Below are 113470 nucleotides of genomic sequence, written 5' to 3'. Positions count from 1 at the left end.
AGCCAACGCTCCCCCTGAACTGCGCCAGCCCCGCATGCAGCAACAAGATAGGCCTGCGGATGACGCTGCTTCCAGTTGCGTAGAATCTTCCCGTCCGCCAGCGTGAGCTTGCCGTGCGCGCCAGCACCGATACCGATGTAGTCACCAAAGCACCAGTAGTTGAGATTATGCCGACAGCGCTCGCCAGGGCGCGCATAGGCCGAGATCTCATACTGGAGATAACCCGCCTCAGCCAGACGAGTCTGCCCCTGGGAGTGAATCTCCCAGATCAGCTCATCATCAGGCAGCGCTGGTGGAAACTGATGGAAGTGGGTGTTGGGCTCCAAGGTCAGCTGATAGTAGGAGATATGGCCAGGATCGAGCTGCAACGCGATGCTCAGATCCTCTGCTGCTGAGGCCAACGTCTGTCCCGGCAGACCGAACATCAGATCCAGATTGATGCGGCTGAAACCCGCTTGCCGGGCCCGCTCCACCGCCAGCATCGCCTGATCCGGATCATGGATGCGCCCCAGCGCTTGCAGTCTGGCAGTATCGAAGCTCTGCACCCCGACCGAGAGCCGATTCACCCCCGCATCTCGATAGCCACTAAAGTTGTCCGCCTCCAGGGTGCCTGGATTCGCCTCCAGGGTGATCTCCAGCTCCGGCTCAGTTTCAACCCGCGCCATCACTCCAGCCAACAGTGCAGCTATCGACCCCGGTGAGAAGAGGCTGGGGGTACCACCACCGATGAAGATTGAATGGAGTGGCCGCCCACTCGTTTGCTTCATATCCTGCTCCAGATCGGCCAGTAGCGCATCGATATAGGGCGGCTCATCCAGCGCCTCCCTCACCTGATGGGAATTGAAGTCGCAATAGGGGCACTTGCGAACGCACCAGGGGATGTGGATGTAAAGAGAGAGCGGTGGCAGCGAGTCGATCATGCTGATGGATAGAAACAAACCGCCCCGGCCAGATCAGGCCGGGGCGGCCAAAGCAAAATTATCAAACCTTGTCGCGGGCCATCAGATAGGACAGGTTGGAGATCCCGCCCCACTCCCGAGAGCCCTTGAGAAAGGCGCTGTAGGAGTCGAAGACCTTCTTCGAAAAGGCATCCTTGGCGGCCAGCTCAGTCACCACCTCTTCAGAGTATCTGCGCAGGGTCGCCAGCACATCGTCAGGATAGCTACGAATATCGACCTTATGCTTCTCCACCAGCGTGCGCAGCGCCGCCGGGTTGCGCGCGGTGTATTCCGCCAGCATCTCCTGATTCACCACCTTGCAGGCATTCAGCACGATCGACTGGAGATCCTTCGGCAGCGTCTGCAGAGCCTCTTTATTGATGATCGCCTCGAGGGTGGTGCCGGGCTCATGGAAGCCGGGGTAGTAGTAGTATTTGGCCGCCTTGAAGAGGCCGAAGGCCAGGTCGTTGTAGGGGTTGACCCACTCGGTGGCGTCGATGGCACCGGATTTGAGCGAGGTGAAGAGTTCGCCGCCGGGCAGATTCACCGGGGTGCCGCCGGCGCGCCGCAGCACCTCGCCGCCGAGGCCGGGGATGCGCATCTTCAGCCCCTTCAGGTCATCGACGCTGTTGATCTGCTTGTTGAACCAGCCGCCCATCTGCACCCCGGTGTTACCGGCGGGGGCAGGCACCAGACCGAAGCCATCGTAGAGTTCACGCCACAGCTTGAGGCCATCGCCGTAGTACATCCAGCCGTTCATCTCCTGCGCGGTCATGCCGAAGGGCACGGTGGAGAAAAACTGCGCCGCCTCGCTCTTGCCCTTCCAGTAGTAGGCCGCACCGTGCCCCATCTCAGCGGTGCCGCGGGAGACCGCATCGAACACCTCGAAGGCAGGCACCAGCTCTTTGGCACCGTAGACCTTGACCCGCAACCGCCCACCGCTCATCTCGGTGATCAGCTTGGCCAGCAGATTGGCGCCAGTCCCCAGGCCGGGGAAATTCTTTGGCCAGGTGGTAACCATCTTCCATTTGATAGTCGACTTGGCCTGTGCCTGTGCCTGTGACACAGCACCCAGCGCACCACCGGTCACCAGTGCACCTGCTCCCAGCCCCTTGATAAACTCGCGACGCTTCATCAGCTCTCCTCCAGTCAGATGCCTAACGATGGCAAGGCGCCCATTCTAGCGCCTTCGATTTATCACTGCATGACTAAAGCCGGTGTCTGCCCGCAGCACAGGGATTGGCCTCAGTCATTGGCAAGGAGGATGCGCGGATCAGAGTGTGACCAGACCCATGTCGAGCAGATCGTCACGCAAGTCAGCCAGATCGATCTGGCTCATACCCAGATACTCCAGTACCGGCTGTCCGTAGCTCTCAAACTCATGATCGATACCGCTGCTGCCAATCACACGGTAGGTGGCACAGAGGTGGGTCGCCAGTTTGAGGATGGCAAGCAGGTTTTTTTTGTTGGCCTGGCTGATCTCATCACTCTGCAGGCTGAGATCGGCTTTATGGTGCTCGGCAATTGCCTCACAGAGATAGAGCGGCAGCTTCCATGAGCGTGCCACGTAATATCCCACCACCGCATGGTTGGAATTTATCATCTGATTTTCAAAATCGGTCACCCGCTGATCGGTCATCTGATAGGCCTGGCCAATCGTATTGAGATAATCAGCGTGCTTCTGCGCCAGCAACGGGATACCACAGTTGTGGAACAGGCCCAGGGTATAGGCCTCTTCGGCCGATCCCAGATCAAGGCGCCGGGAGATCGCAGCACTCGTCACCGCCACATCGCTGGCATTATCCCAAAATGCGTTCAGGGTCTTTGCCGATTGGTCAGCGATAGTCTGCTGCAGGGAGACCGCATTGATAATGTTGACCAGACTGTTGAGCCCCAACAGACCGATAGCATGATCGATCGAGCTGACCGTGCGCGACATGCCAAATACTGGGGAGTTAACCGCCTTCATCACAAGGCCGGAGAGCCCGACATCCCGTGAGATCAACTCAGCGATATCAGCCAGAGAAAAGTCGGGCATCGCCATCTGCATATGCAGATCCACCAGGATCTGCGGCTGGGGTGGGATACGGATCCCTCTCAGCACCACCTCAACTTCAGACTCTTCCAGACTCTTTTCCAGCGGTTGTTCCATCATCTCAATCCCCGACTCATTGATGCCACCTGAGACAAGTTTCAGCCTACTACTCAGCATCTAATCGGCAGATCTTCCGAATTTTTCAGCTACAGAGGGGAGAGATTGGCGTAGGCCACCACCAACCACTTGCTCCCTTCTGTCTCGAAGTTGACCTGCACCCGCGCCGAACGCCCCTGGCCCTCGGCGTTGAGCACCACCCCTTCACCAAACTTGGGGTGTACCACCCGCTGACCCAGATTGAAGCCGCTCGCCTCCTGGGCAAAGCCCGCACTTGGCTGACTGTAGAGCGGCTGGGTGATCTGCGGCCCGGAGCGCACCTCACGTAGCAACTCTGCCGGCAACTCCCGCAGGAAGCGCGATGGCATCGGATAGTTCTCCTGGCCGTGCAGTCGGCGGCTCTCCGCATGGGTAAGATAGAGGCTCTGCATGGCGCGGGTGATGCCGACGTAGCAGAGACGGCGCTCCTCCTCCAGACGGGCCGGATCATCCGCCGACATGCTGTGGGGAAACAGCCCCTCCTCCAGCCCCACCAGGAACACCAGCGGGAACTCCAGCCCCTTGGCGGAGTGCAGCGTCATCAGCTGCACGCAATCGTCGAAGGCATCGCCCTGGGCCTCGCCCGCCTCTAGCGCGGCGTGGGCGAGAAAGGTGGAGAGCTCGTCCAGCTCCTCGTCCTCGTGGGCCTCCCAGCTGAACTGGCGGCAGGCGTTGACCAGCTCCTCCAGGTTCTCCTTGCGGTCCTGCCCCTTGCCGTCGCGACTCTTCTCGAAGTGCTCCGGTAGACGGCTCATCGCCAGTGCTTGGGCCACCTTGTCGGAGAGGGCCATGTCACGGCTCTCCACCTGCAGCTCCTCGATCAGGTCGAGAAAGCCCTGCAGCGCATTGCTGGCCCGCTTCGGCATCGCACCACCCTTCAGCAGATCGACGCTGGCCTGCCACAGGGAGCAGTCGAAGTCCCGCGCATGCGCACGCACCCCGTCCAGGGTCTTCGGCCCTATGCCCCGCGGCGGCTGGTTGACCGCCCGCTCGAAGGCCGCATCATCCTGAGGGTTGTTGAGCAGCCGCAGGTAGGCCAGCGCATCCCTGATCTCGGCGCGTTCGAAGAAACGCAGCCCGCCGTAGACCCGGTAGGGGGTGCCGGCCTGGATCAGCGCCTCCTCGAACAACCGCGACTGGGCAGTGGTGCGGTAGAGGATGGCACAGTCGGCGCGGGCGTGGTCCTCGCTGGTGAATTGGCGGATCCGCTCGATCACGAAGCGCGCCTCATCGACCTCGTTGAAGGCGGCATAGAGGTTGATCGGCTCCCCCTCGCCATCCTCAGTCCAGAGATTCTTGCCGAGCCGCGAGGGGTTGCGCGCGATCAGCGCATTGGCGGCGTTAAGGATGTTGCCGGTCGAGCGGTAGTTCTGCTCCAGCCTGATCAGCTGGCTGGCGGCATAGTCCTGCTCGAAGCTCTGGATGTTCTCCACCCGCGCACCGCGCCAACCGTAGATCGACTGGTCGTCATCGCCCACCACGAACAGGTTGTTGCGCCCGGCGGTAAGCAGCCGCAGCCAGCCATACTGGATCGCGTTAGTGTCCTGAAACTCATCCACCAACACATGCTGAAAGCGCTGCTGATAGTGCTGCAGGATGTCAGGCCGATCGCGCCACAACTCATGGGCGCGCAGCAGCAGCTCGGCAAAATCGACCACCCCGCCGCGCTCGCAGGCGGCCTGGTACTCAGTGTAGATGCGGATCATCTGCCGCTGATAGGGGTCATCGCCGTCATCCAAGTGCTGGGCGCGCAGCCCCTCATCCTTGCGACCGTTGATGAACCACTGGGCCTGGCGCGGCGGCCACTTCGCCTCGTCCAGATCGAGGCTCTTCAACACCCGTTTAACCAGCCGGAACTGATCATCTGAGTCGAGGATCTGAAAGCTCTGCGGCAATCCCGCCTCCTGCCAGTGGGCGCGCAACAGGCGATGTGCGAGACCGTGGAAGGTGCCGACCCACATGCCCCCCACCGGCTGCCCCATCAGCTCCTCGATACGCCCGCGCATCTCCTTCGCCGCCTTGTTGGTAAAGGTGACGGCGAGGATCGACCAGGGCGAAGCCGCCTCCACCGCCATCAGCCAGGCGATGCGATGCACCAGCACCCGGGTCTTACCGCTACCGGCGCCGGCGAGGATCAAAAGATTGCCCACCGGCGCGCTGACCGCGTCACGCTGGGCTTCGTTGAGAGGATCGAGAATCGGTGAAACATCCATCCCGGCATTTTATCAGGCTTGTCGTCCTGCGGGTCGAATTCAACAACCCTTGTCTGATGGAATTGACTAAAATGGTTCGCAGGAATCACTAGAGGGACAGAGATGCAGCTGCTTGCAGGGGATATTGGCGGTACCAACAGCCGGCTGGCAATCTACCAAACCGGCCCCGATGCCGGCTTGGAGCTGGTGACAGAAAAGGATTTTGCTAGCGCTGAGTTTGACGGACTTGAAGCAATCATTGCCGAATTTCTGCAGCAGAGCGGCGCTGAGGTGGAACGTGCCGCCTTTGGCGTACCCGGCCCAGTCCGGAATGGCCAATGCACCACCACCAAATTCCACTGGCAGCTCTCCGCCAAGTCCATCAACGCCCGTTTCGGTTTTGCCGCCACCCACTTGCTCAACGATCTGGAGGCGAATGCCTGGGGCATAGATCGCCTCAAAGATGAGCAGATGGTGCTGCTGCAGGCGGGCGATCCCGACGCCCAGGGCAACCGCTCCATCGTCTCTGCCGGCACCGGACTGGGAGAGGCGGGGCTGTTCTGGGACGGCCACCAGCACATTCCCTTTGCCACCGAGGGTGGGCACAGCGACTTTAGCCCCAGCACCCCGCTGGAATTTGCACTGTTCGAACATCTGACAAAACAGCACGGCCATGTCAGCTGGGAACGGCTGGTCTGCGGCCCGGGGCTGGAGACAATTCACGACTTTCTGCGGCAACACCGGAAGGCCCCTGCGCCAGCCTGGCTGAAACAGGTGATGCGGGAGCAGGGGAGTGCCGCGGCCATTTCCAATGCCGCCCTCACAAAACAGGATGAGATCTGCGATCAGGCACTGGATCTGTTTGTGCGGCTGTATGGCCGGGAGGTCGGCAATCACGCGCTGAAGATCATGGCCACCGGCGGGGTCTATCTGGGAGGCGGTATCGCACCGAAGCTGATCGACCGACTCCGACAAGGCGCTTTCATCGAGGCCTTTCTCGATAAAGGACGCATGCAGGAACTGATGGCCTCAATGCCGGTCCGCATCATCCTCAACCAGCGTACCGCACTGCTTGGCGTCGCCCATTTCGCCGCCACCATGTCACTCTAAATATAGTTATCTACCAACCATAGTAAGTAAGGGGCTTTTCATGTCACAACCTCTCAACCTTTCCCGTTCAGCCCGGCTTGCCGGTGTCACTCGTGGTGAACTTCAAAAACGGATTCACCAAGAGGGAGTGGAGACCTTTGAGGGCAAGATCCAGGTCGAGGATCTGATCCGCCTCTATCCCGAAATCAACATGGATAGTGACCCGGTGTTTGAACGGGTACAGCGGATCAAGCGGGAGGCGCGCCCCAAGGCAAAATACAGCGACGGCTGGCTGCCTGACCCCGAGGTGCTGATGTCGCGTCTGCGGGAGTTTCAGCACACCCTAGTGCAGACCAAGGCAGCGCTCAACGGCGCGGAAATGCTGATCGGCGATACCCAGCAGAGCCTGCAGGCAGCAATCGATGCACCCACCGCCGACCTTCAGCAAGAGGTAAAACGCTGCATCACCAAGCTCAAAAAGGCGATGGGGCGACTCGACCGCGCTGAGGACGCCAGAGCCACCGTGTTTGCCAAGAATGCCCTGCTCAAGATAGTCACCGCCAGCGTGCGTCTGCTGCCCAGCGGCCATGAGTTTTTTGTCGACGGCAACGACTCTATCCTCGAAGCTGGACTGAAGGCAGGGCTGCATCTCGGCTACGGCTGTTCCAGCGGCAACTGTGGCGACTGCAAGTGCAAGGTGGTCTCCGGAGCGGTACGCAAGCTGCGTGATCACGATTATGTTCTGAGCAAGCGGGAGAGTGAAGAGGGTTATATCCTCGCCTGCTCCAATACCGCCATCTCCGACCTGGTGCTGGAGGCGAGCGAGGCGGGTCAGGGGGTCACGTTGCCGCAGCAGAATATCCGTACCCGGGTACGCAGCATCGAGTCGGCTGGCACTGATCTTGCGCTACTCAACCTGCAAACGCCACACACCAAATCACTGCGCTTCAAGGCGGGCCAGCGGGTCGAGCTCAGCGCCGAAGAGGGCAGCAGCCTCTCCCTGTTTGTCGCCAGTTGCCCTTGCGATGGGCGCAACCTACAGTTCCTGGTGCCGCGGCAAGGGAGCGGAGAGTTTGGCGAGCTTGTTTTCAACGGCAGCATCGCCGAACAAACCGTCCTGCTGAAGGGCCCTGAGGGTGGATTTGTACTGGAGGAGGAGTCATCACGACCGGCCATCTTTATTGCCGCCGGCAATGGACTGGCACCGATCAAGAGCCTGGTCGAGCAGGCGATCACCATCGACAACGCCGAACATCTGATGCTGATCCAGCTGGGGGCCAATGCACCAGGCTCACCACTAGACAACCTGATGCGTTCCTGGTCTCACTCCCTGGATAACTTCGACTACCATGCGCTCAGCCCCTCTACCCCTGTAGAGGCTCTACTGTCGCTGATCAACTCGCCGGAGGTTGAACCGCACCGCTCCGACCTCTATGCCGCAGGTCCGGAGCAGTGGTTACAGGCACTGCGTGATAGCGCTCGGATGAACGGCCTAGATGACGAGCGCTGGCATCTGCAGGCGACGGAATGAGGGCCTCTCAAGGCGCCCAAAGCTGCCATCAGAGTGTGTAGACTCGACCATCCTGAGCCAGTTCCACACCAGCCGGCAATACCTGAGGCTGCTGCATCAACCAGCTCTCCAGATCATGGCCGAGATGACTCAACACACCTCTCTCAGGGCGCAACCGCGTGAGGGTATCGCAGGCAGACTGGAGGTCATTGTGCATACCGCCACCGCGCTTGCCTGGAGGAAGACAGCAGTCGATGACGATTAAACCTGGGCGCTGCCGCATCAACCAGGCCTCAGTCTGCTCCGGCAGCCCCTGGGTGTCGGTGAGATAGGCGAGGCTATTGCGCCCGTCATCGAAACAGTAACCGAAGCTCGGACAGGAGTGATTGAGGGGCAGGGAGGTTACCTGGATCGCCCCTAACTCCAGCCCCTCGAACGCCTCAAGGTGGCTGATATCAAGAATGCCTGGGTGTCGCTTGAGCTCCCTGCTCTTTTCCGGATCATCCGGCCCGGCCAGCGGAATGCGCTGATTCACCCCCCAGCGCAGATCAAACAGTCCGAGGATATGGTCCATGTGATAGTGGGTAAGCAAGATCTGGCTGAGGCTGCCGGGCGGAAAGCGCTCGGCCAGGTCGGTGAGCCCCGCATCCAGCAGGATCTTCTGCCCATTCACCTCAAGCAGGGCGCTGCAAGCACGCCGCCGCCACTGCGGATCCTCTGCCGCCCGCCTACAAGCAGGGCAGTCGCAACCATAGCGGGGCGTACCGCCCGCGCTGCCGGTGCCCAGCAGGGTCAGTCTCATCACGCTCCCCAAATCGGGCTGGCTGCTGCAGACAATACAGCCCCGCATGCAAGCTGAGATATCATCGGTATCGATAAGCAATCACGGTGAAGCCACCGGGAATAGAGTAGCGAAACTGCTCGTCCTGTCTAGCCAGACGAATGCGTGGATCGGGCAGGTAGCGGGCATGGCTATAGTCTCCACTCAAAACCTCCTCGCGATTTTCCAGGTGACCATCCCGTACTAGCAGATAGTCTACCTGCTGCTGTTGCAGGTACTCCTGCAGTCGCCCCGGCAGCCGGTAGTTAAAAAAGTAGTCGTGGCTATTCGCCAACCCATCCAGATTAATCACCTGATGCCTGGAGAAGAAACCGATGGCGCCCGCATCGAAGGTGGCGGCCCGCACGCTCTCATCACCAAGCCGGTCCAGCTGCTTGGCAGCCTGCATTAGATGGTATGAGGTTGACTGGCGCTTCCAGCCAGTCCATGCGAGAAAGGCGCTGTTGGCACTTGTACCGATCAAGGCACATAACAATAAAAGTATCAGCCGGCCACTTCGCCCGTTGAGGCGAACCCTCTCAATCTTTATCAATCCTGCCAATTGCACCAGCAGATAGGCTGCAGCTGCAAATGGCATGGCGAGATACCAGTGAAAAAAGTTCGAGGCATAGAAAGCCAGATAGAGGCCATAGAGCAGCAGCGCCAAGCTCGTCAGCAGAAACGTTATCGCATTGGCTCTATTGCTATTGAGCCGCACCCTGTTAACAAAAAACAGGGCGAGCAGTGCCAAGAAAAACGGCGCAATCACCAGCAGCTGCAGCACCATCTTTCCACCTCCTGTCACTGCATTCCAGGAGATTGAGAAGGGAATGAAATAATGCTGCTTGATCAAACCACTGATCGGAACCATATGGCCTGTGGTTGCATAGTTAAAAGTCAGATAAGCAAAGCCGACCAGCAGTGGCAGCAGCAGCACTTCGACAACCATTTTCCGGCTCGTATAACCACCATTGGATTGCCAATGGCTCAGCCCGTACCAGCCAAGCCCTGCGATAAATACCGCCAGCGGGATCACCATATCCAAGCGGGCCAGCATCAGCAGTGAGATGACTCCACTCAGCAGCAGGTTGCAGCGGCGATCCTCAAATGCGGCTTGCTGCGCCTTCAACCAGGCATGCACAAACAGCAGAAAACAGAGCAGCACCAAGCTCGCCTCCATTCCTGCGCTCATCCAGAAATAGAGCAGATAGACGGGCAACATTAGCAGCAGGAGTAGCAGGAGTAGCAGGAGTAGCAGGAGTAGCAGGCTGCGCAGCATACTCGGGAACCGCGCCAAGAACTGCATCATCAAGATGATGCTCAGCGCAATAAACAGGGTATTCAGCAGAAACAGGCCTTGCATCAGGGCTGCCTTGCCCGTCAGCAGATCCGTCAATGTTACCAGCAGAAAAAACAGCGGATGAAAGCCGTTGGTAGGATTTAGTCCATCGAAGGTAGGAAATCCGCGTAGAAGCAACTGGTCTGCCGTCTGCAGATAGTAGAAGGCATCATCCGGAAAGAAATTCACCAGTTGCTGTGCTTGCGCAAGCAAGGCGAATAGCACAAACGGCGACAACATGGCGAACAGCAGCAGGACATCGCCAGGGTATGGAAGGGCTTTGACGGGATTAGTGGAAGACATCTAGCTGGGCTCAGCCCGCCGCATCACACGACTTTGAACCCAGCTTCCGCGGTCGACTTGTTAATCTCCAGCCTCAGCTCACAATAGCCGTTCGCCTCTAGCGGATCGTCGCCACAACTGCAACCGCCGACGATCTCGGTGAAAAAGACGCCCAGCATGACACGGATGGCGTCTTCCACTTCACTGAAGTTCAGCACTGTCACAGAGATATTGCTGTCGTCGACCAGACCACCCTGCGAGATCCCCTTTTCCAGCGGCAGCGAACCACTGCTAAGGCTCTCAAGCTCAGACTTGAGGATCTGTGAAAAGCGCTCAGACCCCCAAGCCTGGAGGGCATTGGGCAGTGTTACCATGCTGCAGCGTAAGCTCATTCCGTCCTGTTCACTCCACAGTCACCGATTTCGCCAGGTTGCGAGGCTGGTCCACATCGGTGCCCTTAAGTACTGCCACGTGGTAGGCCAGCAACTGCAAGGGTACGGTGAAAACTATCGGCTGGATCAAACCATCAGAATGCGGCACCTTGATCACGGTCACGCCCGGTTCTGATTCAATCTCGAGACGCTCGTCGGCAAAGATGAACAGTTCACCACCGCGGGCGCGCACCTCTTCCAGATTCGATTTAAGTTTCTCCACCAGCTGATTGTTGGGCGCCACCGCGATTACCGGCATCTCATTGTCGATCAGCGCCAGCGGGCCATGTTTCAGCTCACCGGCCGGGTAGGCCTCGGCATGGATATAGGAGATCTCCTTCAGCTTCAGCGCACCCTCCATCGCCACCGGATACTGGTCGCCGCGACCGAGGAACAGGGCATGGTTCTTGTCGGTGAAGCGCTCTGCCAGCGCCTTGATCTCCTCATCCAGCTCCAGCACCGACTCGAGCTTGCCGGGCAGGCTGCGCATCGCCTCTACCCGACCGGCCTCGGCCTTCTCATCCATGCCGTTGTAGCGCCCCAGCACTGAGACCAGAAACAGCAACGCCACCAGCTGGGTGGTAAAGGCCTTGGTCGAGGCGACACCGATCTCCGGTCCCGCGTGGGTCAGCAGAGACAGATCTGACTCGCGCACCAACGAGCTCTCCGGCACATTACAGATCGACAGGGATTTAGCGTAGCCCAGCTCCTTTGACAATTTCAGGGCCGCCAGGGTATCTGCCGTCTCACCCGACTGGGAGATGGTGACAAACAGGCAATCCTTCGGCACATAGTGTTTTCGATAGCGGTACTCGCTGGCCACCTCCACGTTGCAGGGCAGGCCAGTGAGGGATTCAAACCAGTAGCGGGAGATCAAACCGGCATGGTACGAGGTACCGCAGGCGACAATCTGCACCGCCTTCACCTCGCTCAGCAGCGCCTCAGCGCCTAGTCCGAAGCTGCTTGGCAATACCTTTGTGCTGGTGATGCGGCCTTCCAAGGTGTCGGCGATCGCACGAGGCTGCTCGTAGATCTCCTTCATCATGTAGTGGCGGAACTCACCGCGCTCCACCGCATCGGCAGACAACCCCGACTCTTTGATCGGCCGCTCGACCCGCTTACCGTCCTTGTCGTAGATGTTGACACCAAGACGGGTCAGCTCTGCAATGTCACCTTCTTCGAGGAAGATGAACTTCTGCGTCACCGGCAGCAGCGCAAACACATCTGAGGCGATGAAATTTTCACCGATGCCGAGGCCGATCACCAGCGGGCTACCGTGGCGGGTGGTGATCAGGCGTCCGGGATCGGCGGTGTTAATCACACCGAGTGCATAGGCACCATCCAGCAGTCTTGTGGTGTTGCGCACCGCATCGAGCAGATCAACGCCCTGCTCCAGTTCGTTATAGATGGCATGGACGATGACCTCAGTATCGGTGTCGGAGCTAAAGCTATGGCCCTGCTGTGTTTGTGATTGGCGCAACGCCTCATGATTTTCGATGATGCCGTTGTGCACCAGTGCCACCCGTCCCTTGCAGACGTGCGGATGGGCATTACGCACCGAGGGCTCGCCGTGGGTGGCCCAACGGGTGTGGGCGATACCAAGCTTGCCTGGCAGCGGCTCCTGCTCAAGGATCTGCTCCAGCTCCCGCACCTTGCCCAGCGCCCGGTGACGGGTAATAGCGTCCGTCTCACTGATGACCGCCAGGCCGGCCGAGTCATAACCTCGATATTCGAGTCGTTTCAGGCCCTCCAGCAGGATGGGGGCCACATCGCGCTGGGCGACAGCACCAACAATGCCACACATTGAGATCTACTCCGTGAATCTTATTTGCTATTTTTTTCCGGACGCTTCCAGCCTGCCACCGTGATCTGCTTGGCTCGGCTCAGGGTCAGGGTGCTCGATGGTGCATCTCGGGTAACGGTGGAACCTGCGCCAATGGTCGCGCCTTCGCCGATGATCACCGGCGCCACCAGCTGTGAGTCTGAGCCGATGAAGGCGTTGTCACCGATTACTGTCTGATGTTTGTTGGCGCCATCATAGTTACAGGTGATGGTGCCAGCACCAACATTCACCTTGCTGCCGATGATGCTGTCGCCGATATAACTCAGGTGGTTAATCTTGCTGCCAGAGCCGACCTCAGATTTTTTCACCTCGACGAAGTTGCCGACATGCACCGAATCGGCCAGATGGGTCTCGGGGCGAATCCTGGCAAACGGGCCGATACGGGAGTTGGCACCAATCTCTGCATCTTCGATCACGCAATTAGCGTTGATCTGCACACCCTCGGCGATCTTTGAATTTTTGATCAGCGCATTTGGACCTACGGTGACACCGTCACCCAGCTCCACCTCGCCCTCGAAGATGGCATTGCAGTCGATAAAGACATCCTTGCCAGCCTTCAGTTCGCCGCGGATATCGATGCGCGCAGGATCGGCTATGGTCACACCAGACTGCATCAGCTTTTCGGCAAGTTCGCGCTGATAGTGGCGTTCCAGGTGGGATAGTTGCACTCGATCGTTGACGCCCATCACCTCTTCCTCACTGTTTGGGTTGACCGTGAAAACATCGACGCCATCGTTAACGGCCAGCTCGATGACATCGGTCAAATAATACTCTTTCTGTGCGTTGTCGTTTTCGATCTCCCTCAGCCAGCCATCTAGACGAACCCGATTGAGCGCCATGATGCCGGTGTTGATCTCAGCGATCTCCAGCTCATCCTGAGTAGCATCTTTCTGCTCGACAATTCGTACCGCCTTGCCGTGATTGTCGCGCACTATCCGCCCATAACCGCTCGGGTCGTTAAGGGAGACCGTCAGCAGCACCAGATCCGTCTGCGAAAGATGCTCCACCATATTCCGGATGGTCATAGTGTCGATCAACGGCACATCACCATAGAGGATCAGTACTGCATCCAGATCCGCTAGCTGGGACTCCGCCTGCATTACCGCATGTCCTGTACCCAGCAGTTCGCGCTGCTCACACCAAGCAAGGGGGTAATGCTGCAGCGCTGTGCGCACCTGCTCTCCACCATGGCCGTAGATAATAGTGGTCTGCTCAGGTTCGAGCTGTTGCGCCGCTTTGACCACATGCTCCAGCAGTGGCTGGCCTGCCAGTTTGTGTAGAACCTTCGGTAGGTTCGAGCGCATACGCGTACCCTGACCAGCGGCGAGGATCAGAACTCCAAGTTTCATGAAGGCTCCGGAAAAATGGGCTCGGGGAGTAACGAAAAAAGCGGGAGATTAAAGCGCACCTTTACCATCACATCAGTTTATTCGGTCGAGATTGGTTTTAAATTGCATATCTGCAAAAGCGAATTCTGGTTGCCGCTTGACCTATCTCATCCATTCCCTGAATGGTCCAAGAGAGGGAGAGTCATCTGCTGCCCGACCATCTTGATGGGCCTTTGGGCGCGCCTCCACTGGCGAAGGAGTATAGCGGGAGCACAGGATGAGCGCATCCCCGGAAGGAGAATCGTGCTGCACCGATTGCACAATCGTGAACCGGTGCTAAAAAGGGATCAGTTGAGGGTGGTTGATTGGCCCGGTATGCCGATAGACTGGGCATCCTCACGAGTTGCGTCGCGCACCTCGAGAATCTTCACCTTCACCAGCAGCCGCTTGCCGGCCAGCGGATGGTTACCGTCTACGGTCAGTTTGCCGTCCTCAATCTTGGTGACGAAGAAACTCTTAGTCTCACCCTCCGCGTTCTGCATCTGCACCTCTGCCCCCAGTTTGCGAAACTCCGGTGGGACGTTTTCCAGATCATCGGTGAATGTCAGGGTCGGATCGTGATCACCAAAACCATCTTTGGGTTCGATTGTTAATTTGACCTCATCACCTTCGGTGTGACCGGCCACCGCCTTATCCATACCACCGATGAGTTCGGTCTCTCCTCCATGGATATAGGTGACCGGCAGGTCGCTCTGTTCGAGTACGTTGCCCTCAGTATCCGAAATGGAGTAGGTGAGGGAGACAAACTTTCCCGTCTTAATACTTTCTTTTGTCATAGCAGAAACTAAACAAGGGGCTGCTGAAGCAGCAGCCCCTTCTCCATTTGGGGTTAAAACGTTGATCTAGACGCTAGTGCTTTTACGAATTCGCTCGATTGCCCGTAATTGCGCAACCGCCTCCGCAAGTTCTGACTGCGCTTTCGCATATTCAAATTCAGCAGACTTGTCCTGCATCGCCTCTTCAGCGCGCTTTTTCGCCTCCTGGACGGCGGCTTCATCAAGGTCGTGGGCACGAATCGCGGTATCTGCCAACACGGTGACCACATGGGGCTGCACCTCAAGGATGCCCCCAGAGACGTAGAAATGCTGCATCTCATCAGCAGACATGACACGCACCTCACCTGGTTTGAGGCGAGTGACCAGCGGGGTGTGACGGGGGGCGATGCCCACTTCGCCCATCACTGCGGGGGCGTAGACCATCTCGGCAAGGCCTGAGTAGATCTCACCCTCCGCGCTGACGATATCGACATGTATGGTCATGGCCATAGCTTTACACTCCCGTCGGAATCAGACGTCGCCACCACGCTCGGCAGCTTCCTCGATCGATCCGACCATGTAGAAGGCCTGCTCCGGCAGATGATCGTACTCACCGGCAACGATCGCCTTGAAGCCAGCGATGGTGTCTTTCAGACTGACATACTTACCCGGGCTACCGGTGAACACCTCAGCCACGAAGAAGGGCTGGGAGAGGAAGCGCTGAATCTTACGCGCGCGCTGTACTACCAGTTTGTCCTCTTCGGAGAGCTCGTCCATACCGAGAATGGCGATGATATCCTTTAGCTCCTTGTAGCGCTGCAAGGTACCCTGAACGGCACGTGCGGTATCGTAGTGCTCCTGACCGATGACGTTAGGGTCGAGGATACGTGAGGTGGAGTCCAGCGGGTCCACGGCAGGGTAGATACCCAACTCGGCAACCTGACGGGAGAGCACCAGGGTCGCATCCAGATGAGCGAAGGTGGTGGCGGGGGAGGGGTCCGTCAGATCATCCGCCGGTACGTATACGGCCTGGAAGGAGGTGATGGAACCGGTCTTAGTAGAGGTGATGCGCTCCTGCAGCGTACCCATCTCTTCCGCCAGAGTCGGCTGGTAACCCACTGCGGAAGGCATACGGCCTAACAGTGCAGATACCTCGGTACCCGCCAGGGTGTAACGGTAGATATTGTCGACAAACATCAACACGTCACGCCCTTCGTCACGGAAGTTCTCCGCGATAGTCAGGCCGGTCAGCGCAACACGCAGACGGTTGCCGGGCGGCTCGTTCATCTGGCCGTAGACCAGGGCCACCTTGTCGAGTACGCCACCTTCATGCATCTCGTGGTAGAAGTCGTTACCCTCACGGGTACGCTCACCAACACCGGCGAATACGGAGAAGCCGGAGTGTTCGACCGCGATGTTGCGGATCAACTCCATCAGGGTAACAGTCTTGCCCACACCCGCGCCGCCGAACAGACCCACCTTACCACCCTTGGAGATCGGCATGATCAGGTCGATAACCTTGATACCGGTCTCGAGGATCTCGGTAGTTGATGCCTGATCTTCAAATTTGGGCGGCAAACGATGGATCGGCATGCGGCTGTCGCACTTGACCTCGCCTGCCTCATCTACCGGGTTACCAAGCACATCCATGATGCGGCCTAGAGTCCCCTGCCCAACGGGGACAGTGATCGGTGCGCCAGTCGATTCGACCTCAACGTTACGCTTCAGGCCATCGGTAGAACCCATGGCAATGGTACGCACCACCCCGTCACCCAGCTGTTGCTGAACTTCCAGAGTGAGGTTGGCTTCGTTGATCTTCAGTGCCTCGTAGACCTTCGGCATCTCACCAGTGGGGAATTGTACATCCACCACGGCGCCGATGATTTCAACCACTTTGCCCGAACTCATTTCTGGTTCCTCTTGCCGCTCCAGGCGACTCTCTAAAGTTTAAAACTAAATTCTTTATTACTGTGCGGGAGATCAAACCGCTGCAGCACCACCGACGATTTCAGAGATTTCCTGGGTAATCGCTGCCTGGCGCGCCTTGTTGTAGATCAGCTGCAACTCATTGATCAGATCACCGGCGTTGTCCGATGCGGCCTTCATCGCCACCATCCGCGCAGACTGTTCACAGGCGCCATTCTCCACCACCGCCTGGTAGACCAGGGATTCAACATAGCGGCTCAGCAGATTGTCGAGCACTTCCTTGGAATCCGGCTCGTAAATGTAGTCCCAGTGGTGTTTCAACTCCTGCTCTGTCTCCGCAGCAATTGGCACCAGCTGCTCGATCGACGGATCCTGAGTCATGGTGTTGACAAAGCGATTGTATGCCACATAGATGCGATCGATCTCGCCCGCCTCATAGGCATCCAGCATCACCTTCACGGTACCGATGAGATCTTCAAGATGGGGCACATCACCCAGCTGGGTCGCCTGACTGCGCACATTTCCACCGAAGCGGCCGAAGAAACCAGCGGCCTTGCTGCCGATGATGCAGAAGTCTATCTCAACCTCCTCCTCACGCTGAGCCGATATCTCTTTCAACAGTCTCCGGAACAGGTTGCTGTTAAGACCACCACACAACCCACGATCGGAGGAGATGACGATATACCCGACCCGTTTGACCTCACGCTCCTTCATAAATGAGTGGCGGTATTCCGGATGAGCATGGAATAGATGACCGATAACATTACGCATCTTCTCCGCATAAGGTCGGGTCGCATCCATCCGGTTCTGGGCCTTACGCATCTTTGAGGCCGCTACCATCTCCATCGCGCTGGTAATCTTGCGCGTGTTTTTGATACTGGCGATCTGGGTGCGTATCTCTTTAGCGCCTGCCATATCTAAATAACCCTAATTAGGTCGAACTAACGATTATCGCAGTTACCAGGTGTGGTTTGCCTTGAAATCTTCCAGCGCATTCTTCAGCGCCTGCTCAATCTCAGGGTTGTAGTCACCGGACTCATCGATCTTATCCAGGAGCGCTTTCTGGCTGCTCCTCATGTAGCCATGCAGTGCCGCTTCGAAGTCGACAATCTTGCTGGTCTCCACATCGTCCAGGAAGCCTTCGTTGGCCGCGAACAGGGAAACCGCCATCTCTGCGATGCTCAGTGGGGAGTACTGTTTCTGCTTCATCAGCTCGGTGACGCGGGCTCCACGCTCCAGCTGGGCCCGGGTTGCCTCGTCTAGATCGGAGGCAAACTGGGAGAAAGCCGCCAGTTCACGATACTGGGCCAAGGCTAGACGCACACCACCGCCGAGCTTCTTGATGATCTTGGTCTGCGCTGAGCCACCCACACGGGAGACCGACAGACCGGCGTTGATCGCCGGGCGGATACCGGAGTTGAACAGATCCGCCTCAAGGAAGATCTGGCCATCGGTGATGGATATCACGTTGGTCGGTACGAAAGCGGATACGTCACCAGCCTGGGTCTCGATGATCGGCAGCGCAGTCAGGGAGCCGGTCTTGCCTTTGACTTTACCGTTGGTGGCCTTTTCAACGAAATCGGCATTGACGCGCGCCGCGCGTTCCAGCAGACGGGAGTGCAGGTAGAACACATCGCCAGGATAGGCTTCACGACCTGGTGGACGACGCAGCAGCAAGGAAACCTGGCGGTAGGCCCAAGCTTGCTTGGTCAGATCATCGTAAACGATCAGAGCATCTTCGCCCTTGTCGCGGAAGTACTCGCCCATGGTGCAGCCGGCGTAGGGGGCCAGGAACTGCATCGCGGCAGAGTCGGCAGCGGGGGCGGCGACAATGATGGTGTGCTCCAGCGCGCCATGCTCCTCCAGCTTTCGCACCACCTGCGCGATAGTCGAGTTTTTCTGCCCAACCGCCACGTAGATACACTTAACGCCGGTGCCTTTCTGATTGATGATGGCGTCGATCGCCACCGCAGACTTACCGGTTTGGCGGTCACCAATAATCAGCTCACGCTGGCCGCGACCAATCGGCACCATGGCGTCGATCGCCTTAATACCGGTCTGCACCGGCTGGTCAACCGACTTACGCTCGATAACGCCAGGAGCCACCTTTTCGATGGTGGCGCTACCGGATGCCTTGATCTCGCCCTTACCGTCAAGCGGGTTACCCAGGGAGTCCACCACGCGCCCCAGTAGGCCTTCACCTACCGGTACCTCGAGAACGCGACCTGTGCATTTGACTGCATCACCCTCAGTGAGGTGCTTGTAGTCACCCAGCACCACGGCACCCACGGAGTCACGCTCCAGGTTGAGGGCCAGGCCATAGGTGTTGCCCGGGAATTCCAGCATCTCATAGGACATCACGTCCTCAAGGCCATGAATTCGGGCGATACCGTCGGTGAGACTGATGATCGTGCCCTCGTTACGGGCCTCGGTCTTGAGATCGAATTTCTCGATCTTATTTTTGATCAGTTCGCTGATCTCGGATGGATTGAGTTGCATGATGGCTTCTCGCTTAGATTCCCAATTCGTTCGCCAGTTGCTGCAGTTGCCCGCGCACTGAGCCGTCGATAACCAGATCACCTGCGCGGATGTGGACTCCGCCAATCAGTTCCGGGTCTTTCTCGCTGGTGACGGTGACGTCGCGCCCGAGCTTGGCTTTGAGGGCTGCGGCTATCTGCTTTTCCTGGGCCGGCTTAAGCACGTATGCAGAACGTACATGCACTTTCAGCATGCGCTGGCTCTCGGCCTTCAGCTGCTCAAACATGGCCGTAATTTCTGGCACCACAAGCAGGCGACCATTCTCGACCAGCAGCTTCACCAAATTTGCGCCCTCTTCGTTGATCCGGCCACCGCTGATTTCCAACATTAGGTCGGTGAGCTGTGCACGCTCAAACATCGGGTCACGGATAACAGCTGCCAGGATGGGCTCTTCCACCACAGCGGTAAGGAAAGAGAGCATGTCGGACCAGAGGTCAAGGTTACCCTTCTCTTCTGCGTGATCGAACACCGCCTCGGCATAGGGGCGGGCGATTGTGCTAGCGTCTCCTGCCATAGCCTTTATATCTCTTTAGCCAGGGCTTCAACGATGTCCTTATGGGCATCGGCGTTGATCTCTTTGCGCAGGATCTTCTCCGCACCAGCCACCGCCAGTTCGGCAACCTTTTCCCGCAACTGCTCACGGACACGGTTGGTCTCCTGCTCGATCTCCGCCTGTGCCGCGGTCAGGATACGATCACCTTCGATGCGCGCATTTTCTTTCGCCTCGTCGACGATCTCGGCAGCACGCTTTTGCGCCTGGGTGACGATTTCGGCCGCCTGGCTCTTGGCTTCGTGTAGCGCACCCTTGGCACGTTCCTGAGCAAGCTCCTGCTCGTGCTGACCACGCTCAGCGGCGGCAAGGCCGCTGGCAATCTCTTTCTTGCGGGCATCGAGTGCGCCCATCATCGGGGTCCACACGTATTTCATCGTGAACCACACAAACACCATGAAAGAGATGAGCTGACCAAATAGAGTCAGATTGATGTTCATCCCGGAATTACCTCGGTTGTAACGAGAGGATATTCCGTTCGACAGTCAGCCCAGATTACCCGGCAACCGCGAACAGTACGTACATGGCCAGACCCACAGCGATCATGGGCACGGCGTCAACCAGACCCATCACGATGAAGAACTGGGTACGCAGCATGGGAATAAGTTCGGGCTGACGAGCAGCACCCTCAAGAAAGCGGCCACCGAGTACGCCGATGCCTACAGCGGCACCCAGAGCACCCAGGCCCATCATTATTGCGCCGGCAATGTACAGCAGTGCTTGTTCCATTTTGGTCTCCCGTTTATCGAATCAAATAATGGAAATATTGAAAAGAAATCAGTGTTCGTTATGCGCCATATCTAGATAGACAATGGTCAGGGTCATAAAGATGAACGCCTGTAGCGTGATGATCAGGATATGGAAGATAGCCCAGCCAAGTTGCAGTGCACCGCCAAACAGGCCGAACATAACGCCAGCATTGTACATAATGGCGATGAGGATGAAGATCATCTCACCAGCGTACATGTTACCGAAGAGTCGCAGTGCGAGAGAGATCGGCTTGGCGATCAGGCTGACAAATTCGAGGATGAAGTTAATCGGGATGAACAGCGCATTGACGGCTGGATTCTTCGACGAGAAGGGTTGTAGCGTCAGTTCACCGACAAAACCGCCAACCCCTTTAATCTTGATGGTGTAGAAGATCACCAAAGTGAAGACGCCGATAGCCATACCAAAAGTGGCATTGGGATCGGTCGATGGCACAACTTTCATAAAGTGGATGCCAAGCAGATTGGTGAACCAGGGGATCAGATCTACCGGCACCAGATCCATCAGATTCTGCAGAAAGATCCAGACAAAGATTGTCAGCGCCAGCGGCGCAACCATGTCGTTCTTCGAACGAAAGGAGCCGCGTACGCTAATGTCGATAAACTCGACTATCCATTCAACAAAGTTCTGCAGTCCACCGGGAATACCGGCGGTCGCTGCATCGGCTGCTTTTTTGAAAAAGTAGAGGAAGAGCACACCCAAGCCGATTGACCAGAACATGGTATCCAGATGAATCGCCCAGAAGCCCATCTCTTTGGCCTCTGCTGCGCTGTGGGCGATGCCCCAGGAACCATCAGCATGCTGACCATAAGTCAGATTGGTTAGATGGTGTTTGATGTACTCACCAGAAGTCAGGGTTTCGCCTGCCATGTTCTTTTTAACCTTGGCTACACGTGATCAGAAAATGTTAACACCAAAAGGGGGATCAGCACCTGTACGAATAGGTATGCCCCGAGCACTACAGCGATATTCAGAGGATCAACCAAAATGACCGCGGCCGCGAACATCATCCCCGTCAAGAGGAGTTTCTGTAACTCTGTTCCATATATCCGGGCGAGTATCTTACTCGATTCTTGTGCGCGGTAGTGCACAAAAATCCTACTCGCTGAGAAGGCGTTCGCAAACGTGGCGATTAAGCTACCTGTCAATGCTGACCAAGCATGGACTTTTCCAAACAGAAATAGTACCAGCGCCAGCAACAGAGAGAACCCCATCTGTATCAGGATGATCCTGCGTATCTGGCTATTATCGCCGATAGTCCGCACTCCAGACCCCGGCCCTCTCCAGCCACATCGCAAAGTGGCGTGGACTATAGGGGCTTCAGAATATACTGTCAAATATCATGAAATATCATGATAAATCTATTTAATATGCGCCAGGATACCTTCCAGCTCGTCCAGGCTATTGTAGGCAATGACCAGCTTGCCCTTGCCTTTGGCACTCTGCTTGATATCAACCTTCGCACCCAATCGCTCGGTCAGATCATTCAGCAGGCGCTTCACATCCGGGTCCTGCTCAGCAGCGATCGGCTTGGCAGGTTTTTCTCCCTGCTCCTGCATCTTGCGCACCAGCCGCTCAGTCTCTCTCACGGTAAGCCCGCGGGAGACCACCAGCTGGCCGGCCTCGCTCTGCTGTTCACCCTTTAATCCTAACAGCGCTCGCGCATGGCCCATCTCGATCCGACCCGATTCAACCAGAGCTTTTACGTCCTCTTTAAGGTCCAGCAGGCGCAACAGGTTGGTGACAGTGGTGCGGGATTTGCCCACCGCCTTAGCCACCTCCTGGTGGGTCAGATCGAACTCCAGCAGTAGCCGGCTCAGGGCATTTGCCTCCTCTAGCGGATTGAGGTCTTCACGCTGGATATTCTCGATCAGGCCGATCGCCATCGCCGCCTGTTCGGTGACCTCTTTGATCACCACCGGGATCTCATCCAGCCCAGCCTGCTGTGAGGCGCGCCAGCGGCGCTCGCCCGCGATCAACTCATAGCGCCCACTCTCCACCGGACGCACCACCACCGGCTGAATCACCCCCTGGGCAGCGATAGAATCGGCTAGTTCACGCAGACTGTCGGGATCAAACTCCCGGCGTGGCTGGTAACGGCCCCGCTGGATCAGATCGAGCGGCAGTCGCTGCAGGTTCTCGATAACGCTGGTTGAGTCCGCGGAAGCTGTCGAGTCACTGTCTCCAAGCGGAGTCATGCCGCCGAGAAGTGCGTCGAGCCCTCTGCCTAGGCCGCGTTTTTTTGTCACCATCGATCTATCCGTTTCGGGGAAGGTTATGCACTTACCGCCACATGGTGGCGCCCCAGCAGCTCGGCAGCCAGCGCTAGATAGGCCCTCGCGCCGCGGGAGGCGCTATCATAACGCAAAACCGGCTTACCATGACTCGGCGCTTCGGCCACCCGCACGTTGCGCGGGATGATGGTCTCGAAAACGCTTGAGCTGAAATGACCTGTAAGCTGGTTTGATACATCCACCGCAAGATTGTTGCGCGGATCGTGCATAGTGCGCACTATCCCTTCGATACGTAGATCGTGGTTGAGATGCTCCTGAATCTGGTTCACCGTGCCCATCAGCGCCGACAAACCTTCCAATGCATAGTATTCAGTCTGGATCGGGATCAGTACCCCGTCGGCTGCCACCAACGCATTCACCGTGAGCATATTCAGCGAGGGCGGGCAGTCGATGATGATGAAATCGTAATTCTCCTGGGTACTGGATAACGCCAACCGTAGCCGTTTTTCTCTGAGCGTGGCGCTCATCAGGCCAACCTCTGCTGCAGTCAAATCCCCATTCGCGGGCAACACATCAAAGCCCGAATCGGGAGCCGCCAGCACCGCTTCATTTAGCTTGGCGTCCCCCAGCAACACATCACAGCTCGATTTCTTCAGCTGATGTTTATCTATCCCACAACCCATGCTGGCATTGCCCTGGGGATCCAGGTCGATCAGCAACACCCGCTTGTTATAGCTGGCCAGGCCTGCCGCGAGATTGACCGCAGTGGTCGTCTTGCCAACGCCACCCTTTTGGTTTGCGATGGTGATTACATGGCCCATTTTGGTTGCTCACTCGATGGAAAGGGATTGAACGACAAGGCGGCTAATGATAACGGCAGGGGAGCGAATGTGGTACCTGCCACCAGCAGTCAATCGGGAAAAACTGCCGATTCTCTCGAAAATATCGCCACAAACACCTATCCAGAACAGTTTTTCATCTATAAAACATCCCAAAACGAAATAGATTCTCAAAGCGTTAAGCCTTCAACTATACCAGTCGATATGGCGGTGCATGCCACTTTACTGAGGATCCAGCTGCGATGAGAAAGCCCGCCTGTAGGTCCATGTTGATCACTGTTCTGCTGCTGCTCACCGGCCCTGGCATACTGTTGGCCGGTGTGCCGACAGCTCAGATATTCAACTCACCGACATCTGAGCAGGTGATGTTGCTGCGGATATCGAGCCTGTTGCACTCAGACTCAAATCAACCAACAGGCGCTTCAAGCCCATTCCTCTCCATGACTCAGACAACGCCCGCTAACTTTAGCCTGGACCAGACAGAGTCCAATCCCGCGGTTCGTGGCTTTCTGCTCTTTTCGCTGATCTCAACCATAATCTTGCTGCTCTACCGGCGCTGGCATCAATTCAGCCGAGACGAGAACTCCACTGCCACTCACTCCACACTGCGTGGCAAGCGCTCCTCCTGAGCAACTGGGCCGGGATAATCCCGATTTAACTCACTCGAACCGTATCCGCACGATCGATCCCGCCTCTGTGGAGATCGTCTGTGGTAGCCGGATCAGCTCAGGCTCGATACCAGCTGGCAGCGTCGCCAGCTCCTGTTGCAGATTCTTCCCCTTCATCGCCAACAGGCTGCTTCCCGACTGCACTAGATGTTCAATCAGCTTGAGCATATTGGCGAGACCAGTGAAGGCGCGGGAGATCAACAGATCAAACGGTTCGACCGGTTGATAGGCCTCGAGCCTGGCCTGAACCGGTTCCACATTCTGCAGCCCTAACTCCATCATCGCCTGGCGCACAAAACGAATCTTTTTGCCGTTGCTATCCAGCAGCACGAACTGGGTCTGGGGCAGGCAAATCGCCAGCGGGATGCCCGGCAAACCCGCACCTGTGCCCATATCCAGCACCCGTTTGCCCTCTACATAGGGGAGCAACGAGAGGCTGTCGAGCAGATGTCTGTCGATCATCTCCAGCGGATCCCGAACCGCGGTGAGGTTAAATGCCTGATTCCACTTATGCAGCAAGGCATGATAGTGAAGTAACTGATCACTTACATGTTGATCCTGTTGCATGCCGAGTGCTGCAATCCCTTGCGCCAGCTGCTGGGCATAGCGTTGTTCGCGCTTTTTCCAAGGCATCAGGCGGATCTCCGCTTCAGATGGATTAGTAGCAGCGAGAGCGCCGCCGGGGTGATGCCGGGTATGCGCCCTGCCTGGCCGAGGGTCTCGGGGCGATGGCGCTGGAACTTCTCTCTCACCTCGGCGGAGAGGCCACGCACCTTATCGTAGTCAAAATCGTCTGGCAGCTGCACCGCCTCGTTGTTGCGTTGGCGCTCGATCTCATCCCGCTGGCGCTCGATATAGCCGGCATATTTGGCCTGGATCTCCAGCTGTTCACAGACCTGTGGATCCGCCACTGCAGGGCCCAGACCAGACAAATCCATCAGATCAGCATAGCGCACCTCTGGCCGTGCTAGCAGATCAAGCAGGCGGACCTCCCTCAACAATCGCTGCCCCAGCGCCCGCTCCTCCTGCTGCGGATCGAGCCGGTTTGGGTGCAGCCACAGCTCACGTAGACGTTGCTGCTCCCGTTCCAGCAACTCCCTTTTGCGGCAGAAAATGGCCCAGCGGCGATCGTCGATCAGGCCCAGCTTTCGCCCCTGCTCGGTGAGACGCAGGTCCGCGTTGTCCTCGCGCAGCGACAGACGATACTCGGCGCGGCTGGTGAACATGCGGTAGGGCTCACTGGTACCGCGGGTGATCAGATCATCCACCAGTACCCCCAGATAAGCCTCATCCCTGCGTGGGCACCAGGCCTCCTGTTGTCTGAAAGAGAGCACCGCATTCGCCCCGGCCAGCAGCCCTTGGGCGGCGGCCTCTTCGTAACCGGTGGTGCCGTTGATCTGACCGGCGAAAAAGAGCCCGGCCATATGGTTGGTCTCGAGCGAGCTCTTTAGCTCCCGCGGGTCGAAAAAATCATACTCGATAGCATAGCCGGGCCGGGTGATGTGGGCCTTGGCGAACCCCTTCATTGAGCGCACCAGTTGTAGCTGCACGTCGAACGGTAGACTGGTGGAGATGCCATTGGGGTAGACCTCGTGGGTATCAAGCCCTTCAGGTTCGATGAAGATCTGGTGCGAATCCTTGTCGGCAAAGCGCACCACTTTGTCTTCGATCGATGGGCAGTAGCGCGGGCCGGTCCCTTCGATCACTCCGGTGAAGAGCGGCGAACGTGACATACCGCCACGGATCAGCTCATGGGTCTGTGCGTTGGTGTGAGCAATGTGGCAGCTGATCTGAGGAGGGTGTTGGTCTGCGGTGCCAAGAAATGAGAAGACAGGAGTTGGATCGTCGCCTGGCTGCTCCTTTAGCTGGCTGTAATCGATAGTACGACCGTCGATGCGCGGCGGCGTGCCGGTCTTGAGACGCTCCACTGTGAAGGGCTGTTCACGCAGTCGCTGGGCGAGGGCATTGGCAGGCGGATCGCCTGCGCGCCCGCCCTGGTGATTGGAAAGACCAATGTGAATGCGGCCGCTAAGGAAGGTGCCGACGGTCAGCACCACCGCGCGACTACGAAACTTGAGCCCCATCTGGGTGGTTACACCGACTACCCGGTTCTGCTCCACCAACAGATCATCCACTGCCTGCTGAAATAGCTGCAGATTGGGCTGGTTCTCCAACATATGACGGATTGCCGCCTTATAACGCAACCGATCCGCTTGGGCGCGGGTCGCGCGCACCGCCGGCCCTTTGCGTGAGTTGAGAATGCGAAACTGGATACCACCCAGATCGGTGGCATGGGCCATCACGCCCCCCAAGGCATCGACCTCCTTCACCAGATGCCCCTTGCCGATGCCGCCGATAGCCGGATTGCAACTCATCTGTCCCAGGGTCTCGATATTGTGGGTTAGCAGCAGGGTACGTGCGCCCATACGGGCTGCAGCCAGTGCGGCTTCGGTACCGGCATGACCGCCACCCACTACAATGACATCAAAGGTCTCGGTGAAGAACATTTTGCATGATCAGAGTCTGAAAAGAGAGGGCTATTTTAGCAGTCTCACCAAGTACTACAGCAATACAGAGGAGAGCTGAGGGGAGTGGCTTCCGATAGGCAGGTGAGATTCTGCTCGGTAAGCATGATGGGATCTGCCTTGAACTCTGTCGTTTGCGCTCTAAAGGCCATTTGCTGATCGAAGATATCTCAAGCTGAGGTAAAACGCCTTGGTAGATCAGTTCGCCATGTACTACCAGTAGATTTAGCGCGCCAGGGAAATTCTTGGTGTTACACCCCATAAGTTCGAACAAGCGTAATTATAAAAGGTATTTGTATAGGCATTATTGTTGTTATAAGGCAGAGCAACTATTGTGGATAACTAATTAACTTGTTGTTGCATATTGGTTTTTTCACCTAAATCTCTTACGACAACAAGTTATCATCACTAGGGTGTTTCGTTTATAAAATGTGAATAACTTTTGTTTAATCTTCCGCCAATAGGATATCCACAGTAACTTGAAGGGGTTCTTAATAGGTTTGCACAGACATCTACGAGTTGTTGAAGACGGTGACTCCCTCAGTCTGGCAGAGGGAATGAGAGAGGCAGGGGTGGGGTCTCACTGTTGGTGGATTGAGCGATGATCCGCTCATGTAGTCAGCTATAGACGTGAAAATATCTGTAGCTTGGCAATGGGGAATGGAGAGAAATGACAGCTGAACTGCAAAGCATCATCGAACATGCAGGTGAGATTCTGCTCGGTAAGCGCGACAGGATCCGCCTCGCGATCTGCTGCCTGCTGGCCCGAGGGCATCTGCTAATCGAGGATATCCCCGGCGTCGGCAAGACCACTCTGGCCCACACCCTGGCCCATCTGCTGGGTATGCACTATCAGCGCATCCAGTTCACTAGTGAACTGTTGCCGGCGGATATCCTTGGGGTCTCTGTATATGATCGCCAGCGAAGTGATTTTGTCTTCCATCCCGGTCCGATCTTCTCCCAGCTGGTGCTGGCTGATGAGATCAATCGCGCTACACCCAAGGCGCAGAGTGCCCTGCTGGAGGCGATGGAGGAACGCCAGGTAACGGTGGAGGGTGAGACCCGTGCTCTGCCGCAGCCATTTTTTGTGATCGCTACTCAGAACCCCTCACACCAGATCGGCACCTTCCCGCTGCCGGAGTCACAGCTCGACCGCTTCACCATGCGCATCGGCATCGGTTATCCCGATCGTGCTGCTGAGCGGCAGCTGCTGAGCGGGACTGATCGGCGTAGCCTGCTGGAGGGAAGCCAGCCTCTGCTGTCGCCCGAACAGCTAGAGGTGTATCAACAGCAAGTTGCATCGATCCATATCTCCGAGGCGCTGCTCGACTACTGCCAGAATCTGCTCGCCTACAGTCGCAGTGCCGAGCCCTTTCGTCAGGGGCTATCGCCCCGGGCTGGCCTTGCGATGCTGCAGACGGCACGGGCCTGGGCGATGCTTGAGGGGAGGAACCATGTGCTGCCGGAAGATCTACAGGCGGTGCTGTCGGCCACCATCGGTCATCGTCTCTTCCTGACCGGTGAGGAGGAGGGAGGTAGTGGCGCTGTCTCGCTGCTGCTCGAGTCGGTGGCAGTGGATTGAGCGATGTTCCACTCGCTTAAAGCCTATTGGCGCGTTCATATCCGCCGTTCGGTCAGACCACAATCTGATGGCTCTTTTCAGGTCGGCCTGCGCAGCATCTACATTCTACCCAGTCGGGAGGGGCTGGTGATGGCGCTGCTGTTGCTGCTGATGTTGATCGGCTCGGTCAACTACGGCAGCAATCTGGGTTATCTGGCGACCTTCTTCCTCGGTGGGATATGGATCATTAGCCTGTTCCATACCTGGCGCAACCTGTTCCAGCTGAAGATTCTCTCCGTCCGTGGCGGGCCGGTCTTTGCCGGCAACATGGTACGCTTTGAGCTGTTGATCCAAAATCCGGATAGCAATCCCCACCCGGCGGTGAGCCTGGGTCTCAAATTGGGGGCACAGCAGGCCGCTACTATCGATGCTGCCAGCGACTACACCTATGCAATTGATCTGCCGGCGCCGAAGCGCGGTCGGCTCAAGCTGCCCGAGCTGACTCTCTCTAGCCTCTATCCACTCGGACTCTTCTATGCCTGGTGTTATCTGTCGCTCGATGCAGGCTGTATCGTCTACCCGAAGCCCGCCGGGCAGGGTGAACCATCCGCTCTGCATCTGCTGAAACGAGAGGGCAGGGGCCCACAGGGGCAGGGGGTTGATGACTTCATCGGACACCGACGCTATCAGCCTGGCGACCCGCCCGCCCGCATCGACTGGAAGGTGCATGCGCGTGATAAGGGGATGCAGAGCAAACGCTTTGCTGGCAGCCAGGGGGGTGGTGACTACCTGTTTGACTGGGATCGGCTTGAGGCGATGGATATCGAGGCACGCCTCAGCCTGCTGACTCGCTATCTTCTATGGTGCGAAAAGCGCCAGCTCAACTACGGTTTGTGCCTGCCCGGCTTTTACTCGCCGATAGGGCGGGGTGAGCAGCAGCTGCAGCGCTGTCTCACCGCACTGGCAGATTTTCCAGGATGATTCGCTCTCAACCCCTGCAGCGGGTGATTGGCTCACGCAGTCTGCTGGCGCTGCTGCTGCTCTCCACACTCAGTGCACTGCCCCATGCACGCCATATGGAGGTGGCTGTCAGCCTCTTTTTTATCGTCATCGTGCTGTGGCGTTTCGCTGCGCACTCCTACGCCAGGCTGCAGCCTGGGCGCTCCCTGCTGTTGATTATCACCATCTTTGGAACCTGGCTGGTCTACAGCAACTATCAAACTCTGCTCGGTCGGGAGGCTGGGGTTGCACTGCTCTGTGTGATGCTTGGCTTGAAGCTGATGGAGATGAAACAGGGCAGGGACATCTATGTGGCAGTCTATATCAGCTTTTTTGTCATCATTACTCAGTTCATCTACGATCAGAGCTTTCTGCTCGCCGCCTACCTGTTTCTGTTGATGTTGGGGCTGATTGCGATCCTGAATCTGAGCAACCGGTTACAGCAGGGTGAGGATATCTGGCAGATTGTCCGTACTACGCTGCGGCTTGCCTTGCAGGCGCTACCGCTGGCGCTGTTTCTATTTCTGCTCTTCCCTCGCGTCAGCACCCCCTTGTGGCAGTTCTTTGTCGATAAATCGGGCGGTGTAACCGGGCTCGATGAGCATGTTAGCCCCGGTAGTGTCAGCCGCCTGAGTCAGTCCCAGGCAATCGCCTTTCGGGCCCACTTCGACGGTCAACTGCCCGCCGCCGAGTCGCGCTACTGGCGGGCGTTGGTGCTCTGGGATAGCGATGGGATCAGCTGGCACAATCAACAGAGCAAGCATCGCCCCCTCGCCAAGGGTGTTATTCAGCCCCTGGCCCCAGCCATCGATTACGAGGTGTTTGTCGAGCCCCACTATCGCAAGTGGCTGTTTGCTCTCGACCTCCCTGCACTCGCCCCCAGCGGTGCACGCCTAACCGAGACATTTCAGCTGGTTGCTGATAAAGCAGTCGATCGAGAGATCAACTATCGCCTTAGCTCCTATCTCGACTACAAAACCTCCCCGTTGAAAGAACATCAGCTCGCACGGGCGCTGCAACAGCCCGACAACATCACTCCGCGCATGTCACAGCTGGTGGCAGACTGGCGAAAGCTGGGTGGGGATGATCGACAGCTAATTGCTGCGGCCCTCGAATTCTTCCACAGCAGGCCCTTTGTCTACACTCTCAATCCACCCCTCTACGGACAAAACCCTACGGATCAGTTTCTGTTTGAGGGACGCCAGGGATTTTGTGAACACTACGCCAGTAGCTTCGCTCTACTGATGCGCATCGCGGGGATACCGAGCCGGCTGGTAATCGGCTATCTCGGTGGGGAGTACAATCCGGTCGGCAACTATCTGATCCTGCGTCAGTCCGACGCCCACGCCTGGGTAGAGGTCTGGCTGGCGGATAGTGGTTGGGTGCGGATCGATCCAACCACAGCGGTTGCTCCGGAGCGTCTCCTCAGCTCTATCTCAACCGCCAGGCGGGGTATTGGCGAACCGGTGTTATTTCGTATCTCTGAACAGAGTCTGCTAGGCCAGTTGGGCAACCGGCTGGTGCTGGCGTTGGACGCGGCTAACATGGGCTGGCGACGCTGGGTGGTGGGCTACAGTCGCGCGCGTCAGTTCAATCTGATGCGTTCTCTGGGCTTTGAGCTCAGGGGCATGCGCCAGTGGATGCAGCTGCTGCTTGCTGTGATGGCAATTGTGTTGGTGATACTTGCGCTGTTCATTATCAGCCGGGGCCGTGCTGGCAGCGACCCTGTGCTGAAAGCTTATCAGCGTTTCTGTAGAAAGCTTCAGCGTGTGGGTATCCATCGACTGCGCCATGAGGGACCGCTCGATCTTGCGAAACGGATTGCCCAACAGCGACCGGAGTTGGCCACCCAGACGATGGAGATAATCCGTCTCTACATCGCTTTGCGCTATCAACCGCATACGCGAGACACTTCAAACGCACGCTTTTTCCAGCAGGTGCGGCGTTTCCATCCAGGCCGCGAGCGCTGATTATTTGCCGATGCAGAAGCTGGAAAAGATCCGACCCAACAGGTCGTCGGCACAAAATTCACCGGTGATCTCGTTCAATGCCTGCTGGGCCTGACGCAGCTCTTCGGCGAGGATCTCTCCAGCGGTAAATTGCTTGAACTGCTGGTTGCCCCGCTCCAAGGCTGTGGCGGCGCGCTGCAGTGCATCCAGGTGACGGCGCCGCGCCATGAACTCACCCTCACTCGATTCGCCAAATCCGACACTCTGCTTCAGATGTTGCCGGAGTAGCTCCATACCGGCACCACTTTTTGCTGAGAGTGCCAGTTCGGTGATTCCATCACTGCTCTTTATCGATGGAGCGAGTTCTGCTAGATCGATTTTGTTGCGTACCAGGGTCAGCGGTACGCCGGCTGGTAGGGTAGCGCGGTCGAGCTCAAGATGTTGAGGGTCGGTCTGATGGTCAAAGATCCAGAGGATCCGGTCAGCCTGCTCGATCTCCTGACGGGCGCGGCGAATGCCTTCGATCTCTACCGGATCTTCACTGTCGCGGATGCCTGCGGTGTCGATGATGTGGAGCGGCAGGCCATCGATCTGGATCTGTTCACGTAGGAGGTCACGGGTGGTACCCGGAATATCGGTGACGATTGCCCGCTCTTCCCCCGACAACTGGTTCAGTAGACTCGATTTACCAGCGTTGGGGCGGCCGGCGATCACCAGGGTCATGCCGTCTCGCAGCAGGCGTCCAGTATTGGCCGACTGGATTAACTGCGCCAGCTGCTCGGTGAGGGTTTTGAGATCGTTTGCAACCCGGCCATCGGAGAGAAAATCGATCTCCTCTTCCGGGAAGTCGATGGCCGATTCGACATAGATGCGTAGTTCGATCAGTTGTTCCACTAAGGTGTGGACACGCTCAGAGAAGACACCCTGCAGGGTGCGGCCTGCCAGCCGTGCGGCCGATACAGTACGTGCTTCGATCAGGTCGGCCACTGCCTCAGCCTGGGCCAGATCGATCTTTCCATTGAGAAAGGCGCGCTCGGTAAACTCACCAGCGCGTGCCGTGCGTATGCCTAGATTGAGGATGCGCTGCAGCAGCAGGTCGAGGATCACCGCACCGCCGTGGGCCTGAAACTCAAGCACATCCTCGCCAGTGAAGGAGTGGGGGGCGGGAAAATAGAGCAGGATGCCGGTATCGATTACCGAGCCATCCTGATCACGGAAGGAACGGTAGCTGGCAAGACGAGGTTGCGGCAGTTTTTCTGCCAGGGTCTCGGCAACCCGTTTGCAGTCTGCTCCTGAGACGCGCACGATGCCGACCCCACCACTACCGGGTGGGGTGGCAACCGCTGCAATGGTGTCTCGCGGTTGCATTATGATGATGCAACCGGACGAGTTAACTTCCGCCCTGTTCGATCTTGCGTGTGATGTACCACTGCTGGGTGATCGAGACAATGTTGTTCACCACCCAGTAGAGCACCAGTCCGGCCGGGAAGAAGGCAAAAAAGATGGTGAAGATGAAAGGCAGGCTCATCATAATTTTCGCCTGCATCGGGTCAGGTGGCGCCGGGTTGAGTTTCTGCTGGATGAACATGGAGACACCCATGATCAGCGGCAGCACGAAGTAGGGGTCTTTGACTGAGAGGTTATCGATCCACAGCATGAAGGGTGCGTGGCGCATCTCGACACTCTCCAGCAGTACCCAGTAGAGGGCGATAAACACAGGGATCTGCACTACGATAGGCAGACAGCCTCCTAGTGGATTGACCTTCTCTGTCTTGTAGAGGTCCATCATTGCCTGGTTGAGGCGCTGCTTGTCATCACCGTAGCGGTCCTTCAGGGCCTGCAATCGCGGCGTCAACTTGCGCATATTCGCCATCGATTTGTAGCTGGTCTCTGAAAGTTTGTAGAAGATCGCCTTGATAAGGATAGTTAGAATAATTATCGCCCAGCCCCAGTTACCCACCACCTGGTGGATCTGCTTCAGCACCCAGTGAATCGGTACGGCGATCACTGTCAACCAACCGTAGTCGACCGTTAGTTCCAAGCCTTTTGCGATGGGCTCCAGCACATCCTGAAGTTTGGGACCGACAAACAGTTTTCTGTCAAATGACCGAGTCTCTCCCGCAGCAACAGTTATGGAAGGCGAATAGCTTCCGAGTAGATAGCGTCCGCCGGGCAAGCTATTACTATAGAAGTGCTCGACTTGTTCCGCCGGTGGGATCCATGCACTAACGAAATAGTGCTGAATCATCGCAGTCCAGCTTTCTGCTGAGTCTAGGTTGAGGCTCTTTTCAGCCATTTCCTCAAAAGTGATCTTGCTGTATTTGTCATCAATCGTGTAATAAACACCGCCAGTATAGCTGTAGGTGGTAAATCTGCTGCCTTCCGTCGGCTCAGTGCGTTGCAGTTGCGAGTAGTCCCTGGCTGTCCAGGACTCCTCTCCACCATTTATCACCTGATGCCTAACATCAATAAGATAGCTTCCACGATGAAAGATAAACTCCTTCTTTACGGTAATGCCGTTCGGACCACTCCAGAGCATGGAAACCTTTAGCTCATCTTCTCCCTCAGTTAACTTGAAGGATTGCTGGTCGATCTTATAAATAGCATCGTGATTCGGCGCGCTTTCAGGGTTAACACCGAGCAGGCCGGACTGGGCTATATAGAAGGTATCCGCTGTGGGCGAGAAGAGTTGAACCTTCACATCGGGTTTTTTGTTGTCTACTGCATAATCGAGTAGCTCTAACCGTTGAATTGTCCCGCCACGTGTTGAGATTTCCGCTTTAACAAGATCAGTCTCTACATAGACAATATCTGCCACTGTTGATCCAGTCTGATCATTGCTCGATATTGTCGCAGATAATTCGGCTTTTACTGATGCAGTGGGAACTCCAGAATCGTCCAAGGTGGCTGGGGGTACCGATTCTGTGGTGCGTGGACTCGATTCTACGGCAGGTTTTGCCCCATAATCATCCATCCAGGCCTGATAGATCATCAATCCCAAAAACGCAGCAATGAAAGACAGGAAAAGTCTTTTGTTATCCATGGAACTTCTTATTAACTGATTCAGGAACGGGATCGACACCACCTTCATGCCAAGGATGGCATCGTGATATCCGCTTAATAGAGAGCCATAAACCGTGCAAGGTGCCATGTTTTTGCACAGCTTCAACGGCGTATGAGGAGCAACTAGGGTAAAAACGACAATGATTGCCGAGAAACGGACTTAAAGCAACTTGGTAGATGCGAATCAGAATGGTGATGATTGACCGCATTTCTCTATTAATACTCGCCAGTGCTTCGAAAGTGACACAAAATAGCGGCGATTCCTTGTCTCTGGTATGAAGCGCTTGTTAAGTACAACGATATCCATACCCGATAAGAGAGCCTGACTCTCCCGAAAACTCTCTCTTATAAGCCGCTTTAGATGGTTTCTGTCAACTGCACGACGACATCTCTTCTTTGAAATCGCTAAGCCAAGCCGTGCATGCCCCAAGCTGTTATTCCTTGCAAGGACGGTAAAATAGACGTCTGCAGATCTTTTGCCACTACTAAAAACCCGGCGAAAATCACCGGGCTTTAGCAGTCTGCAATTGCGTGGCAGCGCCAACAAAACAGTCGACGAAGCTGAATCTGCTTCAAGGGATAAGACGAGCACGTCCCTTGGAGCGACGAGCCTTTATCACTTTACGACCGTTTTGCGTAGCCATCCGCGTACGAAAACCATGGGTACGGACGCGTTTCAGGTTGCTAGGTTGAAATGTACGTTTCATCACACTGTTCCAGCGTTAATTATTTGGGCCTCCACCCACAACGAGCAGAGAAAAAAGAGGCGCAGCCTACATGGCATTGGGCGCAGTTGTCAAGGTGAAATCCATGCTCCAATGACTGAATTATGACTAAACTGTGGATAACTTCTGTATCTGTGGTTAAAAATCTACGGTATACTTCAAAGAACATCTTTCTGCCAACGATGTAACGTACTGAAATACAAGAACAACCTAAGTCACTACATCATCGGCTGTACATTTCGGAGCTACAACGTGGATCTTTGGCAACAATGCCTCCATCATCTCGAAAGAAAACTTCCTGCCCAACAGTTCAACACTTGGATTCGTCCTCTACAAGCAGAAGAAAACACCACAAAAATCAGATTGCTAGCACCGAATACTTTTGTGCTCGATTGGGTACGTAATCACTACATTAAGATCATCAACAGTTACCTTGATGAAATATGCGAGGATGAGCGTCCAACAGTTGAAATCATAATTGGCACTAGAAAAAAACCTACCCAATTACCTGATAGATCTGTAAAAAAACAAGCCACCATCGAAAGAAGCGACAAGCTAGAGTCTGTATCTACAATCGAATCAAATCTAAATCGCAGCTTTACATTTGAATCTTTTGTTGAGGGAAAATCGAATCAACTTGCTCGTGCTGCGTCCATGCAGATTGCCTCTAATCCTGGAAAAGCATATAACCCTCTTTTTATATATGGAGGTGTAGGCCTGGGAAAAACCCATTTGATGCATGCGGTTGGTAACGCTATCCTCTCTGAAAATCCTAATGCTAAGGTCCTATATCTTCACTCTGAACGATTTGTCGCTGATATGGTTAGAGCTCTTCAGCACAATAAGATAGATGAATTTAAAAAAAGATATCGGTCAGTAAATGCGCTACTGATTGATGATATCCAGTTCTTTGCCGGTAAAGAGAGGTCACAAGAGGAATTTTTTCATACATTTAATGCACTTTTTGAATCCCAACAACAAATAATTCTTTCTAGTGACCGTTTTCCAAAAGAAGTTAAAGGATTGGAAGAGCGCCTTAAATCTAGGTTTGGTTGGGGGCTGACAGTCGCAATCGAACCGCCAGATCTTGAAACAAGGGTCGCTATACTTAAGAGTAAAGCCTTACAGTTAAATGTAGAACTCGGGGACGAAGTTGCATTTTTTATTGGCAAGAAGATTCGCTCAAACATCCGTGAATTAGAAGGAGCATTGCGAAGAGTTGTAGCAAATTCAACTTTTACAGGGAAAGAAATAAGTATTGAGTTCTCGAAAAACGCACTCCGAGATATGCTTGCGGCACAAGCTAAACAAGTAACTATCGAAAACATTCAAAAAACGGTATGTGAATATTTTCAAATCCGGACCTCAGATTTACTTTCTGCAAAACGAAGTCGTTCAATTGCCCGGCCACGCCAAATTGCAATGACATTAGCAAAAGAACTTACAAACCATAGTCTCCCGGAGATAGGGTCTGCATTCGGCGGGCGCGATCATACAACAGTTATACATGCAAATAAAAAAATAAATGAGTTGCGTGATAGTGATCCAAGAATTGCTGAGGATTACTCTAATCTCTTAAGAACTCTTTCAAGTTAATGTGGAAAGGTTCTAGGAAGATAAAATATCGGAAAATGCCCATAATTTATCGACAAAAGCATGCTAACTCATAACCATTTCCAAAATTAGCAGGTAGAAAAACAGGTAAAACAATTACTTATAAAGCAATCCCACGTACCATCTACCTAATAATTAATTATTTAGGCATCAATATGAGTATAAAAATGAAGCTACAAATCAATCGAGAACATCTACTTCTTCCACTTCAAAAAATTACTGGGGTTGTGGAAAAGAGGCAAACGCTTCCAATCCTTGCAAATGTATTATTTCAAGCAAAGCATAATCAGTTGATCATGACCGCAACTGATCTAGAGATTGAAATGCGTACTTATTTAGATATCGACTGCAGTGATGAATTTGAATTCACTATACCGGCCCTAAAGCTACTAAGCATATGTAAATCTTTACCAGATGGTTCAAGTTTAAATATTGAGGAAAAGAATGATAGGGTAAATATCTCTACAGGTAACAACAGATTTTCATTAAGTTTGTTGCCAGCGAATGATTATCCATCGATACAATCTTCATCAAGTAATATTTCCTTTGAAGTCCAACAAGGCATATTAAGAAAACTTATCGCAAATACGCAGTTTGCAATGGCACAACAAGATGTACGGTATTATCTAAATGGTCTTCTGCTAGAAATCAATAATGGATTTATAAAAACTGTTGCAACAGATGGGCATCGATTGGCCTTTAGTCAAATAAAGGCTATTGAAAATAATGAACTTAAAACACAATTAATTATCCCAAGAAAAGCAATTATTGAATTGTATCGGTTACTCGATGAATCAGAAAATATTATTCGATTTGAAGTCTCATCGAATTATATTCGTGTCCATTTGTATAGAACAATATTCACATCAAAATTAATTGATGGCATATTTCCTGACTATGAAAAAGTTATACCAAAAAATAATGAAAATAAACTTGTAATGGATAAGTCTGAATTAAAGCAATCACTACGGCGAGCATCGATTCTTTCTAATGAAAAGTATAAAGGGATAAAATTAGAGATAAAGGAGGATCGTGTTCAAATAATAGCTAATAATCCTGAACAAGAAGAAGCAAAAATTGAAATAGACCTTGATTATTCCGGAAAGGAATTAAACATCGGTTTAAATGTAACCTATCTGTTAGATGTTTTAAATGCAATAACTGAATCTAACATTACTATTGAATTTAAAAATAAAGATAGCAGTATCCTAATATATGGGGCGGAAAATCCAGATAATAAATACGTCATAATGCCGATGAGAATATAGTATTTATCGCTGCTGTCCGGTTAATTTTCAGCGGTAGAAAGCAAAAGCGGTATTTTTCAAGCTAGTTTCCGTCTTTTCAATACGCTGCTTGTTTTATCCGTCGATCAGCGTTGCACGGGATTCAGCGAAACAGAGTCGATATGTGCTAAGTTCCTGTGTGTTCAGGCCAACGCCCCTGATGCTTCGCCTTGGACTAAGTATATACCTGATTTGGTAATCCCACTATTTTTAGCTGGTTTTAAAAGTAAAGGTTAGGCTAACAAGGCCAATTTCTGTTTTGGGGTGATGCCACACAAGGCAATATTCGGCCGCTCATGATTGTAGGTCCATAACCAGCGGGTCGCAAAATCCTGGACGTCAGTCATGCTGCCAAATAGATATTGATTCAGCCAATTATAACGCACTGTTCTATTGTAACGCCCAATGTCTGCATTTTGTTGCGGGTTACCCGGTTGTATGTAGTCAAGACAGATGCCTCGCTTTTCAGTCCACGCCTGTAGGGCGCCGCTGATGTATTCTGGCCCGTTGTTGCAGCGGCTGGCCGCTGCTCGGCCGCGCCACTCGATGATATGCTCCAAGGCTCGGATCACGCGTCCGGCTGGCAATGAGAAATCCACCTCAATGCCCAGTCTTTCCCGGTTGAAGTCATTAATTACATTGAACAACCAAAAGCTTCGACCGTGCGCGAGCTAGTCGTGCATGAAATCCATCGACCAAATACTGTTGATCATTGTTGGTACTACCAGTGGTTCCGGTTTCTCACGCACGATTCGTTTCTTTGGCTTGATTCGTAAATTCAGCTCCAGTTCCAGCTCACGGTAAAGCGGTACACTTGCTTGTGGTTTCAGCTAAAGCCTTTGACGTTGCGTAGATATAGGAAACACAAACCAAAGCCCCAATTTCGCTGATTATGGGTCAGACGTATCAGCCAATCCGCAATCTTGGCGTTCTCATCGGACAGCTTCAGTTGATAACGGTAGCATGTCTCTCTGATCGTGAAGGCGGTGTAGGCCTGGCGTGCACTGACGGGCGTTCCGTCACGATTTTCTTCGCCATCTCACGCCGACGAGATGGCTTCACCACTTTTTGCCAGTGCTTTCTGGACAATCTCCGCCTTGAGCCGCTCCTCGGCATACATCTTCTTCAAACGCCGGTTCTTCTCTTCCAGTGCTTTCAATCGGGACATCATGGAGGCATCCATACCACCGTATTTCAAACGCTATTTGTAGGAGATGGTGCTACTCATGCTGTGCTCACGGGGTAATCCCCCCATTTCTAGCTGAAGCCAGAAGTGGAAATCAGGCCGCGAGGGCCAACTTCTGTTTTGGCGTGATACCTCCCAAGCCCATATTGGGCCGCTCATGGTTATAGTGCCAAAGCCAGCGAGTGGCAAATTCCTGCACTTTGGTGATCGGCTCGAACAGGTATTGACCAAGCCAATCGTAGCGTACTGTGCGGTTGTAACGCTCGATATAGGCATTCTGCTGCGGCTTGCCTGGCTGAATGTAGTCAAGACGAATGCCGCGTTGCTCAGCCCAGCAGGCCAGGGAGGCACTGATGTATTCTGGGCCGTTGTCACAACGTAGCGCCTCGGGCTTGTCACGCCATTCGATAATCTGTTCCAGTGTCCGCATCACGCGCTCAGCAAGCAGTGAGAAATCCACCTCGATACCCAGACCCTCCCGGTTGAAGTCGTCGATGACGTTGAATAGGCGGTAAGGGCGGCCGTCTTCGAGGCTGTCGTGCATGAAGTCCATCGACCAGACATGATTGATCGCCTCGGGCACCGCCAACGGTTCGGGTTTCTCGCGCACCAGGCGCTTCTTCAGCTTGATTCGCAGGTTCAGTTCCAGCTCGCAATAGATGCGATATACGCGCTTGTGGTTCCAGGCATAGCCCTTCACATTGCGCAAGTACAGAAAGCACAGGCCAAAACCCCAGTTGCGCTGGTTGTGCGTCAGGCGGACCAGCCAGTCGGCGATCTGTTCGTTCTCTTTAGACAACTTCGGCTCGTAGCGATAGCAGGTCTCACTGATGCCGAAGGTCTCGCAGGCCAGGCGAATGCTCAGCCCGCGTTCTGCCACCGATTTCTTGGCCATCTCACGGCGATGAGATGGCCTTACCACTTTCCCTCGAGCGCTTCCTTGCGGATCTCCGATTTCAGGCACTCCTCGGTGCACATCTTCTTCAGGCGTCGATTTTCCTCTTCCAATTCCTTGAGGCACGCTGCCATCGAGGCGTCCATGCCGCCGTATTTGGCTCGCCACTTGTAGAATGTGGCGCTGCTCATGCCGTGCTCGCGGCACAACTCCGGCACGGGCGTACCGGCCTCCGCTTGCTTGAGGATGCTGATGATCTGACTGTCGGTGTATCGGGACTTTTTCATGTGGAATCTCCGGTCGTTACATTATGAGAAAATTCCACTTCTGAGCACTGCTGGTTTTCGGGGGGATTCCCGAGCTTTCGGGCACTCGCATCCACTGCTTCGTCGACCCACCCCAGCAGTTGCGCCGCTTTGGGTACGATGTCACTCGGCCTCGTGTCCTCGAAGAGGACATCCAGCTTTTCTAGCAGCAGCAATAATGCTGCCGTTTTAGCCAGGTCCTTCTCCTTGCGTCTAAGATCCCGTTCGAGTGTCTTGATGCGCTGCTTGTCCCGCTTCGCCTCACGCTGTCTCTGCTGCCGCTGTTTCCCAGCTGAGCAAGAATCTTGCAGACCGGCTTTTTTCCAACGCCTTATCTGCTCAGGGTAGGGCACTTTGCTGCGACAATATCCACTAAGCTCCGGCTCAATCGTTGAGGTGGTCTCTACTGCTGCGCCAACTTTGCCTCTGGTGACCACGCTTCTGTCGGTTTTTCGCTGCCTGGCACTGGTACACCTCGTTCTTTGGCTGCTTTCGCCAATTGTATAGTCTCGGTTCTGAAATCCCTTCTTCTTTGGCTACCTCCGACATGGAGCGGTTGCTCGTCGACAATAATTTACGCATTAACGAAGCTATACGTTCTTCTGAGCAATCAGGAATTTGCTCCTCTTTCCGCCTTTGTCTGTTCTCATTGCCTCATCACGGGGAGGGGAAAACTATCCTGACACAGAGAGGTTATCCCAATGCAAAGTGTGGCACCGCGGCCATGGATGAGATGGGCTTCCTGCCAGTGTTCAATGGCGTGTTGCGCATGATCACTGGACAGATTTTGCAGGAGAAAAAATCTGCATTTCCACAATGGATGATGGCCAAGTCCTACTACCGTAAGAATGCATCCATGCCCTGTGTAGTGCCCATCACCTCCGTGAACTTGCGAGGGACTTGGGTCAAGATCAGCAGAAGTGGGCCAAGGATCTGACCAATATAAGAATAGCGGTAGAGGATGACGGTGGTCGGTTATTATCTAATAAGGCACGAAATATGGTGCCAGCGATATTGAAATCCACTTGAAAAGCAGAGGCTGAACGTCCATTGTTTGGTGAAAGCCCGCGAAAAGACAAATGTGGCAGGCTCAAACGACAAAAGCCAGAAACTTGCTAGAGCGATTACGAGGCTTCGAGCAAGATCTCCCGGACTTCATGGAGGTAGAGACCGTTCTCTTTATCGACAATCAAGTTGAAAAGAATCCGGCATGGCATACGTACAGCAAAAGATCTCTGGTTGTTTGCGATTCATGGAGGGGACAAAGATCTTTTGTCGGGTTCGAAGTTATCTGTCAACTTAGCGCAAGCAGGGCATGACTGCTACACAAGCACTGGTGCTGCTTTTCCAGGGGAAATCCAGACTACATGAAGTTGAATAGGGATTTATGTAGGCGACCCTGAGAGGATGGGCTGAATAATTACATTCATGGTTCCATTTGTACTATGGGCCGGAACACATCAGCGGCGTCGGCGCTACTGATTTTGGTTGAGAAATGCCGCATCCGTTTGGAATGCATTCTCGCCCGGCAGGCCGCAGTAAAATGTGTACACAGAACGCTAAACTGAACGGTGGCTATGATTGGTTGGTCCAATGTTGTTTGGGCCATTGCTGAGGTTAAAAATTTTGCGACCGCTGGTTGTGGACCTGCAATCATGAGTGCTCGAACACGGGCTTTGATGGTATAACAATAAAACAGAAATTGGCCTTAACGAACCAACCGCCGCCATACCCTCGCATATAGGAAACAGTTCATCCACTTAGCGCCCCACTCAAATCCATGGGCCACGGCCGTTCTTTGCGTTGCTCAGGCAGTAATGAATAGACCGAAGCTAAAATCCTGCAATGTTTCACGTGGAACAGTAAGTACAGCTAAAGTCTTTTCGAATATATTTAGAATCGCTAGATAGGGCCCAGCTTCTTGGCGATCCCCACGATTTAGTGAAAGCCATCCGAGCCAGAGGTATATTCGGAAGCGCCTCAAAGGGCTCGATGTGAGCACCTTGGGTGCAATATCGAGTTTCAATGGGTCTCGACGCCCATTTTTTTCGATGGCGGAGGTGTTTTCTTACCATCATTTCACCCAGATGCGCCGTTGAGGCAAAGTATCCACGAGCCCATACACAGAAGTGTCCTCCATTGAAATCTTGCTGTTTGCCTTGGAGTTTATGGGCTATTGCGACCTCACTCTGTAGATGGTGCCCACAGCTAGGAGGTTTTCAGCGAGATGAAGGCCGTTGATGTCGATGAGACCGTCTCCAGATGTGGGCACAACTATATTACCCAGTTTCACGACTTGAGGGCTGGACGCCTGCTGCATGCCTGTGAGGGAGTGCGACCACAAAAGCGTCGAGTGTTTCACTGAAGACCCATAAAGGTGATCCGACACGATCATTGCCGCCTGCTCCGATATACCAAAAGCCTTTATCAAGGGTACCGGCACCTATCTGCCCAACGCTGAACTGACCATTGATCGCTTTCACATTGTTCGGCTAGCCAACAAGGCTGTCATTGAAGTCAGGTGGGAAGAGGTCAAAGAGGCGTTGCGTGAAATCCTCTCTACCCTGCTGACGCTCGACGATGCCAATAGAATGCTCATGAATTGGTACAGCTGGGCACGTCGGTGCCGGGTTCCCCAGATGATGAAACCTGGCGACCACTATCAAGGTGCACCTCTCCGGCATCCTCAATGGGGCTACATCGCACCTGAGCAATGGATGTGTGGAAGAAATCAACTCGCTGATTTAGGCCGCCAAGGCGAGAGCCAGAGGTTACGGGACCTCCCGGAGCCTGATCACGATAGCTTACCTGATTGCCGGAAAGCTCGGCCATCTACTTGCGTCCCCCTTTACGAGGCCAAGCTTATGCTGAACAGGTACCCATACAATCCAAGAAAGAGCCTAAAGTATTGTTACAAGACACTGCATGGGGAGTAGCGGAATGGGTGCGGGGGTTGGTGCGTTAGACTTGCGAGACTTTTGCGATTTGCATCGTGCGTGGGGTGGTGAGTAAAGGCCATGCCCATATATTGGCGAGCGTACTGCCGAATCTTGCGCGGGCGAAATTATAAGGCGCATCAAGGAACGAACGTCTGAAGAGTTTTCCTATTTAAAGAAACGATGCTGGGGAAGGTATTTTGGGCGAGGGAATACTTCTGTGCTACGGCCAGGCATATGATCGAAGAATTGATCCAGGAGTATTTGGAGCATCATTTTGAGCCGAATTCTAACGATAATTTCCGGATGGGCCGGGCCCGACTAGACACATCGTTCAGTCGACGCGAATCCGTACTTTTAGTCCATAATCCAAATCCTCCGGCCTTGACCGGTGGCTGTTTAGTGCTGAAGATTGGGTATTTGCGGCGAATCAACCGTCGACTAATAACCATGAGCGATAAAGCATACTCTTATCGAATTCCCCATAATCTGTTGTTTTGAAATAAAATGACCGTTTTTTAACCTGTCTTGATGTTAGCCAATTTGTGTAGATGCTACGCGACAGCGCAGCACCACCAGCGGTGTGCGGGCCGCCTAGCAGAGAGCGTATTGAGCTAGAAGTTAGCCCTCACGGTTAGGCTCCATTTCTGATCTGCGCAATAAATGGGGGATTACTAATGTGTTTTGTCGTAAAATGTCTAAACTTAAGTACTGGCGCTCCGTCCCAGACATATCTTACGTTTTAGCGTCCCACCCATAAGCCAAGGCGTCCCGAAGAAGTCCCCTTGGGGTGCAGGCGCGGTCGGTAATAAATGCTGTGCCCTCTCCAAGAGGCCGCAACGCCGCCTTGCTCATGGGCGGGGCTCGCTAGGCGTGTCTAAGCGCGCTGAAATGTAAGATGTGTTTGGAACGAAGTAGTAGTTTGTATTGGTAAAAAAGGTCTAAATGCCCATCATAACTCGAGTGCTTTTATTCGGTTTTTCAATTAATTGAATGGGGTTATTTTCTAATGTCCTACGGTTCGTCAAATATTAAAGTTCTTAAAGGCTTGGATGCCGTTCGCAAGCGTCCGGGAATGTATATTGGAGATACTGACGACGGGACAGGGCTTCATCATATGGTGTTCGAGGTTGTGGATAACTCAATTGATGAGGTACTTGCTGGTTATTGTGATGAGATCAAAGTAGTAATCCACTCTGATCAGTCTGTGAGTGTCTCAGATAATGGGAGAGGAATTCCTGTAGATATTCACCTAGAGGAAAATCGCTCGGCAGCAGAAGTGATAATGACGGTTCTGCATGCTGGTGGAAAATTCGATGATAATTCTTATAAGGTTTCTGGCGGGCTGCATGGCGTTGGGATATCAGTGGTTAATGCCCTTTCAGATTCGTTAGTACTTACAATTAAACGCCAAGGAAAAGTCTGGCAACAAGAATATTCTCGTGGTGAACCTGTGTTCCCACTTAAGTCAATTGGGGATACAGAAAAAACAGGAACTACGGTTTGCTTTAAGCCAGCAAAAGAAACGTTCTCAAATATTGAATTTCATTACGATATCCTTGCAAAGCGGTTGCGAGAATTGTCATTCCTGAATTCAGGAGCGCGCATCATTCTACGTGAGGAATCGTCTGGAAAAGAGGATGTTTTTGAGTACAAGGGCGGCATTCTAGCTTTTGTTGAACACCTCAATAGAAATAAAACACCGATTCATAAGAAAGTATTCCACTTTTCAACTGATAAGAATGATGTTGGTGTTGAAGTGGCGCTGCAGTGGAATGAGTCTTATCAGGAAAATATTTTTTGCTACACGAATAATATTCCTCAACGAGATGGTGGTAGTCACCTTGCGGGATTTAGAGCAGCGCTGACAAGAACGCTTAATCAATACATTGAGAAAGAAGGCGTCCTGAAAAAACATAAAGTAAATACATCTGGAGATGACGCAAGGGAAGGCTTGACAGCAGTTCTATCAGTTAAAGTGCCTGATCCAAAGTTTTCATCTCAGACGAAAGATAAATTAGTTTCATCTGAGGTTAAAGCGATTGTAGAAGGGGTGGTGACTGAATATTTGAATGAATTTCTGCTTGAAAATCCATCTGATGCAAAGGTAATTGTTGGGAAGATGGTGGAAGCTGCCAGGGCTAGAGAGGCAGCGCGGAAGGCGCGGGAGATGACACGCCGCAAGGGTGTCTTAGATATTGCAGGACTTCCTGGAAAGCTTGCTGATTGTCAGGAAAAAGATCCAGCTCAGTCAGAACTATATTTGGTTGAGGGTGATTCTGCAGGAGGATCGGCCAAACAGGGTAGGGATCGCAGATATCAGGCAATACTTCCACTTAAAGGTAAGATATTGAATGTCGAGAAGGCCCGTTTCGACAAAATGCTGTCCTCAGCAGAAGTGGGTACCTTGATCACCGCGCTTGGGTGTGGAATTGGGAGAGAAGAGTTTAATCCAGATAAATTACGTTACCACCGTGTGATCATTATGACCGATGCTGATGTTGATGGCGCTCATATCCGCACACTGTTATTGACCTTCTTTTACAGGCAAATGCCTGAATTAATCGAACGTGGCCATATTTATATCGCTCAGCCTCCGCTATTCAAGATAAAAAAAGGAAAACAAGAGCAATATCTGAAAGATGAATCTGACCTCAATAGCTATTTTTTGCAAACCGCGCTTGAGAATTCGGCGATCTATGTCACAGCTGATGCACCTCCACTAAGTGGAAGTGCATTGGAAGAGTTGTGTCAGTCCTATCTGGTTGTTAAGTCGACTATAGATCGATTGTCTCGACGCTATGACGAAGAATTGTTGGAAAAGCTCATCTACGTTCGAAGACTTGATGCATCGTTAGTTGAAAACCAAGAGGCAATGGATGGCTGGTTGGCCGATCTATTGCCTATGCTTAACAGTGATCTCGGTATCTCTGAATCCTGCGAGCTGAAGTGGTTAAACGAATCGGAGACAGGGACTGGAGAAGCTGGGCTGCTGGTTGAACGAAAAGTTCATGGCATATCAACGGATAAGTTTATTCCAGCCGATTTTTTTGCCACGGTTGAATACAGGAATATTATTGAATTGGGTGAAAAACTATCAGGATTGCTTGATGACGATGCGTTTGTTCAAAGGGGCGAGAAAAAACGTCCGATCAGTAGTTTTCGGCAGGCACTTGAATGGTTGATGGAGGAGGCAAAGCGTGGCCAGCATGTCCAGCGCTACAAAGGCCTTGGCGAGATGAATCCCGAACAGTTGTGGGAGACGACAATGAATCGAGAATCAAGACGTCTTCTGCTGGTTAATATTGAAGATGTTGTTGCTTCAGATGAGGTATTTACTACCCTGATGGGCGATCAGGTTGAACCTAGAAGAGAGTTTATTGAGGCGCATGCACTCTCGGTTGAAAATCTTGATGTCTGAATGCAGGCGGAGTAGTGACTAAAAAGCGAGTATCTACTGACTGGGAGTACACTGGGGAAGTCGATCTATAGTAGATTCAATCCACTCTTCGACTTCGGAATTGATCTCCGTGGCGCTTTTGCCCTGTGTTTTGATGGCAGAACCAATTCTGACATCGATGACACCTGGATATTTATTAATTCCTCTACGGGCCCAGAACTGGCCCGCATTGTGTGCAATAGGGACCACCGGATAGCCGCTCTTCTCGGCAAGGATGGAACCGCCGATGCCGTATCGCTTTTTTTCACCGGGTGCGACGCGTGTCCCCTCAGGGAAGATGATGATGCTAAGCCCCGCATCAAGGCGATTTATCCCCTCTTTGACGATCTGCACGACCGCTTTGCGGCCTGACTTACGATCGATAGCGATTGCCCTGAAGGCACGTAGAGCCCACCCAAAAAATGGAACTGAAAGCAGCTCTTTCTTGACCACCCATGCCACTGGGCGGTTAAGAATATGTATCAGTGCAATGGTCTCCCAAGTGGATTGATGTTTTGCCAAGGCGATGAAGCTGCCCTTCGGCAGATTTTCAAGCCCTTCAACGCGGTAGTTGAGACCGCAAATCACCTTGAGAGCGAAGAGATTTGTGCGGCTCCAAGCCCCATCAATGTGGAAGCGACTTTTCTCGGGAATTAGCCAGATGAAGGTGCTTGCAATGAGCGCAAAAAATATCGTGTTGAGCACAAATGCCAAGAAAAAGAGGGAGGAACGTAGGAAAGTCATAGGATTGGGAGATTATTAACCGTTGATAATCGCCTTTGCGGCTTCAAAAAGATTGGAATAGATCTCGATATCAGTGAGGCGTGAAGCATGGGCATCCAGAGTGCGCTTGCCCTTGCCGGTGAGCACCAGAATAGGGCGTGCGGCAACATCCAATGCCGCCTCCAGATCCCGGAAAGAGTCACCGATCACCGGAACGCCTTCCAGTGATTGCTGAGTGCGATCGGCGATCTGCTGATAGAGACCCGATTTCGGCTTTCTGCAATCACAGTCGTCATCTGGCCCATGGGGACAGAAAAATATCCCCTCGATCTGGCCGCCGTGCTTTTCCAACTCCTGATGCAACTTGTGATGCATCGAGTTGAGGGCGTTGATGTCAAACATGCCGCGGGCGAGGCCGGATTGGTTGGTTGCAATGAAGATCCGGAAGCCCGCATGGTTCAAACGCGCAATCGCCTCCAGGCTACCAGGAATCGGAATCCACTCCTCTGGCCCCTTAACAAACTCAGCGGAATCCTGGTTGATGACCCCGTCACGGTCGAGGATGACAAACTTCATCCATCCATATCCCGAAATTCTGAGACCCGGATATGGCCGTTGACCATTCGCGACTCCCGCTTCATCAGCTTCTCCATCTTGTTCCAGAAGGCGGCATTCAGATCGAAATCGGCGGCGATGCCGGTGCCCATTATAAGGATCAGCAGATCAGCCACCTCTTCAGCCAGCAGCTCAACTCGTTTGCCTTTGGTGACACAGGAGGAGATCTCACCCAGCTCCTCCGCCATCAGGGCGACCCTGTATTTAAGCTCTTCGCCACCGGTGTTCTTGAAGTCATGTTTGTCATGAAACGCCTGAACAGCGGCCATCATCTCCTGCCAGGAGTCAGGTTGTGAAGACATATGATTTAGACCCTCAGCTATGTCTCAGCATGGAGACATCGGCGACCTTGAGAAACAGATTGCTCAACCCCTTCAGTAGTGCCAGCCGATTGTTTCGGATATCTGCCTGATCGGCCATTACCAGCACCTGATCAAAAAACCGATCGACCGGTTTGCGCAGCTCAGCCAGCCCCATCAAAGTGCCCTGATAATCAGCAGATTCGATCATCGGCGAGACACGTAGCTTCATCGCCTGGAGCTGGTCATTCAATTCTCGCTCCTCAGGTTGTTCCAGGAGCTGCGTGTTGACATGTTCTTGAACCTCGCCATCGACCTTCTTCAACAGATTCTGGATGCGCTTGTTGGCCGCAGCAAGTGCTTCGGATTCGTCCAGATCCCGAAACGCCTTTACAGCCTCAAGTCGACGATAGAAATCGGCAATACTTTTTGGCCGGATCGAGGCAACGGCCTGGAACTGATCGCTGCTGATGCCCTGTTCCAAACAGACACCTTTGAGACGCTCGATGATGAAGTCGTAGACCAGCTCAATGGTGTCTGTTTGCTCGATCTTGTCAGCTAGCAACTCCGCAGAGTTAGCGATGAGATCAGGGAGGTTTACGCTAAGTGAGTGTTCACTCATGATGCGAATCGCACCGAGCGCGGCACGTCGCAGAGCAAACGGATCCTTGTCTCCGGTGGGTTTCATGCCAATACCAAAGATACCGACTAGGGTGTCAATGCGCTCAGCCAGTGCGATGGCGATGCCAGTCTGGCTTTGCGGCAGTTGGTCGCCGGAGAAGCGTGGCATGTAGAACTCATCCATCGCCTGAGCGAGCTCGGCATCTTCACCATCTCGCTGTGCCTGATAGCGTCCCATGATGCCCTGCATCTCCGGGAACTCGTAGACCATCTCGGTCATCAGGTCGCAGCGACTCAACAGTCCGGCGCGTTTTACCAGCTCCTGATCAGCGCCAATCTGTTCGGCGATATAGATGGCCAAGTCGGCGACTCGTTCCGATTTGTCGGCCATGCTGCCGAGCTTTCGTTGGAACACCACACGCTTGAGCGATTCACGGTGATCCTCCAGCCGCCTCTTGCCATCCTGCTGCCAGAAAAACATGGCGTCGGCAAGGCGCGGGCGCACCACCCGTTCGTTGCCCTCTTTGATCAGCTCGGGCTTGGGGCTATCGATATTGGCGATGGTGATGAAGTGGTTAAGCAGGCGTTGCTCGCTATCGAACAGCGGGAAATACTTCTGGTTCTTCTTCATAGTCAGAACCAGCGCTTCGTGAGGCACCTCCAGAAAGCGCTCCTCGAAGCTACCGGCAATCGGCACCGGCCACTCATTGAGAGCCGTCACCTCATCTAGCAGCGCCTCATCCAGGTCGGCGACGCCGCCTAGGGCCTGGGCTGTCTGCACTACATGGGAGCGAATCTGCTCCTGGCGACGGGCGAAATCAGCAATCACATAGCCGGTGGTCTCCAGCTTGTCGGCGTACTCGGCCGGTGAGTTGATCTCGATGGCGGTCGGGTGGTGAAAACGGTGGCCGTAGGTAAACCGGTCGGCCTCAGCTTCGAGGAGGGTGCAGGGCACCACCTCATTGCCGAGCAGGAACAGCAACCAGTGAACAGGCCGGACAAACTGCGCCTCAGAGGCACCCCAGCGCATGCGCTTTGGGATCGGCAGGCGGGCGAGGGCAGTTTCGGCGATCTCCGGCAGCAGGTTCTGGGTTGACTTACCCGTCTCTTTTAGCTGGTAGCAGAGCCATTCACCCTTGTCGCTTTTCTGACGTTGCAGCTGATCGACTGTGGTACCGACCGAACGGGCAAAGCCCTCAGCAGCCTTGGTGGGGTTGCCATCCGCATCGAAGGCGGCCTTAACGGCCGGACCGCGTCGCTCGATGGTTCGATCTGCCTGGCGACTGGCGCAGTCGCTGATTCTGGCAGCCAGACGACGTGGTGCAGCGAAGCTCTCCACCTCGCCATGGGCGAGCCCGGCACGTTTCAGTCCTGCAACAAACTCCTGGGTCAGGGCATCAGAGAGGCGCTTAAGTGCCAGCGGTGGTAGCTCCTCGGTGCCGAGTTCAAATAGCAGATCGACTCGTTCAGCCATTGGCCACCTCCGCATCGGTGTTGAGCATGGGAAAGCCCAGCTTCTCGCGGGCATCGTAGTAGGCTTTGGCAACCACTCGCGACAACGCACGGACCTTGAGGATGTAGCTCTGGCGCTCAGTGACCGAGATGGCGTGGCGCGCGTCGAGCAGGTTGAAGGCATGGGAGGCCTTCAGTACCTGTTCGTAGGCAGGTAGTGGCAGGCCGAGCTCGATCAGTTTATTGGACGCCTTCTCACACTGATCGAAATAGCCGAAGAGAAAATCGACATCTGCATGTTCGAAGTTGTAGGCAGACTGTTCGACCTCATTCTGGTGAAACACATCACCATAGGTGACCGGGCCATGCGGACCATGGGTCCAGACCAGATCGAAGACGCTCTCCACTCCCTGGATATACATTGCAATGCGCTCCAGGCCATAGGTGATCTCACCGGTGACCGGGTGGCAATCGAGCCCGCCAACCTGCTGAAAATAGGTGAACTGGGTCACCTCCATGCCATTCAGCCAGACCTCCCAGCCGAGACCCCAGGCACCTAGGGTAGGGGACTCCCAGTTGTCTTCAACGAAGCGGATATCATGCACCTTGGGGTCGATGCCGAGCATCTCGAGAGAACCCAGATAGAGCTCCTGGATGTTCATTGGCGAGGGTTTCATCGCCACCTGATATTGATAGTAGTGTTGCAGCCGGTTGGGGTTCTCGCCGTAGCGCCCGTCGGTGGGGCGGCGCGAAGGCTGCACATAGGCGGCATTCCAGGGTTCGGGCCCGATCGAGCGGAGGAAGGTGGCGGTGTGGAAGGTGCCGGCGCCCATCTCCATGTCGTAGGGCTGCAGGATCACGCAGCCCTGTTTGGCCCAGTAGGCCTGCAGGGCGAAGATCAACCCCTGAAAGGTCGAAAGATCGGGTTTGAGGTCGTCTGCCTGGTTCACGTCCAAGGTCCTGTTTGATCGGAATAAACCGCCCGATTATAGCGGCCGCCCCGAGGCTTGGCTAACCGGATGCCCCGAGCGCCTGGATCTCCTATAATGCGCGTTTTCTGATAACGCCAGGAGCACCATGACCGAGCCACGCAAAGCTGTCGCCCTGATCTCCGGTGGGCTCGACTCGCTGCTCGCCGCTAAGGTGATCCAGTCCCAGGGGGTCCATGTGGAGGGGATCAACTTCTTCACCGGCTTCTGTGTCGAGGGCCACACCCATGCGATCCGCAAGCGCGACCAACGCAAACCGAAGCGCAACAACGCCCTCTGGGTGGCGGAGCAGTTGGGGATCAAGCTGCATATCGTCGACATCGTGGATGAGTATAAAGAGGTGTTGTTCAACCCGAAGCACGGTTATGGCGCCAATCTCAATCCCTGTCTCGACTGCAAGATCTTCATGGTTAGGAAGGCGTTTGAGTGGATCCGCGCACGTGGTTTTGATTTCATCATCACCGGCGAGGTGATCGGCCAACGGCCGATGTCGCAGCGTAAGGACACCATGCCGGTGGTAGCGGGTGAGTCGGGTGCCGAGGATCTGTTGTTGCGCCCGCTCTGTGCCAAGAATCTGCCCGAGACCCTGCCGGAGCGCGAGGGCTGGGTCGATCGCGACAAGCTGTATGGCTTCAGCGGCCGCAACCGCAAGCCGCAGATGGCCCTGGCCGAGTCGTTTGGCCTGACAGATTATGCGCAACCGGCTGGCGGCTGCTGCTTTCTTACCGATCAGCAGTACTCGAAGAAGTTGGCCGATCTCTGGCAGGCGCGAGGCAGCAAGCAGTATGAGATGGATGACATCATGCTGCTCAAGGTCGGTCGGCATCTGCGCCCGGCGCCGCACTTCAAGCTGATCATCGCTCGCGAAGAGGGCGAGGCGAAGTTTCTGCAGGGCTATCGAAAACAGTTCATCAGCCTCAAGACCACCAGTCACGGTGGGCCGCTGGCGCTGATCGACGGAGAGCCCAACGCGGACGAGATCGAGCTGGCGGCACGATTAGTGGCGCGTTACAGCCAGGGGCGGGATGCGGAGCTGGTCGATCTTGAGCTGACCGACCTCCAGGGCGAGACCCGCCAGCTCAGTGTCACGCCGATCCAGCCCCACGAGATCCCGCAGGAGTGGTTCATTTGAAGCTGGTAACCCTGGACGCCCGGCGTCTGCTCTGTCCAATGCCGGTGATCCGGGTGCAGGATCGGGTCGAAACCCTGCAGCCGGGAACCGTGCTGGAGGTGGTCTGTACCGACCCCGGAGTGTTGAACGACATCCCCGCCTGGTGCCGGATAAACGGCCACGAGGTGGTGGAGACCCGCCAGCAGGGCGATGACTATATCGTGCGGATCCGGGTGGGTGGTGCGGAGCAGCCAGGTGGATAGTCGGGAACGGCAGCAACAACAGCGCTATCGGGTGACCCAGCGGGCCACCCTTGTCGGCGCCGGGGTGAACCTGCTGTTGGCGGTAGTGAAGATTCTGTTTGGCGTGATCGGACACTCCCAGTCGCTGTTGGCTGATGGTCTGCATTCACTCTCCGATCTACTTTCGGATGGGCTGGTGCTGTTTGCTGCCTACCATGCCAAAGAGGCACCAGACGACGAGCACCCCTATGGCCACGGGCGCTTCGAAACGGCGGGAACTCTCGCCCTGGGATTGTTTCTGTTCCTGGTGGGTGCCGGGGTGATCTGGGATGCGGTGGAGCGGTTGTTTTCGCCAGAGGCACTGCTGGTACCCAGCATGACCACCCTGTGGGTTGCCGCCTTCTCCATCGTTGCCAACGAGGCTCTCTATTTCTATACCCAGCATCTGGCGAAGCAGATCCGCTCCGATTTGCTGCGTGCCAATGCCTGGCACCATCGCAGCGACTCGATCTCATCGGTGGTGGTGCTGGTCGGCATCGGCGGTACCCTGGTGGGGTTGCCCTATCTCGATGCCATCGCCGCGGTGCTGGTCGGCTTGATGATTCTGCACATCGGCTGGCAGCTGGTCTGGCAGTCGGTGCATGAGCTGGTCGACTCAGGTCTTGAAGAGCAGCGGGTAGAAGAGATCAAGCAGGTAATCACCTCAGTGGCCGGGGTCAAGGATGTACATATGTTACGCACCCGTAAGATGGGTGGTCACGCCTCGGCTGATGTGCATGTGCAGGTCGCCTCCTGGCTGAGTGTCTCTGAGGGACACAGGATCAGTGAGGTGGTGATGCAGCGGCTGCTTGAGTCGGTGGAGGAACTGGTGGATGTGACGGTGCATATCGATCCGGAGGATGACGAATCGACCGCTCCCTGTGGTCATCTACCGTTACGCACCGAAGCGGAGCAACGTCTGCAGGCGCTATGGCAGGATCTGCCCTGTTTCGATCGGCGCATGAGGCTCGTATTGCACTACATTTCCGGACGTATCGATGTGGATCTTTTCTTTCCGCTCGACTGCAGCAAGAGCGTATCGATAAGCGAGGAGTTGGCCGAGCGCTATCAGGCGCAGCTGCAAGAGGCCGAGCAGTTTGGGCGGGTACGGCTCTGGTTTGGTTAACGCACGATTTTTGTGCGTGCAAGCGCGGATCCGCACAGTTTTTGTGCGTATTCTTGCGAAGAGTTACTGTTTGGTCGCGGCTAATGCGTGCAACCACTACCATTATGCGTTCGATCGCTCTATCATCTTCCGCTTGTTTATCAACAGTTTTTTGCGAATTGGCTCATACAGGAGCTGTAGCAATCAAAGGTTGATGGCACTGTTTTTGCCTAGTGAATGGCCCAGAGCGGCAGGGATCGATGGCATCCTTTCGCAGGAATTTCGTTGCTGGCGACAGGAGCCTCTGAATGAATCTGCTTCATCCAGATTCGTTCAGAGGCTCTTGCAGCAGCAGATAGTCACCTAATAGATTTGGAGATAATGATGGCCTCTGAAGTCATGAAAATGATGAAAGACAACGAAGTAAAATTCGTTGATCTTCGCTTCACCGATACCCGCGGCAAGGAACAGCATGTCACTCTGCCTGCCCACGAGGTTGATGAGGAGATGTTTACCGACGGCAAGATGTTTGATGGCTCCTCCATCGCTGGCTGGAAGGGTATCAATGAGTCAGACATGATCCTGATGCCTGAGGCCGCCACTGCCGTGATGGACCCCTTCGCCGACGAGAACACCCTGATCGTACGCTGCGACATCCTCGAGCCTGCCACCATGCAGGGCTACGAGCGTGATCCCCGTTCCGTCGCCAAGCGTGCCGAAGCCTATCTGCAGTCCACCGGCATTGCCGACCAGGCTTTCTTCGGTCCCGAGCCAGAATTCTTCGTCCTCGACGACGTGCGCTGGAGTGCCGACATGAGCGGCTGCATGGTCAAGATCGACTCCGAAGAGGCGGAGTGGAATTCCGAGCGCGTCTATGAAGATGGCAACATCGGTCACCGTCCTGGCGTGAAGGGTGGTTACTTCCCGGTCCCTCCGGTTGACTCCCTGCACGACTTGCGTGGCGCCATGTGTCTGGCGATGGAAGAGATGGGGGTGCCGGTCGAGGTCCATCACCATGAGGTGGCGACTGGTGGTCAGTGTGAGATCGGTACCAAGTTCAGCACTCTGGTGGAGCGTGCTGACTGGGTGCAGATCCAGAAATACGCTACCTGGAACGTCGGTCACGCCTACGGCAAGACCGTGACCTTCATGCCCAAGCCGATCGTTGGCGACAACGGTTCCGGCATGCATGTGCACCAGTCCCTGGCGAAAGATGGCGAGAACATTTTCGCTGGTGACCAGTACGGCGGCCTCTCCGAGAGTGCGCTCTACTACATCGGCGGCATCATCAAGCATGCCCGTGCGCTGAACGCCTTCACCAATGCCTCCACCAACTCCTACAAGCGTCTGGTGCCGGGCTTCGAAGCCCCGGTAATGCTGGCCTACTCGGCCCGCAACCGCTCTGCTTCGATCCGTATCCCGTGGGTTTCCAGCCCGAAGGGTCGTCGCGTCGAGGTGCGTTTCCCCGACCCGACCGCCAACCCCTACCTGGCCTTCGCCGCCATGATGATGGCCGGCCTGGACGGCATCCAGAACAAGATCCACCCTGGCGACGCGATGGACAAGGATCTCTATGACCTGCCCGCAGAAGAGGCGGCGAATATCCCCACCGTCTGCCACAGTCTGGATCAGGCGCTAGAGGCACTGGATGCGGATCGTGAGTTCCTCACCGCTGGCGGCGTCTTCACCGATGATCTGATCGATGGCTACATCGAGCTGAAGATGGAAGAGGTGACTCGTCTGCGCATGACCACCCACCCGGTGGAATTCGACATGTACTACAGCCTCTAACCAGGTATCGGCTCCCGTCAGGGAGCCTTGCCTGATCGATTCCTGCCTAGTGCAAGAATTGTGGAAAGCGCCTCCATTCGGGGGCGCTTTTTTAGTCTCTATCTGCTTGTTTTATCAACGAGTCGTGGTCTATTCTTTTGCATATGCGTACCCTTATCCTGATTCTTCTTATTGTTCTTGCCTTGCCGGCTGCAGCCAGGGATGTCTACCGCTGGGTCTCGGATGATGGAGTGATCCACTACTCCGACTTCGACGCGCCGGGAGCGGAGATGGTCACCATCAAAGGCACCCATTCAGATCAGTACAGCCCGATCGTTCAGACCAAGCCGGCGGAGTCAAAGAGCAAACAAGAGAAAGCGGAAGGCTACACCAGCTTTGAGATTGTCGAACCCGAGCAGGATGTCACGATTCGCAGCAACGAGGGTGTGGTCGATGTGGGCTTGAGCCTCTCGCCAGCACTGCAGCAGGGACACAGATTGGAGATCCTGATCGATGGTGCATTGCAGAAAGGAGGAGATGAGCTGAATCGGACTCAATTCAGGTTGATTGGCCTGAATCGCGGCACCCATACTCTTGAGGCGCATGTTGTCGATGCCGCGGGCAAGCGTTTGATCTCCGCTCAACAGATCAGCTTCCATCTGCGAAAAGCCTCTATTATCAAACCCTGACGTTCACTAAGGGCCCTCTGGTTGCACTGTTTTGGTGCGCATTATCTTGCGACGCGGACAGCCCCTGTCCTATGAAAAGGCGGGCACTCGTCGCAGCCCCAATTTTTTCAGAAACAAAGCCTTACTCAACGTCTTAAATCGTGACAGATGAGACAGTTCAGCAGACTGCACGCAGAAAAATGCCCTATGCTGCTGGTTGGTTTGATTATTGCAAGCAATTAGCATGGCAGTTACACCAGACACAGAGACCATTGAGCAACGCATCGTTGAAAATCAACGTTCAGCTGTGTTGCTGTTTGACCGCAATTTCACCCTCAACTACATCAATCCCGCCGGGGAGATGTTGTTTGCGGTGAGTGCTCGCCAGCTGATCGGGCTGCGGGTCAGAGATCTGATCCGCTGCCCTGGAGCACTGGTTGAGTCACACCTCTCTCAAGTGGTGAAGAGCGGTCAGCCCTTTACCGAGCGGGAGTTGTCGTTGCCTCTCGCCGGAGGCAAAGAGGTGACGGTCGACTGCACCGTGATCCCGCTTCGCCAGGAGGGCGAGATCAAGGAGTTTCTGGTCGAGTTGTTGCAGGTTGATCGGCAATTGAAGATCAACCGTGAAGAGCAGCTGCTGTCACGCAACCAGGCCTCGCGTGCGTTGGTGCGGGGGCTCGCCCATGAGATAAAAAATCCCCTGGGCGGAGTGCGCGGCGCAGCGCAACTGCTGGAGCGGGAACTGGATGACCCCGAGCTCAAGGAGTATACCCAGATCATCATCGGCGAGTCTGACCGCTTGCAGACCCTGGTTGATCGGATGCTCGGACCGAACCGTCTGCCGGATCGCAAGCAGCTCAATATCCACCAGGTACTGGAACGGGTGGTCAGCCTGGTGCAGGTGGAAACGGGCAACGCTCTGACTATCAAAAAGGATTACGATCCAAGCATTCCCTCCCTGCTGGGAGATAGCGATCAGCTGATCCAGGCCTGTTTGAATATCGTGCGTAACGGTGTGCGGGCCGCTGGGCCTAGCGGTGTGATAGGCCTGCGCACCCGGGTGATGCGCCACTTTACCATCGGCACCAAACACTACCGATTAGTGCTGCAGGTTGAGATCAGCGATAACGGCGGTGGCATCCCCAAGGAGATCCAGGAGCGGATCTTCTTCCCGATGGTTTCAGGCAGTAGCGATGGTATGGGCCTCGGGCTCTCCATCGCCCAGTCACTGATCAATCAGCATAAGGGCCTGATTGAATTCACTAGCCGTCCGGGTGAGACGGTGTTTACGATTTCTCTGCCTTTGGAGGGCAAACATGGCTGATTTCTGCCGGGTCTGGGTCATTGATGACGACCGGTCGATTCGCTGGGTGCTGGAGAAGACCCTGCAGAAGGTGCAGATGGAGGTGGTCTGCTTCGAGAGTGCCAATGGGGTGCTCGACTTACTGGAGCGGCAACAACCGGATGTGATCGTCTCGGATATCCGTATGCCGGGTATGGATGGGCTGGAGCTGCTGGAGCGGATCAATCTACGCTTTCCGGAGTTGCCGGTGATCATCATGACCGCTCATTCTGATCTGGAGAGTGCAGTGTCGGCCTTCCATGGTGGCGCATTCGAATATCTACCAAAGCCCTTCGATGTGGATGAGGCCGTGGATCAGATCCGTCGCGCCTGCCGGCAGACCCAGAGTCAGACGAAGCGCCAGGTTGATGTTATTGAGCCGAGTCCGGAGATCATTGGTGAGGCGCCGGCGATGCAAGAGGTGTTTCGTGCCATCGGCCGGCTGGCGCGTTCCAACATCACGGTGATGATCAATGGCGAGTCGGGCACCGGCAAGGAGCTGGTCGCCCGAGCCCTGCACCGCCACAGCCCGCGCGCCGAGGCCCCGTTCATTGCCCTCAACATGGCGGCGATCCCACGGGATCTGATGGAGTCGGAGCTGTTTGGCCATGAACGTGGCGCCTTCACCGGTGCGCAGAGCCGGCGCGAGGGGCGTTTTGAACAGACCGATGGCGGTACCCTGTTCCTGGATGAGATCGGCGATATGCCGGCTGAACTGCAGACGCGGTTGCTGCGGGTGCTGGCAGATGGTGAATTCTACCGGGTCGGCGGCCATGAGCCGGTGAAAGTGGATGTGCGCATCATTGCCGCCACCCATCAGAATCTGGAACAGCTAGTCAAAAAAGCACAGTTTCGGGAGGATTTATTTCATCGCCTCAATGTGATTAGAATCCATATCCCGGCCCTGCGCGAGCGTCGTGAGGACATCCCCCTGCTGATGCGCCACTTTCTCGGGCAGGCATCGGAAGAGCTGGCAGTCGAGACTAAGACGCTGCTGCCGGAAACCGAGCAGTTTCTCAGTCAACTAGAGTGGCCTGGCAATGTGCGCCAGTTGGAGAACACTGCGCGTTGGCTTACGGTAATGGCTGCCGGCAAGGAGATCCATGTAGAGGATCTGCCTCCGGAGTTGCTGCAGGAGGAGCGATCCTCGGCAGCTGCCGGAGACTGGCGTCAGCTGCTCCAGCAGTGGGCACGAGAGCGGCTGCAGGCGGGGGATAAAAATCTGCTTGACGAGGCACTTCCTGCGTTTGAGCGTGTGATGATCGAGAGCGCCCTGGAGCAGACCGCCGGGCGTCGTCAGGACGCCGCAAAATTGCTCGGCTGGGGACGCAATACCTTGACCCGCAAGATCAAAGAGCTGGGTCTCGAGTTAGACAGTTAAACGATTAGCGGGGTGGATGCGCGTCATCCCGAACAGATAAAGGGGGTTTTGATGGATTCCAGCAGTGTCGATCTGCCAGGCAGTGAAATTGAGTCAATCACATTGGAAGATGGTGAACTCAAGGTTCGCTTTTCCCGGGCCTATATCATTAAGACCATCAGCGGCTCCAAGGAACGCACCCGCTGGTGGCAGGCCGGTTCGCTGATCTTTACTGCTGCCGAGCTCGATGGCGAGCTGCCCAGCGCACCCTGTATCTGTGACGGCGGCGATGTGGGGGAGAATGTCTACACCTACCGCGATATGATCCCGTTGCCACTGCAGAGTCAGGGACATGCCCACTGCAAACTGCGCTTCAAGGATAGTGAGCAGATACTTCAGGCGCAGGCCGAGGGGGTGAGGCTGGAGATGGAGGGTCGCCCCTACTACATTGAGCACATCAAGCCAGAATAGCCCCGGCTGCTCAGCCGGAGGCGAAGCGATGCGCCCAGCGGGTCGTCTCTGGCAGCTTGTAACGGGTGGTGCAGGCGAGGGTGTAGTGGATGGCCGAAGCCAGGCTGATCCTTTGCCCGATGGATATATAGAGGGGGTTTACGTTGCTGCGGCTGCGCAGCACTGCGCCGATGATCTTGCCCTTGTCTTCCAGTGTTACCCAAGCCCCCTTCTCCGCTGGCAACTCTGTATGGGTGCCGATCAGGCGGCTTTTCGCAACACCAATGGAGGGTGTGTCGGTGATCAGGCCGAGGTGACAGGCCAGCCCAAAGCGGCGGGGGTGGGCCAGCCCCTGGCCGTCGCATAGCAGTATATCGGGTGCTGTTTCCAGCCCCTTCAACGCCTCAAGGATTGCCGGTATCTCACGAAAGGAGAGCAGTCCCGGCAGATAGGGAAAGCGGGTGGGCAGGCGTGCGATGCTGTGTTCCAGCAGCTCAAGGGATGGAAACCGCAACAGGGCAACCGCAGCGCGGGTGGTAGCGCCACCATCTTCAAATCCCACATCGACACCGGCAACAAAGTGTGGTGTGGTGAATCGGTCTTCACGGATCACCTTCAGGCTCAGCTGCTGTTGCAGCTCGCGCGCCTGCTGCGGTGTCAGATTCCAATCGTGCAAGTTAAATGGATCCACCTTCAGCGTCGCCGGCCAAGTTCAATGCGGGTTGGATCTGCTCTCGATTAGTCTGAATTCTGAACCGATCGTCCTGTGTGATCCAGGACAGCAAATTCCAACAATTTGTTGCAAATAGCCGAACCTGACATAAGATTGTTCCAGCGGGATGATGACATATACCATGCTTTTTGATGATTGTGATCATTTCACAGGCAGTTGAACCATGTTCGCATAAATTTGGCACTGCCTTTGCGTTTCAGGCTAGCGATTTATTAAGTAATTTCAGTGGACAGGCGCTCGTTTCTCCGGTGATGCTGGGGAGCAGGCGCTGTAGAAGGGTGGGCATTAGATGTCAGTGGAACTCTATAACAAACAGGGCCATATCTGCGTAGTTTATCGTGATCTGGTTAGCGGTGAGGCGGTGCAGGCCAATCAGTTTCTCATCTTTGATCACGGCCATGCCGCATTGATCGATCCTGGCGGAGAGCTCACCTACTCTCGCCTGTTTATGGCGATCAGTGATTATGTCAACGTCAAGAAGCTCGACTATGTGGTTGCATCCCACCAGGACCCCGATATTGTGGCCTCGATCAACAAATGGTTGGTTGGTACCGATTGTAAAGTGGTCGTGCCCGCCCTCTGGGAGCGGTTCATTCCTCACTTCACCCGGCCGGGGCGGCTGCAGAACCGGGTCATCGCGATCCCGGATCCGGGCATGAATCTGGAGTTGGGCGATATCCGCCTGAAGGCGCTGCCGGCCCATTTTCTCCATGCCGAAGGCAATTTTCAGTTCTACGATCCGAAGAGCAAGATCCTCTTCTCCGGTGATCTGGGTGCCAACCTGCCGCCGGGAGACCTGGACAAGCCGGTGAAGAAGATCGCTGAGGTTTTGCCCTATATGGAGGGTTTCCACAAGCGCTATATGAACTCAAATCGGGTCTGTCGCTATTGGGCCAACATGGTGAAGGATCTCGATATCGAGATGATCGTGCCGCAGCATGGCCGCGCGTTTGTCGGCAAAAAAGCGGTGGCTGAGTTCATCAACTGGATCGCTGACCTGGAGTGTGGCGTTGATCTGATGAACCAAAGCCACTACCAGATTCCGTAAGATTTAGGGCTTTCGTCGCCCAGTAGTCTGGGACGACGCAGACTTTATTCAAAGGGGCGCGTAAGGCGCCCCGTTTTATTTAATATTCATGACTCCATTTGCCTCGCTGTCACGAGGAAGTCTGCTCTGTCGCCAGTTCTCCGACCCAGAACCCCAGGTTCTTCTCCAGAAATTCGTCGATCGACATGTAGTGTGAGCCATCACAGGAGAAGGTGAGCCCGATCATGCCGTTCATGATGTTGAGTGAGGCGCTGCGCAGATAGATGGTCTCGTCGGCGAAGCGCAGTGCCTTCAGCCCATCGAGTGCGGCGCGCAGCTGGCTGGGAGTGACCTTGGCCACGGCGGGATAGTCGTGCAGTGGATAAGCGAGGCTGATATCGGGATCGATGATTTCCAGCACGCCATGGATGCGGTAGGAGTAGGGATCCTCCAGCAACCAGAAGGAGCAGCGCCCGCTGGAGTAGTGGATCTTACTGTGAAAGATGCCGTGGGTGCTCATCAGCGTCAGTACGGTGTCGTGTACCGAATCGATATTCTCATCCAGCAGGCTTTGAACCCGCTGCTGCATGAACAGGGTACTGCGTACCGCCGGGTCGCCTTTGAACTGTTGCCATTGGCTCTCCGCGGCCAGCGCCGGAGTATCGGCAAGCAGCTTGTTGAGGGAGAAGTCGGCAGCGATAAAGCCCATCAGCTGATCTTCCCGACGTACCGCTTGCAGGGCGGTGACACACTCTTTACCCGAATAGGCGCTCTGGTAGACGGAGGAGAGCATGATGCCTTTGAACGGCAGGTTATTTTTCAGATAGGGGCGATGGGAGAGGTCCCGCCCGCGCCATGCGGGGTCGGCAACACCGTCACGGATTAGCGAGGAGATCTCCCTGCCATCCAGATCCCAGGCGTAGAGTGTCTCGCAGTGTGTCAGATCCTTGAGATGGCGCTGCAGAGTGGTGTCGATGGCATCAGCATCTGGCCAGACTTCGGCACAGAGCGCCGCTAGAGCCGATAGCGGTATCCCCACCGACTCGGCCAGCGCCGCCTTCTTTTCAAGGATGATCTTCTGCATTGCGGACATGCCAAACTCCTTCAGATTTACTTGCATCAAGCCAGGTTAAACTGTTGCGGACTTCCGGGACACTATCGCAGCCGAATGTTACATGGGTTTGACTCGATGGAGGCGGGGATGCGGCAAACTGTGTAGAATCCGCCCGGTAAGTTTGAGCGAGAGACGATATCAGGATCCCTAAGTGAGCACCCTAAAAAACGATCGATTCCTCCGGGCTCTGCTGCGGCAGCCGGTTGATGTCACACCCGTCTGGATGATGCGTCAGGCCGGGCGCTATCTGCCGGAGTACCGGGCCACCCGCGCCAAGGCCGGTAGCTTCATGGACCTCTGCCGTAATCCTGAACTGGCATGCGAGGTGACCATCCAGCCCCTCGACCGCTACCCGCTGGATGCGGCGATCCTCTTCTCCGATATCCTCACCGTACCCGACGCCATGGGACTGGGGCTCTACTTCACCGAAGGAGAAGGGCCACGCTTCGAACGCCCGGTGCGTGATGAGGCAGCGGTCAAGGCGCTGGGTCTGCCCGACATGGAGGATGACCTGGGCTACGTGATGGATGCGGTGCGCACCATCCGCCGCGAGTTGGATGGACGGGTGCCGCTGATCGGATTTTCAGGCAGCCCCTGGACCCTGGCCACCTACATGGTCGAGGGTGGCGGCACCAAGAACTTCGCCCAGGTGAAGGGGATGATGTTCGATCGTCCCGAGCTGATGCACCAGCTGCTCAGCCGGGTTGCCGATTCGGTCACCGCCTATCTGAATGCGCAGATTGCCGCCGGTGCACAGGCGGTGATGATCTTCGATACCTGGGGTGGCGCACTCACCCCGGCCGCCTACCAGGCCTTTTCCCTCGACTACATGCAACGCATCATCCAGGGGCTGACCCGCGAGGCGGAGGGCCGCCAGGTGCCGGTGATCCTCTTCACCAAGGGCGGAGGGCTCTGGCTCGAGCGGATGGCCGAGAGCGGCTGCGATGCACTCGGCATCGACTGGACCCTCGATCTAGCCGAGGCGCGTCGGCGCGTCGGCGACAAGGTAGTGCTGCAGGGCAATATGGATCCCTGTGTGCTCTATGCTTCACCCGAGCGTATTCGTGAAGAGGTCGGCCGGGTGCTTGAGAGTTTCGGTCCGGGCGAGGGTCACGTCTTCAATTTGGGCCATGGCATTCATCCCAATATTCCGCCGGAACATGCCGGGGCCTTTGTCGAGGCCGTGCATGAATTAAGCCGGCCCTATCATCAGGCATCCTGATCTTTGCCAGGGAGTAAGTACCAGAGTGAATAAGCATAAAGTGATTGTGGGGTTCAGGTTACTGGTTGTCGGCCTGTTAGCTACCTTCGAGGTAATGGCTGAGCCGAATACGATAGAGGTACGCCTTGCCGCCTTCTGGGCCAGCACCGCTACTGAGCTCAGGCTCGATTCAAAAGATGGCACAATCGGGACCAGTTTTAACATGGAGGACCAACTTGGCCTGGGAGAGCGGGAGATCCTGCCGATGCTGGATATCACCTATCGCTTTAATGAGAGTCACGCCATCGATCTCTCCTATGTGGAGTTGTCACGCAGTGGCAGCAGTATGCTCAACAGCACCATCACCATTGATGGTGAGGACTATACCGTTGATACGCTCGTCGACAGCTTCTTTGATTCGAAGGTCGCACGTCTGGCGTGGCGTTATAAGCTCTATCAGGACGAAGACTGGCAGATCGAGAGCCTGCTCGGTGTCCATGTGACCTCACTTTCCACGGGGATTAGCACGCGCCTTGCTGGCCCCAGCTATGATGCCGACGTGAGCATCCCGCTACCCAGCTTGGGTCTGGATGGTGCCTATTGGATCTCCCCCAAGCTGAAACTGGATGCTTGGGCGCAGGTGTTTGCGCTCGATTATGATGCTTATTCTGGCAGTCTGGTAAATGGCAGCATTTCGGTGCGCTATGACTTCAGTGAAAACTTCGGCATCGGCGGCGGCTACACCTATTACGGATACAGCCTCTCCGCCGATGATGACAACCTGCGGGGTGAGTTCGATTACACCTTTCAGGGACCGATGCTCTATCTGCAGGCGGGTTACTGATTCCCTTGATCAAACAAGCCTTATACCTCTTGTGCTTCGCATCTAGAGTGAAGATAACATGAAGATCACGCTTATCGGATTGGGGCTGATGGGGAAGCCGATCGCACAGCGCCTGATCCAGTGCGGGCATGAGCTGGTTGCCTGGAACCGCTCCCAGGTTGCTCACGATCAGGTGCAAGCCAAAGGTATTCCGGTCGAATCTGATCTGACAGCCGCCATTGCCCAGGGGGAGGCTGTCCTGCTGACCCTGAGCGATGCCGCAGCTATCCGTTCGACCCTGTTGCAGCCCTCGTCACTCAGTGGGCTGGCAGGCAAGGTCGTGGTACAGATGGGAACCATCGCGCCGAATCAGAGCCGCGAGATTGCCTCTGCAGTGGAGGCAGTTGGTGGACACTATCTGGAGGCACCGGTGCTCGGCAGCATCCCGGAGGCACGATCCGGCAACCTGATCGTGATGGCCGGAGGTGATGCAGAGATCTACCAGCAGATGCTGTTGCTGTTGCGTTGTCTCGGCAAGCAGGTGCAGCGCATCGGCGAGGTTGGTCAGGGTGCGGCGATGAAGCTGGCGATGAACCAACTGATCGCTTCGCTCACCTCTGCCTTCTCCCTGAGCCTTGGGCTGGTGCGGGCCGAAGGCATCGATGTGGAGCAGTTCATGGGCCTGCTGCGAGAGAGCGCGCTCTATGCGCCGACCTTCGACAAGAAGCTGGCGAAGATGCTGAGCCACGATTATGCCAATCCCAACTTTCCCCTTAAGCATCTGATTAAAGATGTGGATCTTTTCAGCCGCGTGGTGGATGAGCTGGGCATCGATGCCCAGTTGCCGCAGACGATGCTCAGAGTCTTCGGTGAGGCGCAGGCTGCGGGACATGGGGAAGATGACTACTCATCACTCTACGAGGCGATCAACCCCGACTTTCAGGCTAGTCAGGATGAGGGCTGCTGACGCGGCAGCACGGCCTTTTCGATCTATTTAGGTAGGATTTGATGAAACTGCTATTCAGCTCAATGCCGGGTCGCTACGAGCGGCACCTGATGCGAAAACACAACAACCCTCTGTTCGACAAAAGTGAGCGTTCGCTTACGCCTTCTGCGTTGGAAGAGGCGCAGCGCAAAGATCACGAAGAGCTGGTGAGCTTTATCGAAGAGCTGCGCAAGCTGGTGGGTGAAGCGGTAGAACTCGGGCCCCACGAACAGAGCGATGTGATCCTCGAACTGAAAGAGCGTCTCGACAAGGCCTATGAGACCGCCTGCGGTCTGGCCGATGAGCAGGGCGCCAACAAGGATGCGATCAGCAAGCTGGTGGCGGTGATCATGCAGGCGGTGTGGCGAGGTGCCGGCAATGACACCCTGGCCCATCAGGAACTGCAGCAGGAGGAAGAAGCCAGGCGGCTGCACTATGAGATGCTGGAACACCCGTTGGCGGTGGACCTGCTCTCCCCCGATTCTCTGATAAGTGAAGATGACTTGGTGCCGACTCTGCTGAGTGCTTCTGAAGAGGAGTTTCAGGTGGCTGTGACCCTGTTTGATCCGCCGCATCTGGAGGCGATCAGCAAACAGGCCCGGGCTCTGCTGGAGCAGCGCCAGCAGGAGGGGGAATCAGTGGCACAGGCGCTTGAGCGGTTGAGCGAGCTGGAGAACTTGCTGAAACATATCGAGAGCGAAGCGGCTTCTTAGGGACGCTCCGAACTAGTCATGGGCGGATAGCCTTGCGCTCCAAAAAACGGCCGGGAGTCATTTTTACACAAGTCACGAAGGAAGCGCTGATAAATTAATCAATTCCAGCATCCCTCCCAGCATCGGGCGGTTTTTTCGCGTAAAAAAACGACATTGTATGCTGGCACAACCCGACCAACCTCGACAAAACCAGCCACTTGCCACCAGCTGATCTCCAAATGCTTTAGCAAAAGTAGTTGCTGGCACCTTATCAAAGCAGCACTCGTTCGATGCCCTGCTGACTCATCTGCTGGATAAATTGCTGCTGCCATCGCTCTCCCAGCACCCTGTTTGCCAGTTCGACCACAATATAAGTGGGTTTGAGACCGGTTGAGTCAGTATAGCGGCTTAGGCCCTGCTGGCAGGCTGGGCAGCTGGTCAGCAGCTTGGCGTTGATATGGCCCGGCTCTGCATCATCAGCCAGTTTGGCCAACCCGTTTTGGAGTTCCTCCTCCTTGCGGAAGCGTAGCTGGTGGGCGATGTCAGGCCGACTGGTGCCGAGGGTGCCGGCTTCGCCACAACAGCGATCCGATACCTCGACCCTGCCGCCAGTGAGGGAGGCAGTGACCTCGAGTGGATCATACAGCTTCATCGGGCTATGGCAGGGGTCATGGAAGAGATAATTGTCCGGCGCGCCGTCAGCAATCTTGATCCCTTTTTCCATCAGGTATTCATGGATGTCGAGCAGGCGGCAGCCGGGAAAGATCTTTTCAAACTCATACTTCAGCAGTTGATCTATGCACGTGCCGCAGGAGACCACCACGGTGCGAATATCCATGTAGTTGAGAGTATTCGCGACACGGTGAAACAGCACCCGGTTCTCAGTGGTGATCTGGTGACCGCGTTGCGCCTGTCCGGCCGCGCTCTGCGGGTAGCCGCAGCAGAGATAGCCGGGGGGGAGTACGGTGGTGGCGCCAGTCTCGGCCAGCATCGCTAGGGTCGCCAGACCGATCTCGCTGTAGAGGCGCTCTGAGCCGCAGCCTGGGAAATAGAAGACCGCCTCGTTTTCTTCGAGCGCCCCCTTAGGGCTGTGCAGGATCGGTATAGTGGTGCGATCCTCCAGTTTGAGCATTGCCCGCAGGCTCTGCTTGGGCGGCTCTACCCGGATCGGGTAGCTCAGCATCTCCAGCGCCAGGGTCTTTATCTCCGGTCTACCTGTGGTGGCGCGGGGTAGGGTGCTGCGCTGTTTCAGTAGACCGCTGCGCTTGGCTAGCCCATGCGCCAGATTAAGCGCCTTGAATCCCCATTCGGCCAGCCCCAGGCGCATCCAGCGGATCGCCCGTGGATCGGTCATATTGAGGAAACTCATCGCCGCCATCGCACCCAGGCTGCGGCGCTTCTGGCCGCGCTCGGTGAGGATCTTGCGCATGCGGGTGGTGACCTCACCGAAGTCGATATTGACTGGGCAGGGAGTGAGGCACTTGTGGCAGACGGTGCAGTGGTCGGCCACGTCGTTCATCTCATCGAAATGGCGTTGCGACAGGCCGCGGCGGGTCTGCTCCTCGTAGAGGAAGGCTTCGATGATCAGGCCGGTGGCGAGGATCTTGTTACGCGGTGAGTAGAGCAGGTTGGCACGTGGTACATGGGTCATGCAGACCGGCTTGCACTTGCCACAGCGCAGACAGTGTTTGATCTCGTCGTTGAGCGCGCCCAGCTCGCTCTCTTCGAGGATGATTGCCTCCTGCTCCAGCAGCTTGAGCGAAGGAGTGTAGGCGTTGCGCAGATCGGCGCCGGTAGCCAGCTTGCCACGGTTGAAATGCTGTTCGGGATCGACCTGTGCCTTGTAGCGGGCAAACGCCTGCAGCTTCTCCGGCTCTAGGTACTGCAGCTTGGTCAGGCCAATGCCGTGCTCACCAGAGATCGCCCCGCCCAGCGAGGAGGCCAGTGCCATGATGCGGTCCACCACCCGCTCGGCGCGGTGCAGCATTGCGTAGTTGTCGGAGTGGACAGGGATGTTGGTATGTACGTTGCCGTCACCGGCATGCATGTGCAGCGCCACGAACAGCCGCGACTCTCGGAGCCGCTGGTGGATCTCGCGCAGCGCGTGGCGTAGCGGCTGCATTTCCTGGCCGGGGAAGGCCTCATCCAGCTGCAGAGCTATCTCCTGCCGGTAGGAGATCAGCAGGTCACGGCGCAGTAGCAGATCGAGCAACCGGTCGTTTGGCTGGATGTGTTGGGCCTCCGCTTCGCTCAGCAGCTGCCGGTGGTCGGCGGCAGGCTGTTCGATCTGTTGCAGGGTCTCGCTCCAGCGCCCTCGCGCCCGCTCAACGGCGCTCTGGGCCAGGTTGATCTTGGTGCGGGAGATCGCTTCATTCTCATCGCTGGCACCGAAGGCCTCGCTGGCCAGATCGCGCCATTCGCTGCTCTGTAGATAGTCGAGAACGGCATCAGCGATCTCGATCTTGTTGCTGATCGACTCCTCGATATTGATGCGCTCGATGCCGCGACTGTAGTCGGCCAGCCGCTCCAGCGGGATCACCACGTCTTCGTTGATCTTGAAGGCGTTGGTGTGGGCGGAGATGGCGGCGGTGCGGGCCCGGTCGAGCCAGAAATGTCTGCGTGCCTCGGCGCTGCTGGCGATAAACCCCTCGCTGCCGCGTGCCTCCACCAGTTCGACCACCTGGTCTGCCGCGCTGCTGACCTGGTCCACCTGATCGCTAGCGATGTCGGCTAGCAGCACCATCTTGGGGCGCTCGGCGCGGGCCGCCTTGGTGGAGTATTTGACCGCCTTCAGATAGCGCTCATCGAGGTGCTCCAGACCCACCAACGTGACGTTGTCGTGCCGGTCCAGATACGCTTTGATCTCGACGATGGCCGGCACCGCCCGGCCGATATCGCTGCCGAAGAACTCCAGACAGAGGGTGCGTACCTGCTTAGGCATGCGGTGCAACACGAAACGGGCGGAGGTGATCAGGCCGTCGCAACCCTCCTTCTGCACCCCTGGCAGGCCGGAGAGAAACTTGTCGGTGACATCCTTGCCCAGCCCTGCCTTGCGGAAGGCGCTGCCGGGTATCTGTAGGATCTCTGGCTCAGCGAGTGGTGTGGTGCCGTCGTTGGCATAGCGGCTGACGCGGAAACGTACCTCGGGCTGATCGTGGATCTTGCCCAGATTGTGATTGAGCCGCTCCACCTCCATCCAGCTGCCGTCCGGGGTCACCATGCGCCAGCTGGCGAGGTTATCGAGGGTGGTGCCCCACAGTACCGCCTTCTTGCCGCCGGCGTTCATTGCGATGTTGCCACCGATGGTGGAGGCGTCCTGGGAGGTGGGGTCGACGGCAAAGGCGAGCCCGGCGGCCTCCGCCTGTTCCGAGACCCGCCGCGTGATCACCCCTGCGCCGGCGACAATGGTCGGCACCGGCTCCGCCACGCCGGGCAGTGCGATGCTCTCGATCTCCCCCAGTTGCTCCAGCTTCTCAGTGTTGATCACCGCCGAGTGGGGGTCGAGCGGCACCGCACTGCCGGTGTAGCCGGTGCCGCCACCGCGCGGGATGATGGTCAGACCGGAGGCGATGCAGGCGCGCACCACCGCTGCTACCTCCGCCTCGGTGTCGGGGGTGATGACCACGAAGGGGATCTCGACGCGCCAGTCGGTGGCGTCGGTGGCGTGGGCGACCCGCGCAAGGCCGCTGAAATCCACATTGTCTTTGCGGGTCAGGCCGATCAGATTACGCTTTACTTGACGGCGTAGCTCAATCTGCCGGATGAAGCGTGCCTCGAATGCCTCCACCGCCTGGCGTGAGGCGTGCAACAGGTGGATCGCCTGCTGGTTTTCATTGGTTCGCAGCTCAAACTGATCAAGACGGTGGTGCAGGGCGTCGATCAGGGCCTGGCGGCGCTCCTCATTCTGCAACAGGTCGTCCTGCAGGTAGGGATTGCGGCTTACCACCCACATGTCGCCGAGCACCTCGAACAGCATGCGGGCGGAGCGGCCGGTGCGGCGCGAGCCCCGGAGATCCTCAATGACCCGCCACAGCTCCTCACCGAGAAAGCGAATGACGATCTCCCGGTCAGAGAAAGAGGTGTAGTTGTAGGGGATCTCACGGATCCGCGGCTTGACGGCTGTTGGCATAGTCCGCTCCGGCTCAAAACGAAAAACGCCCGCATCACTCATGGCGTGCGGGCAAGTCGGTATTGTATATTAAAACTCCTGCCGGCATGCATTGATCCCAAACATGGAAAGCTGCGCCCCAACTAACCCGGGCAGTCGATTGAGGCGGCTTGGGAGGCGGACAGGATCAGGGAAAGTCGGGGCCGGTATCCTTCTCTCCCAATATCCGTTCGATGGCGCAGGCGATGCTGAAATTCGCGTGCTCTATGGGGCTGCTGCGGATTACGCTGAGGATGGCCGCAAAGGGGGGGGTAATCGATTTGCCTGGTAGTATCTCCAAGGCCAGTTCCGTGCCGGTCGCCAGTTCCTGGTCAAACTCCAGCAGCAGACCGCTGCTACTCAGATTTCTAACAATGCCGGTCGCCAATTGCGGCTGGCCGCTGATACGAAAACGCGCCGGACAATCCATCTCCATCCGCACGAAGTCCCGCTTCTCGGCGTAGTCAAGCATCACTATTACTCCTCATCTCTGGCTGCACAATCTGGAATCTATGCTTAGGCATAATGTAGCAGCCTGCCGGGAGGCTTCCAGGGTGAGATCGAGCAATGCAGGCATTAGTTTCCCCAGTCGATGGAGTGGCAGTGGCGAGGGCGGCTTCTGATAAACTGGTGGTTGGAGCGGTTGCAAAAGTGGGGTGAAGATGATGTCAACAACTCTCAGACTATGCGGCTGGCTGCTGCTGTTGCTGCCAGTGTCGCTTAGTGCCGATACGCTCTACCGCTCGGTGGACCCGGAAGGCCGGGTGATCTACTCCGATACCCCTCAGTCGGACTCTGTCGAGACACAGCGCATCAAGGTTGAGTCTAAACCCTCTGCCGCTGCACAGCAGCAGGCGCAGCAGCGAGAGAGTGAGATCCGCCGGGCTGCGGACAAGGCCGTTGCCCAACGCGAATATAAGCGGAAACAGCGGGCCAGAGTGGTCGAGCAGGCGAAGCAGCAACTGCAACAAGCGGAGCAGCACCTGGAACAGGCCAAGGTATTGAAGGACGAGGATCGACAGAGCTTTGGCGGCGGTGCCGGGCGGCGCATCCGTCCCGAATATTTCGAGCGGATCAAGCAGGCAGAGACGGAGGTCGAGGCTGCCCGCAAACGTCTGCAAGATGCACGTTTTGGGCGCTGATGCAGACCTATCTGGTTGGCGGTGCAGTGCGCGATCGGCTGCTGGGGTTGCCGGTGACCGAGCGGGACTATCTGGTGGTGGGGGCGACTCCAACCCAGCTTCTGCAGCAGGGTTTTCGTCAGGTGGGGCGCGACTTTCCCATCTTTATCCACCCGCAGAATGGCAGCGAGTATGCCCTGGCACGCACCGCCAGCGGCTCTCGCCAGACTCCGGCCGCGCCCCTGGCCCATCCGGGGGTGACCCTGGAGGAGGATCTATCGCGGCGGGATCTCACCATCAACGCGATGGCCGAGAGTGACGACGGAGAGCTCATCGATCCGTTTGGTGGACGCCGGGATCTCGAGCAGCGCGTGCTGCGCCACATCTCACCGGCGTTTGCCGAGGATCCGATCCGGGTGTTGCGGGTGGCGCGCTTCATGGCGCGCTTTGCGTCTCTGGGGTTTCGTGTCGCCGGGGAGACCAGGGAGTTGATGCGCTCGATGGTTGATGCGGGCCAACTCAACGAGCTGGTGCCGGAGCGGGTCTGGCAAGAGCTCGACAAGGCCCTTGGCGAGCCGAATCCGGTGCCCTTTTTTGCAACCCTGCGGGAGGTTGGCGCGCTGGCTCGGCTGTTGCCTGAACTGGACAGCCTTTGGGGGGTGCCCCAGCCAGAGCGCTGGCACCCGGAGATCGATACTGGCGTGCATACGATGATGGTGCTGGCGCAGGCCGCCCGGCTATCGGATGAGCAGAGCATCCGCTTTGCCGCTCTTACCCACGACCTCGGCAAGGCATCGACCCCGGCGCAAATCTTGCCCAGCCACCATGGCCATGAGGAGCGCGGGGTAGCGATCCTGCGAGCACTCTGTCGTCGTCTGCGGGTGCCTACCCGGTACCAGGAGCTGGCAGAGTGTTGCGGCCGCTACCACAGCCAGCTGCATCACCTGGATGAGCTGAAAGCCACCACCCGCCTGAAGCTGCTGGAGCGACTGGATGCGTTTCGCCGGCCGCAGCGACTGGAGGCGTTTCTACTGGTCTGCGAGGCCGATTTCCGTGGGCGGGCGGGGTTTGAGCAGCGCGCCTATCCTCAGGCCGACCGTCTGCGACGGGTCTATCGGGCCGCCGCCAGTGTGAATAGCAGTCAGCTGCCGAAGCGGGTGAGTGGTAAGGCGATGGCCGAGGCGATGCGCCGCCTGCGCCTGGAGGCGATGCGCCGGGTTGACAGTGAGGTTAGTTGACCAGGCGGTCAAAGATGCGAAAGCCCGCCAGATAGGTGCCGATAGCTGAGCCGAGGGTGCTGAGAAAGAACACCAGCAGGGTGCGGGAGACGCGATTGTGCCACCAACCCTTGAAGTGGGTGGTGTCATTGCGTAACCGGCCAAAGTCGGCCACCGTTGGTTTGCGCAGATAGAGCTCTGCCGCGGCGGTCACCATGCCGGCACCGATTGCCGGGTTGAGTGAGGTCAGCGGGGCGGCAACAAACGCGGTCACTACGGTCAGCGGATGGGCCGCTGCGACTAGTGCGCCGAGGGCTGAAAGCCCGCCGTTGATCAGCACCCAGTCGAGCACTAGCTGCCAGCCCAGGTCACTGCTGCGGAAAAAACCAGCCGCAAAGCCGCCGAGCACCAGGCAGACGATGACCCAGGGGATCAGCTTCGGCCAGCGGCTCGGCTCCGGCAGAGAGTCGAGTTGCTTGATCGCGGCCTTGGCGGGTTCCGGCTCGCTCTGCAGGTAGTTTGCCACCCCCTGCAGATGGCCGGCACCGATCACCACCAGGATGTTTTCATGGCCCTGCTGTTCGATCTCTTCGCGCAGGCGCGCAGCCATGTAGCGGTCACGTTCGTCGATCAGGGGCAGAAACAGATCCTGGCGGTCTTCGGCAAACTCGGCAAAGGTGGTCTCTAATATGTCGCCCTCTTTCAGGCGCTCGATCTCCTCTTCCGCCACATCCTCTTTGGAGAGGATGCCCGCCAGCAGGCCAACAAATAGGCTGAAGCGTCTGAACCAGCTGAGGTTGCCAGCAACCCGCTTGAAGGTGACGCTGATCTCCCTGTCGATCAGCAGCAACGGTTTGTTGGACTCCTGGGCGATACGTACTGCCTCACGCTGCTCGGCACCGGGTTCGATGCCGAACTGGTCTGCTAGTCGCTGTTGATAGGCGCTTAGGGCGAGACTAGCCATCACCATGGTGACGCGGCCCTCGCGCACCACGCGAAATAGATCCATCTGCGCCAGTGCATCGGGATTTAGCAAGGCGTTATAGCGGCTGGGGCAGAGCTCCACCGCGACCGAGTCATAATCGCCGCTCTGCAGCAGCTCGCGCACCTTCTCTGCGCTAGTGCGTGAGACATGCGCGGTGCCGAGCAGCGTCAGCTGACTCTCGCCGAGCTGGATCTGACGGATGGGTTGCTGTTCCTCTGCCTGCATGGTGCTCTTGGGGTTGGCAAAAAGCAGCCATCATACCAGTGAATTCCGAGCCTGGCTTTATCTCGTCTTATTCATGCAGGGCTGTGCCATGCAACGCGGCAGGACATTTCTGGGGCAATTGTGCCGATCGGCTGGGCTCAGATTACAGGCAGCAGGCTGGCGGTCGCTAAGAAATGAGACCCTGTGCAAGAATTCCATTCCGGTTCGTTGGTGCCTGCAGGGCGTTACTTATATTGGTCTGGATAATTTGCTAGCGTACGGGCAGATTTTAAGGAAGTATTCAGGCACGGAATCGGTCCACCTATTTGAAGAACGCGATTAAATATGGATAAAAACGTCGTTTGGCACCACGCCACTGTCACCCGCGAGAGGCGGGAGAAAATGAATCGTCACAAGGCGAAATTGCTCTGGTTTACCGGCCTGTCGGGATCGGGTAAGTCGACCCTGGCGCATGCGCTGGAGGAGGAGTTGCATCAGCGTGGCTGTCACACCTACGTGTTTGATGGCGACAATGTGCGCCACGGGCTCTGCCGAGATCTGGGTTTCAGTATTGAAGACCGCACCGAGAACATTCGCCGCATCGGTGAGATGGCGAAGCTGTTTGTCGATGCCGGGGTGATCTCACTGACAGCCTTCATCTCGCCGATCCGCGAAGATCGTGAGCGCGCCCGTGGCCTGTTTCCCCATGGTGACTTCATCGAGGTCTACGTCAAGTGCTCGCTGGAGAAGTGCGAGAGCCGCGACGTAAAGGGGCTCTACCAGAAGGCTCGTGCCGGTGAGATCCCGGAGTTTACCGGCATCTCGTCTCCCTACGAGGCGCCGTTGAAACCCGAGATCACCGTCGATACCGAGATCGACACCCTAGAGGATTGTGTTGCACAGATTCTCAGCGTGCTGGAAGAGCGTGGTGTCATCCCCAACTACGTGGTGGGCGACTGAGCGGGTGTACTGAAGGCTCCCCCGGCGGGGGAGTCAGGGCCTGATCTCGTTAAAACTGCAGACCTGCCGGTATGCTGCGGTTCTCCACCCTGTTCGCTATAGATGGCTCATGATGATTTCACGTTCAGCAGGCGCATCTCACACTCAAACATAAACTCGAAGGCCTCGACGTGACGGATCGCCTCGTCGATCGATTCGCCCCAGGTGTAGAAACCATGGCCCTGGATCAGGAAGCCGACCAGGTCCGGGTTCTCGTCGATGTAGCGATCGACCCGGTTGGCGAGCCGCGCTATATCCTGGTCATTGGCGAAGATCGGTACCCGGACCTGACAGTCGTGGCTGTCGATCCCTGCAAATGTCTTTAGTAGCTCATAATCCTGTAGTGAGAGATGGGTCTGATGCAGCCGCGACAACAGCGTCGCGTTGACTGTGTGAGGGTGCAGCAGTGCGTTTATCTCCGGCAGGCGTTGGTAGAGCAGAATATGCAGCAGGCTCTCGTCGGAGGGGCGCTGCAGCTCGTCGGTGTTGCCAGCGGCGTCGGTGTGCAGGATATCCTCTAGATCGAGTCGGCCCTTGTGGCGGCCGGAGGCAGTGATCGCAAGGCTGCCGTCGTCGAGGCGGGCAGAGAAGTTGCCGCTGGTAGCGGGCACCCAACCGCGCTGGTGGAAGAGGTGGCCGATCTCAATCAACTCACGGGCAATGGTTTCAAAGTCTGATGGCATGACTGCACTCCTGATAGAGCATCGAGTGTAGTTTAAACAGACTTGCATGGTGGTGATAGCGCTGGGGCCTGGTGGTGTCGGGGTGGGTGAACTAACATGCGGCAGGGAACATTTGGGAGTTGCGGCATGTATCGGATCATTATCATTTTATCGCTGGCAGGTCTGCTGCTGGCCGGCTGCAAGACGCTGTCTGAGCGTGAGCAGGCCAAGCACCTAGAGGATACCCTGCTGAAGTATGAGGCGGTGATCCGTTGGAACGCCGGCGTGGGAGCCCAGCGCTTCCTGGCGGCAGAGCAGCAGCAGACTGCCAAGAAACCGCTGCGCAAGGATTTGCGTGTAACCAGCTATGAAGCGGTGCAGGGGCCATCGATGCTGGACGAGACGACAGCGGGGCTGACAGTGGTGATCCAGTATATCTTTGAGACCGAGCAAGTAGTACACGAACTGGTGGACCAGCAGCTCTGGAAATATGATGCTGAGACTAAAACCTGGCATCTGCAGAGCCCGATCCCCGAGTTCAAATAGGCTATGCAATCTCCAGCCGGTTTTTCGTCTGCTTCACGCTTCTTTATAGTCAGCGCATCGATCGTGCTGCTCGTGGCTGGGATGAAGGCGGCCACCGAGCTGCTGGTGCCGTTTCTGCTGGCTCTGTTTGTCGCGGTGATCGCCGCGCCACCGCTATTCATGCTGCGTCAGCGAGGCCTGCCGGGCTGGCTGGCGATGCTGCTGGTGATCGCGCTGATTATCGGCATCGGTGCGGTGCTGGCTTGGCTGGTCGGCGGTGCGGTCAACGACTTCTCCAGCAACCTGCCGAAATACCAGGCGAGCCTGGCACAGCAGACCAGCGGTTTTAGCGCCTGGTTGACAGCTCAGGGGGTGCAGGTGGATCCGGCTACCTTCAGCACTTACCTCGATCCCGGCAAGGCGATGGGAATGGCCGCCAAGCTGCTGAGTGCGCTGGGTGGAGTGTTGACCCAGGCTGTGTTCATCCTGATCACAGTGATCTTCATCCTGGTGGAGGCCGCCGGTTTCCGAGAGAAGCTCCGCAGTGTGCTGCAGCGGCCCGAGTCGGCCCTCGAACATATCGATACTATTACCGATAACATCAAGCGTTACATGATGATCAAGACCACCACCAGTCTGCTCACCGGCGCCTTGGTGTCGCTCTGGCTGATGTTCCTGGGGGTGGATTATCCGATGCTCTGGGGGATAGTTGCTTTTCTCTTCAACTATGTGCCAAACATCGGTTCGATCATCGCTGCGGTGCCCGCGGTGTTGTTGGCACTGGTGCAGCTAGGCCCGATGGATGCCCTGTGGGTGATGCTCGGTTATCTGCTGATCAATAACCTGGTGGGTAATGTCATTGAACCCCGTTTCATGGGCAAGGGGTTGGGACTGTCGCCGCTGGTGGTGTTTGTCTCGTTGGTTTTCTGGGGCTGGGTGCTGGGACCGGTGGGTATGTTTCTCTCAGTGCCACTTACCATGGTGTTGAAGATTGTGCTGGCCAGCCGCCTTGAGACCCAGCTGGCGGCGGAGCTGTTAGGCTCCTAGCCAAACAGTGCCTCGGCCTCCGCGAGGCGCTCTTTGGCATCGTCGAGGATCTGGATACTCAACTCCGGGGTCAGCTCGCTAAGGCCGAGTTTGTAGAAGGCGGGGATCTGGTCCAGGCTGGGAAGAGTAAGAAAAGAGTCCGTACCGATGTAGCTGTGCAGCTGGGCGACCACCACCAGGTCGGTGTAATCGGCGTCCTCAGCGCCATCTCTGAGCCACGCTTCCGCCCCTGTGGGGACCTGCACCATGTCGTCGATAAACCCCCAGCGCTGCAGGATCCTGCTGCCGATCTGCCCGCGCATCTCGCTGCGCACCTGCTTGAGCCGAGCGGCGTCATTGGCAACATTGGGGAAGCGTTCGGCATAGTTGAGGATTGCCACCTCGCCGATGTCATGGATCAGTCCGGCCAGCAGCGCCTGCTCCCTGTCAAAGCCCTTGATAAAATCTGTCAGGACAAAACAGATTGCAGCGACTTTGGTGCTGTGCTTCCAGAGCGCCTCCATCTGCTGTTTGATTTGCGGCGAGCGGGCCTGGAACAGCTCCCGCAGGGCGAAACTCAGGACCAGTTGGTAGGTGGTGTTATTGCCGAGTCGCACTACCGCTGCAAGGCAGGAGTCGACTGGCGCCATCACGCGGTAGAGAGCGCTGTTGGCAACCCGGATCAGCTTGGCTGTGATCGCAGGGTCGGACTCGATGATACGCGCCAGTTTCTCTGCCGCGACCCACTCCGACGCCATGGCGCGGCCGATGCGTGCCGCCACATCGGGCAGACTGGGCAGCACTAGCTGGTCTGCCTCCAGATCGCGCAGCAGGGTCTGCGAGAGATCGTTTTCGGTCTCCGCTGGAATATGGTGTTGCCCGCTGGGGAAGAGAATCTCGGGCTCCGCCTGTTGCAGCTGGTCGAGGATCAGGTCGTTCAACAGCTGATTGTCGAGCATAAAATACTCCACATCTTCGGCTGCGGTGACGTCGTATTGACGGGGAGTCAGGTGGGCGATCGGTCTGCTGGCCTGGGTCGAACCGGCTTCAACGCTAGTGTGGCGGTCATCTGCCGAGTGCAGATTCACTCTGCCCTTGAGCAGATAGAGGCTGAAGGGTTCCGATGCCCCCAGCTTGAGCAGCCGCTTGCCCTCGCTAGCGGTATAGATGGCGAGTGAGCTGCTCAATAGCTCATGCTGTTGCGGGGTAAGCTCCGAGAGTGGATTGAAGCGTTTAAGCTGCTCGGGAGTGGGGTGTCTGCCGGTATTTTTGAACATGCAAGAAGTGTAGCCGCTCTACATAAAAGATCGATAATGTGGTGATTCTCTTGGTGTTAGCCGGTCCTGGCTCAACATCCGCACTTGGGCGCGCGGGCCTGATGCAACTGCAGGGTGCCGACCAGCCGGTCAACGCTAGTCAGATCGTGGCGCTGCAGATAGTCGGCGATACCCTGGTTGATCTTTTTGCAGATGTGCGGATCGTAGAACAGCGCGGTGCCGATGCCGATGGCGCTGGCCCCAGCGATCAGGAATTCGATGGCGTCCTCCGCGCAATTGATGCCGCCCTGGCCGATGATCGGGATGTTGTGGTCACGGCAGACCTGGTGCACCTGATGCACCTTGAGCAGTGCCACTGGCTTGATCGCTGGGCCGGAGAGGCCGCCCTGATTGTTGCCGATGATCGGCGTGCGGCTCTCGATATCGATGGCCATCCCCATCAGGGTGTTGATCACCGAGAAGGCATCGCTGCCGGCCTCGATGCAGCCCTTGGCGTTGGCGACGATATCGGTCTGGTTGGGTGATAGCTTGGTGATCAGCGGCTTGTTGGTGGCCTTGCGGCAGGCTTCCACCACCCGCGCCGACATCGCCGGGTCGTTGCCGAAGGCGACACCGCCCTCCTTTACGTTGGGGCAGGAGATGTTGATCTCGATGGCGTCGATGGGGGAGTCGTCGAAGCGCCGAGTCACCTCGTAGTACTCCTCTACCGATGAGCCAGAGACATTGGCGATAAATCGGGTCTCGTCGAAATCGAGCTGTGGCAGGATCTCACCCACCACCTTGTCGACCCCTGGGTTCTGCAGGCCGATGGCGTTGAGCATGCCGCCGGGGGTCTCATAGACGCGGTGTGGTGGGTTGCCGAGGCGTGGCTCGGCAGTGGTGCCCTTGAGGCAGACGGCGCCGGTATCACGGTTGCTAAAGCCTTCCACCCGTGTGTACTCTTCGCCGAATCCGACGCAACCGGAGAGCAGCACGATCGGCGTGTTGAACGGCATGCCGCAGAATTCGATGTTGAGGGGGGAGGGGTTTTGCGTCGTCATGGTGTTTTGTGTCGTCTGCTTGTGGAGGAGATTGAGGTGTTTCATGTAGTGCTGTATGAGCCGGAAATTCCGCCTAACACGGGAAACATCATACGCCTCTGCGCCAACACTGGCAGCAGTTTACATTTGATTCAGCCGCTCGGTTTCGAGCTGGACGACAAGCGACTACGCCGTGCCGGCCTCGACTACCATGAGTGGGCCGAGCTGCGCGAGCACGCTTCGCTGTCGGCCTTTCTCGACTCGGTGCAGCCGTCGCGTCTCTTTGCCTGCACCACCCGCGCCCGGCGCAACTATGCTGAGGCGGCGTTCGAGGCGGGAGATGCGCTGCTGTTCGGCCCGGAGACCCGCGGTCTGCCCCAGGCGCTGCTCGATTCGCTGCCGGAACAGCAGCAGTTGCGCATCCCGATGCGGCCGGAGGTGCGCAGCCTGAACCTCTCCAATGCGGTGGCCCTGATCCTCTACGAAGCGTGGCGTCAGCAGGGGTTTACCGGGGGCGGATAGGGTCTGCTCCGGCGGGCCAGCCGCGTTTGGCGGCCAGCGCCTCACGATAGATCGCCTCGGTCTTTTCTGCCAGGCGACGGGTGGAGAACTCTGAGAGCACCCAGTCGCGGGCACCTTGCTTCAGTCGTTGCAGCAGATTGGGATCGTCGATGCAGCGGGTTACCCGCTCCGCCAGCAGTTTCTCGTCGCCTAGTGGTACCACGTAGCCAGCCTGGTCGTCGGGGATCACATAGCTGTTGTCGGAGACATCGGTGGCGACCACCGGCACGCCGCAGGCCATCGACTCCAGCGCCACGTTGGGGGTGCCTTCGTAGAGGGAGGGCAGCACCGTGATGTCGCAGACGTTGTAGAGCATCTCCACATCGTCGCGGTTGCCGACAAAGTGGCAGTATTCGCGCACTCCGAGCTGATCCACCAGCTCGCTCACCTCCTGCTTGTAGTCGGAGGAGCCGTGCAGGCCGTGGGCCAGCTGGTCGCCGATCAGGATGAAGCGGGTATCCGGGTGGCTCTCGAGGATGCGTGCCACCGCCTTGAAGAAGAGCGGGTGGTTCTTCTGCCGTTTGTAGCTGCCGAACATGCCAACGTAGAAGGTGTCGGGGTTTAGCCCTAACTCCTCGCGGAGCGCCGAGGCATCCAGCGGTGCGAAGCGCTCGGCGTCGACACCGTTGTGCACCACCCGGTACTTCTCTTCTGGCTGGTTGAGGGTCTTGCGGTTGAATTTGGCACCGGCGTGGGAGTTGGCGATGCAGAGGTCGAGCATATAATGGGTCAGTGTGTAGGCGGCCCGCTGGACTTTTTTTAGGCTGTAGTTGGTGTTGCGCTCGGAGCCGACGATCAGCGGGGTGTCGGCGAGTCTGCCGGCCAGGCGCACCGCGATCTCCGCGTCGAAGAGGTAGCCGTGTACGATGTCGGCGCGCAGTTGCTCCAGTAGCTGTGAGAGTTTCCAGGCGACCTTAAGGTCGAAGCGGGACTCTTTGTGGATGATGTGTAGACGCTGCTCGCGCTGCTTGATGGTGTCGGCCAGTGGCACATAGTCCGACAGCGAGACCAGATGGACATCGAAGGCGTTGCTATCCATGTTGTTGATTAGCTCAACGATCTGGCGCTGTGCGCCGCCATACTCCAGGTTGCTGATTACCAGGACGACGACGATGCGGTTGTTTGTGTCGCTCATATCGCTTTAGCCTGGGCTCAGATGTTGTTCTCGCGGCACCACTGTTCGAACCAGAGCAGCGGCCAGATGCGGTCGGCCAGGTTGCGCTGTTTCTTCTGGTGGGCATCGATCAGGCGGCGGATCTCATTCTGATCGAAAAATTTAGACGAGCGGCTCTCGGGTGCGAGCAGCAGCTCGCGGGTGAAGTCGTAATATTTGCCGCGCAGCCAGTGTTTCAGGGGCATGCCAAAGCCCTTCTTGCCGCGATTCACGATGTCGTCCGGTACCTTGTCCTTGAGCATCCGCTTGAGCAGATACTTCTGCACCCCGTCGCGGATCTTCACGCTGGTGGGCAGGGTGTTGGCGAACTCCACCAGGCGGTGGTCGAGAAACGGCACCCGCACCTCCAGACTGTTGAGCATCGAGTTGCGGTCGACCTTCACCAGAATATCTTCCGAGAGGTAGGTCTCCTGGTCGGTGGCCATGCGTAGCGCCTGCTCGTCGAGGCCGGGATATTGGAAGTGGGGTTCGAAAAACCAGGCCCCCGGGTCGACATGGGAGCGGTGTTTGCGTAGGAACAGCGCACGCCGCTCGGCCGGTTCCAGATGTCCGACCTTGCGCTGGAAACGTTCGGCGCCGCTCACCGACATGCGGCTCAGCCAGCCCTTGCCCTGCACATGGTTGCCGAGCATGCCAGCGGCGGGCCCCAGCACGCCGCGCCGGACTGCGTTAGGGAGGCGGTCCATCTGCTGCTCGTGGGACTCCCAACGATAGCGCTCGTAGCCGCCGAACAGCTCATCGCCGGCGTCGCCCGAGAGGCAGACCTTCAGGTGTTTGCTTGCCTCCCGGGTGACAAAGTAGGTGGGCAGCGAGGAGGCGTCGGCGAAGGGTTCGTCGAAGTGGGCTACCAGTTTGGGAAACATTAACAGGCTAATTTTGTCGACGATCAGCTCATGGTGGTTGGTCTGGTATTTTTCGGCGACGATGCGGGCGAAGCCCGATTCGTCGAAATCCTCTTCCGAAAAGCCGATGGAGAAGGTCTCAAGGGGCTTATCGAGCTGCTGGCTGGCGAGCGCCACGATCAGGCTGGAGTCGATGCCGCCGCTGAGGAAGGCGCCGACCGGCACGTCACTGCGCAGGCGGATGCGGATCGAGTCGTCGAGCAGCGCCTCCAGCTCAGCCTGATAGTCATCATCGCTTCTGGGTGTGGTGTCGGGTGCGAAGTGCGGTGTCCAGTAGCGGATGGTGCTGATCTCGCCGCGCTCCCAGATCAGGAAGTGGGCCGGCGGCAGCTTGTGGATATTCTGGTAGATGGTGCGTGGTGCCGGCACATAGCCGTAGGCGAGGAAGTCGTCGAGGGCATCCAGATTGACCTCGGTCTTCACGTCCGGATTGCGCAGCAGCGCCTTGAGTTCGCTGCCGAAGGCGAAGACGCCGTTCTGGCTGGTGTAGTAGAGCGGCTTCTCGCCGAGCCGGTCGCGGGCGATGAACAGGCGCTGGCGGTTTTTGTCCCAGATGGCGAAGGCGAACATGCCGTTGAGCGCCTCTAGGCAGTCAATGCCGCGCTCCTCATAGAGGTGCACGATCACCTCGGTGTCGGAGTGGGTCTTGAACTGGTGGCCGTTTTTCAGCAGCTGTTCGCGGATCTCCTTGTAGTTGTAAATCTCGCCGTTGAAGACGATGGCGATGCTGCGATCCTCGTTGAAGATCGGCTGGGCGCCGCCCTCCAGGTCGATGATGCTGAGGCGGCGGTGACCAAGACCGATGTTGCCCTCGACAAACAGCCCTTCACCATCCGGCCCGCGGTGGATTAGGCTGTCGTTCATCTCCTGTAGAATAGGGCGCTCGATGGGGCGCTCGACAGAGTCGTGGCAGATGCCGCAGATTCCACACATGTATAAATCGTCCCTTATTTTTCTGGATGGCAGGGCTCCCGGTGGTTGACCGGTAGACCGCGCCGGTTATACCGCATCCGCTGGTTATCGGCAACGCGGGGAGAAAAGGATAAGACCTGGTCCATACTACCTGGATTCCCAGGGGGGTAAGCGCCGGGAATTCTGCTCAGGTGGGAGCTTCTGGATGAAGCGGCCGCAAGGCGGCTGTTGATGATTCGCGCAAAGGCTTATTAGTTCGATTCTGCTTTTTGTTGCCGCTCGAGCAAATTGTGCACCGCCTTGCGCGGGTCGAGTTGCCGATAGATGACTTGGTAGACCTGCTCGGCGATCGGCATCTCCACGCCGCTGCGCTGGGCCAGCAGGAATACCTCCTGGGCGGTCTGAATCCCCTCCACCTCCTGACCGATCTCTGCACGCGCCTGCTCGACGCTCAAACCCTTGGCCAGCGCCAGCCCCATGCGGCGGTTGCGTGACTGGTTGTCGCTGCAGGTCAGGGCCAGATCGCCAAGCCCGGCCAGCCCCATGAATGTGTCCGGTTTACCGCCGAGGGCGATGCCGAGGCGCATGATCTCGGCCAGGCCGCGGGTGATCAGTGCGGCGCGGGTGTTGGCGCCAAACCCCAGTCCGTCGGCGATGCCGGCAGCGATGGCGATGACGTTTTTGCTGGCGCCGCCGACCTGTACGCCAATCATGTCGTCGCTGGTGTAGGCGCGGAACCAGGGGGCGTGCAGGTAGGCCGCGAGCCGTTCGGCGTGGGCTGGGCTGGAGGCGGCTACGGTGATCGCGGTGGGTAGGCTGCGGGCCACCTCGCCGGCAAAGGTGGGGCCGGAGAGTACCGCCAGATCGTGTTCGGGGAGTATCTCTGCCGCTACCTGGGAGAGCAGTTTTTGGCTGCCGGGCTGGAAGCCTTTGGTGGCCCAGGAGATGCCGGTAGCCGGGTCGAGCAGCGGTTTGATCTGGTTGAGCACGGCACTGAAGGCGTGGCTCGGCACCACCAGCAGCACCTCGTCGGCCCCATCCAGCGACTGCGCCAGATCGGTGGTGGGCTGGAGGTTGTCGGGAAACTCTATGCCGGGCAGAAACTGGTGGTTCTGGCGCTCCCGTGCGAGCCGTTCGATATCTGCCGGGAGATGCCCCCAGAGGGGCACATCAAAGCCGTTTTGCGCAAGCAGGATCGCCAGCGCGCTCCCCCAGGAGCCGGCGCCAAGTACGGCGATCTTGTTGCGCGCCTGGTTCACTGAGGCTCAGTGGGTGGCTTCGCCGCCTGCTTCTGCCATCTTCTGCTGGTGCTGGGCGTAGAGCGCGTCGAAGTTGATCGGTTGCAGCACCATCTGTGGGAAGCTGCCCTTGGTGACCAGATCGGAGATCGCTTCGCGCACGTAGGGGAAGAGCAGGTTGGGGCAGTAGGAGCCCATCAGCGGGCCCATCTCCTGATCCGGAAAGCCGCCGATGCTGAAGATGCCGGCCTGTTGCACCTCGGCCAGATAGGCAGTCTGCTCACCCAGCTTGGTGGTGACGGTGACAGTCAGCACCACCTCGTGGATTCTATCCGCGAGGGTGTTGACCTCACTGTTTATATTGATGTTGGTCTCCGGCTTCCACTCCTGCTGGAAGATTGCCGGGGAGTTTGGGGTCTCAAAAGAGGTGTCTTTGAGGTAGACGCGTTGCAGGGAGAGCTCGCGCTGTGGCTGCTGGTTTGCTTCCTGGTCTGTCATGGGAACTGCTCCTGGTTACTGTAAGTTGTGTTACTTGCGCGTGATCGGCAGATTGGCGCTTTGCCAGGCAAGAATGCCACCGCGCAGGTTGTAGACCTGTTCATAGCCCTGTTTGCGCAGGATCTGGCAGGCGCTGGCGGACTGGGCGCCGGAGCGGCAGCCGATGATGATCGGGCGCTGCTTGTGTTTTTCGAGGGTGGCGAGCTGGTTGCTGAAGCCATTCATCGGGATGTTGAGAGAGTTGATGATATGGCCCTTGTGAAAGTCAGCGGCGGGGCGCACGTCGAGTACCAGCGCGTCCTGCCGGTTGATCATCTCGGTGGCGGCAACCGGGTCGACGCTGCCCTTGTCGCCCTGCAGCAGGTTGTGTACCAGCAGGCCGCTGACGAGCAGAAAGGGGAGTACCAGCATCCAGTGGTTGGTGACGAACTCGATGAGTTGATCCATTCAAAGCCTCAGAAAGAAAACGCTTGGAAAAGTGACGGCAGTGTATAACAGGAGTCGCTCCCGGTTAAGTCGCACCGGGAGGATTATTGAGATGGGTTTCGATCAAGTTGGGATCCAGAAAACCCTTAGCTGCTGTGGGTGCAGAAAACTTCCCGCATCATGCCGATCAGCCGCAACGTGCGGAAGTCACTGACCCGGTAGTAGACCCGGTTGGCGTCCTTGCGCGAGGCGAGAATGCCTTTGTCGCGCAGGATCGCTAAGTGCTGGGAGATGTTGCTCTGCGAGGTGCCGACCTGGTCGACGATCTCCTGCACGCTGACCTCTTGGTCCCCGAGGGTGCAGAGGATCTTCAGCCGCAGTGGGTGGGACATGGCCTTGAGTGAGCGCGAGGCCCGATCGACATCGTCATCAGTAGCGAACAGAGTGTCGACAGCATCGGTATCGGCTTCCAACACGGGTTTGCTCGGTTTACCAAATTTCTGTTGCATCGAGTTACGCCTTAATTATTGTCTAATACAATAATACGCTGTTTATGTTGGGCTTGAGAAGCCCCAGATTTTCTGCTGGATCTTGCCGATTCCACACTTTGATGGAGTTCCCCTCTCTATTGGCGTGTTGTATGCCGCCCAAATAAGTGCCTTAATAGCAGATTTTCTGTAGCACGGGTGATCAGCGCCCGGGAAGCAAAACGAGGTTAAACGCCGCTCATGACGGACAAGCTAAAACCCGTCGTTCTCCTCATCCTGGATGGCTGGGGATATCGGGAAGCGACTGAAGCCAACGCCATAAACTCGGCGAAGACACCGGTTTGGGACCGGCTCTGGAAAGAGTATCCCCACACCCTGATACGCACCTCTGGTGCGGCGGTTGGCCTGCCCGGCGGGCAGATGGGGAACTCGGAGGTCGGGCACCTCAACTTAGGTGCCGGGCGAGTAGTCTATCAGGAGTTTACCCGAGTAGGGCGCTCCATCCGGACCGGCTCCTTCTTCAACAATCAGACGTTGACCAGCGCTGTGGATGCTGCCATCGAAAAGGGCAAGGCAGTGCATATCCTCGGCCTGCTCTCGCCGGGCGGGGTGCACAGCCACGAGGCGCACATTCACGCGATGGCCCGGTTGGCGGTGGAGCGGGGCGCGATACGCACCTACGTACACGCCTTTCTGGATGGCCGGGATACCCCGCCGAAGAGTGCCAATGCATCGATCCGGGCGATGAATGACTGTTTCGATGAGCTGGGACATGGCTCGATCGCCAGTATCATTGGCCGCTACTATGCGATGGACCGGGATCACCGCTGGGATCGCATCGAGGCCGCTTATGATTTGCTGACCCGCGGTGAGGGGATCCACCAGGCGGAGAGCGCCTGCCGGGCGCTGCGGGATGCCTATGCGCGAGAGGAGACCGATGAGTTTGTCGAGGCGACGGCGATCGTGCCGCCGGGAGGCACCCCGGTAAAGATCGAAGATGGCGATGTGGTGATCTTCGTCAACTACCGTTCCGACCGGGCGCGTCAGCTGACACAGGCTTTTATCGATGACGATTTTGATGGTTTCGAGCGCAAAAGCCGGCCGAAGATCCACTCCTTTGTCAGCCTCACTCAATACAATAAGAAGTTCGATATCCCGGTGGCCTTCCCGCCGGAGCGCCTGAACAATGTCTTCGGCGAATATATGGCGCGTCTCGGCATGCGCCAACTGCGCCTTGCAGAGACCGAAAAATATGCCCATGTCACCTTCTTTTTCAACGGTGGGCGGGAGGAGCCGTTCGAGGGAGAGGATCGTATCCTGGTGCCCTCGCCGCAGGTGGCGACCTACGACCTGTGCCCGGAGATGAGCGCCGAGGAGGTGACCGACCACCTGGTGGAGGCGATCGAAGGCGGCAAATACGACGCCATCATCTGCAACTACGCCAATACTGACATGGTCGGGCACACCGGCAAGATGGAGGCCGCGGTGCAGGCGATTGAAACCATTGACCATTGCCTGGGGCGAGTGCAGAAAGCCCTGCACCGGGCCGGTGGCGAGATGCTGATCACCGCCGACCACGGCAATGCAGAGCAGATGGAGGATTTCGACCACCACCAGCCGCATACTGCCCACACCACCAATCCGGTGCCGCTGATCTATGTCGGACGCGAGGCGGAGTTGGAAGAGAGCGGCGCGCTCTGTGACATCGCGCCAACCATGCTGAAGTTGATGGCGGTGGAGCAGCCGACGGAGATGAATGGGCATCCCCTGGTGCGGTTTGAAACCGAGTAGTGGGGATGAGACCGGAGCTGGTGCGCTTGGCTTGGTTGCTGCTAGTCGGATTGGGGCTGGCCTGCGGCATGCCACTGTCAGCCGCACAGCCCGACTACCAGGAAAAAACCGAGGAGCTGCAGCTGATCAAATCGCGTATCAAAGAGCTGCAGTCGAAACTGGAGCAGACTAAGGGCCGACAGCAGCAGCAGAACATCGCCCTGCGCGAGACCGATCAGCACATCGGTGCCCTGGCGCGTCGGGTCAGAGTCATCGAGGTTGGCCTGAAACGTCAGCAGCGGCGGATGGGCAAGCTGGAGCGCCAACGCGCCGATGCCCGCCTGCAGCTCGACAAACACCGCCAGAGCGTGGAGCGACAGATCCGCTCTGCCTACGCCATGGGGCGTCAGGAGAAGATCAAGATCCTCCTGAGTCAGCAGGATCCAGCCGTGGTCAGCCGGGTGATGGTGTATTACGATTATCTTAATGCCGCGCGCCTTAAACAGATGGCAGAGATCCACGAGGTGCTGCAACGGCTCAATCTGATTGAGCAGGAGATCGTCCAGGAGGAGCAGCGGCTGCAGCAGTTGCAAGCCAAAGCAAACACTGAACAACAACGGCTTGAACTGGCGAAGCGGGATCGCGAACAGCTAATTGCCTCTCTCAACAGACAGCTCGCCAGCAAGGGGGTGGAGCTGTCGCAACTGCAGGAGGATGAAACTCAGCTCAGCTCGCTGCTCTCCAGCCTGCAGCAGGCACTGGCGGACATTCCGGTCGATCCGATGCAGCAGAAACCCTTTAGCGTCCGCAAAGGCAAACTGCAGTGGCCGTCGCGCGGACGACTCACGGCGGGTTTCGGCTCGCCGCGGAATGTGGGTGAGCTGCAGTGGGATGGGGTAGTGATTGCCGCCCCGGAAGGGGGCGAGGTGAAGGCGGTACATCGTGGCCGGGTCGCCTTCGCCGACTGGATGCGTGGTTTCGGCCTGCTGCTGATCCTCGACCACGGCGACGGTTATATGAGCCTCTATGGCTATAATCAGAGCCTGTTTAAAGAAACCGGGGAATGGGTCGAGCCGGGTGAGGTGGTGGCCCTGGTTGGCAGCAGTGGCGGCCGTCCCAGCCCTGGTGTTTATTTCGCCATCCGCCACAATGGACGCGCAGTCAATCCGAAAAAATGGTGCCGGCGCAGTCGCGGCAACCGGGTTGGCTGGCTGGTCGAGCCGCCACAGACCCGGGTGGCAGATAAACATGGTATAGCGCCCCGCTCCGGCCGGGCCGATCAACTGAGAAGGGCAGCATGAAGTCAGCTAAGGTACGTAATTTCCTGGTGGGTCTGATGGCAATCAGCATGGGCCAGCTCTCTGCTGTTGCCGCTGCGCAGCAGTCGGAAAGGCCGGCTGCCGAGCTGCCACTGCAAGAGCTACGCGCCTTTGCCGAGATCTTCGGCCGGATCAAGGCTAACTACGTTGAGCCGGTGGACGACAAGACGCTACTGGAGTACGCGATCCGCGGCATGCTCTCCGGTCTCGATCCCCACTCCAGCTATCTGAACGCGGATGAGTACAAGGAGCTGCAGGTCGGCACCACCGGTCAGTTCGGCGGCCTGGGCATCGAGGTCGGCATGGAGGATGGCTTCGTCAAGGTGATCTCACCGATCGATGACACGCCGGCACAGCATGCCGGGGTGCGCGCCGGCGATCTGATCGTGCGTCTCGACGAGACCCCGGTAAAGGGCATGAGCCTGAATGACGCAGTCAAGCTGATGCGCGGTAAGCCCGGTACCAAGATCATCCTGACCATTGTACGTGAAGGCCAGGAGCAGCCGCTCAAGATTGAGGTGGTGCGCGATATCATCAAGGTCACCAGCGTCAAGAGCCGGCTGCTGGAAGATGCCTTCGGCTATGTGCGGATCTCCCAGTTTCAGTCCCACACCACGGATGATCTGCTGAAGGCGATCGAGAAGATGAAGAGCAAAGTGGGCGGACCACTGAAAGGGCTGGTGCTCGATCTGCGCAACAACCCTGGTGGGGTGCTCAACGCGGCAGTCTCAGTGAGTGACGCGTTTCTCGAAGAGGGGCTGATCGTCTATACACAGGGTCGCATCAACGACTCGGCGCTGCGCTTTGAGGCGGCCCCGGACGATGTGCTCAACGGCGCACCGATCGTGGTGCTGGTCAACGCCGGTTCCGCCTCTGCCTCGGAGATTGTGGCCGGTGCGCTGCAGGATCACGACCGGGCGGTGATCATGGGGCGCGCCACCTTCGGCAAGGGCTCGGTGCAGACCATCATCCCGGTTAACAAGGTCTCCGCGGTCAAGCTCACTACTGCCCGCTACTTCACTCCATCCGGCCGTTCGATCCAGGCGGAGGGGATCAAGCCTGACATCGAGCTGCAGGATGTAGAGATTGCCAAGGTGAAGAACAACGGCGTTTCGCCACTCAAGGAGGCCGACCTCTCCGGTCATCTATCGAACGGCAATGGTGACGCCAAAGGGAAGAAGAAAAGGGCGGAGAAGCGTAATAAGGATGACCAGGAGGCGACTGCCGCGCTGCTGGCAAAGGACTATCAGCTCAACGAAGCGCTCAATCTGCTCAAAGGGTTGGCGATCTTCAATCGGCCCGATGCGGGTTGATCGATGTTGCTGAAAAAGCTGCCACGCACGCTCCTGAGCCTGCTCGCTCTGCTGCTGTGCAGCGCAGTGGTGGCGGCTGAGCCTGAGGTGCCTGCAGAGGACGATCCGCCGCTGGTTGCGCTGATCATCGATGACATGGGTAACCTGATGCAGCGTGGCGAGCGCGCCCTGGCGCTGCCCGGCAAGGTCACCTACTCTTTTCTGCCCCACACTCCCTACGCGCGTCAGCAGGCGGATCAGGCGTATCGCCTGGAGCGGGAGGTGATGCTGCCCCTGCCGATGGAGTCGCTTGAGGCGCTGCCCCTTGGTGAGGGCGCCCTGCTCACTGGGATGACAAGCCAGGAGCAGGCGGAGGTGCTGGCTGCAGCAGTCTCCTCGGTGCCCCATCTGGCGGGCATCAACAACCACATGGGCAGCCTGATGACCGCAGATGGCGTGGCGATGCAGCAATTCATGGCGTTGATCCGCGACACCGGGCTGTTCTTTCTCGACAGCCGCACCACCGACAAAACCCTCGCCGAACAGTCGGCTCAAGAGAATCTGGTTGCCACCGGCCGGCGGGATGTGTTTCTCGACAACCTGCGGCAGCCAGAGGCCATCCGTGCCCAGTTCAAGCGGCTGCTAGCGCTTGCCCGCAGCCAGGGCCACGCGATCGGCATCGCTCACCCCCATCCGGAGACCCTCGAGGTGCTGGAAGCACTACTGCCTGAGCTGGAGCAGCAAGGCATCCGACTGGTGCCAGTGTCACAACTTATCAATCAAGGGAGAAGCCAATGGCACGCGTCCTCGTCCCCCTCGCCCAAGGCTGTGAAGAGCTCGAAGCCGTCACCATCACAGATCTACTGACTCGCGCCGGCGTGGAAGTGGTGACGGCCGGTCTGGATGCAGAACCGGTGCTCGCCTCCCGCGGCCTGAAGATCATCCCCGACACCAGCCTCGACCAGGTGCTGGATCAGCGGTTCGACATGATCGTACTGCCCGGTGGCCTGCCGGGCGCCGACCACCTCAACAATGACCCGCGCATTCACTCCCTGCTGCAACGCTTGACCGACGCCGGTGGCTACACTGCGGCGATCTGCGCCGCGCCCAAGGTGCTGGCCAGCGCCGGTCTACTGGATGGACGCGAGGCGACCGGCTATCCGGGAACCCTGGAGGCGCTGGGATTGACACAGGTGCGGCTGAGCGGCGAGGCGGTGGTGACCGACGGCAGGGTGATCACCTCGCGCGGGCCGGGTACCGCGATAGATTTCACTTTGGTGCTGATTGAACGGCTGGTGGGCAAGGCGACACGGGACAAGGTCGAGGCGGGGCTGGTGCGTTGATCTGCCGGATCAACTCTGCGGCGATGAGTTGAGATAGATCACCTCGGCGGAGTCGCTCTTCTCTGCTTGCTCCGGCTTGGGACCATGCTCCGGCACCAGCTGGTGCAGCAGCTCCAGCAGCTTCGCCTCATCCATCGCCTCGCAGGCGGCGCTGATCTGCTCCAGAGTGGCGTTCAGCGCCGCCCACTCGACCCGCCGGTGGCGCGCCAGCCGTACCTTCTCGTGGGCGGTGCCCTCCAGCTGCTCCTTCTCATGAAACAGCTCCTCATAGAGCTTCTCGCCGGGCCGTAGGCCGATGTACTCGATCTCGATATCCTCGCCGGGGGTCTTGCCGGAGAGGCGGATCATCTGCTCTGCCAGGTAGCTGATCTTCACTGGCTCGCCCATGTCGAGGACAAAGATCTCGCCGCCTTGCCCTAGCACCATGGTCTGCATGATCAGCTGGCAGGCCTCGGGGATGGTCATGAAGTAGCGTTCCATGCGCGGATCGGTGACGGTGAGCGGGCCGCCGCTGGCGATCTGCTGACGAAACAGCGGGATCACGCTACCGGCGGAGCCGAGCACGTTGCCAAAGCGCACCGTGATGAAGCGGGTCTGCGACTGCCGGTTCAGATTCTGACAGAAGATCTCCGCCGCGCGTTTGCTTGCCCCCATGATGTTGGCTGGGTTGACCGCCTTGTCGGTGGAGACCAACACAAAGTCGGAGCAGCCGCAACGGTGTGCCGCCAGCGCGACGTTTTGGGTGCCGAGCACGTTGTTGCGCAGCGCCTGGCGGAGCTGTGGCTCGAGCATCGGCACATGCTTGTAGGCGGCGGCGTGGAACACCACTTGTGGGCGGTGCTGGTCGAAGGCGTGGTTGAGATAAGCGGCGTCGGTGACATCCCCCAGCTGGTAGGCCAGATTCAGTTGTGGGAAGTGTTGGCGCAGCTCCATCTCGATGGTGTAGAGGTTGAACTCACTGTTCTCGAACAGCACCAGCTGCGCCGGGCCGAGGGCGGCGAGCTGACGGCACAGTTCGGAGCCGATCGAACCGCCGGCACCAGTGACCAGGATGCGTTTGCCAGCCAGCGCCTGGCGGATCTCCGGCCAGTCGAGGGAGACCGGTTCGCGGCCGAGCAGATCCTCGATACTGACCTCGCGCAGCTGGTTGATCTGTACATTGCCTGACATCAGATCCTGCAGTTGCGGCACCGAGCGGAAGGGCACGCCGGCCTGTTCGCAATACTCCACCACCCGGCGCATTTGCCTGGAGGTGGCGGAGGGGATGGCGATCATGATCAGGTCGATCTCGTGCTCGCGGACCAGATCGGGGATCTGCTGGCAGGCGCCAGCCACCGGGATGCCGTGGATCTCGCGCTTGTGGCGGCGACGGTTGTCATCGGCGAAGGCGATCGGTTGGAATGCCTCGCGGCGGTTGCGCAGGATGTCGCGGGTGAGCATCTCACCTGCCTTGCCGGAGCCGACGATCAGCACTCGCTGACCGGCGGAGAGGTAGAGGTGGTGATCCTTTAACCAGCGGTAGAGCAGGCGCGGCCCGCTCAGCAGTACCACTAGCAGCAGCGCGTGGAGCAAAGGCACCGAGCGGGGGATGCCGACGCCGCGGGTGATCAGGAACAGGGTCGCCATAGCAATCGCGGTACCGATGACGATGGCTTTGAGGATGCGCAGCAGGTCGGGCAGTGAGGAGAAGCGCCAGATGCCCCGATAGAGCCCGAGGAAGAGGAAGGTGGCGGCCTGTACCGGCAACAAGATCAGCAGCGCAAACAGCCCGGCCTGGAGATAGTCGTCGGGGATCGTCTCCAGATTGAAGCGCAGCCAGTAGGCACCCAGCCAGGCCAGCGGCACCATCAGCAGATCATGCAGAAAAGCGGTGCCAGTGGAGCGAAAGCGCGGCGGGATAAAATTGATCAGATGCGGCATGGCGCTTCCTGTGTGACTCTTCGCTCGGGTATCATCGGCGGCGGCCTCTACATGATGCGATGGCTCGCCTGGCTCAGCGGCTGATGATTCTGCCACAGACAGAGCTCCCGGTCGCTACAGCGCGCCCCAATTGGACAAGGGCGGCTGCCACAGTCTGGCTGCGATCACAGAGATATTATGCTGCTTCGACACACGCTGATCTATTTTTTTGCCAAATTCGGCCCGGGCCTGATCAATCTGCTGGCGCTGATCCTCTACACTCGGCTGCTGGATCCCCAGGCGTATGGTCGTTTTTCGGTAATCTTTTCGCTGGTCAGTTTCTTCAACATTTTCCTCTATTACTGGCTCAGGGTAAGCATCACCCGGCTGCGTCCACGCTACCCGGATCCGGCCCAGGGGTTGGGCCAAGCCATTCTCATCGGTTTTGTGACGGCGAGTCTGCTGGGGGTATTGCCCTTTGTCGGCGCGCTTGTCTGGTTCTCCGATGGGGGTTGGTTGGTGTTGCTGGCGCTGTTGCTGATGTGGTCGCTGGGTGGATTCGAGATGACCCTGGAGTTACTGCGCTCCGGTGCTCGGCCAGCCCGTTTTGGGGTGACCAGCCTGGTCAAGTCGGTCGCTGCGCTGCTGATCTCGTTGGCGCTGATCGAGGCTGGTTATGATAGTGTGGTGGCCCTGTTAATGGGTTTGTTGCTCGCTACCCTGTTGGGTATTGTTATCAATCTTCGACTCTGGCGTGAAATGATCCGTCCAGGGCCGCACATCGCCAGCCGGCTACGTGAGCTGGGCCATTTTGGCTGGCCGCTGGCGGTCAACTTTGTGCTGCTGACGCTGGTCTCGGTGACCGACCGGATCATGCTCTCGGCGATCAGCGGTGACAGCGAGGCGGGCATCTACTCTGCCGCTGACAATCTGGTGCAGTACTCTCTGCCGCTACTCATGGTGGTGGTTAACCTGGCCGCCTATCCGCTGATCATGCAGGCATTTGAGAACCAGGGTGAGGAGGCCGCCAGGGCGCGTATCCGACACCATTTTCTACTGTTGTTCGGGCTGGGGCTACCCAGCAGCGCGGGTATCATCGTGCTGGCGGAGGGGCTGGCAGCGGTGGTGTTGGGGCGCGATTTTTCCACAGCGGGGGCGGAGCTGATACCCTATATTGCCCTATCGGCCTTTCTGTTGAGCATCAAAGCGGGCTATTTCGACCTCTCGTTCCAGCTACAGCGCAACACCCTGGGTCAAGTCTGGGCTGCGGGGGCGGCGGCAGCGGTGAATATCCTGCTGAATCTGCTGCTGATTCCGCAGATGGGGATGCAGGGGGCAGCTATCGCCAGTGTCGCAGCGGCACTGACCGCGGTGGTGATCAGCGCCTTGCTTGGACGCCGCCACTTCCGGCTGCCCTTCCCTCGACAGGATTTTATTAAAATAGCCGCGGCGGCCCTGATGATGGGGGGGGTGCTGTGGATTATCGGTTTTGCGCCGGGGGTGGTTGGTCTGCTGCTGGGAGTGTTGTGCGGACTGGTGGTTTATGGGGTGATGCTGCTGCTGTTTAATCCGGGCAACCTCACCTATGAGTTGGCAAGACGCTGGCGCAGGGTAAAAAGTGATGCCTGACAGGCAGTCTGAAGGCAGAGTGAGCGGATGGCGATAGTCGATAAACATAAACTCCTGGAGCATGTAGAGGGGCGCAGTGAACTCACTCTGGAGTTGGGCTGTGGCGCCCGCAAGCGCGATCCCAAGGCGATCGGCATTGATGCCCTCGATCACGAGGCGGTGGACATTGTCGGTGATGTGCTGGATGTGTTGCGGCAGCTTCCGGACGATGCCGTCGCCTCGGTCTCCTCCTACCACTTTGTCGAGCATGTGGAGGATATCGAGGGGTTGATGCGGGAGCTGGCCCGGGTAATCCGCCCCGGCGGCAAGCTGCTGTTTGTCGCGCCGCACTTCTCCAATCCTTACTACTACTCCGACTACACGCATCAGCGTCCCTTCGGTCTCTACAGCTTCTCCTATCTGGCGGAAGACCGGCTGTTTAGCCGTCGGGTGCACAACTACCAGCAGCTCAATGCGTTTGAGATCCGGGCGGTGAAGCTGATCTTCAAATCCCCACGCCCCTTCTATGTGCGTTATGGCCTGAAGCGTATCTGGCAGCTGTTGTTCAACCTCAATACCTACCTGATGGAGTTCTACGAGGAGAACCTCTGCTACCTGTTTCCCTGCTATGAGGTGCGCTATCAGCTGGTAAAGAAGGGTGGGGACAGCCCGGCATGAAGGTGCTTTTGTTGAGCCGTTACGGTCGCATGGGCGCCAGCAGCCGTATCCGCTCCTACCAGTATCTGCCCTATCTGCAAGGCCAGGGCATCGAGGTGGAGGTCGCGCCGCTGTTTAGTGATGACTACCTGAAACAGAAGTACCAGGGGCAGGTCAGTACGGCAGGGGTGTTCAGATGCTATCTTCAGCGGCTGCAGCAGCTGCTGCGGGCCAGAAAGTTCGACGTGCTGTGGATCGAAAAGGAACTCTTCCCCTGGCTGCCGGCGCTGGCCGAACAGCTGCTATCGCTGTTCAAGGTCCCCTATGTGGTGGACTATGATGACGCGATCTTCCATCGCTACGATCTGCACCGCCGCAAGCTGATCCGCCAACTGTTGGGAAACAAACTCGACCAGGTCATGCGTGGTGCCAGTCTGGTGATCGCCGGCAACAGCTATTTGGCGGAACGGGCTGAGCGCACCGGTGCGCGCTGGGTGGAGATCCTGCCCACGGTGATCGATCTGGCGCGTTATGAGGCTAGGCCTGCCGTGGAAAGCGAGGCGTTTGTCATCGGTTGGATCGGCTCACCGATCAACACCCCCTACCTCAAGCTGATCGAACCGGCGTTGACCGAGATCTGTCGTGACCATCAGGCCCGACTGCTGCTGGTGGGGGCCGACTCCATTGAGCTGAAGGGGGTGCCGATCGAACATCGCAGCTGGTCAGAGGCGGATGAGGTGGTCAATATCCTCGACTTCGATGTCGGCATCATGCCGCTGCCCGATACCCCCTGGTCGCGGGGCAAGTGCGGCTACAAACTAATCCAGTACATGGCCTGTGGCCGCCCGGTGGTGGGTTCGCGGATTGGCGCCAACATCGATGTCGTGGAGCCGGGCGTAAACGGCTTTTTGGCCGATTCGATGGATGAGTGGGTCGACGTCCTGAGTCGCTTGCGCAACGACCGTCAGCTCAGAATCGAGCAGGGTGCGGCGGGCCGCCGGCGAGTTGAACAACACTACTGCACTGCGCTGACTGCGCCCAAACTGGCCGGCCTGCTTCAGCGACTGATCGAGTACCAATCAGCATGAACATCAAACAAGCCGTCCCCTGGTGGCTGAAGATCGTGATTAAAATCCTGCTCAGCCGGCTGCCGGTGGCCTATCGTCTCTGGCACCGGCTGGGGATTTTTCAGCATGGCCGGATGGCGCCTCAAGAGTATGCGCTGAAGGTCTTCGAACGCCACCTCACCCAAGCCGGTATGGCGGATAGAGTGGCAGGTGCACGCGTGCTGGAGCTGGGGCCGGGTGATTCGATTGCAACGGCGCTGATCGTCGCAGCCTATGGGGGAGAGGCGGTGCTGGTCGATGTAGGGGCCTTTGCCGACGCCGACCCGCAGACCTATCGGGCGTTGGCGGAATATCTAAAGGCGCAGGGACTCAATCCTCCCGATCTCTCTCAGGCCGGCTCGCTGGATATGATCCTCTCTGCCTGTGGCGCTCGTTACCTGACCGAAGGGCTGAAGAGTCTGCATGAGATTGAGGCCGACAGCATCGACCTGATCTTCTCCCAGGCGGTGCTGGAGCATGTGCGGTTGGCCGAGTTCGACCCGACCCTGGCTGAGTTCCGGCGCATCCTGCGCTCCGGCGGACTCTGCTCGCATCAGGTCGACCTGAAGGATCATCTGGCCGCCAGCCTCAACAACCTGCGCTTCTCCAAGCGTTTGTGGGAGAGCGATTTTTTCGCCAGCTCCGGCTTCTACACCAACCGGATCCGCTACGGTGAGATGCTGAAACGCTTCGAAGCGGCGGGGTTTGCGGTCGAGGTGTGCGGGGAGGAGCGCTGGGATGCACTGCCCCTGGCGCGAGCCAAGCTGAATCAAGCATTCCAGCAGATTCCGGACCAGCAACTGCTGATCTCCAGTTTTGATGTATTGCTGCGGTCGCGGGGTTGAACGGGATGCCGGCAGTGAGAGAGATCCTCTATGTGGTCAACGATGCGGATTTTTTCCTCTCCCATCGCTTGCCGCTGGCCCGGACGATGGCGGATGCCGGCTGGCAGGTGCATGTGGCGACTCCGGAGAGTCCGGCGGTGGAGACGATCGTCCAACAGGGCATGCGGCACCATCCGATCCGCATGAGCCGTCGCGGCATCAATCCACTTGGCGAGATCACTGCGTTTCGCTCGCTGCTGGCCCTCTATCGTGGGCTTCGACCGGATCTGGTGCACCATGTGACGATCAAGCCGGTCTTCTATGGCGGTATCGCGGCGCGCCTAGCGCGACTGCCGGCGGTGGTCAATGCTCTCACCGGACTCGGTTATCTCTACTCCCACCAGAGCCTGAAGGCTCGGCTGCTGCGCTTTGTTGTCGGGCGCGGCCTGAGGCTGGCCCTGAGGCATCGCAACAGCCGGGTCATCGTGCAGAATCCCGATGACGGCGAACAGCTGGAACGAGCGGGCATCGTTGCCCGCAACAGGCAGGTGCTGATCAAAGGCTCGGGGGTCGATATGCAGGCGTTTGCTCCCCGGCCCGAGCCGGACGGTAAGCCGCTGCTGATACTCGCCTCACGCATGCTTTGGTCAAAGGGGGTGGGGGAGTTTGTCGAGGCGGCCCGGCTGTTGAATCAGCGTGGCACCCAAGCGCGATTCGTTCTGGCAGGGGCATCCGACTCGGGTAATCCGGCGGCAATCCCGCAATCGCAGCTGGAGAGCTGGCACAGGGAGGGGGTGGTCGAGTGGTGGGGGCGGTGCACCGACATGCCTGGCGTGTTCGCCCAGGCCAACCTGGTCTGCCTCCCCTCCTGTTACGGTGAAGGGGTGCCGAAGGTGCTGATCGAGGCCGCCGCCTGCGGACGGGCGATCGTCACCACCGATATCCCCGGCTGCCGTGAGATCGTGCGTGATGGCGAGAATGGCCTGCTGGTGCCGCCTGGGGAGAGTGAGGCACTGGCGGAGGCGCTGTTGCGCCTGATCGCTGACAGGGAGGTGCGCCTGGCGATGGGGCGGCGCGGACGGGCGATCGCCGAGTCCGAATTCTCGCTGGAGGCGGTGGTGGCGTCGACAATGCAACTCTATCGCGAACTATGCACTGGCTGATCCCTCTCCTGGGGTTTCTTGGCAGCCTGCTGCTGACTGGGCTGATGCACCGCTACGCCCTGCGCCGCGGTCTGATGGACATCCCTAACGCACGCAGCTCGCATCTGGTGCCGACCCCGCGGGGTGGAGGACTGGCATTCGTCTCTAGCCTCATGCTGGCAGTGCTCGGTAGCTACCTGATGGGTGGATGGGCGTCACTCGGCGGCAGAGAGCTGGCCCTGGCGCTGTGGGGCGGCGGTCTGCTGATCGCCCTGCTGGGGTTTTGGGACGACCACGGCCATATCCCGGCCCGCTGGCGTCTCACCGGCCATCTGTTGGTGGCCGGCGGGGCGCTTGTCCTGTTGGGGGTGCCCGGATCGCTCGGGCTACCGGAGTGGCTGGCCTACCCGCTGTTTCTGATCGGCATCGTATGGCTGCTGAACCTGTTCAACTTTATGGATGGGATCGACGGTATTGCCGGCAGTGAGGCGCTCAGCGTCACCGGTGGCTCGATGCTGCTGATCGGCTGGCTCGGTATGGATTCAGTGCTGAGCGACTGGCTCGGGGTTGCGGCTGCGGCGACGGCTGGATTCCTGCTCTGGAACTGGCCGCCGGCGAAAATCTTCATGGGGGACGTAGGCAGCGGCTTTCTCGGCTATCTGTTGGCGATCTTCGCCCTGCAGAGCGCCAACATCGGGCTGCTGCCGATCTGGAGCTGGTTGATCCTGCTCGGCGTCTTCATCGTGGATGCCACCCTGACGCTGGCACGGCGATTTTTGGCCGGCGAGGCCTGGTACAGCGCCCATCGCTCACACGCTTACCAGATCCTGTCACGGCGTTGGCGGAGTCACCGCCGGGCGACCCTGGGGGTGTTGGTGATCAATCTTGTCTGGCTGCTGCCGCTGGCGGCGCTGGCGGCAGCACGACCGGCACTGGGGGTGGTGCTGACGCTGCTGGCCTATCTGCCGCTGATCCTACTGGGGCTGAAGATCGGGGCCGGGCGGCCTGAAAGTAACGGCTGAGCGCAAAGCCATCGGGGCAGCGGGCACGGCCCGCTCTATTTCTATTCTGGTTTGGTTCCTGCCATAGGGCGCCCCGTGGGCGCCAGGCCATCGCTGGTGGCGGGTATGGTTCGCCTTATGTCAGTACCGCCTGTAGTGCCATGACAATCGTCTCCTGATCCTCTTTGCTCAGGTAGGGGTGCATCGGCAGGCTGATCACTCGCTGTGAGAGCTTGAGGCTCTCCGGGGTATCCTCTGGCTGGCCACAGTCGGCGAATACCGGTTGGGCATTGAGCGGCACCGGATAGTGGATGGCGGTGGGGATCTCCAGCTCAGCCAGCTGCTTCTGCAACTGATCCCGGTCATCGGCCTGGATGGTGTACTGGGCATAGACGCTTGTATTGCCCTCGGTCAGGTGCGGTGTGGTGACGCCGGGGCACTGTTCGTTGATCAGGCGCGTGTAACGCCCACCAATCTCGGCACGCAGCGCCACCTCCTTCTTGAACTGTTCGAACTTGGCCAGCAGCACCGCTGCCTGGATGCCGTCGAGCCGGCCGTTGATGCCGAGCCGTGGGTGGTGGTAGCGGCGGTCCTGACCGTGGTCGCGGATCTCCCGCAGGGTTGTTGCTAGCTCTGCATCGTCGGTGAAACAGGCGCCGCCATCGCCGTAGCAGCCGAGCGGCTTGGAGGGGAAGAAGCTGGTGCAGCCGATGTTGGAGAGGCCGCAGGACATGCGCCCCTTGTAGCTCGCGCCGAAGCTCTGCGCGCCGTCCTCGATCACCGCCAGGCCGTGGCGCGCTGCGATCTCGTTGATCGCGTCCATATCGGCACACTGGCCGTAGAGGCTGACCGGCATGATGGCGCGGGTGTTGAGGGTGATTGCTGCCTCGATCAGGTTGGGATCGAGGTTGTAGGTCTGTGGGTCGATGTCGACAAACACCGGCACCGCACCGAGCAGGGCGATGGTCTCGCCGGTGGCGATGAAGGTGAAGGGGGTGGTGATCACCTCATCGCCGGGGCCGATGCCCAGCGCCATCATCGCCATCAGCAGTGCGTCGGTGCCGCTGGAGCAGCCGATGCAGTGCTCTACGCCCACATACTCCGCCAGGGTCGCCTCCAGCTCACGGACCTCCGGGCCCATGATGTACTGGCCGTGCTCCAGCAGAGTCTGGATGCGTTGGTTGACGTCTGCCTGAATCAGGCGATATTGGGCCTTGAGGTCGATGAACTGCATGGTCGTGTCCTACTCGCTGGGTGTCTTTTTTAATCGTGGCTGTGAAGCCAGGCGCGCAGCAGCAGCAGAGCGCCACCGCCGCTCAGCCCGGCGCCGATCATCAGGGAGAGGGGGGCGGATGCGATCATGCCGGGGCCGAATACCAGCAGCAGTGAACCGCTGACCAGCATCGCGCTGCCGCTCATTGTGCTGACGCTGCTGCGATGTTGCTGCTGCATCTCAAGCCGCAGTTGGCTGAGCTCCTCCGACTGCCACTGCAGGCTGAGCCTGCCGGCGGCGGCGTCGTCGATGATCTTGTTCAGGCGCAGCGGCAGCTCCGGTAGGTGCTCCGCCAGCTCCGGCAAGCTGTCGCGCAGCTTGCGCACAAATGCGCGCCGTCCGATCTGCTCGCTCATCCAGCGCTCGAGAAACGGCTTGGCGGTAGTCCAGAGATCCAGCTCGGGGTAGAGCATGCGCCCCAGCCCCTCGATATTCAGCAGGGTCTTCTGCAGCAGCACCAGCTGCGGCTGCACCTCCATGTCGAAGCGCCGCGCGGTCTGGAACAGCCGCAGCAGGAAGTGGCCGAAGGAGATCTCGCTCAGGGGCCGTTCGAAGATCGGCTCGCTGACGGTGCGGATCGCCGCCTCGAACTCCTCGACCCGGGTGGTTTTTGGTACCCAACCCGACTGCACATGCAGCTCGGCGACCCGCTTGTAGTCGCGGTTGAAGAAGGCGAGCAGGTTCTCCGCTAGATAGCGTTTGTCGCCCTCGGTGAGGGTGCCCATGATGCCGAAATCCACCGCGATATAGCGGCCGTTTGGCTCGACAAAGATGTTGCCCGGGTGCATATCGGCGTGGAAGAAGTTGTACTTGAAGACCTGGGTGAAGAAGATCTCCACGCCGCGCTCACCGAGCAGTTGCATGCTGATGCCCTGGGCGCGTAGCGCCTCCACATCCCCCACCGGGGTGCCGCTGATGCGTTCGATAACCAGCACATTCTGGCGCGCCAGATCCCAGTAGATCTCGGGTACGTAGAGCTCTTCACTGTTGAGGAAGTTGCGTCGCAGCTGAGAGGCGTTGGCTGCCTCACGCATTAGGTCGAGTTCGTCGAAGATAGTCTTCTCATACTCCTCGATCACCTCCACCGGGCGTAGCCGCCGGCCCTCTTTCCAGTACTTTTCCGCCAGCCGGGCGATGGTGAAGAGCAGATCCACGTCGCGGCGGATAATCTTCTCGATGCCGGGGCGCAGCACCTTGACCACCACCTGCCTGCCATCCTTGAGGGTGGCAGTATGCACCTGGGCGATGGAGGCGGAGGCGAGCGGTTTCTCCTCGAAGGCGTCGAGCACATCCTCGATCGGGTGGCCGAAGGCCTTTTCGATGATGCGCCGCGCCTCAGCGCCGGAGAAGGGCGGAACCCGGTCCTGCAGCTTGGCCAGCTCATCGGCCAGGTCGTCGGGCAGCAGGTCGCGGCGAGTTGAGAGGATCTGGCCGAACTTGACGAAGATCGGCCCCAGATCCTCCAGGGTGCGGCGGATGCGCGCCGGATAAGGGCCGCGGTCACGACGCAGCCAGTACCAGGGGGAGAGGTAGATGAGGAAGCGCAGCGGGCGGAATAGATGAGTCGCCAGCACTACCTCGTCGAGGCCGTGGCGCAGCAGTACCAGATTGATGTGGATCAGCCGCAGGGCCTGGGCGGGGCGGATCATTGATTGCTTCCTGCGAGCTGGCTGCGCAGCCGTTCGATACGGGCGCTGGCGCGCTCGGTATCGTCGCGCAGGGTGTCGATGTCGGCCAGCAGCGCATCGACTTCGTAGCGACTCGGCAGCAGGCGCAGCTCCTCCTGCAGATACTCCTGGGTGTTGAGCCGTGCGGTCTTGCCGCTCTGCCGGGCCCAGCTGAACAGGCCGCGGGTAAGGTTGCCGACCTCGTGGGCGATCAGGTCGCCGGTCAGATGGGAGAGCTGCTCCTCCCAGTCGATATCGAGCTCGGCGATGAAGTCACCGAAACGGTGGGCCAGGGCGCTGTCGCCCTCGATCTGCACCGCGCCCTGGAATAACTGTTCAGCGCTCTGCCGGCTGCCACGCATCCGCGCCAGGTCGAGCGGGGTGCCGCGCAATACGCAGTCGGGTTCGCCCTCGAATTCACTCAGTAGCTGAATCCCCTGAGGCTCAGGGATCAGCCACAGCGAAATGCCGAGGCCGAGCAGCTCAAAACGGATCACCTTGCCATGCATCGGTGCGAGGCGCTTGGGCGTCTCCGGATCGAGCCGGATCGCCTGGTTGATCACTCCCTCAAGGAGGGCGAAGGTAGCGGCGCTGACGGTCATCTGGTCTACTGCTTTGTGGCGGGCTGATTTAGAGTTTGTAGCCGCGATGGATGGCGACAACGCCGCCGGTCAGGTTGAAGTAGTCGCAGCGTTCAAATCCGGCGTGCTCCATCATCCCCTTGAGGGTCTCCTGGTCCGGATGCATGCGGATCGACTCGGCCAGATAGCGGTAGCTCTCCTCGTCTCCGGTAATGACCTTTCCGATCTTTGGCAGCAAGCTGAAGGAGTAGAGGTCGTAGAGCTTCTCCAGTGGCTTGTTGGTGGGTTTGGAGAACTCCAGCACCAGCAGTCGCCCGCCGGGGCGTAGCACCTTGTAGATGGCGTTGATGGCGAGCTGCTTGTCGGTGACGTTGCGCAGGCCGAAGCCGATGGTGACGCAGTCAAAGTGGTTCTCCGGGAAGGGCAGGTACTGAGCGTCGGCCTGCACATAGTGGAGGTTGCCGGCGCGCCCTTCGTTGAGCATGCGCTCGCGGCCCTGCTCGAGCATCGCCGCGTTGATGTCGGAGAAGATGACCTCGCCTTCGGCGCCGACGAGGCCGCTGAAGCGGGCCGAGAGGTCGCCGGTGCCGGCCGCCAAGTCGAGCACTCGCTGGCCGCGGCGTACCCCGGAGATCTCGATGGTGTGGCGTTTCCAGAGTCGGTGGACGCCAAATGACATCAGATCGTTCATCAGGTCATATTTGTTGGCGACCGAGTCGAACACGGCGCGCACCCGCCCCGCCTTCTCGTCTACGGCGACCTCTTCGTAGCCGAAGTGTGTGGTTTTCTCGTCTCTCATCTCAGTAAACTCAGGCGTTGGCGGCTCTGCGGAGGTCAGGGTTGTTTGCGCTGGTAGCCCGCTTCGTCGAGGCGGCGCAAATAATCTGTCCAGTTCTGCTCGCGCTGCTTGCCGAGGCGGTAGAGCGTTTCCCAGGAGTAGATGCCGGTGTTGTGTTCGTCATCGAAGTGGAGGCAGATGGCGTAGTTTCCCACAGGTTCGATGTGGGCAATGTTCACCTCTTCCTTGCCAACCTGCAACGTCTCCTGGCCTGGGCCGTGGCCCTGCACCTCGGCGGAGGGAGAGAAAACCCGCAGATACTCCGCCGGATATTCGAACTTCTCGCCGTCGTCGAAGCTGATCTCTAGCCGGCGCGACTGGCGGTGCAGGTGGATCTCGGTAGGAATCGGATGGGACATCACTGGTTACCTCGTAGCTGTTGAATCCGGCGTGGATTGTACCTGATGGCAGCGGCAGTTAATCCCGGTGTAGGGTTGGGTTGCCTGGCGCTTCTGTGATGGGAAGTCGATCATCGGGCTAGAGGATGTACTGGCTGAGATCTTCGTCGGCTGCCAGCGCGGCGAGCTGATCGTCCACATAGGCCGCGTCTACCGTAAAGTGCTCGCCAGCGTGCTCTGAGGCATCGAAGGAGATCTGCTCCAGCAGCCGCTCCATCACGGTGTGGAGGCGCCGTGCGCCGATGTTCTCGGTGTGCTCGTTGACCTGCCAGGCGGTCTCCGCAATGCGCTGGATGGCGTCGTCGGTGAACTCCAGCTCGACCTGCTCGGTGGCCATCAGCGCCTGATACTGCTCGGTGAGCGAGGCATCTGGCTCGGTGAGGATGCGGCTGAAATCCTCGGTGCTCAGCGCGCTCAGCTCGACCCGGATCGGCAGCCGCCCCTGCAGCTCCGGGATCAGGTCCGACGGCTTGGAGAGGTGGAAGGCGCCGGAGGCGATGAACAGGATGTGGTCGGTCTTCACCATGCCGTGTTTGGTGGAGATGGTGCAGCCCTCCACCAGCGGCAGCAGGTCGCGCTGCACCCCCTCGCGGGAGACATCGGCGCCGCCGTGTTCGGCCCGGCTGGCCACCTTGTCCAGCTCGTCGAGGAAGACGATGCCGTGCTGCTCCACCAGATTGATGGCGTGCAGCTTTAGATCCTCCTCGTTGATGCGCTTCTGCGCCTCTTCATCCTTGAGCACCTTGAGGGCGTCGCGGATGCGTAGCTTGCGTTTTCGCGAGCGGCCACTGCCCATGTTCTGGAACATCCCCTGCAGCTGGCTGGTCATCTCCTCCATGCCGGGAGGGGCCATGATCTCCACGCCCATCGGGGCGGCGCTGACCTCGATCTCGATCTCCTTGTCATCCAGTTCGCCGTCACGCAGCTTGGCGCGGAAGCGCTCCCGAGTCTGGCGGGAGACACCGCCGCTGCTGGCGCTCTCTTCCTCCCAGCCGCTCGGTTTGGGGGCAGGCAGCAGGACGTCGAGCAGACGCTCCTCGGCCGCTGCGCTGGCCTCGTCCTCGACCTTGGCGATCTCCTTTTCGCGAATCATTTTCACTGCCGAGTCGGCCAGGTCACGCACGATCGACTCCACATCCCGACCGACATAGCCGACCTCGGTGAACTTGGTCGCCTCGACTTTGAGGAAGGGCGCGTCGGCCAGCTTTGCCAGGCGGCGCGCGATCTCGGTCTTGCCGACCCCGGTGGGGCCGATCATCAGGATGTTCTTCGGTGTGATCTCGTTGCGCAGCGCCTCGGGCACCTGGGCCCGGCGCCAGCGGTTGCGCAGTGCGATGGCGACGGCGCGCTTGGCGTCGGCCTGGCCGATGATGTGTTTGTCTAGTTCGGCAACGATCTGTTGTGGGGTAATTTCCGACATAGTGGGTTAGTTCTCGCTGTCGAGCTCTTCTAGAATCAGGTTGTGGTTGGTGTAGATGCAGATGTCGGCGGCGATGTGCAGCGCTTTCTCCACCACTTCGCGGGCGTTCAGCTCGGTGTTTTGCAGCAGCGCGCTGGCGGCGGCCTGGGCGAAAGCGCCGCCGGAGCCGATTGCCATCAGGCTGTTCTCCGGCTCGATCACGTCGCCGGTGCCGGAGATGATCAGCGAGGCTTTGGCGTCGGCGATGCAGAGCAGCGCCTCCAGGCGGCGCAACATGCGGTCGGTGCGCCAGTCCTTAGCCAGCTCCACCGCTGAGCGGGTGAGGTGGCCGTGGTGCTTCTCCAGCTTCGCCTCGAAGCGTTCGAACAGGGTGAAGGCGTCGGCGGTGGCGCCGGCAAACCCGGCAATCACCTGTCCCTTGTAGAGCGAGCGCACCTTGCGCGCATTGCCCTTCATTACGGTGTTGCCTAGCGAGACCTGGCCGTCTCCACCGATGACGACCTTGCCGCCCCGGCGCACCGAAAGAATTGTTGTACCTTTGAAGGTTTCCACGTCGAGCCTGCATCTGACAGAAAGGAGGCTGATTGTACCCGAGGCGGGGAGGGGAAAAAACGGTGGGCTGGGATTTTGCGCCGGAATCTCTATCAATCTGGCTTGTCGCGGGCCAGATTCGAGCCAAATGGGTATGTGGGGGCGGTCTCAGGCAAGCAGGGCGAAGAGAAAACAGAGGGAGGAGAGGATGGCGAGGATGATGGCAGCCTGCTTACCGAGGGTAAAGTCGACTGAGTGTGCATTGCGGTTGCGCATCAGCAGGGCGCCGACCGCCATCAGAGCAAAAATAGCGCCAGTGATGTAGGCGGCGTCCGTGAGGAAGCCGAGTTTGAGGCTCGATGAGCCGCTGACCCCACTGCCGATGGTGACAAACTTGTTGGCAAGGGCGGGTTCTGCGACCAGCAGGGTCGAGACAATCAGCAGGAGCAGTAGAAAGCGTAGCCGAATCGGGTGGGTCATCTCATCTTCCTCAGTTGAATGCACAAAAGGTCCGGCTGGTGGTAGGGAAACTGAAGGTAATACGCGGTTATTTTTGCTTCTTCGCCCGCGGATGGGTTTGATCGTAGACCTGCGCCAAGTGCTGGAAATCGAGGTGGGTGTAGATCTGGGTGGTGCTGATGTTGGCGTGGCCGAGCAGTTCCTGCACCGCGCGCAGATCGCCGGAGGATTCCAGCAGATGGCTGGCGAAGGAGTGGCGGAGCATGTGTGGATGTAGGTTGTGCGGGCTGCCCTGCTGTCGTGACCAGTGACGTAGCTGCTTCTGGATGGTGGAACGGCTGATGCGCTGGCCGCGCACGCCGACAAACAGCGCTGGTTCGTCAACCGCCGCGAGCTGGGGGCGGACTGCAAGCCAGGCCTCAATGGCCTGCAGCGCCCTGCGCCCTACCGGCAGCCTGCGGGCCCGGGAGCCCTTGCCCATCACCTCAACCTCCGCGTCGGCCTGGTCGATCTGTCCCAGATCGAGGTCGATCAGCTCCGCCAGGCGCAGACCTGAGGAGTAGAAGAGCTCCATGATCGCCCGGTCGCGCAGGGCCACCGGCGAGTTATCGCTGATCTCCAGGAGCTGGCTCAGCTGGTCGGCATCGAGGGTTGCGGGCAGCCTGCGTTGTGCTTTGGGTGCGCGAACCCCCAGCGCCGGATTGTTGTCGACAGCCTGTTCGCGCAGCAGAAAGCGGTAGAGGCTGCGTAGGCTGGAGAGCTCCCGTTGCAGGCTTTTGGCTGCCAGACCCTGGCGGTGGCGCTGGGCGATGTAGCCACGGATCTGATTGGCGCTGAGATGCGACCAGTGGGAGATGCCCTGCTCATCGAGCCAGTGGATGAGCTGGCTTAGATCGCGCCGGTAGCTCGCCAGAGTATGGGGCGAGAGGCGGCGCTCATCACGCAGATGAAGTAGGAAGCGATCCACCCAGCACTGTAGCTCAGAGGCTTGGGCGGGGTCGGACATGACAGACTAGAGACCCGGCAGCGAGACCGCTTGCAGGGTGCGGCCGATCACGTCGCCGAGGCGAGCGAGGAAGTCGGTGCCGTGGTGGGGGGCGAAGCGATCCGCATCGCGGCTGCCGATTGCAAGTAGACCCAGCACCCCATCGCTGTTCAGCGGGATCAGCGCGGCGGAGGCGATATCTTTCCCCTCGGTGCCGAAGATGAAGGCCAGCTGCTCCTGCTCCAGCGTGCCGCAGACCGGTGCGCTTTTCTTGAAAAATGAGTCGAAGGTGGCGGAGAGTTTCGGGTTTTCTTCGCCATAGTGATCGGTCAGATGGGGGTTGGAGAAAAGGCGCAGCTCCACCGCATCGGCCTTGAAGTCGCCGTGTAGTTCGTCTTCCAGGGCGGTCAGCACCTCTTCGAAGGTGACAGCGTCGATCAGTGCCAGGGTCAGCCGGTGCAGCTTCTGCTGCAGCTGGTCGTTGTCGCGGCCCACCGCGATCAATTCGTCGAGCCTGGTCTGGTAGCCATGCACCTGGGTTCGCAGGCTCTCCACCTGGCGCTCGATTAGTGAGACTGCCGCACCGCTCTGGTGGGGAATCTCAAGCTCGCTGAGCGCCTCAGGGTGGCGGTTGAAGAAATCGGGGTGGTTTTTCAGATATTCGATCACAGCCGCTTCGCTCTCGAGGCTGGCGGGGGTGTCGGGTTGGTTGGCCTGTTGGCTCATAGTTCTATCTTCCCCTCAAACACAGTGACTGCCGGTCCGCTCATCAGCACGGGGTATTCTTCTCCTGGCCACTCTACCACAAGATCCCCTCCGGGGAGATTGACTTGGACCCGTTGATCGAGTAATCCCTGCAGCCGGCCGGCGACCACTGCGGCGCAGGCACCGGTGCCGCAGGCGAGGGTCTCACCGGAGCCGCGTTCGAACACCCGCAGCTGGATTTGATTGCGATCGATCACCTGCATGAAGCCGGCATTGACCCGCTGCGGAAAGCGCGGATGGTTTTCGATCAGCGGGCCGAGCCGCTCCACCGGGAAGCTATCTACCGAATCGACCAGCAGAACCGCATGCGGGTTGCCCATCGAGACAGCGCCGATCATCAGCTGCTCGCCTCCCACCTGCAGCGGATAGCTGGTGGCAATGGCGTCGGCCTGGAAGGGGATGGCGGTAGGGTCGAGGATCGGTTCGCCCATATCGACCTGGACCAGCCCGTCATCCAGCAGATTGAGGACGATCCGCCCCGAGGCGGTGCCGACCGGGATGCTGCGCTTCGAGCTCAGTCCCTTCTCGTGCACGAAGCGGGCGAAACAGCGCGCTCCGTTGCCACACTGCTCCACCTCGGAGCCGTCGGCGTTGAAGATGCGGTAGTGGAAATCGGTATCGGGCAGGCGCGGCGACTCCACCAGCAGGATCTGGTCACAGCCGACGCCGAAGCGTCGGTTGGCGATGGCACGGTACTGCGAGGCGCTCAGTTCGACGCTTTGGTTGATCGCATCGAAGACCACAAAGTCGTTGCCGATGCCCTGCATTTTGCTGAATCGGAGTTGCATCTGCCAAGGCTAGCAAGCCTGCGCCTGACTGCAAAGTGGAGCTGGATCGCCAGAGCCTCAGTCGGAGCTGGCGATCACCCCGGAGGCGGTCGCTAGCCCCAGTCCGACAATGAGGATTGCCTGTAGATTCTCCTCCAGTTGCTCCCGCTTTGCCCTCTCTGCAGCGCTGAGCTGGCTGTGATTGAAGATCATCGGGTTGATGCCGAGCATGGTCAGACGTGGTCCTTGCTGAGCGCTGTAACTCCAGTCGACCAGGGAGAGTTGGTGTGGTGATGGTTGTGATGAGTTTGAGGGGGTATTGGTCAGGGTGTGATGCAGAGAGAGGCCGATGCGGCTCTCCTGGCTGACGGGTCTGAGACCGTCGATGGGCAGTTTGAAGTAGAGCGTTGCGCCGGAGCTGCTTGGCAAGGGCTCGGTGACGGTCTGGCTGCTCCAGCCCAGTGCAATCAGCAGGAGGAGCCGGGTGAGTGGAGAAAAGCGTCGGGATGAGGCCATGGTCCAATCTTTTGCAGTTGCTGTGGGTGCAGAGAATATTAGCAGAGTAGGCGGGAGTGTCAGCCGGGTAGAAAGCCGCTGATGCTCAGGTGACGGTCGCTGAGATTGTGCACGCTGAGTGTGGTCAGCCCCCGCTCGTTCAACTGCTGCTGGACCTCATCGGGAGTAAAGGCGGCGCACAGTGAAGCACGGAAGTCGCGTTGTAGGATCTGGGGCTCGTTAGCAGCGTAGCGTTGCACCAGTGATTCCACCGTCTGTGGCGAGTTGGGGCGCCTCAAGTCCATGATGAAGATGGCGGCACCAGGGATGGCGGTGGATTGGATGGTCTGCCAGAGAATGTCGGGATTGTGCAGATGGTGCAGTAGCGAGTTGGAGAAGATCAGGTCGTAGGCCCGTTGTGGTAGCAGGGCGCTGGGCAGAGTGTCGCAGATCAGGTTTACACGCGCCTCGGTGGCGGGGTGGCGCTGCAGTAGTCGGCGGCCGTGGGCCAGCATCGCCTCGGCCCCATCCAGGCCATCTACCCGGCAGTCGTGCCAGTGGCGGGCGACATGCAGGGTGATGTCAGCCGGGCCGCAGCCCAGGTCGAGGGCATGATTGGGTGCTCGATCCCCCATGAGTGCCAAGAGCCTATTGAGAAAGAGCTGGTTGGGCTCCCTGAAATCGGCTTCGGCGTAGACCTTGGCCTGCGCCTTCTCATCCATCAGCTCGACGGGCTCCGGGATGCGTTTCACGGCAGCAGCTGTTCGCCCCGATAGAGATCGTCAAGGCTTTCGCGCCGGCGCACCAGGTAGTGCTGGTCACCATCCACCATCACCTCAGCGGCGCGTGGGCGGGAGTTGTAGTTGGAGCTCATGGTGAAGCCGTAGGCGCCACTAGAGCGCACCGCCAGCAGGTCGCCGGGGCTGAGGCTCAGCTCGCGGCCCTTGCCGAGGAAGTCGCCGGTCTCGCAGATCGGGCCGACCAGATCGTAGCGGGCGCGGTTGCCCTGGCTGCTGCGGTCGATCGGCACGATCTGCTGATGGGCCTGATAGAGCGCGGGGCGCAGCAGGTCGTTCATGGCGGCGTCGATGATGGCAAAGGGCTTGTGCTCGGTGGGCTTGAGGAACTCGACCCTGGTCAGCAGTACCCCGGCGTTGCCGGCGATGGCACGGCCTGGTTCCACCAGCAGTTCGTAGTCGCGATCGCCGAGGCGTTCTCCCAGGGCCCTGGCGTAGTCGGCGGGCTGGGGAGGCGTTTCATCCGTATAGCGGATGCCGAGGCCGCCACCCAGGTCGAGGTGTTGGATGGCGATGCCGTCGCTCTCCAGTTGCTCGACCAGCAGCAGCACCCGGTCGAGGGCGTCGAGGAATGGCGACAGTTCGGTGAGCTGGGAGCCAATATGGCAGTCGATCCCCTTGATCTCGATGTTGGGCATGGCGGCGGCCTGGCGATAGATTGCCGGGGCCTGCTGGATCTCGATGCCGAACTTGTTTTCCTTTAGTCCGGTGGAGATATAGGGGTGGGTTTGGGCGTCCACGTCGGGATTGACGCGGATCGATACCGGCGCACGTACGCTCATCTCGCCGGCGACCCGGTTGAGGCGTTCCAGCTCCGCTTCTGACTCGACGTTGAAGCAGCGGATGCCAACCTCAAGCGCACGGCGCATCTCATCCTCGCGCTTGCCGACGCCGGAGAAGAGCACCTTGGCCGGCTCACCACCGGCCGCCAGCACCCGCTCCAGCTCGCCCACCGAGACGATGTCGAAGCCGGAACCGAGGCGCGCCAGCAGATTCAGCACCGCCAGATTAGAGTTGGCCTTGACCGCGAAACAGACCAAGTGGCGGTGTGCACCGAAGGCGTCGTCGAAGGCGTGCCAGTGGCGCTCCAGGGTGGCGCGGGAGTAGACATAGCAGGGGGTGCCGTAGTGTCTGGCAATCTCGGTGAGTGGCACCTGCTCGGCGTAGAGCTGGTCGCCTTGATAGTCGAAATGGTCCATGGATCAGTGCTTCTTCTGGTCTGGTGCCTGGGTAGGCTGCTCGGTTGTAGGATCGACCTGTGGCTGTGCCTCGGGCGGTAAGTAGAGCGGGCCTTTCTGGCCGCAGGCGCTAAGCAGTAGGAGTGCCAGTAATCCGGCGATTAAATGTGGCATATTTATAGGTCGGGCCGCGCCCGACATTATCCTTGATTTTATAGATGATACGCGGCGGCCACGGGCCGCCCTATATCTGATGCGGGCTGGGTCAAAAGCCGCCGCTGTCGCCCTGGTAGAGATCGACCTCAATCCGTGGCGGCATCTGCAGATGGAAGCCTTGGCTGTGCAGATTCTGCATCACCTTGCCCACATCCTCCCGCGCCAGCTGGCGACCGGCATTTAGCTCCAGCTCCATCACCAACGTCGGTCTGCCAAAGCGTTTGAGCAGGGGCTCGGGCAGCTGTTCGAAGGCGTCCTGCTCGCGCAGGTAGAGATACATCTCCTGCTTGCGCGGGCTGCGGTAGATCCAGCAGTGGATGTTTTTCGCGCTCATGGATCAGCAGGGGTCAGGGGCAGCGGGGCCACCGGCTGCATCCGCCAGATGTCGCGATTGTACTCCTGCATGGTGCGGTCGGTGGAGAAACGGCCGCTGCGCGCGCTGTTGATGATGCTCATGCGAAGCCACTGCTCCTGGTCCTGATAGGCCTCGGCGGCACGCTGTTGGGCCTCCACATAGCTGCGGAAGTCGGCGGCGGTCATCCAAGGATCGTAGGGGTTACGGATCGACTCGATGATCGTGTCGAACCGCCCCGGTTCGAACTGGTTGAAGTAGCCGCACTCCAGCAGTTGCATTACCTGGCGGAAATCGGCGTCATTGTCGATAATCCGATTCGGATCGTAGTGCATGCGCTGCGTGTCGACCTCTGTCGCGGTCAGGCCGAAGAGGAAGAAGTTCTCCTTGCCGACCTCCTCCATAATCTCGATATTGGCGCCGTCGAGGGTGCCGATGGTGACTGCGCCGTTCATCATGAACTTCATGTTGCCGGTGCCGGAGGCCTCTTTGCCGGCGGTGGAGATCTGCTCCGAGAGGTCGGTGCCGGGGGCGATGATCTCCATTGCTGAGACCCGATAGTTAGGGATGAAGGCGACCTTCAGTTTGTCGCCGACATCCGGGTCGTTGTTGACCACTCGCGCAACGTTGTTGATCAGTTTGATGATCAGCTTTGCCATCACATAGCCAGGTGCCGCCTTGCCGCCGATCAGTACGCAGCGGTTGGTCCAGTTGGCAGTGTCGCCGGCGCGGATGCGATTGTAGAGGTGAATCACATGCAGAATGTTGAGCAGCTGACGTTTGTATTCGTGGATGCGTTTGACCTGCACGTCGAACAGCGATTCGGGGTTGAACTCCACGTCGCAGTCGGCCTTGACCATCGCCGCCAGGCGCTGCTTGTTGGTTTGTTTGATTTCGCGCCACTTGCGGCGGAACACGCGGCTGTCGGCGAGCTTTTCGATCTGGCTGATCTCGGGCAGGTTGGCGATCCAGCCGTCGCCGATGCTCTCGGTGATTAGTTCACGCAGGCCGGGGTTGCAGGCGGCAAGCCAGCGCCGCGGGGTGACGCCATTGGTTTTGTTGTTGAAGCGTTCCGGCCAGAGTTCATAGAAGTCGTGGAACAGGCCGGCGGTGAGCAGCTGGGTGTGCAGTGCGGCGACGCCGTTGATCGAGAAGCTGCCGACGATGGCGAGGTAGGCCATACGCACCATTGGCTCGTGTCCCTCCTCGATGATCGATATGCGGCGCAAGCGGTCAGTGTCGCCGGGCCAATGCTGCGCTA

At 57.8% G+C, this 113470-nt stretch carries 109 protein-coding genes and 3 pseudogenes (2 of these 112 running past the window's edge); 43 read left to right on the top strand and 69 right to left on the bottom strand.

All coding sequences use genetic code 11. The features are described from left to right. The 4 genes from hemW to uvrD form a co-directional block, all read right to left on the bottom strand. Window positions 1–920 carry the 5' portion of a radical SAM family heme chaperone HemW gene (gene hemW, locus Ga0074115_RS01960; protein ID WP_060528165.1) on the bottom strand. Its footprint begins 232 nt before the window's first position, so only the first 920 of its 1152 coding nucleotides appear in the window; it begins with the start codon at window positions 918–920; its stop codon lies off the left edge, out of view. A 61-nt stretch (window positions 921–981) separates the two neighbouring features. Further along, window positions 982–2073: a TRAP transporter substrate-binding protein gene (locus tag Ga0074115_RS01955; protein ID WP_060528150.1), complete on the bottom strand. Its 1092-nt coding sequence runs from the start codon at window positions 2071–2073 to the stop codon at window positions 982–984. A 138-nt stretch (window positions 2074–2211) separates the two neighbouring features. Continuing rightward, complete coding sequence (locus Ga0074115_RS01950; RefSeq protein WP_057955273.1) at window positions 2212–3150, bottom strand: HDOD domain-containing protein; 939 nt, start codon at window positions 3148–3150, stop codon at window positions 2212–2214. Window positions 3151–3179: 29 nt separating this feature from the next. Then, window positions 3180–5342 (bottom strand): DNA helicase II, encoded by a 2163-nt coding sequence (uvrD, locus tag Ga0074115_RS01945; protein ID WP_057955274.1) that lies wholly within the window; start codon window positions 5340–5342, stop codon window positions 3180–3182. Between the two features lie 102 nt (window positions 5343–5444). Between uvrD and glk the strand changes: the two genes are divergently transcribed. Together glk and Ga0074115_RS01935 are read left to right on the top strand one after the other, a co-directional pair. Beyond that, window positions 5445–6431 (top strand): glucokinase, encoded by a 987-nt coding sequence (gene glk / locus Ga0074115_RS01940; RefSeq protein ID WP_057955275.1) that lies wholly within the window; start codon window positions 5445–5447, stop codon window positions 6429–6431. Between the two features lie 40 nt (window positions 6432–6471). Beyond that, window positions 6472–7941, top strand: a complete 1470-nt coding sequence (locus Ga0074115_RS01935) for a 2Fe-2S iron-sulfur cluster-binding protein (protein WP_057955276.1) — start codon at window positions 6472–6474, stop codon at window positions 7939–7941. 28 nt (window positions 7942–7969) lie between these two features. Here the strand turns inward: Ga0074115_RS01935 and phnP are convergent, their stop codons facing one another. The 17 genes from phnP to Ga0074115_RS01850 form a co-directional block, all read right to left on the bottom strand. Continuing rightward, window positions 7970–8722 (bottom strand): phosphonate metabolism protein PhnP, encoded by a 753-nt coding sequence (gene phnP / locus Ga0074115_RS01930; protein WP_057955277.1) that lies wholly within the window; start codon window positions 8720–8722, stop codon window positions 7970–7972. A gap of 61 nt (window positions 8723–8783) precedes the next feature. Then, window positions 8784–10382 carry a hypothetical protein gene (locus Ga0074115_RS01925; protein WP_057955278.1) on the bottom strand — a complete coding sequence of 533 codons (1599 nt, stop codon included), beginning with the start codon at window positions 10380–10382 and terminating at the stop codon, window positions 8784–8786. A 23-nt stretch (window positions 10383–10405) separates the two neighbouring features. Next, window positions 10406–10753 (bottom strand): glucosamine--fructose-6-phosphate aminotransferase, encoded by a 348-nt coding sequence (locus Ga0074115_RS01920; protein WP_232432851.1) that lies wholly within the window; start codon window positions 10751–10753, stop codon window positions 10406–10408. A 10-nt stretch (window positions 10754–10763) separates the two neighbouring features. Then, a complete protein-coding gene (gene glmS / locus Ga0074115_RS01915; RefSeq protein ID WP_057955279.1) occupies window positions 10764–12596 on the bottom strand; it encodes a glutamine--fructose-6-phosphate transaminase (isomerizing) in 1833 nt (610 codons plus the stop codon). A gap of 20 nt (window positions 12597–12616) precedes the next feature. After that, complete coding sequence (glmU, locus tag Ga0074115_RS01910; protein ID WP_057955280.1) at window positions 12617–13984, bottom strand: bifunctional UDP-N-acetylglucosamine diphosphorylase/glucosamine-1-phosphate N-acetyltransferase GlmU; 1368 nt, start codon at window positions 13982–13984, stop codon at window positions 12617–12619. 326 nt (window positions 13985–14310) lie between these two features. Then, window positions 14311–14799, bottom strand: a complete 489-nt coding sequence (locus tag Ga0074115_RS01905) for an FKBP-type peptidyl-prolyl cis-trans isomerase (protein ID WP_057955281.1) — start codon at window positions 14797–14799, stop codon at window positions 14311–14313. 66 nt (window positions 14800–14865) lie between these two features. Continuing rightward, window positions 14866–15288: a F0F1 ATP synthase subunit epsilon gene (locus tag Ga0074115_RS01900; protein ID WP_005958852.1), complete on the bottom strand. Its 423-nt coding sequence runs from the start codon at window positions 15286–15288 to the stop codon at window positions 14866–14868. A 21-nt stretch (window positions 15289–15309) separates the two neighbouring features. After that, the gene (atpD, locus tag Ga0074115_RS01895) at window positions 15310–16686 is read right to left on the bottom strand and encodes a F0F1 ATP synthase subunit beta (protein ID WP_005958850.1); all 1377 of its coding nucleotides are present in this window, start codon (window positions 16684–16686) and stop codon (window positions 15310–15312) included. Between the two features lie 72 nt (window positions 16687–16758). Beyond that, entirely contained in the window at window positions 16759–17619 is an 861-nt protein-coding gene (gene atpG / locus Ga0074115_RS01890; protein WP_057955282.1) for a F0F1 ATP synthase subunit gamma, read from the bottom strand. Between the two features lie 42 nt (window positions 17620–17661). Continuing rightward, on the bottom strand, window positions 17662–19203 hold the full coding sequence (gene atpA, locus Ga0074115_RS01885; protein ID WP_057955283.1) for a F0F1 ATP synthase subunit alpha: 1542 nt from the start codon (window positions 19201–19203) through the stop codon (window positions 17662–17664). A gap of 13 nt (window positions 19204–19216) precedes the next feature. Continuing rightward, window positions 19217–19756 carry a F0F1 ATP synthase subunit delta gene (locus Ga0074115_RS01880; RefSeq protein ID WP_057955284.1) on the bottom strand — a complete coding sequence of 180 codons (540 nt, stop codon included), beginning with the start codon at window positions 19754–19756 and terminating at the stop codon, window positions 19217–19219. A gap of 5 nt (window positions 19757–19761) precedes the next feature. Then, window positions 19762–20232, bottom strand: coding sequence for a F0F1 ATP synthase subunit B (locus tag Ga0074115_RS01875; protein ID WP_057955285.1), 471 nt, complete (start codon window positions 20230–20232; stop codon window positions 19762–19764). A gap of 55 nt (window positions 20233–20287) precedes the next feature. Continuing rightward, window positions 20288–20521: a F0F1 ATP synthase subunit C gene (gene atpE, locus Ga0074115_RS01870; RefSeq protein WP_005958839.1), complete on the bottom strand. Its 234-nt coding sequence runs from the start codon at window positions 20519–20521 to the stop codon at window positions 20288–20290. A 48-nt stretch (window positions 20522–20569) separates the two neighbouring features. Next, entirely contained in the window at window positions 20570–21430 is an 861-nt protein-coding gene (gene atpB / locus Ga0074115_RS01865; protein WP_057955286.1) for a F0F1 ATP synthase subunit A, read from the bottom strand. A gap of 17 nt (window positions 21431–21447) precedes the next feature. Beyond that, window positions 21448–21825 (bottom strand): ATP synthase subunit I, encoded by a 378-nt coding sequence (locus Ga0074115_RS17195; protein ID WP_057955287.1) that lies wholly within the window; start codon window positions 21823–21825, stop codon window positions 21448–21450. A 96-nt stretch (window positions 21826–21921) separates the two neighbouring features. Further along, on the bottom strand, window positions 21922–22812 hold the full coding sequence (locus Ga0074115_RS01855) for a ParB/RepB/Spo0J family partition protein (RefSeq protein WP_057955288.1): 891 nt from the start codon (window positions 22810–22812) through the stop codon (window positions 21922–21924). A gap of 23 nt (window positions 22813–22835) precedes the next feature. After that, on the bottom strand, window positions 22836–23615 hold the full coding sequence (locus Ga0074115_RS01850; RefSeq protein WP_005958833.1) for a ParA family protein: 780 nt from the start codon (window positions 23613–23615) through the stop codon (window positions 22836–22838). A 27-nt stretch (window positions 23616–23642) separates the two neighbouring features. On the opposite strand from Ga0074115_RS01850, the gene Ga0074115_RS16105 reads away from it, so the two are divergent. Next, complete coding sequence (locus Ga0074115_RS16105) at window positions 23643–23879, top strand: hypothetical protein (protein WP_157292605.1); 237 nt, start codon at window positions 23643–23645, stop codon at window positions 23877–23879. A 20-nt stretch (window positions 23880–23899) separates the two neighbouring features. Beyond that, complete coding sequence (locus Ga0074115_RS01845) at window positions 23900–24262, top strand: hypothetical protein (protein WP_057955289.1); 363 nt, start codon at window positions 23900–23902, stop codon at window positions 24260–24262. A 30-nt stretch (window positions 24263–24292) separates the two neighbouring features. Here Ga0074115_RS01845 and rsmG read toward each other — a convergent pair whose 3' ends face one another. Next, window positions 24293–24934 (bottom strand): 16S rRNA (guanine(527)-N(7))-methyltransferase RsmG, encoded by a 642-nt coding sequence (rsmG, locus tag Ga0074115_RS01840; protein ID WP_057955290.1) that lies wholly within the window; start codon window positions 24932–24934, stop codon window positions 24293–24295. Next, the gene (gene mnmG / locus Ga0074115_RS01835) at window positions 24934–26808 is read right to left on the bottom strand and encodes a tRNA uridine-5-carboxymethylaminomethyl(34) synthesis enzyme MnmG (protein WP_057955291.1); all 1875 of its coding nucleotides are present in this window, start codon (window positions 26806–26808) and stop codon (window positions 24934–24936) included. Before mnmG ends, rsmG begins: the two co-directional genes overlap by 1 nt. 688 nt (window positions 26809–27496) lie before the next feature. Here mnmG and Ga0074115_RS01830 point away from each other — a divergent pair. Genes Ga0074115_RS01830 through Ga0074115_RS01820 form a run of 3 tightly spaced genes read left to right on the top strand, consistent with a single transcriptional unit; the run spans window position 27497 to window position 31356 of the window. After that, entirely contained in the window at window positions 27497–28408 is a 912-nt protein-coding gene (locus Ga0074115_RS01830; RefSeq protein WP_057955292.1) for an AAA family ATPase, read from the top strand. Between the two features lie 3 nt (window positions 28409–28411). Further along, window positions 28412–29368 carry a DUF58 domain-containing protein gene (locus Ga0074115_RS01825; protein ID WP_057955293.1) on the top strand — a complete coding sequence of 319 codons (957 nt, stop codon included), beginning with the start codon at window positions 28412–28414 and terminating at the stop codon, window positions 29366–29368. Continuing rightward, window positions 29365–31356 (top strand): transglutaminase TgpA family protein, encoded by a 1992-nt coding sequence (locus tag Ga0074115_RS01820; RefSeq protein ID WP_057955294.1) that lies wholly within the window; start codon window positions 29365–29367, stop codon window positions 31354–31356. The genes Ga0074115_RS01825 and Ga0074115_RS01820 overlap by 4 nt, the downstream gene beginning before the upstream one ends. Here the strand turns inward: Ga0074115_RS01820 and mnmE are convergent, their stop codons facing one another. The 5 genes from mnmE to rpmH are packed head-to-tail and all read right to left on the bottom strand — an operon-like array spanning window position 31357 to window position 35105. Continuing rightward, window positions 31357–32703, bottom strand: coding sequence for a tRNA uridine-5-carboxymethylaminomethyl(34) synthesis GTPase MnmE (gene mnmE / locus Ga0074115_RS01815; RefSeq protein WP_057955295.1), 1347 nt, complete (start codon window positions 32701–32703; stop codon window positions 31357–31359). 22 nt (window positions 32704–32725) lie between these two features. Continuing rightward, a complete protein-coding gene (yidC, locus tag Ga0074115_RS01810; RefSeq protein ID WP_057955302.1) occupies window positions 32726–34378 on the bottom strand; it encodes a membrane protein insertase YidC in 1653 nt (550 codons plus the stop codon). Continuing rightward, window positions 34371–34607, bottom strand: coding sequence for a membrane protein insertion efficiency factor YidD (gene yidD, locus Ga0074115_RS16425; protein ID WP_082626717.1), 237 nt, complete (start codon window positions 34605–34607; stop codon window positions 34371–34373). Before yidD ends, yidC begins: the two co-directional genes overlap by 8 nt. Beyond that, a complete protein-coding gene (gene rnpA, locus Ga0074115_RS15610; protein ID WP_082626718.1) occupies window positions 34583–34990 on the bottom strand; it encodes a ribonuclease P protein component in 408 nt (135 codons plus the stop codon). The genes yidD and rnpA overlap by 25 nt, the downstream gene beginning before the upstream one ends. Further along, window positions 34971–35105, bottom strand: coding sequence for a 50S ribosomal protein L34 (gene rpmH, locus Ga0074115_RS15605; protein ID WP_081417680.1), 135 nt, complete (start codon window positions 35103–35105; stop codon window positions 34971–34973). Before rpmH ends, rnpA begins: the two co-directional genes overlap by 20 nt. 270 nt (window positions 35106–35375) lie before the next feature. On the opposite strand from rpmH, the gene dnaA reads away from it, so the two are divergent. Both dnaA and dnaN read left to right on the top strand, forming a co-directional pair. Further along, on the top strand, window positions 35376–36719 hold the full coding sequence (gene dnaA / locus Ga0074115_RS15600; RefSeq protein WP_082626719.1) for a chromosomal replication initiator protein DnaA: 1344 nt from the start codon (window positions 35376–35378) through the stop codon (window positions 36717–36719). A gap of 185 nt (window positions 36720–36904) precedes the next feature. Then, window positions 36905–38005 (top strand): DNA polymerase III subunit beta, encoded by a 1101-nt coding sequence (dnaN, locus tag Ga0074115_RS01805; protein WP_198295025.1) that lies wholly within the window; start codon window positions 36905–36907, stop codon window positions 38003–38005. 251 nt (window positions 38006–38256) lie between these two features. Here dnaN and Ga0074115_RS16530 read toward each other — a convergent pair. The 4 genes and pseudogenes from Ga0074115_RS16530 to Ga0074115_RS17190 all read right to left on the bottom strand — a co-directional run bounded on the left by Ga0074115_RS16530 (window position 38257) and on the right by Ga0074115_RS17190 (window position 40958). Next, window positions 38257–39278, bottom strand: a pseudogene (locus Ga0074115_RS16530) (IS3 family transposase). Window positions 39279–39303: 25 nt separating this feature from the next. Continuing rightward, window positions 39304–40391, bottom strand: a protein-coding gene (locus tag Ga0074115_RS01790) for an IS3 family transposase (RefSeq protein WP_087959705.1) whose coding sequence is annotated in 2 segments (ribosomal slippage) — window positions 39304–40136 and window positions 40136–40391 — 1089 coding nt in all. Because the reading frame shifts where the segments join, the coding sequence is not laid out codon by codon here. Next, the gene (locus Ga0074115_RS01780; RefSeq protein ID WP_057955299.1) at window positions 40388–40846 is read right to left on the bottom strand and encodes a hypothetical protein; all 459 of its coding nucleotides are present in this window, start codon (window positions 40844–40846) and stop codon (window positions 40388–40390) included. The genes Ga0074115_RS01790 and Ga0074115_RS01780 overlap by 4 nt, the downstream gene beginning before the upstream one ends. Next, window positions 40794–40958, bottom strand: coding sequence for a hypothetical protein (locus tag Ga0074115_RS17190; RefSeq protein ID WP_408642701.1), 165 nt, complete (start codon window positions 40956–40958; stop codon window positions 40794–40796). Before Ga0074115_RS17190 ends, Ga0074115_RS01780 begins: the two co-directional genes overlap by 53 nt. Between Ga0074115_RS17190 and Ga0074115_RS16420 the strand changes: the two genes are divergently transcribed. The 4 genes and pseudogenes from Ga0074115_RS16420 (at window position 40957) to gyrB (ending at window position 46766) form a co-directional block, all read left to right on the top strand. Next, complete coding sequence (locus Ga0074115_RS16420; RefSeq protein WP_198295027.1) at window positions 40957–41346, top strand: hypothetical protein; 390 nt, start codon at window positions 40957–40959, stop codon at window positions 41344–41346. The two genes, Ga0074115_RS17190 and Ga0074115_RS16420, sit on opposite strands and share 2 nt — an antisense overlap. Window positions 41347–42799: 1453 nt before the next feature. Next, window positions 42800–42940: pseudogene (locus Ga0074115_RS17185) on the top strand (transposase); the annotation flags it as partial. Window positions 42941–43273: 333 nt separating this feature from the next. Next, window positions 43274–43654: pseudogene (gene tnpA, locus Ga0074115_RS16525) on the top strand (IS200/IS605 family transposase); the annotation flags it as partial. Window positions 43655–44354: 700 nt separating this feature from the next. Further along, the gene (gene gyrB, locus Ga0074115_RS01765; protein WP_057956362.1) at window positions 44355–46766 is read left to right on the top strand and encodes a DNA topoisomerase (ATP-hydrolyzing) subunit B; all 2412 of its coding nucleotides are present in this window, start codon (window positions 44355–44357) and stop codon (window positions 46764–46766) included. 33 nt (window positions 46767–46799) lie between these two features. Here gyrB and Ga0074115_RS01760 read toward each other — a convergent pair whose 3' ends face one another. From Ga0074115_RS01760 to glyQ, 5 genes are read right to left on the bottom strand one after another with little or no spacing between them, the layout of a single operon-like run. Then, window positions 46800–47489, bottom strand: coding sequence for a lysophospholipid acyltransferase family protein (locus Ga0074115_RS01760; protein WP_232432850.1), 690 nt, complete (start codon window positions 47487–47489; stop codon window positions 46800–46802). A gap of 54 nt (window positions 47490–47543) precedes the next feature. Then, window positions 47544–48083: a D-glycero-beta-D-manno-heptose 1,7-bisphosphate 7-phosphatase gene (gmhB, locus tag Ga0074115_RS01755; protein WP_005958801.1), complete on the bottom strand. Its 540-nt coding sequence runs from the start codon at window positions 48081–48083 to the stop codon at window positions 47544–47546. Then, entirely contained in the window at window positions 48080–48424 is a 345-nt protein-coding gene (locus tag Ga0074115_RS01750; protein ID WP_057956360.1) for a nucleoside triphosphate pyrophosphohydrolase family protein, read from the bottom strand. Before Ga0074115_RS01750 ends, gmhB begins: the two co-directional genes overlap by 4 nt. Before the next feature lie 13 nt (window positions 48425–48437). Continuing rightward, window positions 48438–50516 (bottom strand): glycine--tRNA ligase subunit beta, encoded by a 2079-nt coding sequence (gene glyS, locus Ga0074115_RS01745; protein WP_057956359.1) that lies wholly within the window; start codon window positions 50514–50516, stop codon window positions 48438–48440. Further along, window positions 50509–51444 (bottom strand): glycine--tRNA ligase subunit alpha, encoded by a 936-nt coding sequence (gene glyQ, locus Ga0074115_RS01740; RefSeq protein WP_060528148.1) that lies wholly within the window; start codon window positions 51442–51444, stop codon window positions 50509–50511. The genes glyS and glyQ overlap by 8 nt, the downstream gene beginning before the upstream one ends. A 127-nt stretch (window positions 51445–51571) precedes the next feature. On the opposite strand from glyQ, the gene Ga0074115_RS01735 reads away from it, so the two are divergent. The 8 genes from Ga0074115_RS01735 (at window position 51572) to Ga0074115_RS01700 (ending at window position 59591) form a co-directional block, all read left to right on the top strand. Continuing rightward, on the top strand, window positions 51572–52615 hold the full coding sequence (locus Ga0074115_RS01735; protein ID WP_057956357.1) for a tRNA (5-methylaminomethyl-2-thiouridylate)-methyltransferase: 1044 nt from the start codon (window positions 51572–51574) through the stop codon (window positions 52613–52615). Beyond that, on the top strand, window positions 52612–52857 hold the full coding sequence (locus tag Ga0074115_RS01730) for a sulfurtransferase TusA family protein (protein ID WP_087959704.1): 246 nt from the start codon (window positions 52612–52614) through the stop codon (window positions 52855–52857). Before Ga0074115_RS01735 ends, Ga0074115_RS01730 begins: the two co-directional genes overlap by 4 nt. Next, window positions 52850–54001, top strand: a complete 1152-nt coding sequence (locus tag Ga0074115_RS01725; RefSeq protein WP_006474978.1) for a cation diffusion facilitator family transporter — start codon at window positions 52850–52852, stop codon at window positions 53999–54001. Before Ga0074115_RS01730 ends, Ga0074115_RS01725 begins: the two co-directional genes overlap by 8 nt. Before the next feature lie 363 nt (window positions 54002–54364). After that, entirely contained in the window at window positions 54365–55771 is a 1407-nt protein-coding gene (gene glnA, locus Ga0074115_RS01720; RefSeq protein ID WP_087959711.1) for a glutamate--ammonia ligase, read from the top strand. A 143-nt stretch (window positions 55772–55914) separates the two neighbouring features. Continuing rightward, entirely contained in the window at window positions 55915–56439 is a 525-nt protein-coding gene (locus Ga0074115_RS01715; protein ID WP_057956355.1) for a DUF4124 domain-containing protein, read from the top strand. Window positions 56440–56662: 223 nt separating this feature from the next. Next, entirely contained in the window at window positions 56663–57742 is a 1080-nt protein-coding gene (glnL, locus tag Ga0074115_RS01710; protein ID WP_057956354.1) for a nitrogen regulation protein NR(II), read from the top strand. Next, complete coding sequence (gene ntrC, locus Ga0074115_RS01705) at window positions 57735–59141, top strand: nitrogen regulation protein NR(I) (RefSeq protein WP_057956353.1); 1407 nt, start codon at window positions 57735–57737, stop codon at window positions 59139–59141. The genes glnL and ntrC overlap by 8 nt, the downstream gene beginning before the upstream one ends. A 51-nt stretch (window positions 59142–59192) precedes the next feature. Next, window positions 59193–59591 (top strand): hypothetical protein, encoded by a 399-nt coding sequence (locus Ga0074115_RS01700; RefSeq protein WP_232432849.1) that lies wholly within the window; start codon window positions 59193–59195, stop codon window positions 59589–59591. A gap of 10 nt (window positions 59592–59601) precedes the next feature. On the opposite strand, the gene nfi is transcribed toward Ga0074115_RS01700, so the two are convergent. Next, a complete protein-coding gene (gene nfi, locus Ga0074115_RS01695; protein WP_082626842.1) occupies window positions 59602–60267 on the bottom strand; it encodes a deoxyribonuclease V in 666 nt (221 codons plus the stop codon). Window positions 60268–60592: 325 nt separating this feature from the next. Here nfi and Ga0074115_RS01690 point away from each other — a divergent pair, with 325 nt between their 5' ends. Continuing rightward, complete coding sequence (locus Ga0074115_RS01690) at window positions 60593–61351, top strand: oxygen-binding di-iron domain-containing protein (RefSeq protein ID WP_005958775.1); 759 nt, start codon at window positions 60593–60595, stop codon at window positions 61349–61351. Between the two features lie 109 nt (window positions 61352–61460). On the opposite strand, the gene Ga0074115_RS01685 is transcribed toward Ga0074115_RS01690, so the two are convergent. Then, entirely contained in the window at window positions 61461–62423 is a 963-nt protein-coding gene (locus Ga0074115_RS01685; RefSeq protein ID WP_040819748.1) for a PDC sensor domain-containing protein, read from the bottom strand. A 172-nt stretch (window positions 62424–62595) separates the two neighbouring features. On the opposite strand from Ga0074115_RS01685, the gene hemE reads away from it, so the two are divergent. Genes hemE through Ga0074115_RS01665 form a run of 4 tightly spaced genes read left to right on the top strand, consistent with a single transcriptional unit; the run spans window position 62596 to window position 66166 of the window. After that, on the top strand, window positions 62596–63666 hold the full coding sequence (gene hemE / locus Ga0074115_RS01680; RefSeq protein WP_060528146.1) for a uroporphyrinogen decarboxylase: 1071 nt from the start codon (window positions 62596–62598) through the stop codon (window positions 63664–63666). A gap of 25 nt (window positions 63667–63691) precedes the next feature. After that, window positions 63692–64489 (top strand): 2-oxoglutarate synthase, encoded by a 798-nt coding sequence (locus Ga0074115_RS01675; protein WP_232432848.1) that lies wholly within the window; start codon window positions 63692–63694, stop codon window positions 64487–64489. A gap of 58 nt (window positions 64490–64547) precedes the next feature. Further along, window positions 64548–65435: an NAD(P)-dependent oxidoreductase gene (locus tag Ga0074115_RS01670; protein ID WP_057956809.1), complete on the top strand. Its 888-nt coding sequence runs from the start codon at window positions 64548–64550 to the stop codon at window positions 65433–65435. A 41-nt stretch (window positions 65436–65476) separates the two neighbouring features. Continuing rightward, window positions 65477–66166 carry a hypothetical protein gene (locus Ga0074115_RS01665; protein WP_232432847.1) on the top strand — a complete coding sequence of 230 codons (690 nt, stop codon included), beginning with the start codon at window positions 65477–65479 and terminating at the stop codon, window positions 66164–66166. Between the two features lie 250 nt (window positions 66167–66416). On the opposite strand, the gene Ga0074115_RS01660 is transcribed toward Ga0074115_RS01665, so the two are convergent. Both Ga0074115_RS01660 and Ga0074115_RS01655 read right to left on the bottom strand, forming a co-directional pair. After that, window positions 66417–70274 carry a DUF3683 domain-containing protein gene (locus tag Ga0074115_RS01660; RefSeq protein ID WP_057956818.1) on the bottom strand — a complete coding sequence of 1286 codons (3858 nt, stop codon included), beginning with the start codon at window positions 70272–70274 and terminating at the stop codon, window positions 66417–66419. A gap of 166 nt (window positions 70275–70440) precedes the next feature. Next, window positions 70441–70764 (bottom strand): PilZ domain-containing protein, encoded by a 324-nt coding sequence (locus Ga0074115_RS01655; protein WP_057956810.1) that lies wholly within the window; start codon window positions 70762–70764, stop codon window positions 70441–70443. 193 nt (window positions 70765–70957) lie between these two features. Between Ga0074115_RS01655 and Ga0074115_RS01650 the strand changes: the two genes are divergently transcribed. Then, window positions 70958–71434: a DUF4124 domain-containing protein gene (locus Ga0074115_RS01650; RefSeq protein ID WP_232432846.1), complete on the top strand. Its 477-nt coding sequence runs from the start codon at window positions 70958–70960 to the stop codon at window positions 71432–71434. Further along, the gene (locus Ga0074115_RS01645) at window positions 71434–72651 is read left to right on the top strand and encodes a multifunctional CCA addition/repair protein (RefSeq protein WP_057956811.1); all 1218 of its coding nucleotides are present in this window, start codon (window positions 71434–71436) and stop codon (window positions 72649–72651) included. Before Ga0074115_RS01650 ends, Ga0074115_RS01645 begins: the two co-directional genes overlap by 1 nt. Here Ga0074115_RS01645 and Ga0074115_RS01640 read toward each other — a convergent pair. Further along, on the bottom strand, window positions 72644–73840 hold the full coding sequence (locus Ga0074115_RS01640) for a TraB/GumN family protein (protein ID WP_057956812.1): 1197 nt from the start codon (window positions 73838–73840) through the stop codon (window positions 72644–72646). The genes Ga0074115_RS01645 and Ga0074115_RS01640 overlap by 8 nt on opposite strands. 324 nt (window positions 73841–74164) lie before the next feature. Here Ga0074115_RS01640 and cysC point away from each other — a divergent pair, with 324 nt between their 5' ends. Then, a complete protein-coding gene (gene cysC, locus Ga0074115_RS01630) occupies window positions 74165–74779 on the top strand; it encodes an adenylyl-sulfate kinase (protein ID WP_060528144.1) in 615 nt (204 codons plus the stop codon). Between the two features lie 107 nt (window positions 74780–74886). Here cysC and Ga0074115_RS01625 read toward each other — a convergent pair whose 3' ends face one another. After that, on the bottom strand, window positions 74887–75501 hold the full coding sequence (locus tag Ga0074115_RS01625) for a methylthioribulose 1-phosphate dehydratase (RefSeq protein ID WP_057956814.1): 615 nt from the start codon (window positions 75499–75501) through the stop codon (window positions 74887–74889). A 126-nt stretch (window positions 75502–75627) separates the two neighbouring features. Here Ga0074115_RS01625 and Ga0074115_RS01620 point away from each other — a divergent pair, with 126 nt between their 5' ends. Both Ga0074115_RS01620 and Ga0074115_RS01615 read left to right on the top strand, forming a co-directional pair. Next, entirely contained in the window at window positions 75628–76026 is a 399-nt protein-coding gene (locus tag Ga0074115_RS01620) for an asparagine synthetase (protein WP_232432845.1), read from the top strand. 3 nt (window positions 76027–76029) lie between these two features. Continuing rightward, the gene (locus tag Ga0074115_RS01615; RefSeq protein ID WP_060528143.1) at window positions 76030–77052 is read left to right on the top strand and encodes an AI-2E family transporter; all 1023 of its coding nucleotides are present in this window, start codon (window positions 76030–76032) and stop codon (window positions 77050–77052) included. Here the strand turns inward: Ga0074115_RS01615 and Ga0074115_RS01610 are convergent. After that, window positions 77049–78308, bottom strand: coding sequence for an HDOD domain-containing protein (locus Ga0074115_RS01610; RefSeq protein ID WP_060528142.1), 1260 nt, complete (start codon window positions 78306–78308; stop codon window positions 77049–77051). The genes Ga0074115_RS01615 and Ga0074115_RS01610 overlap by 4 nt on opposite strands. A gap of 71 nt (window positions 78309–78379) precedes the next feature. Continuing rightward, entirely contained in the window at window positions 78380–79348 is a 969-nt protein-coding gene (locus Ga0074115_RS01605; protein WP_057956149.1) for a dihydroorotate dehydrogenase, read from the bottom strand. Between the two features lie 36 nt (window positions 79349–79384). On the opposite strand from Ga0074115_RS01605, the gene trmL reads away from it, so the two are divergent. Next, entirely contained in the window at window positions 79385–79849 is a 465-nt protein-coding gene (gene trmL, locus Ga0074115_RS01600) for a tRNA (uridine(34)/cytosine(34)/5-carboxymethylaminomethyluridine(34)-2'-O)-methyltransferase TrmL (RefSeq protein ID WP_057956150.1), read from the top strand. On the opposite strand, the gene Ga0074115_RS01595 is transcribed toward trmL, so the two are convergent. The 6 genes from Ga0074115_RS01595 to Ga0074115_RS01570 form a co-directional block, all read right to left on the bottom strand. After that, the gene (locus tag Ga0074115_RS01595; RefSeq protein WP_060528141.1) at window positions 79833–81023 is read right to left on the bottom strand and encodes a glycosyltransferase; all 1191 of its coding nucleotides are present in this window, start codon (window positions 81021–81023) and stop codon (window positions 79833–79835) included. The two genes, trmL and Ga0074115_RS01595, sit on opposite strands and share 17 nt — an antisense overlap. Before the next feature lie 17 nt (window positions 81024–81040). After that, a complete protein-coding gene (gene asnB / locus Ga0074115_RS01590; protein ID WP_060528140.1) occupies window positions 81041–82897 on the bottom strand; it encodes an asparagine synthase (glutamine-hydrolyzing) in 1857 nt (618 codons plus the stop codon). Between the two features lie 230 nt (window positions 82898–83127). Further along, window positions 83128–84135 (bottom strand): NAD(P)H-dependent glycerol-3-phosphate dehydrogenase, encoded by a 1008-nt coding sequence (locus tag Ga0074115_RS01585; RefSeq protein ID WP_057956145.1) that lies wholly within the window; start codon window positions 84133–84135, stop codon window positions 83128–83130. Window positions 84136–84141: 6 nt separating this feature from the next. Continuing rightward, window positions 84142–84612, bottom strand: a complete 471-nt coding sequence (gene secB / locus Ga0074115_RS01580; protein WP_057956144.1) for a protein-export chaperone SecB — start codon at window positions 84610–84612, stop codon at window positions 84142–84144. A 30-nt stretch (window positions 84613–84642) separates the two neighbouring features. Beyond that, complete coding sequence (locus Ga0074115_RS01575; protein WP_005964253.1) at window positions 84643–85059, bottom strand: rhodanese-like domain-containing protein; 417 nt, start codon at window positions 85057–85059, stop codon at window positions 84643–84645. Window positions 85060–85184: 125 nt separating this feature from the next. After that, window positions 85185–85547, bottom strand: coding sequence for an ArsR/SmtB family transcription factor (locus Ga0074115_RS01570; RefSeq protein ID WP_005964249.1), 363 nt, complete (start codon window positions 85545–85547; stop codon window positions 85185–85187). A gap of 219 nt (window positions 85548–85766) precedes the next feature. Between Ga0074115_RS01570 and gpmI the strand changes: the two genes are divergently transcribed. The 5 genes from gpmI to Ga0074115_RS01545 are packed head-to-tail and all read left to right on the top strand — an operon-like array spanning window position 85767 to window position 91250. Then, window positions 85767–87317, top strand: coding sequence for a 2,3-bisphosphoglycerate-independent phosphoglycerate mutase (gene gpmI, locus Ga0074115_RS01565; RefSeq protein WP_057956143.1), 1551 nt, complete (start codon window positions 85767–85769; stop codon window positions 87315–87317). Between the two features lie 5 nt (window positions 87318–87322). Continuing rightward, window positions 87323–88597: a murein hydrolase activator EnvC family protein gene (locus Ga0074115_RS01560; protein ID WP_057956142.1), complete on the top strand. Its 1275-nt coding sequence runs from the start codon at window positions 87323–87325 to the stop codon at window positions 88595–88597. Then, window positions 88594–89928 carry a S41 family peptidase gene (locus tag Ga0074115_RS01555; RefSeq protein ID WP_060528139.1) on the top strand — a complete coding sequence of 445 codons (1335 nt, stop codon included), beginning with the start codon at window positions 88594–88596 and terminating at the stop codon, window positions 89926–89928. Before Ga0074115_RS01560 ends, Ga0074115_RS01555 begins: the two co-directional genes overlap by 4 nt. 3 nt (window positions 89929–89931) lie before the next feature. Further along, window positions 89932–90774, top strand: a complete 843-nt coding sequence (locus tag Ga0074115_RS01550; RefSeq protein WP_060528138.1) for a divergent polysaccharide deacetylase family protein — start codon at window positions 89932–89934, stop codon at window positions 90772–90774. Beyond that, window positions 90702–91250 (top strand): DJ-1 family glyoxalase III, encoded by a 549-nt coding sequence (locus Ga0074115_RS01545; protein WP_082626819.1) that lies wholly within the window; start codon window positions 90702–90704, stop codon window positions 91248–91250. Before Ga0074115_RS01550 ends, Ga0074115_RS01545 begins: the two co-directional genes overlap by 73 nt. 9 nt (window positions 91251–91259) lie before the next feature. Here Ga0074115_RS01545 and Ga0074115_RS01540 read toward each other — a convergent pair whose 3' ends face one another. After that, entirely contained in the window at window positions 91260–93170 is a 1911-nt protein-coding gene (locus Ga0074115_RS01540; RefSeq protein ID WP_057956138.1) for a polysaccharide biosynthesis protein, read from the bottom strand. 177 nt (window positions 93171–93347) lie between these two features. Here Ga0074115_RS01540 and Ga0074115_RS01535 point away from each other — a divergent pair, with 177 nt between their 5' ends. From Ga0074115_RS01535 to Ga0074115_RS01510, 6 genes are read left to right on the top strand one after another with little or no spacing between them, the layout of a single operon-like run. Continuing rightward, window positions 93348–94778, top strand: a complete 1431-nt coding sequence (locus Ga0074115_RS01535) for a lipopolysaccharide biosynthesis protein (RefSeq protein WP_057956137.1) — start codon at window positions 93348–93350, stop codon at window positions 94776–94778. A 27-nt stretch (window positions 94779–94805) separates the two neighbouring features. Next, a complete protein-coding gene (locus tag Ga0074115_RS01530; RefSeq protein ID WP_057956136.1) occupies window positions 94806–95435 on the top strand; it encodes a class I SAM-dependent methyltransferase in 630 nt (209 codons plus the stop codon). After that, window positions 95432–96502, top strand: coding sequence for a glycosyltransferase family 4 protein (locus Ga0074115_RS01525; protein WP_060528137.1), 1071 nt, complete (start codon window positions 95432–95434; stop codon window positions 96500–96502). The genes Ga0074115_RS01530 and Ga0074115_RS01525 overlap by 4 nt, the downstream gene beginning before the upstream one ends. Continuing rightward, window positions 96499–97365, top strand: a complete 867-nt coding sequence (locus Ga0074115_RS01520) for a class I SAM-dependent methyltransferase (RefSeq protein WP_057956135.1) — start codon at window positions 96499–96501, stop codon at window positions 97363–97365. Before Ga0074115_RS01525 ends, Ga0074115_RS01520 begins: the two co-directional genes overlap by 4 nt. A 5-nt stretch (window positions 97366–97370) precedes the next feature. Then, the gene (locus Ga0074115_RS01515) at window positions 97371–98507 is read left to right on the top strand and encodes a glycosyltransferase family 4 protein (RefSeq protein ID WP_057956134.1); all 1137 of its coding nucleotides are present in this window, start codon (window positions 97371–97373) and stop codon (window positions 98505–98507) included. Next, window positions 98495–99508, top strand: a complete 1014-nt coding sequence (locus Ga0074115_RS01510; protein ID WP_060528136.1) for an MraY family glycosyltransferase — start codon at window positions 98495–98497, stop codon at window positions 99506–99508. Before Ga0074115_RS01515 ends, Ga0074115_RS01510 begins: the two co-directional genes overlap by 13 nt. A gap of 115 nt (window positions 99509–99623) precedes the next feature. Here Ga0074115_RS01510 and Ga0074115_RS01505 read toward each other — a convergent pair whose 3' ends face one another. From Ga0074115_RS01505 to Ga0074115_RS01430, 17 genes are all read right to left on the bottom strand, one after another. Beyond that, window positions 99624–100721 (bottom strand): DegT/DnrJ/EryC1/StrS family aminotransferase, encoded by a 1098-nt coding sequence (locus Ga0074115_RS01505; RefSeq protein ID WP_057955678.1) that lies wholly within the window; start codon window positions 100719–100721, stop codon window positions 99624–99626. A 29-nt stretch (window positions 100722–100750) separates the two neighbouring features. After that, a complete protein-coding gene (gene ubiB, locus Ga0074115_RS01500; RefSeq protein WP_005966322.1) occupies window positions 100751–102409 on the bottom strand; it encodes a ubiquinone biosynthesis regulatory protein kinase UbiB in 1659 nt (552 codons plus the stop codon). Further along, entirely contained in the window at window positions 102406–103029 is a 624-nt protein-coding gene (locus tag Ga0074115_RS01495; protein WP_057955679.1) for a ubiquinone biosynthesis accessory factor UbiJ, read from the bottom strand. Before Ga0074115_RS01495 ends, ubiB begins: the two co-directional genes overlap by 4 nt. A gap of 28 nt (window positions 103030–103057) precedes the next feature. Continuing rightward, window positions 103058–103807 carry a bifunctional demethylmenaquinone methyltransferase/2-methoxy-6-polyprenyl-1,4-benzoquinol methylase UbiE gene (ubiE, locus tag Ga0074115_RS01490; RefSeq protein ID WP_057955680.1) on the bottom strand — a complete coding sequence of 250 codons (750 nt, stop codon included), beginning with the start codon at window positions 103805–103807 and terminating at the stop codon, window positions 103058–103060. A gap of 35 nt (window positions 103808–103842) precedes the next feature. Continuing rightward, window positions 103843–104205: a gamma-butyrobetaine hydroxylase family protein gene (locus Ga0074115_RS01485; protein ID WP_006475159.1), complete on the bottom strand. Its 363-nt coding sequence runs from the start codon at window positions 104203–104205 to the stop codon at window positions 103843–103845. A 118-nt stretch (window positions 104206–104323) separates the two neighbouring features. Continuing rightward, a complete protein-coding gene (hslU, locus tag Ga0074115_RS01480; RefSeq protein WP_060528135.1) occupies window positions 104324–105664 on the bottom strand; it encodes an ATP-dependent protease ATPase subunit HslU in 1341 nt (446 codons plus the stop codon). A 6-nt stretch (window positions 105665–105670) separates the two neighbouring features. Next, window positions 105671–106216: an ATP-dependent protease subunit HslV gene (gene hslV / locus Ga0074115_RS01475; RefSeq protein WP_005965472.1), complete on the bottom strand. Its 546-nt coding sequence runs from the start codon at window positions 106214–106216 to the stop codon at window positions 105671–105673. A 147-nt stretch (window positions 106217–106363) separates the two neighbouring features. Then, a complete protein-coding gene (locus Ga0074115_RS01470) occupies window positions 106364–106675 on the bottom strand; it encodes a hypothetical protein (protein WP_057955682.1) in 312 nt (103 codons plus the stop codon). A 67-nt stretch (window positions 106676–106742) separates the two neighbouring features. Continuing rightward, on the bottom strand, window positions 106743–107660 hold the full coding sequence (xerC, locus tag Ga0074115_RS01465; protein WP_057955683.1) for a tyrosine recombinase XerC: 918 nt from the start codon (window positions 107658–107660) through the stop codon (window positions 106743–106745). Window positions 107661–107666: 6 nt separating this feature from the next. After that, complete coding sequence (locus tag Ga0074115_RS01460; protein ID WP_057955684.1) at window positions 107667–108365, bottom strand: DUF484 family protein; 699 nt, start codon at window positions 108363–108365, stop codon at window positions 107667–107669. Next, the gene (dapF, locus tag Ga0074115_RS01455; protein ID WP_057955685.1) at window positions 108362–109192 is read right to left on the bottom strand and encodes a diaminopimelate epimerase; all 831 of its coding nucleotides are present in this window, start codon (window positions 109190–109192) and stop codon (window positions 108362–108364) included. Before dapF ends, Ga0074115_RS01460 begins: the two co-directional genes overlap by 4 nt. A 57-nt stretch (window positions 109193–109249) precedes the next feature. Continuing rightward, window positions 109250–109687, bottom strand: a complete 438-nt coding sequence (locus Ga0074115_RS01450) for a hypothetical protein (protein ID WP_057955686.1) — start codon at window positions 109685–109687, stop codon at window positions 109250–109252. A 59-nt stretch (window positions 109688–109746) separates the two neighbouring features. After that, on the bottom strand, window positions 109747–110418 hold the full coding sequence (locus Ga0074115_RS01445; protein WP_057955687.1) for a class I SAM-dependent methyltransferase: 672 nt from the start codon (window positions 110416–110418) through the stop codon (window positions 109747–109749). Beyond that, window positions 110415–111662 (bottom strand): diaminopimelate decarboxylase, encoded by a 1248-nt coding sequence (gene lysA / locus Ga0074115_RS01440; protein ID WP_057955688.1) that lies wholly within the window; start codon window positions 111660–111662, stop codon window positions 110415–110417. The genes Ga0074115_RS01445 and lysA overlap by 4 nt, the downstream gene beginning before the upstream one ends. 3 nt (window positions 111663–111665) lie before the next feature. Further along, window positions 111666–111815: an LPS translocon maturation chaperone LptM gene (lptM, locus tag Ga0074115_RS15580; RefSeq protein ID WP_101841465.1), complete on the bottom strand. Its 150-nt coding sequence runs from the start codon at window positions 111813–111815 to the stop codon at window positions 111666–111668. Between the two features lie 91 nt (window positions 111816–111906). Then, window positions 111907–112191: a YcgL domain-containing protein gene (locus Ga0074115_RS01435; RefSeq protein WP_057955689.1), complete on the bottom strand. Its 285-nt coding sequence runs from the start codon at window positions 112189–112191 to the stop codon at window positions 111907–111909. After that, on the bottom strand, window positions 112188–113470 hold the 3' portion of the coding sequence (locus Ga0074115_RS01430; protein ID WP_060528134.1) for a glycogen/starch/alpha-glucan phosphorylase. It continues 1246 nt past the right edge of the window; the window shows 1283 of its 2529 coding nt (coding positions 1247–2529); its start codon lies off the right edge, out of view — the gene reads right to left on this strand; it ends in the stop codon at window positions 112188–112190. The genes Ga0074115_RS01435 and Ga0074115_RS01430 overlap by 4 nt, the downstream gene beginning before the upstream one ends.

Origin of the sequence: endosymbiont of Ridgeia piscesae (assembly GCF_001443665.1) — a bacterium.
Classification (GTDB): Bacteria; Pseudomonadota; Gammaproteobacteria; order Chromatiales; family Chromatiaceae; genus Endoriftia; species Endoriftia persephonae.
The sequence above is the reverse complement of the archived record's forward strand: the minus strand, read 5'-3'. Positions and strand labels throughout refer to the sequence as shown.

Coding starts and splice junctions, on each gene's coding strand:
- Ga0074115_RS01955 (WP_060528150.1), bottom strand. CDS start 2,073: ATGAAGCGTCGCGAGTTTATCAAGGGGCTGGGAGCAGGTGCACTGGTG.
- Ga0074115_RS01950 (WP_057955273.1), bottom strand. CDS start 3,150: ATGCTGAGTAGTAGGCTGAAACTTGTCTCAGGTGGCATCAATGAGTCG.
- uvrD (WP_057955274.1), bottom strand. CDS start 5,342: ATGGATGTTTCACCGATTCTCGATCCTCTCAACGAAGCCCAGCGTGAC.
- glk (WP_057955275.1), top strand. CDS start 5,445: ATGCAGCTGCTTGCAGGGGATATTGGCGGTACCAACAGCCGGCTGGCA.
- Ga0074115_RS01935 (WP_057955276.1), top strand. CDS start 6,472: ATGTCACAACCTCTCAACCTTTCCCGTTCAGCCCGGCTTGCCGGTGTC.
- phnP (WP_057955277.1), bottom strand. CDS start 8,722: ATGAGACTGACCCTGCTGGGCACCGGCAGCGCGGGCGGTACGCCCCGC.
- Ga0074115_RS01925 (WP_057955278.1), bottom strand. CDS start 10,382: ATGTCTTCCACTAATCCCGTCAAAGCCCTTCCATACCCTGGCGATGTC.
- Ga0074115_RS01920 (WP_232432851.1), bottom strand. CDS start 10,753: ATGAGCTTACGCTGCAGCATGGTAACACTGCCCAATGCCCTCCAGGCT.
- glmS (WP_057955279.1), bottom strand. CDS start 12,596: ATGTGTGGCATTGTTGGTGCTGTCGCCCAGCGCGATGTGGCCCCCATC.
- glmU (WP_057955280.1), bottom strand. CDS start 13,984: ATGAAACTTGGAGTTCTGATCCTCGCCGCTGGTCAGGGTACGCGTATG.
- Ga0074115_RS01905 (WP_057955281.1), bottom strand. CDS start 14,799: ATGACAAAAGAAAGTATTAAGACGGGAAAGTTTGTCTCCCTCACCTAC.
- Ga0074115_RS01900 (WP_005958852.1), bottom strand. CDS start 15,288: ATGGCCATGACCATACATGTCGATATCGTCAGCGCGGAGGGTGAGATC.
- atpD (WP_005958850.1), bottom strand. CDS start 16,686: ATGAGTTCGGGCAAAGTGGTTGAAATCATCGGCGCCGTGGTGGATGTA.
- atpG (WP_057955282.1), bottom strand. CDS start 17,619: ATGGCAGGCGCTAAAGAGATACGCACCCAGATCGCCAGTATCAAAAAC.
- atpA (WP_057955283.1), bottom strand. CDS start 19,203: ATGCAACTCAATCCATCCGAGATCAGCGAACTGATCAAAAATAAGATC.
- Ga0074115_RS01880 (WP_057955284.1), bottom strand. CDS start 19,756: ATGGCAGGAGACGCTAGCACAATCGCCCGCCCCTATGCCGAGGCGGTG.
- Ga0074115_RS01875 (WP_057955285.1), bottom strand. CDS start 20,232: ATGAACATCAATCTGACTCTATTTGGTCAGCTCATCTCTTTCATGGTG.
- atpE (WP_005958839.1), bottom strand. CDS start 20,521: ATGGAACAAGCACTGCTGTACATTGCCGGCGCAATAATGATGGGCCTG.
- atpB (WP_057955286.1), bottom strand. CDS start 21,430: ATGGCAGGCGAAACCCTGACTTCTGGTGAGTACATCAAACACCATCTA.
- Ga0074115_RS01855 (WP_057955288.1), bottom strand. CDS start 22,812: ATGGTGACAAAAAAACGCGGCCTAGGCAGAGGGCTCGACGCACTTCTC.
- Ga0074115_RS01850 (WP_005958833.1), bottom strand. CDS start 23,615: ATGGGCCATGTAATCACCATCGCAAACCAAAAGGGTGGCGTTGGCAAG.
- Ga0074115_RS01845 (WP_057955289.1), top strand. CDS start 23,900: ATGTTGATCACTGTTCTGCTGCTGCTCACCGGCCCTGGCATACTGTTG.
- rsmG (WP_057955290.1), bottom strand. CDS start 24,934: ATGCCTTGGAAAAAGCGCGAACAACGCTATGCCCAGCAGCTGGCGCAA.
- mnmG (WP_057955291.1), bottom strand. CDS start 26,808: ATGTTCTTCACCGAGACCTTTGATGTCATTGTAGTGGGTGGCGGTCAT.
- Ga0074115_RS01830 (WP_057955292.1), top strand. CDS start 27,497: ATGACAGCTGAACTGCAAAGCATCATCGAACATGCAGGTGAGATTCTG.
- Ga0074115_RS01825 (WP_057955293.1), top strand. CDS start 28,412: ATGTTCCACTCGCTTAAAGCCTATTGGCGCGTTCATATCCGCCGTTCG.
- Ga0074115_RS01820 (WP_057955294.1), top strand. CDS start 29,365: ATGATTCGCTCTCAACCCCTGCAGCGGGTGATTGGCTCACGCAGTCTG.
- mnmE (WP_057955295.1), bottom strand. CDS start 32,703: ATGCAACCGCGAGACACCATTGCAGCGGTTGCCACCCCACCCGGTAGT.
- yidC (WP_057955302.1), bottom strand. CDS start 34,378: ATGGATAACAAAAGACTTTTCCTGTCTTTCATTGCTGCGTTTTTGGGA.
- yidD (WP_082626717.1), bottom strand. CDS start 34,607: ATGCGGTCAATCATCACCATTCTGATTCGCATCTACCAAGTTGCTTTA.
- rpmH (WP_081417680.1), bottom strand. CDS start 35,105: ATGAAACGTACATTTCAACCTAGCAACCTGAAACGCGTCCGTACCCAT.
- dnaN (WP_198295025.1), top strand. CDS start 36,905: ATGAAGCTACAAATCAATCGAGAACATCTACTTCTTCCACTTCAAAAA.
- Ga0074115_RS16420 (WP_198295027.1), top strand. CDS start 40,957: ATGGAGCGGTTGCTCGTCGACAATAATTTACGCATTAACGAAGCTATA.
- Ga0074115_RS17190 (WP_408642701.1), bottom strand. CDS start 40,958: ATGTCGGAGGTAGCCAAAGAAGAAGGGATTTCAGAACCGAGACTATAC.
- gyrB (WP_057956362.1), top strand. CDS start 44,355: ATGTCCTACGGTTCGTCAAATATTAAAGTTCTTAAAGGCTTGGATGCC.
- gmhB (WP_005958801.1), bottom strand. CDS start 48,083: ATGAAGTTTGTCATCCTCGACCGTGACGGGGTCATCAACCAGGATTCC.
- Ga0074115_RS01750 (WP_057956360.1), bottom strand. CDS start 48,424: ATGTCTTCACAACCTGACTCCTGGCAGGAGATGATGGCCGCTGTTCAG.
- glyS (WP_057956359.1), bottom strand. CDS start 50,516: ATGGCTGAACGAGTCGATCTGCTATTTGAACTCGGCACCGAGGAGCTA.
- Ga0074115_RS01735 (WP_057956357.1), top strand. CDS start 51,572: ATGACCGAGCCACGCAAAGCTGTCGCCCTGATCTCCGGTGGGCTCGAC.
- glnA (WP_087959711.1), top strand. CDS start 54,365: ATGGCCTCTGAAGTCATGAAAATGATGAAAGACAACGAAGTAAAATTC.
- Ga0074115_RS01715 (WP_057956355.1), top strand. CDS start 55,915: ATGCGTACCCTTATCCTGATTCTTCTTATTGTTCTTGCCTTGCCGGCT.
- glnL (WP_057956354.1), top strand. CDS start 56,663: ATGGCAGTTACACCAGACACAGAGACCATTGAGCAACGCATCGTTGAA.
- ntrC (WP_057956353.1), top strand. CDS start 57,735: ATGGCTGATTTCTGCCGGGTCTGGGTCATTGATGACGACCGGTCGATT.
- Ga0074115_RS01700 (WP_232432849.1), top strand. CDS start 59,193: ATGGATTCCAGCAGTGTCGATCTGCCAGGCAGTGAAATTGAGTCAATC.
- Ga0074115_RS01690 (WP_005958775.1), top strand. CDS start 60,593: ATGTCAGTGGAACTCTATAACAAACAGGGCCATATCTGCGTAGTTTAT.
- Ga0074115_RS01685 (WP_040819748.1), bottom strand. CDS start 62,423: ATGTCCGCAATGCAGAAGATCATCCTTGAAAAGAAGGCGGCGCTGGCC.
- Ga0074115_RS01670 (WP_057956809.1), top strand. CDS start 64,548: ATGAAGATCACGCTTATCGGATTGGGGCTGATGGGGAAGCCGATCGCA.
- Ga0074115_RS01665 (WP_232432847.1), top strand. CDS start 65,477: ATGAAACTGCTATTCAGCTCAATGCCGGGTCGCTACGAGCGGCACCTG.
- Ga0074115_RS01660 (WP_057956818.1), bottom strand. CDS start 70,274: ATGCCAACAGCCGTCAAGCCGCGGATCCGTGAGATCCCCTACAACTAC.
- Ga0074115_RS01655 (WP_057956810.1), bottom strand. CDS start 70,764: ATGCTTGACTACGCCGAGAAGCGGGACTTCGTGCGGATGGAGATGGAT.
- Ga0074115_RS01650 (WP_232432846.1), top strand. CDS start 70,958: ATGTCAACAACTCTCAGACTATGCGGCTGGCTGCTGCTGTTGCTGCCA.
- Ga0074115_RS01645 (WP_057956811.1), top strand. CDS start 71,434: ATGCAGACCTATCTGGTTGGCGGTGCAGTGCGCGATCGGCTGCTGGGG.
- Ga0074115_RS01640 (WP_057956812.1), bottom strand. CDS start 73,840: ATGCAGGCAGAGGAACAGCAACCCATCCGTCAGATCCAGCTCGGCGAG.
- cysC (WP_060528144.1), top strand. CDS start 74,165: ATGGATAAAAACGTCGTTTGGCACCACGCCACTGTCACCCGCGAGAGG.
- Ga0074115_RS01625 (WP_057956814.1), bottom strand. CDS start 75,501: ATGCCATCAGACTTTGAAACCATTGCCCGTGAGTTGATTGAGATCGGC.
- Ga0074115_RS01620 (WP_232432845.1), top strand. CDS start 75,628: ATGTATCGGATCATTATCATTTTATCGCTGGCAGGTCTGCTGCTGGCC.
- Ga0074115_RS01615 (WP_060528143.1), top strand. CDS start 76,030: ATGCAATCTCCAGCCGGTTTTTCGTCTGCTTCACGCTTCTTTATAGTC.
- Ga0074115_RS01610 (WP_060528142.1), bottom strand. CDS start 78,308: ATGTTCAAAAATACCGGCAGACACCCCACTCCCGAGCAGCTTAAACGC.
- Ga0074115_RS01605 (WP_057956149.1), bottom strand. CDS start 79,348: ATGACGACGCAAAACCCCTCCCCCCTCAACATCGAATTCTGCGGCATG.
- Ga0074115_RS01595 (WP_060528141.1), bottom strand. CDS start 81,023: ATGAGCGACACAAACAACCGCATCGTCGTCGTCCTGGTAATCAGCAAC.
- asnB (WP_060528140.1), bottom strand. CDS start 82,897: ATGTGTGGAATCTGCGGCATCTGCCACGACTCTGTCGAGCGCCCCATC.
- secB (WP_057956144.1), bottom strand. CDS start 84,612: ATGACAGACCAGGAAGCAAACCAGCAGCCACAGCGCGAGCTCTCCCTG.
- Ga0074115_RS01575 (WP_005964253.1), bottom strand. CDS start 85,059: ATGGATCAACTCATCGAGTTCGTCACCAACCACTGGATGCTGGTACTC.
- Ga0074115_RS01570 (WP_005964249.1), bottom strand. CDS start 85,547: ATGCAACAGAAATTTGGTAAACCGAGCAAACCCGTGTTGGAAGCCGAT.
- gpmI (WP_057956143.1), top strand. CDS start 85,767: ATGACGGACAAGCTAAAACCCGTCGTTCTCCTCATCCTGGATGGCTGG.
- Ga0074115_RS01560 (WP_057956142.1), top strand. CDS start 87,323: ATGAGACCGGAGCTGGTGCGCTTGGCTTGGTTGCTGCTAGTCGGATTG.
- Ga0074115_RS01555 (WP_060528139.1), top strand. CDS start 88,594: ATGAAGTCAGCTAAGGTACGTAATTTCCTGGTGGGTCTGATGGCAATC.
- Ga0074115_RS01550 (WP_060528138.1), top strand. CDS start 89,932: ATGTTGCTGAAAAAGCTGCCACGCACGCTCCTGAGCCTGCTCGCTCTG.
- Ga0074115_RS01545 (WP_082626819.1), top strand. CDS start 90,702: ATGGCACGCGTCCTCGTCCCCCTCGCCCAAGGCTGTGAAGAGCTCGAA.
- Ga0074115_RS01540 (WP_057956138.1), bottom strand. CDS start 93,170: ATGCCGCATCTGATCAATTTTATCCCGCCGCGCTTTCGCTCCACTGGC.
- Ga0074115_RS01535 (WP_057956137.1), top strand. CDS start 93,348: ATGCTGCTTCGACACACGCTGATCTATTTTTTTGCCAAATTCGGCCCG.
- Ga0074115_RS01530 (WP_057956136.1), top strand. CDS start 94,806: ATGGCGATAGTCGATAAACATAAACTCCTGGAGCATGTAGAGGGGCGC.
- Ga0074115_RS01525 (WP_060528137.1), top strand. CDS start 95,432: ATGAAGGTGCTTTTGTTGAGCCGTTACGGTCGCATGGGCGCCAGCAGC.
- Ga0074115_RS01520 (WP_057956135.1), top strand. CDS start 96,499: ATGAACATCAAACAAGCCGTCCCCTGGTGGCTGAAGATCGTGATTAAA.
- Ga0074115_RS01515 (WP_057956134.1), top strand. CDS start 97,371: ATGCCGGCAGTGAGAGAGATCCTCTATGTGGTCAACGATGCGGATTTT.
- Ga0074115_RS01510 (WP_060528136.1), top strand. CDS start 98,495: ATGCACTGGCTGATCCCTCTCCTGGGGTTTCTTGGCAGCCTGCTGCTG.
- Ga0074115_RS01505 (WP_057955678.1), bottom strand. CDS start 100,721: ATGCAGTTCATCGACCTCAAGGCCCAATATCGCCTGATTCAGGCAGAC.
- ubiB (WP_005966322.1), bottom strand. CDS start 102,409: ATGATCCGCCCCGCCCAGGCCCTGCGGCTGATCCACATCAATCTGGTA.
- Ga0074115_RS01495 (WP_057955679.1), bottom strand. CDS start 103,029: ATGACCGTCAGCGCCGCTACCTTCGCCCTCCTTGAGGGAGTGATCAAC.
- ubiE (WP_057955680.1), bottom strand. CDS start 103,807: ATGAGAGACGAGAAAACCACACACTTCGGCTACGAAGAGGTCGCCGTA.
- Ga0074115_RS01485 (WP_006475159.1), bottom strand. CDS start 104,205: ATGTCCCATCCGATTCCTACCGAGATCCACCTGCACCGCCAGTCGCGC.
- hslU (WP_060528135.1), bottom strand. CDS start 105,664: ATGTCGGAAATTACCCCACAACAGATCGTTGCCGAACTAGACAAACAC.
- Ga0074115_RS01470 (WP_057955682.1), bottom strand. CDS start 106,675: ATGACCCACCCGATTCGGCTACGCTTTCTACTGCTCCTGCTGATTGTC.
- xerC (WP_057955683.1), bottom strand. CDS start 107,660: ATGTCCGACCCCGCCCAAGCCTCTGAGCTACAGTGCTGGGTGGATCGC.
- Ga0074115_RS01460 (WP_057955684.1), bottom strand. CDS start 108,365: ATGAGCCAACAGGCCAACCAACCCGACACCCCCGCCAGCCTCGAGAGC.
- dapF (WP_057955685.1), bottom strand. CDS start 109,192: ATGCAACTCCGATTCAGCAAAATGCAGGGCATCGGCAACGACTTTGTG.
- Ga0074115_RS01450 (WP_057955686.1), bottom strand. CDS start 109,687: ATGGCCTCATCCCGACGCTTTTCTCCACTCACCCGGCTCCTCCTGCTG.
- lysA (WP_057955688.1), bottom strand. CDS start 111,662: ATGGACCATTTCGACTATCAAGGCGACCAGCTCTACGCCGAGCAGGTG.
- lptM (WP_101841465.1), bottom strand. CDS start 111,815: ATGCCACATTTAATCGCCGGATTACTGGCACTCCTACTGCTTAGCGCC.
- Ga0074115_RS01435 (WP_057955689.1), bottom strand. CDS start 112,191: ATGAGCGCGAAAAACATCCACTGCTGGATCTACCGCAGCCCGCGCAAG.